Source organism: Acidovorax sp. GW821-FHT11A03 (assembly GCF_058809075.1).
Genome location: NZ_JBXASG010000003.1, coordinates 56,325 through 167,408 on the forward strand (window position 1 = coordinate 56,325; position 111,084 = coordinate 167,408).

The 111,084-nt window shown below is 67.2% G+C and carries 107 protein-coding genes (2 of these 107 running past the window's edge); 42 read left to right on the forward strand and 65 right to left on the reverse strand.

The window, feature by feature from the left end:
* Together AC1RVY_RS07365 and AC1RVY_RS07370 are read left to right on the forward strand one after the other, a co-directional pair.
* Positions 1-90: the final stretch of a TRAP transporter large permease gene (locus AC1RVY_RS07365; protein WP_218293874.1), read on the forward strand. Its footprint begins 1,209 nt before the window's first position; 90 of the gene's 1,299 nt are visible here — the last part of the coding sequence; its start codon lies beyond the left edge, outside the window; it ends in the stop codon at positions 88-90.
* Positions 91-143: 53 nt separating this feature from the next.
* Complete coding sequence (locus tag AC1RVY_RS07370; RefSeq protein ID WP_492806012.1) at positions 144-1,163, forward strand: TRAP transporter substrate-binding protein; 1,020 nt, start codon at positions 144-146, stop codon at positions 1,161-1,163.
* Positions 1,164-1,303: 140 nt separating this feature from the next.
* Here AC1RVY_RS07370 and AC1RVY_RS07375 read toward each other — a convergent pair whose 3' ends face one another.
* The gene (locus AC1RVY_RS07375) at positions 1,304-1,597 is read right to left on the reverse strand and encodes a DUF4148 domain-containing protein (protein ID WP_218293876.1); all 294 of its coding nucleotides are present in this window, start codon (positions 1,595-1,597) and stop codon (positions 1,304-1,306) included.
* Between the two features lie 92 nt (positions 1,598-1,689).
* Positions 1,690-1,977, reverse strand: a complete 288-nt coding sequence (locus AC1RVY_RS07380) for a DUF4148 domain-containing protein (protein WP_218293877.1) — start codon at positions 1,975-1,977, stop codon at positions 1,690-1,692.
* A gap of 513 nt (positions 1,978-2,490) precedes the next feature.
* Here AC1RVY_RS07380 and AC1RVY_RS07385 point away from each other — a divergent pair.
* Positions 2,491-2,931 carry a CBS domain-containing protein gene (locus AC1RVY_RS07385; protein ID WP_218293878.1) on the forward strand — a complete coding sequence of 147 codons (441 nt, stop codon included), beginning with the start codon at positions 2,491-2,493 and terminating at the stop codon, positions 2,929-2,931.
* A 103-nt stretch (positions 2,932-3,034) separates the two neighbouring features.
* On the opposite strand, the gene AC1RVY_RS07390 is transcribed toward AC1RVY_RS07385, so the two are convergent.
* The 4 genes from AC1RVY_RS07390 to AC1RVY_RS07405 all read right to left on the reverse strand — a co-directional run bounded on the left by AC1RVY_RS07390 (position 3,035) and on the right by AC1RVY_RS07405 (position 7,418).
* On the reverse strand, positions 3,035-3,847 hold the full coding sequence (locus AC1RVY_RS07390; RefSeq protein WP_369641895.1) for an ABC transporter ATP-binding protein: 813 nt from the start codon (positions 3,845-3,847) through the stop codon (positions 3,035-3,037).
* 104 nt (positions 3,848-3,951) lie between these two features.
* Positions 3,952-4,920 (reverse strand): nitrate ABC transporter permease, encoded by a 969-nt coding sequence (ntrB, locus tag AC1RVY_RS07395; RefSeq protein ID WP_492806015.1) that lies wholly within the window; start codon positions 4,918-4,920, stop codon positions 3,952-3,954.
* A gap of 36 nt (positions 4,921-4,956) precedes the next feature.
* Complete coding sequence (locus AC1RVY_RS07400) at positions 4,957-6,201, reverse strand: CmpA/NrtA family ABC transporter substrate-binding protein (RefSeq protein WP_218340636.1); 1,245 nt, start codon at positions 6,199-6,201, stop codon at positions 4,957-4,959.
* 590 nt (positions 6,202-6,791) lie between these two features.
* Entirely contained in the window at positions 6,792-7,418 is a 627-nt protein-coding gene (locus AC1RVY_RS07405) for an ANTAR domain-containing response regulator (RefSeq protein ID WP_218293883.1), read from the reverse strand.
* Positions 7,419-7,625: 207 nt separating this feature from the next.
* Between AC1RVY_RS07405 and AC1RVY_RS07410 the strand changes: the two genes are divergently transcribed.
* The gene (locus AC1RVY_RS07410; RefSeq protein WP_218293884.1) at positions 7,626-8,792 is read left to right on the forward strand and encodes a branched-chain amino acid ABC transporter substrate-binding protein; all 1,167 of its coding nucleotides are present in this window, start codon (positions 7,626-7,628) and stop codon (positions 8,790-8,792) included.
* Positions 8,793-8,892: 100 nt separating this feature from the next.
* Entirely contained in the window at positions 8,893-9,939 is a 1,047-nt protein-coding gene (tsaD, locus tag AC1RVY_RS07415; RefSeq protein WP_369641897.1) for a tRNA (adenosine(37)-N6)-threonylcarbamoyltransferase complex transferase subunit TsaD, read from the forward strand.
* Positions 9,940-9,972: 33 nt separating this feature from the next.
* Here tsaD and AC1RVY_RS07420 read toward each other — a convergent pair whose 3' ends face one another.
* The 7 genes from AC1RVY_RS07420 to AC1RVY_RS07450 form a co-directional block, all read right to left on the reverse strand.
* The gene (locus AC1RVY_RS07420; RefSeq protein ID WP_492806018.1) at positions 9,973-11,685 is read right to left on the reverse strand and encodes an IPTL-CTERM sorting domain-containing protein; all 1,713 of its coding nucleotides are present in this window, start codon (positions 11,683-11,685) and stop codon (positions 9,973-9,975) included.
* Positions 11,686-12,236: 551 nt separating this feature from the next.
* Positions 12,237-13,688, reverse strand: a complete 1,452-nt coding sequence (locus AC1RVY_RS07425; RefSeq protein ID WP_492806019.1) for an aldehyde dehydrogenase — start codon at positions 13,686-13,688, stop codon at positions 12,237-12,239.
* Between the two features lie 57 nt (positions 13,689-13,745).
* On the reverse strand, positions 13,746-14,456 hold the full coding sequence (locus AC1RVY_RS07430; protein ID WP_492806021.1) for an ABC transporter ATP-binding protein: 711 nt from the start codon (positions 14,454-14,456) through the stop codon (positions 13,746-13,748).
* The gene (locus AC1RVY_RS07435) at positions 14,453-15,217 is read right to left on the reverse strand and encodes an ABC transporter ATP-binding protein (protein ID WP_492806023.1); all 765 of its coding nucleotides are present in this window, start codon (positions 15,215-15,217) and stop codon (positions 14,453-14,455) included. Before AC1RVY_RS07435 ends, AC1RVY_RS07430 begins: the two co-directional genes overlap by 4 nt.
* A complete protein-coding gene (locus tag AC1RVY_RS07440) occupies positions 15,210-16,139 on the reverse strand; it encodes a branched-chain amino acid ABC transporter permease (RefSeq protein ID WP_492806025.1) in 930 nt (309 codons plus the stop codon). Before AC1RVY_RS07440 ends, AC1RVY_RS07435 begins: the two co-directional genes overlap by 8 nt.
* Positions 16,136-17,014, reverse strand: a complete 879-nt coding sequence (locus AC1RVY_RS07445) for a branched-chain amino acid ABC transporter permease (RefSeq protein ID WP_057270748.1) — start codon at positions 17,012-17,014, stop codon at positions 16,136-16,138. Before AC1RVY_RS07445 ends, AC1RVY_RS07440 begins: the two co-directional genes overlap by 4 nt.
* Positions 17,015-17,018: 4 nt before the next feature.
* Entirely contained in the window at positions 17,019-18,236 is a 1,218-nt protein-coding gene (locus AC1RVY_RS07450) for an amino acid ABC transporter substrate-binding protein (RefSeq protein ID WP_492806027.1), read from the reverse strand.
* Between the two features lie 221 nt (positions 18,237-18,457).
* Here AC1RVY_RS07450 and AC1RVY_RS07455 point away from each other — a divergent pair, with 221 nt between their 5' ends.
* Positions 18,458-19,429 carry an AraC-like ligand-binding domain-containing protein gene (locus tag AC1RVY_RS07455; protein ID WP_492806028.1) on the forward strand — a complete coding sequence of 324 codons (972 nt, stop codon included), beginning with the start codon at positions 18,458-18,460 and terminating at the stop codon, positions 19,427-19,429.
* Between the two features lie 164 nt (positions 19,430-19,593).
* Here AC1RVY_RS07455 and AC1RVY_RS07460 read toward each other — a convergent pair whose 3' ends face one another.
* On the reverse strand, positions 19,594-19,980 hold the full coding sequence (locus AC1RVY_RS07460; RefSeq protein WP_218386102.1) for an Hsp20/alpha crystallin family protein: 387 nt from the start codon (positions 19,978-19,980) through the stop codon (positions 19,594-19,596).
* Positions 19,981-20,075: 95 nt separating this feature from the next.
* On the opposite strand from AC1RVY_RS07460, the gene AC1RVY_RS07465 reads away from it, so the two are divergent.
* The 9 genes from AC1RVY_RS07465 to AC1RVY_RS07505 all read left to right on the forward strand — a co-directional run bounded on the left by AC1RVY_RS07465 (position 20,076) and on the right by AC1RVY_RS07505 (position 31,042).
* Positions 20,076-21,422, forward strand: coding sequence for a branched-chain amino acid ABC transporter substrate-binding protein (locus AC1RVY_RS07465; RefSeq protein WP_492806030.1), 1,347 nt, complete (start codon positions 20,076-20,078; stop codon positions 21,420-21,422).
* A gap of 131 nt (positions 21,423-21,553) precedes the next feature.
* Positions 21,554-22,555: an LLM class flavin-dependent oxidoreductase gene (locus AC1RVY_RS07470; RefSeq protein ID WP_492806032.1), complete on the forward strand. Its 1,002-nt coding sequence runs from the start codon at positions 21,554-21,556 to the stop codon at positions 22,553-22,555.
* 38 nt (positions 22,556-22,593) lie between these two features.
* Positions 22,594-23,952, forward strand: a complete 1,359-nt coding sequence (locus AC1RVY_RS07475) for an LLM class flavin-dependent oxidoreductase (RefSeq protein WP_492806034.1) — start codon at positions 22,594-22,596, stop codon at positions 23,950-23,952.
* Positions 23,952-25,157, forward strand: a complete 1,206-nt coding sequence (locus tag AC1RVY_RS07480; RefSeq protein ID WP_492806036.1) for a M20 aminoacylase family protein — start codon at positions 23,952-23,954, stop codon at positions 25,155-25,157. The genes AC1RVY_RS07475 and AC1RVY_RS07480 overlap by 1 nt, the downstream gene beginning before the upstream one ends.
* 26 nt (positions 25,158-25,183) lie before the next feature.
* The gene (locus tag AC1RVY_RS07485) at positions 25,184-25,768 is read left to right on the forward strand and encodes a GNAT family N-acetyltransferase (protein ID WP_492806037.1); all 585 of its coding nucleotides are present in this window, start codon (positions 25,184-25,186) and stop codon (positions 25,766-25,768) included.
* Between the two features lie 76 nt (positions 25,769-25,844).
* Entirely contained in the window at positions 25,845-27,725 is a 1,881-nt protein-coding gene (locus AC1RVY_RS07490; protein ID WP_492806039.1) for an amino acid ABC transporter permease/ATP-binding protein, read from the forward strand.
* Between the two features lie 164 nt (positions 27,726-27,889).
* Positions 27,890-28,825: an ABC transporter substrate-binding protein gene (locus AC1RVY_RS07495; protein WP_492806041.1), complete on the forward strand. Its 936-nt coding sequence runs from the start codon at positions 27,890-27,892 to the stop codon at positions 28,823-28,825.
* 24 nt (positions 28,826-28,849) lie between these two features.
* Positions 28,850-29,800 carry an ABC transporter substrate-binding protein gene (locus AC1RVY_RS07500; RefSeq protein WP_492806042.1) on the forward strand — a complete coding sequence of 317 codons (951 nt, stop codon included), beginning with the start codon at positions 28,850-28,852 and terminating at the stop codon, positions 29,798-29,800.
* Positions 29,801-29,953: 153 nt separating this feature from the next.
* Positions 29,954-31,042, forward strand: a complete 1,089-nt coding sequence (locus tag AC1RVY_RS07505) for an LLM class flavin-dependent oxidoreductase (protein ID WP_218340654.1) — start codon at positions 29,954-29,956, stop codon at positions 31,040-31,042.
* Here the strand turns inward: AC1RVY_RS07505 and AC1RVY_RS07510 are convergent.
* From AC1RVY_RS07510 to AC1RVY_RS07540, 7 genes are all read right to left on the reverse strand, one after another.
* Positions 30,982-31,218, reverse strand: coding sequence for a lytic murein transglycosylase (locus AC1RVY_RS07510; protein WP_492806540.1), 237 nt, complete (start codon positions 31,216-31,218; stop codon positions 30,982-30,984). The two genes, AC1RVY_RS07505 and AC1RVY_RS07510, sit on opposite strands and share 61 nt — an antisense overlap.
* Before the next feature lie 113 nt (positions 31,219-31,331).
* The gene (locus AC1RVY_RS07515) at positions 31,332-32,093 is read right to left on the reverse strand and encodes an ABC transporter permease (RefSeq protein ID WP_218294445.1); all 762 of its coding nucleotides are present in this window, start codon (positions 32,091-32,093) and stop codon (positions 31,332-31,334) included.
* A gap of 5 nt (positions 32,094-32,098) precedes the next feature.
* Positions 32,099-33,097: an ABC transporter ATP-binding protein gene (locus tag AC1RVY_RS07520; protein ID WP_218293905.1), complete on the reverse strand. Its 999-nt coding sequence runs from the start codon at positions 33,095-33,097 to the stop codon at positions 32,099-32,101.
* A 299-nt stretch (positions 33,098-33,396) separates the two neighbouring features.
* A complete protein-coding gene (gene mltB, locus AC1RVY_RS07525) occupies positions 33,397-34,473 on the reverse strand; it encodes a lytic murein transglycosylase B (RefSeq protein ID WP_492806045.1) in 1,077 nt (358 codons plus the stop codon).
* 233 nt (positions 34,474-34,706) lie between these two features.
* On the reverse strand, positions 34,707-36,734 hold the full coding sequence (locus AC1RVY_RS07530) for a transglutaminase TgpA family protein (protein ID WP_492806047.1): 2,028 nt from the start codon (positions 36,732-36,734) through the stop codon (positions 34,707-34,709).
* Positions 36,735-36,846: 112 nt separating this feature from the next.
* Positions 36,847-37,893, reverse strand: coding sequence for a DUF58 domain-containing protein (locus AC1RVY_RS07535; RefSeq protein ID WP_492806049.1), 1,047 nt, complete (start codon positions 37,891-37,893; stop codon positions 36,847-36,849).
* Between the two features lies 1 nt (position 37,894).
* Entirely contained in the window at positions 37,895-38,815 is a 921-nt protein-coding gene (locus AC1RVY_RS07540; protein WP_218294447.1) for an AAA family ATPase, read from the reverse strand.
* A 108-nt stretch (positions 38,816-38,923) separates the two neighbouring features.
* Between AC1RVY_RS07540 and AC1RVY_RS07545 the strand changes: the two genes are divergently transcribed.
* From AC1RVY_RS07545 to AC1RVY_RS07580, 8 genes are all read left to right on the forward strand, one after another.
* On the forward strand, positions 38,924-39,829 hold the full coding sequence (locus AC1RVY_RS07545) for a histone deacetylase family protein (protein ID WP_255591329.1): 906 nt from the start codon (positions 38,924-38,926) through the stop codon (positions 39,827-39,829).
* Positions 39,830-39,969: 140 nt separating this feature from the next.
* Positions 39,970-40,761 carry an enoyl-CoA hydratase gene (locus AC1RVY_RS07550; RefSeq protein WP_218340659.1) on the forward strand — a complete coding sequence of 264 codons (792 nt, stop codon included), beginning with the start codon at positions 39,970-39,972 and terminating at the stop codon, positions 40,759-40,761.
* 11 nt (positions 40,762-40,772) lie between these two features.
* Positions 40,773-42,101, forward strand: a complete 1,329-nt coding sequence (locus AC1RVY_RS07555) for a mechanosensitive ion channel family protein (RefSeq protein WP_218293909.1) — start codon at positions 40,773-40,775, stop codon at positions 42,099-42,101.
* A 220-nt stretch (positions 42,102-42,321) separates the two neighbouring features.
* Positions 42,322-43,071 (forward strand): electron transfer flavoprotein subunit beta/FixA family protein, encoded by a 750-nt coding sequence (locus AC1RVY_RS07560; RefSeq protein ID WP_218293910.1) that lies wholly within the window; start codon positions 42,322-42,324, stop codon positions 43,069-43,071.
* On the forward strand, positions 43,072-44,004 hold the full coding sequence (locus tag AC1RVY_RS07565; RefSeq protein WP_218293911.1) for an electron transfer flavoprotein subunit alpha/FixB family protein: 933 nt from the start codon (positions 43,072-43,074) through the stop codon (positions 44,002-44,004).
* A gap of 70 nt (positions 44,005-44,074) precedes the next feature.
* The gene (locus AC1RVY_RS07570; protein ID WP_218293912.1) at positions 44,075-45,865 is read left to right on the forward strand and encodes an acyl-CoA dehydrogenase; all 1,791 of its coding nucleotides are present in this window, start codon (positions 44,075-44,077) and stop codon (positions 45,863-45,865) included.
* 137 nt (positions 45,866-46,002) lie between these two features.
* Positions 46,003-46,956 (forward strand): NAD(P)H-dependent flavin oxidoreductase, encoded by a 954-nt coding sequence (locus tag AC1RVY_RS07575; RefSeq protein WP_218293913.1) that lies wholly within the window; start codon positions 46,003-46,005, stop codon positions 46,954-46,956.
* Positions 46,957-47,166: 210 nt separating this feature from the next.
* Positions 47,167-48,303, forward strand: a complete 1,137-nt coding sequence (locus AC1RVY_RS07580; protein WP_218293914.1) for an ABC transporter substrate-binding protein — start codon at positions 47,167-47,169, stop codon at positions 48,301-48,303.
* 94 nt (positions 48,304-48,397) lie between these two features.
* Here AC1RVY_RS07580 and AC1RVY_RS07585 read toward each other — a convergent pair whose 3' ends face one another.
* The 3 genes from AC1RVY_RS07585 to AC1RVY_RS07595 are packed head-to-tail and all read right to left on the reverse strand — an operon-like array spanning position 48,398 to position 51,381.
* Positions 48,398-49,399: a cytochrome d ubiquinol oxidase subunit II gene (locus AC1RVY_RS07585; protein WP_370628452.1), complete on the reverse strand. Its 1,002-nt coding sequence runs from the start codon at positions 49,397-49,399 to the stop codon at positions 48,398-48,400.
* 16 nt (positions 49,400-49,415) lie between these two features.
* A complete protein-coding gene (locus AC1RVY_RS07590) occupies positions 49,416-50,783 on the reverse strand; it encodes a cytochrome ubiquinol oxidase subunit I (protein WP_492806053.1) in 1,368 nt (455 codons plus the stop codon).
* Between the two features lie 4 nt (positions 50,784-50,787).
* Complete coding sequence (locus AC1RVY_RS07595; protein ID WP_369641917.1) at positions 50,788-51,381, reverse strand: GbsR/MarR family transcriptional regulator; 594 nt, start codon at positions 51,379-51,381, stop codon at positions 50,788-50,790.
* A 188-nt stretch (positions 51,382-51,569) separates the two neighbouring features.
* On the opposite strand from AC1RVY_RS07595, the gene AC1RVY_RS07600 reads away from it, so the two are divergent.
* Positions 51,570-52,688: an acyltransferase family protein gene (locus tag AC1RVY_RS07600; protein WP_369641918.1), complete on the forward strand. Its 1,119-nt coding sequence runs from the start codon at positions 51,570-51,572 to the stop codon at positions 52,686-52,688.
* Positions 52,689-52,753: 65 nt separating this feature from the next.
* On the opposite strand, the gene AC1RVY_RS07605 is transcribed toward AC1RVY_RS07600, so the two are convergent.
* The 4 genes from AC1RVY_RS07605 to mdlC all read right to left on the reverse strand — a co-directional run bounded on the left by AC1RVY_RS07605 (position 52,754) and on the right by mdlC (position 56,482).
* Entirely contained in the window at positions 52,754-53,134 is a 381-nt protein-coding gene (locus tag AC1RVY_RS07605; protein WP_218293919.1) for a hypothetical protein, read from the reverse strand.
* Between the two features lie 73 nt (positions 53,135-53,207).
* On the reverse strand, positions 53,208-53,621 hold the full coding sequence (gene rnk, locus AC1RVY_RS07610; RefSeq protein ID WP_218293920.1) for a nucleoside diphosphate kinase regulator: 414 nt from the start codon (positions 53,619-53,621) through the stop codon (positions 53,208-53,210).
* Positions 53,622-53,762: 141 nt separating this feature from the next.
* Positions 53,763-54,764: a Bug family tripartite tricarboxylate transporter substrate binding protein gene (locus AC1RVY_RS07615; protein ID WP_492254888.1), complete on the reverse strand. Its 1,002-nt coding sequence runs from the start codon at positions 54,762-54,764 to the stop codon at positions 53,763-53,765.
* Positions 54,765-54,859: 95 nt separating this feature from the next.
* Positions 54,860-56,482: a benzoylformate decarboxylase gene (mdlC, locus tag AC1RVY_RS07620; RefSeq protein ID WP_492254889.1), complete on the reverse strand. Its 1,623-nt coding sequence runs from the start codon at positions 56,480-56,482 to the stop codon at positions 54,860-54,862.
* A gap of 92 nt (positions 56,483-56,574) precedes the next feature.
* On the opposite strand from mdlC, the gene AC1RVY_RS07625 reads away from it, so the two are divergent.
* On the forward strand, positions 56,575-57,474 hold the full coding sequence (locus AC1RVY_RS07625) for a LysR family transcriptional regulator (protein WP_218340667.1): 900 nt from the start codon (positions 56,575-56,577) through the stop codon (positions 57,472-57,474).
* Positions 57,475-57,532: 58 nt separating this feature from the next.
* Positions 57,533-58,714, forward strand: a complete 1,182-nt coding sequence (locus tag AC1RVY_RS07630; RefSeq protein WP_492806056.1) for a PA0069 family radical SAM protein — start codon at positions 57,533-57,535, stop codon at positions 58,712-58,714.
* Here the strand turns inward: AC1RVY_RS07630 and AC1RVY_RS07635 are convergent.
* From AC1RVY_RS07635 to AC1RVY_RS07645, 3 genes are all read right to left on the reverse strand, one after another.
* Complete coding sequence (locus AC1RVY_RS07635) at positions 58,674-60,554, reverse strand: phosphoethanolamine transferase (protein WP_492806058.1); 1,881 nt, start codon at positions 60,552-60,554, stop codon at positions 58,674-58,676. The genes AC1RVY_RS07630 and AC1RVY_RS07635 overlap by 41 nt on opposite strands.
* Positions 60,555-60,588: 34 nt before the next feature.
* A complete protein-coding gene (gene fghA, locus AC1RVY_RS07640; protein WP_492806059.1) occupies positions 60,589-61,455 on the reverse strand; it encodes an S-formylglutathione hydrolase in 867 nt (288 codons plus the stop codon).
* A gap of 90 nt (positions 61,456-61,545) precedes the next feature.
* The gene (locus tag AC1RVY_RS07645) at positions 61,546-62,661 is read right to left on the reverse strand and encodes an S-(hydroxymethyl)glutathione dehydrogenase/class III alcohol dehydrogenase (protein WP_492806542.1); all 1,116 of its coding nucleotides are present in this window, start codon (positions 62,659-62,661) and stop codon (positions 61,546-61,548) included.
* Between the two features lie 222 nt (positions 62,662-62,883).
* Between AC1RVY_RS07645 and AC1RVY_RS07650 the strand changes: the two genes are divergently transcribed.
* Entirely contained in the window at positions 62,884-63,894 is a 1,011-nt protein-coding gene (locus tag AC1RVY_RS07650) for a GlxA family transcriptional regulator (protein ID WP_218293928.1), read from the forward strand.
* 57 nt (positions 63,895-63,951) lie between these two features.
* Here AC1RVY_RS07650 and AC1RVY_RS07655 read toward each other — a convergent pair whose 3' ends face one another.
* The 9 genes from AC1RVY_RS07655 to AC1RVY_RS07695 all read right to left on the reverse strand — a co-directional run bounded on the left by AC1RVY_RS07655 (position 63,952) and on the right by AC1RVY_RS07695 (position 71,094).
* The gene (locus AC1RVY_RS07655; protein ID WP_218293929.1) at positions 63,952-64,353 is read right to left on the reverse strand and encodes a carboxymuconolactone decarboxylase family protein; all 402 of its coding nucleotides are present in this window, start codon (positions 64,351-64,353) and stop codon (positions 63,952-63,954) included.
* On the reverse strand, positions 64,295-64,756 hold the full coding sequence (locus AC1RVY_RS07660) for a MerR family transcriptional regulator (protein ID WP_218340674.1): 462 nt from the start codon (positions 64,754-64,756) through the stop codon (positions 64,295-64,297). Before AC1RVY_RS07660 ends, AC1RVY_RS07655 begins: the two co-directional genes overlap by 59 nt.
* Before the next feature lie 251 nt (positions 64,757-65,007).
* Positions 65,008-66,318, reverse strand: coding sequence for a citrate synthase (locus tag AC1RVY_RS07665; protein ID WP_218293931.1), 1,311 nt, complete (start codon positions 66,316-66,318; stop codon positions 65,008-65,010).
* A 63-nt stretch (positions 66,319-66,381) separates the two neighbouring features.
* Complete coding sequence (locus tag AC1RVY_RS07670; protein ID WP_369641924.1) at positions 66,382-66,711, reverse strand: FAD assembly factor SdhE; 330 nt, start codon at positions 66,709-66,711, stop codon at positions 66,382-66,384.
* A 30-nt stretch (positions 66,712-66,741) separates the two neighbouring features.
* Positions 66,742-67,446, reverse strand: coding sequence for a succinate dehydrogenase iron-sulfur subunit (locus AC1RVY_RS07675; protein ID WP_218293933.1), 705 nt, complete (start codon positions 67,444-67,446; stop codon positions 66,742-66,744).
* A gap of 25 nt (positions 67,447-67,471) precedes the next feature.
* A complete protein-coding gene (gene sdhA / locus AC1RVY_RS07680; RefSeq protein ID WP_218293934.1) occupies positions 67,472-69,280 on the reverse strand; it encodes a succinate dehydrogenase flavoprotein subunit in 1,809 nt (602 codons plus the stop codon).
* Positions 69,281-69,305: 25 nt separating this feature from the next.
* Positions 69,306-69,671 carry a succinate dehydrogenase, hydrophobic membrane anchor protein gene (gene sdhD / locus AC1RVY_RS07685; RefSeq protein WP_124515511.1) on the reverse strand — a complete coding sequence of 122 codons (366 nt, stop codon included), beginning with the start codon at positions 69,669-69,671 and terminating at the stop codon, positions 69,306-69,308.
* Positions 69,672-69,736: 65 nt separating this feature from the next.
* Entirely contained in the window at positions 69,737-70,171 is a 435-nt protein-coding gene (sdhC, locus tag AC1RVY_RS07690) for a succinate dehydrogenase, cytochrome b556 subunit (protein ID WP_218293935.1), read from the reverse strand.
* A 134-nt stretch (positions 70,172-70,305) separates the two neighbouring features.
* Positions 70,306-71,094 (reverse strand): GntR family transcriptional regulator, encoded by a 789-nt coding sequence (locus AC1RVY_RS07695; RefSeq protein WP_218293936.1) that lies wholly within the window; start codon positions 71,092-71,094, stop codon positions 70,306-70,308.
* A gap of 214 nt (positions 71,095-71,308) precedes the next feature.
* Here AC1RVY_RS07695 and AC1RVY_RS07700 point away from each other — a divergent pair, with 214 nt between their 5' ends.
* From AC1RVY_RS07700 to AC1RVY_RS07720, 5 genes are all read left to right on the forward strand, one after another.
* Positions 71,309-72,295: a malate dehydrogenase gene (locus AC1RVY_RS07700; protein WP_218293937.1), complete on the forward strand. Its 987-nt coding sequence runs from the start codon at positions 71,309-71,311 to the stop codon at positions 72,293-72,295.
* 13 nt (positions 72,296-72,308) lie between these two features.
* Entirely contained in the window at positions 72,309-73,376 is a 1,068-nt protein-coding gene (locus AC1RVY_RS07705) for an HpcH/HpaI aldolase/citrate lyase family protein (RefSeq protein WP_369641925.1), read from the forward strand.
* 32 nt (positions 73,377-73,408) lie between these two features.
* Complete coding sequence (locus tag AC1RVY_RS07710; RefSeq protein ID WP_218293938.1) at positions 73,409-74,023, forward strand: hypothetical protein; 615 nt, start codon at positions 73,409-73,411, stop codon at positions 74,021-74,023.
* A 127-nt stretch (positions 74,024-74,150) separates the two neighbouring features.
* Complete coding sequence (acnB, locus tag AC1RVY_RS07715) at positions 74,151-76,736, forward strand: bifunctional aconitate hydratase 2/2-methylisocitrate dehydratase (protein ID WP_492254895.1); 2,586 nt, start codon at positions 74,151-74,153, stop codon at positions 76,734-76,736.
* A gap of 192 nt (positions 76,737-76,928) precedes the next feature.
* Entirely contained in the window at positions 76,929-79,520 is a 2,592-nt protein-coding gene (locus tag AC1RVY_RS07720; protein ID WP_492806062.1) for an ankyrin repeat domain-containing protein, read from the forward strand.
* A gap of 122 nt (positions 79,521-79,642) precedes the next feature.
* On the opposite strand, the gene AC1RVY_RS07725 is transcribed toward AC1RVY_RS07720, so the two are convergent.
* On the reverse strand, positions 79,643-80,533 hold the full coding sequence (locus AC1RVY_RS07725) for a LysR family transcriptional regulator (protein WP_218293941.1): 891 nt from the start codon (positions 80,531-80,533) through the stop codon (positions 79,643-79,645).
* Between the two features lie 194 nt (positions 80,534-80,727).
* Here AC1RVY_RS07725 and AC1RVY_RS07730 point away from each other — a divergent pair, with 194 nt between their 5' ends.
* Positions 80,728-81,522 carry a sulfite exporter TauE/SafE family protein gene (locus tag AC1RVY_RS07730; RefSeq protein WP_218340678.1) on the forward strand — a complete coding sequence of 265 codons (795 nt, stop codon included), beginning with the start codon at positions 80,728-80,730 and terminating at the stop codon, positions 81,520-81,522.
* A 39-nt stretch (positions 81,523-81,561) separates the two neighbouring features.
* Here AC1RVY_RS07730 and AC1RVY_RS07735 read toward each other — a convergent pair whose 3' ends face one another.
* From AC1RVY_RS07735 to cyoA, 7 genes are read right to left on the reverse strand one after another with little or no spacing between them, the layout of a single operon-like run.
* On the reverse strand, positions 81,562-82,113 hold the full coding sequence (locus AC1RVY_RS07735; protein WP_492254897.1) for a response regulator transcription factor: 552 nt from the start codon (positions 82,111-82,113) through the stop codon (positions 81,562-81,564).
* An 8-nt stretch (positions 82,114-82,121) separates the two neighbouring features.
* Positions 82,122-83,447: an ATP-binding protein gene (locus tag AC1RVY_RS07740; protein WP_369641928.1), complete on the reverse strand. Its 1,326-nt coding sequence runs from the start codon at positions 83,445-83,447 to the stop codon at positions 82,122-82,124.
* Positions 83,428-84,243: an SURF1 family protein gene (locus AC1RVY_RS07745; protein ID WP_492806064.1), complete on the reverse strand. Its 816-nt coding sequence runs from the start codon at positions 84,241-84,243 to the stop codon at positions 83,428-83,430. Before AC1RVY_RS07745 ends, AC1RVY_RS07740 begins: the two co-directional genes overlap by 20 nt.
* A gap of 4 nt (positions 84,244-84,247) precedes the next feature.
* Entirely contained in the window at positions 84,248-84,667 is a 420-nt protein-coding gene (gene cyoD, locus AC1RVY_RS07750; protein ID WP_218293946.1) for a cytochrome o ubiquinol oxidase subunit IV, read from the reverse strand.
* Between the two features lie 2 nt (positions 84,668-84,669).
* Positions 84,670-85,314, reverse strand: coding sequence for a cytochrome o ubiquinol oxidase subunit III (gene cyoC, locus AC1RVY_RS07755; RefSeq protein WP_218293947.1), 645 nt, complete (start codon positions 85,312-85,314; stop codon positions 84,670-84,672).
* Positions 85,307-87,313, reverse strand: a complete 2,007-nt coding sequence (gene cyoB, locus AC1RVY_RS07760) for a cytochrome o ubiquinol oxidase subunit I (RefSeq protein WP_218293948.1) — start codon at positions 87,311-87,313, stop codon at positions 85,307-85,309. The genes cyoC and cyoB overlap by 8 nt, the downstream gene beginning before the upstream one ends.
* Before the next feature lie 58 nt (positions 87,314-87,371).
* Entirely contained in the window at positions 87,372-88,433 is a 1,062-nt protein-coding gene (cyoA, locus tag AC1RVY_RS07765) for a ubiquinol oxidase subunit II (protein ID WP_492806067.1), read from the reverse strand.
* 312 nt (positions 88,434-88,745) lie between these two features.
* Between cyoA and AC1RVY_RS07770 the strand changes: the two genes are divergently transcribed.
* Positions 88,746-90,086 (forward strand): MFS transporter, encoded by a 1,341-nt coding sequence (locus AC1RVY_RS07770; protein ID WP_218340683.1) that lies wholly within the window; start codon positions 88,746-88,748, stop codon positions 90,084-90,086.
* 117 nt (positions 90,087-90,203) lie between these two features.
* Here AC1RVY_RS07770 and tolA read toward each other — a convergent pair whose 3' ends face one another.
* From tolA to AC1RVY_RS07825, 11 genes are all read right to left on the reverse strand, one after another.
* Positions 90,204-91,169, reverse strand: coding sequence for a cell envelope integrity protein TolA (gene tolA, locus AC1RVY_RS07775; protein ID WP_492806069.1), 966 nt, complete (start codon positions 91,167-91,169; stop codon positions 90,204-90,206).
* Between the two features lie 31 nt (positions 91,170-91,200).
* Positions 91,201-91,629 carry an ExbD/TolR family protein gene (locus AC1RVY_RS07780; RefSeq protein WP_056170151.1) on the reverse strand — a complete coding sequence of 143 codons (429 nt, stop codon included), beginning with the start codon at positions 91,627-91,629 and terminating at the stop codon, positions 91,201-91,203.
* A gap of 18 nt (positions 91,630-91,647) precedes the next feature.
* Complete coding sequence (tolQ, locus tag AC1RVY_RS07785) at positions 91,648-92,361, reverse strand: protein TolQ (protein WP_218293952.1); 714 nt, start codon at positions 92,359-92,361, stop codon at positions 91,648-91,650.
* Entirely contained in the window at positions 92,358-92,777 is a 420-nt protein-coding gene (gene ybgC / locus AC1RVY_RS07790; protein WP_218340685.1) for a tol-pal system-associated acyl-CoA thioesterase, read from the reverse strand. The genes tolQ and ybgC overlap by 4 nt, the downstream gene beginning before the upstream one ends.
* Positions 92,778-92,781: 4 nt before the next feature.
* Positions 92,782-93,966, reverse strand: a complete 1,185-nt coding sequence (locus AC1RVY_RS07795) for a pyridoxal phosphate-dependent aminotransferase (protein WP_492806071.1) — start codon at positions 93,964-93,966, stop codon at positions 92,782-92,784.
* Positions 93,967-94,068: 102 nt separating this feature from the next.
* Positions 94,069-94,647, reverse strand: a complete 579-nt coding sequence (gene nusB / locus AC1RVY_RS07800) for a transcription antitermination factor NusB (RefSeq protein WP_218293955.1) — start codon at positions 94,645-94,647, stop codon at positions 94,069-94,071.
* On the reverse strand, positions 94,644-95,108 hold the full coding sequence (ribH, locus tag AC1RVY_RS07805; RefSeq protein ID WP_218340687.1) for a 6,7-dimethyl-8-ribityllumazine synthase: 465 nt from the start codon (positions 95,106-95,108) through the stop codon (positions 94,644-94,646). Before ribH ends, nusB begins: the two co-directional genes overlap by 4 nt.
* Before the next feature lie 5 nt (positions 95,109-95,113).
* Positions 95,114-96,235, reverse strand: coding sequence for a bifunctional 3,4-dihydroxy-2-butanone-4-phosphate synthase/GTP cyclohydrolase II (gene ribBA, locus AC1RVY_RS07810; RefSeq protein WP_218293957.1), 1,122 nt, complete (start codon positions 96,233-96,235; stop codon positions 95,114-95,116).
* A gap of 313 nt (positions 96,236-96,548) precedes the next feature.
* On the reverse strand, positions 96,549-96,848 hold the full coding sequence (locus AC1RVY_RS07815) for a 2Fe-2S iron-sulfur cluster-binding protein (protein WP_492806072.1): 300 nt from the start codon (positions 96,846-96,848) through the stop codon (positions 96,549-96,551).
* Positions 96,845-97,516, reverse strand: coding sequence for a DUF938 domain-containing protein (locus AC1RVY_RS07820; protein WP_492806073.1), 672 nt, complete (start codon positions 97,514-97,516; stop codon positions 96,845-96,847). The genes AC1RVY_RS07815 and AC1RVY_RS07820 overlap by 4 nt, the downstream gene beginning before the upstream one ends.
* A gap of 546 nt (positions 97,517-98,062) precedes the next feature.
* Positions 98,063-98,344 carry a DUF427 domain-containing protein gene (locus AC1RVY_RS07825; protein WP_218293960.1) on the reverse strand — a complete coding sequence of 94 codons (282 nt, stop codon included), beginning with the start codon at positions 98,342-98,344 and terminating at the stop codon, positions 98,063-98,065.
* 120 nt (positions 98,345-98,464) lie between these two features.
* On the opposite strand from AC1RVY_RS07825, the gene AC1RVY_RS07830 reads away from it, so the two are divergent.
* The 3 genes from AC1RVY_RS07830 (at position 98,465) to gshA (ending at position 102,174) form a co-directional block, all read left to right on the forward strand.
* Entirely contained in the window at positions 98,465-99,373 is a 909-nt protein-coding gene (locus AC1RVY_RS07830; protein ID WP_492806075.1) for an aminotransferase class IV, read from the forward strand.
* A gap of 291 nt (positions 99,374-99,664) precedes the next feature.
* Complete coding sequence (locus AC1RVY_RS07835) at positions 99,665-100,573, forward strand: SDR family NAD(P)-dependent oxidoreductase (protein WP_218293962.1); 909 nt, start codon at positions 99,665-99,667, stop codon at positions 100,571-100,573.
* A gap of 71 nt (positions 100,574-100,644) precedes the next feature.
* Positions 100,645-102,174, forward strand: coding sequence for a glutamate--cysteine ligase (gshA, locus tag AC1RVY_RS07840; RefSeq protein ID WP_218293963.1), 1,530 nt, complete (start codon positions 100,645-100,647; stop codon positions 102,172-102,174).
* Between the two features lie 189 nt (positions 102,175-102,363).
* Here gshA and AC1RVY_RS07845 read toward each other — a convergent pair whose 3' ends face one another.
* Both AC1RVY_RS07845 and AC1RVY_RS07850 read right to left on the reverse strand, forming a co-directional pair.
* Positions 102,364-102,594: an oxidoreductase-like domain-containing protein gene (locus tag AC1RVY_RS07845; protein WP_370628433.1), complete on the reverse strand. Its 231-nt coding sequence runs from the start codon at positions 102,592-102,594 to the stop codon at positions 102,364-102,366.
* A complete protein-coding gene (locus tag AC1RVY_RS07850) occupies positions 102,591-102,842 on the reverse strand; it encodes a hypothetical protein (protein ID WP_218293964.1) in 252 nt (83 codons plus the stop codon). Before AC1RVY_RS07850 ends, AC1RVY_RS07845 begins: the two co-directional genes overlap by 4 nt.
* A gap of 104 nt (positions 102,843-102,946) precedes the next feature.
* Between AC1RVY_RS07850 and ylqF the strand changes: the two genes are divergently transcribed.
* Positions 102,947-103,915 carry a ribosome biogenesis GTPase YlqF gene (ylqF, locus tag AC1RVY_RS07855; protein WP_492245601.1) on the forward strand — a complete coding sequence of 323 codons (969 nt, stop codon included), beginning with the start codon at positions 102,947-102,949 and terminating at the stop codon, positions 103,913-103,915.
* Positions 103,916-104,037: 122 nt separating this feature from the next.
* Complete coding sequence (locus AC1RVY_RS07860; protein ID WP_492806078.1) at positions 104,038-106,335, forward strand: putative bifunctional diguanylate cyclase/phosphodiesterase; 2,298 nt, start codon at positions 104,038-104,040, stop codon at positions 106,333-106,335.
* A 103-nt stretch (positions 106,336-106,438) separates the two neighbouring features.
* Here AC1RVY_RS07860 and AC1RVY_RS07865 read toward each other — a convergent pair whose 3' ends face one another.
* Positions 106,439-106,582: a hypothetical protein gene (locus tag AC1RVY_RS07865; RefSeq protein ID WP_218293966.1), complete on the reverse strand. Its 144-nt coding sequence runs from the start codon at positions 106,580-106,582 to the stop codon at positions 106,439-106,441.
* Between the two features lie 86 nt (positions 106,583-106,668).
* Positions 106,669-107,118 (reverse strand): RidA family protein, encoded by a 450-nt coding sequence (locus AC1RVY_RS07870; RefSeq protein WP_492254911.1) that lies wholly within the window; start codon positions 107,116-107,118, stop codon positions 106,669-106,671.
* A gap of 217 nt (positions 107,119-107,335) precedes the next feature.
* Between AC1RVY_RS07870 and soxR the strand changes: the two genes are divergently transcribed.
* The 3 genes from soxR (at position 107,336) to AC1RVY_RS07885 (ending at position 109,249) form a co-directional block, all read left to right on the forward strand.
* On the forward strand, positions 107,336-107,797 hold the full coding sequence (gene soxR / locus AC1RVY_RS07875; protein WP_369643871.1) for a redox-sensitive transcriptional activator SoxR: 462 nt from the start codon (positions 107,336-107,338) through the stop codon (positions 107,795-107,797).
* A gap of 223 nt (positions 107,798-108,020) precedes the next feature.
* Positions 108,021-108,383, forward strand: coding sequence for a VOC family protein (locus AC1RVY_RS07880; protein WP_492806079.1), 363 nt, complete (start codon positions 108,021-108,023; stop codon positions 108,381-108,383).
* A 305-nt stretch (positions 108,384-108,688) separates the two neighbouring features.
* The gene (locus AC1RVY_RS07885; protein WP_492806081.1) at positions 108,689-109,249 is read left to right on the forward strand and encodes a GNAT family N-acetyltransferase; all 561 of its coding nucleotides are present in this window, start codon (positions 108,689-108,691) and stop codon (positions 109,247-109,249) included.
* Between the two features lie 48 nt (positions 109,250-109,297).
* Here the strand turns inward: AC1RVY_RS07885 and AC1RVY_RS07890 are convergent, their stop codons facing one another.
* Both AC1RVY_RS07890 and AC1RVY_RS07895 read right to left on the reverse strand, forming a co-directional pair.
* Positions 109,298-109,543, reverse strand: coding sequence for a hypothetical protein (locus AC1RVY_RS07890; protein WP_492806082.1), 246 nt, complete (start codon positions 109,541-109,543; stop codon positions 109,298-109,300).
* Positions 109,544-109,580: 37 nt separating this feature from the next.
* Positions 109,581-111,084: the end of a WD40 repeat domain-containing protein gene (locus AC1RVY_RS07895; RefSeq protein WP_492806083.1), read on the reverse strand. The gene runs 1,631 nt beyond the window's last position; the window shows 1,504 of its 3,135 coding nt (coding positions 1,632-3,135); its start codon lies beyond the right edge, outside the window — the gene reads right to left on this strand; its stop codon occupies positions 109,581-109,583.

Below are 111,084 nucleotides of genomic sequence, written 5' to 3' on the forward strand. Positions count from 1 at the left end.
AACCCGTTCCTCTTCACCTACGTGCTGATCCTGGCCTTGCTGGTCGCCTTTCCACAGATCGTCACCGCCCCCGTGGTGTGGCTGCGCTGACCGCCCGTTTCCTCCCCTCTTTTTTCCTTTCCCACCCGCTAATGGAGACAACCATGAAAACTTTCCGCCGCACCCTTCTGGCCGCCTTGTCGGTGGCCGCCCTTGCCTGCTCGTTCCAGGCCGCCGCGCAGGACTTCAAGCCGCGCATCATCCGGTTTGGCTACGGCCTCAACGAAGTGTCCAACCAGGGGCGTGCCACCAAGCTGTTCGCCGAAGAGGTCGAAAAGGCCTCGGGCGGCAAGATGAAGGTGCGCGCCATCGGCGCCGCCGCCCTGGGCTCGGACGTGCAGATGCAGCAGGCGCTGGTCGGCGGTGCGCAGGAGATGATGGTGGGCTCCACCGCCACGCTGGTGGGCATCACCAAGGAAATGGCGATCTGGGACACCCCCTTTCTGTTCAACAACGCGAAGGAGGCCGACGTGGTGCTGGACGGCCCCGTGGGCCAGAAGGTGATGGACAAGCTGCAGGAAAAGGGCCTCGTGGGCCTCGTGTACTGGGAGAACGGCTTTCGCAACCTGACCAACAGCAAGCGCCCGGTCACCAAGCTGGAGGACATGAATGGCATCAAGCTGCGCGTGATGCAGAACAACGTGTTCCTCGACAGCTTCAAGACCCTGGGAGCCAATGCTGTTCCACTGCCGTTCTCGGAACTGTTCACCGCCCTCGAGACCAACACGGTGGACGGCCAGGAGAACCCCTACAACACCATCCTGTCGAGCAAGTTCTACGAGGTGCAGAAGTACCTCACGGTGACCAACCACGTCTACAGCCCCTGGATCGTGCTGGTCAGCAAGAAGTACTGGGACGGCCTCAACAAGGCCGAGCAGAAGGTGCTGCTCGATGCCGCGAGGAAGAGCCGCGACTTCGAGCGCCAGGATACGCGCGCCGAGGCCGACAAGGCGCTGGCCGACCTCAAGGCCAAGGGCATGCAGGTCAACGAACTGTCGCCCGCAGAAGCCAACCGCATGCGCGAGAAACTGGGGGCGGTCAACACCAGCATTGCCGCCAACGTGGGCGAGGCGCTGTGGAAGGACGTGCAGGGCGCCGTGGCGCAGGCGCGTGGGAGCAAATAAGCCTGGGTGAGACGCGGCTGCCGCAACGCCATTGCGGCTCCCAAAGACAAAAGGCCGAGCCCCCGAAAGGGGCCTCGGCCTTTTTGCATTTGCATTTGCAACTGCCTGCCCGCACCGCCTTGCGGCGCGGGCCGGGCGGATTACAGGGAGCCGATTTCGCCGGACGAGATCTTGCCAGTGCGCAGGGCGTCTGCAGCTTGGGCATTCACCGCGTTGCGGTCAGCGGTGGAGGTGTAGACCAAGGCACGCGAACCGACGGGGATGGCACCGCTGGTTTGGGGCACTGCCGAGGCTTCGGCTTGCACTTCGGCACGGGTGCGGTTCGTTTCGAACTTCGTGGCGAACTGCGAAGCATCGACTTCGTCGGCCTGTGCACCGAAAGAAGCGAAAGCGGCCACGGCGGCGATGGAGAGGAAGCGTGCGGTCTTGTTCATGGTGAAACTCCGGTGAAATTCAAAAAAATGAGGGCGATGTACTTGGAAATACGCAGCAGGAGGGGGCCTGGATTCAGCGAATCAAACGCTGATCAACCACGCTCGCCCGAAGGGATCTGGCCGGTGCGCACGGCATCGGCGGCCTGGGCACGCACGGCGGCGCGGTCGGCGGTGGATTGATACGTCACCACACGCGAACCTGCGGGCTCGATGGAGCGGGTCTGGGCCACTGTGGCGGCTTCGGCGGCCACTTCGGCGCGGGTGCGGTTCGTCTCGAACTTCGTGGCGAACTGCGAGGCATCGGCCTCGTCGGCCTGGGCACCGAAAGAAGCGAAAGCAGCCACGGCGGCGATGGAGAGGAAGCGGGCGGTCTTGTTCATGATGAAATCCTTCAGGAAGAAAAAAGCGTCTCAGAAAAACCGGGACAAAAACCATTTCTGAACCGGGTTCGGTGAGTCGCCTTGCGGGTTCGGCTCATCGATGGGATGAACTGTACGCCGCGGTGGTACAAAGAAAAACTACTCGGTCGCAAACTAACTGTTCCAGTTTTGGAAACAATCCAGACGCCTGTCTTTCTGCCTGCGGCCCGAGGGCCGGTAGCCAGTCGCAAGCGATCGTGGTGGCAGGAGAGGTGGGCGGTGAATCCTTTCGAAAGCGCGTTGGACATGGGCTGTATCGTGCCGGGCGGCGCGGCATGCGTCGTCTCAGCGCGGTTTCGGTTCTTTTCGGTTTGTTTCGGGTTCTCCCGAATGCAACAAGTTCGAAACATGTGCATCGAGTCCGTGGGGAACGCGCCAAAGGTGTGGTGAATGGCACTTGCGCGGGTTGCATCGGCAAGGCTTATGGGCTGAAATCACTCTGTACCTGTTTCAGCCATCACGAGGGAGGTTCCAATGACCGTAGTCGCCAAGATTCTTCAATCCAAACCCGATGCCACCGTGCATACCATCGGGCCCGCCACTTCGGTGTTCGATGCGCTCAAGCTCATGGCGGACAAGGGCATCGGTGCGTTGATCGTGACCGAAGGCGCCGACATCGTGGGCATCTTCACCGAGCGGGACTACGCGCGAAAAATCGCGCTCATGGGGCGCACGTCCTCGGTCACCCAGGTGCGGGACGTGATGACGACCGCCGTGCTGTTCGTGCGGCCCGACCACACCAGCGAGCAGTGCATGCAGCTGATGACCGGCAACCGGCTGCGCCACCTGCCCGTGGTGGACGACAGCAGCAAGCTCGTGGGCATGATTTCCATCGGTGACCTGGTCAAGGACATCATTTCCGAGCAGAAATTCATCATCGAGCAGCTGGAGCAGTACATCACCGGGGCGCGCTGAGACAGAGACAGAGGCCGAAGCGGCAAGGGCCCTGGCCTTGTGGCCAGAGCCCTTGCATTCCCGTGGGGGGGGCCGCCCGATTGCGGCATCCGGGGGCCCGCCGTCAGGCCGCCTTCTCCACATGCGCCTGCCGCGTGTACAGAAAGTCGATCACCGCCTTGCGGCACTGCACGTAGCGCGGGTCCTCGGCCAGCTCCACGCGGCGGCGGGGGCGGGGCAGGTCGACGGCCAGCACCTCGCCAATGGTGGCGGCGGGGCCGTTGGTCATCATCACGATCTTGTCGGACAGCAGCACGGCCTCGTCCACGTCGTGGGTGACCATGACCACGGTGCTTTGCGTGCGCGCCACGATCTCCAGCAGCTCGTCCTGCAGCTTGGCGCGGGTCAGGGCATCGAGCGCGCCGAAGGGCTCGTCCATCAACAGCACCTGGGGTTCCATGCTCAGCGCACGGGCGATGCCCACGCGCTGCTTCATGCCGCCCGAGATCTCGCCGGGGCGCTTTTGCCCGGCGTGCGTGAGGCCCACCAGCGCCAGCGCCGCATCGGTGCGGGCCCTGAGCTGGGCCTTCGTTTCCTTGCCGCCAAACACGCGTTCCACGGCGAGGTAGATGTTGTCAAAGCAGGTGAGCCAGGGCAGCAGCGAGTGGTTCTGGAACACCACGGCGCGCTCCGGCCCCGGGCCCCTGATCTCCTTGTTGGCGCACAGCAGCGCGCCGTTGGTGGGCGTGGTCAGCCCCGCGATCAGGTTCAGCAGGGTGGACTTGCCGCAGCCCGAGTGGCCGATCAGCGCGACGAACTCGCCCTTGGCGATCGTGAGGTTGATGTCGCGCAGCGCCGGGAACAGGCCCTTGGCGGTCTTGAAGGTCTGCTCCACGCCATGGACTTCGATGAACTTGGTGGTGAGAGAGGTGTGCATGAGGAACTCCGGGTTGTTTCGAGGACCGCCGCGGCACCGGCTTGGCCGGGCCACTGGGGGGCACCTGAGGGGATGACGCGCCGCAGGCGCGGCTCAGGGGTGGGTCAGGTTTTGACCTCTTCGAAGGTGAACGCAGTGGCCAGCTTGATGAGCGCGAACTCCAGCACCAGCCCGACGATGCCGATCACGAAGATCGCGATGATGATGTTCTTGACGTTGAGGTTGTTCCACTCGTCCCACACCCAGAACCCGATGCCCACGCCGCCAGTCAGCATCTCGGCCGCCACGATCACGAGCCACGCGGTGCCCACGGCCAGGCGCACGCCGGTCAGCATGTAGGGCAGCACGGCGGGGAAGAGGATCTTGGTGGCGATCTTCCACTCCGAGAGGTTGAGCACGCGGGCCACGTTCATGTAGTCCTGCGGCACACGCTGCACGCCCACGGCGGTGTTGATGATCATGGGCCAGATGGAGCAGATGAAGATCGTCCAGATGGCGGCCGGGTTGGCACCCTTGAACACCAGGAGGCCGATCGGCAGCCAGGCCAATGGAGACACCGGGCGCAGCAGGCTGATGAGCGGGTTGAACATGCGCGACAGGAAGTTGAAGCGCCCGATCACGAAGCCCGCCGGAATGCCCACCAGCGCCGCCATGCCAAAGCCCACGGCCACGCGTTCGAGCGACATCAGCACGTTCCAGCCCACGCCCTGGTCGTTGGGACCGTTGCGGTAGAACGGGTTGCTGAAGATTTCCAGCGCCTGCTTCCAGGTTTCCACCGGGCCGGGAATGCTGTTGCCCGTGGTGGCTGACACCACGGCCCACAGACCCACCAGCAAGCCCAGGCCACACAGCGGCGGCAGCACCGCCATCCAGAAGCCGCGCGACAGCGCCGCCCAGTCGCGACCGGTGGGGGCTGCAGATGCCGTGGGCGCAGGGCTTGCCGCCATTGCCGTTTTTGACTGCTTTTGGCTTCTGGCGCTTGCGGGCGAAGCGCTGCTAGCTACATTATTCATAGCGTTCTGTGCAACCACGGGGGCTGCATCCAGCGGGGAGTGAAAGACGGCACTGACCATGGTGTTCTCCTGTGCAGGGTGGACGGGGCAGGGCGCTTACGCCTTGATCTTGAAGCTGTCGGCGTACTTGGCGGGGTCCTTGCCGTCCCACACCACGCCGTCCATGAACTTGCTCGTACGCATTTCGCTCTTGGGCAGCGGCGTCTTGGAAGCGGCGGCCGCCTGCTTGTAGACGTCGATGCGGTTCACGGCCTTGGCCACGTTCAGGTAGTCGGGGTGGTCCTTGACCAGGCCCCAGCGCTTGTGCTGCGTGAGGAACCACATGCCGTCCGTGAGGTAGGGGAAGTTCACCGTGCCCTCGTTGAAGAACTTCATGTGGTTGGGGTCGTCCCAGGTCTTGCCCATGCCGTCCTGGTAGCGGCCCAGGATGCGCTGGTTGATGGCATCGACGCCCGTGTTCACGTAGGCCTTGCCGGCAATGGTCTCGGCCATCTTGTTCTTGTTGGCCAGGCCTTCGTCGATCCACTTGCTGGCCTCCAGGATGGCGGCCGTCACGGCACGGGCCGTGTTGGGGTACTTCTGCACGAATTCGGACGTGGTGCCCAGCACCTTCTCGGGGTGGTCCTTCCAGATGTCCTGCGTGGTCGTGGCCGTCACGCCGATGCCGTCCATGATGGCGCGGTGGTTCCAGGGCTCGCCCACGCAGAAGCCGTCCATGTTGCCCACGCGCATGTTGGCCACCATCTGTGGCGGGGGCACGGTGATGACCTTGGCATCCTTCATCGGGTTGATGCCGTTGGCCGCCAGCCAGTAGTACAGCCACATGGCGTGTGTGCCGGTGGGGAAGGTCTGTGCGAAGGTGTACTCGCGCTTCTCGCTGGCCATCAGCTTGGCCAGGCCCGCGCCATTGACGGCGCCCTTGTCGGCGAGCTTCTTGGACAGCGTGATGGCCTGCCCGTTGTGGTTCAGGTTCATCAGCACGGCCATGTCCTTCTTGGGCCCGGCCAGGCCCAGGTGCACGCCGTAGACCAGGCCGTACAGCACGTGGGCGAAGTCGAGTTCGCCGTTGACCAGCTTGTCGCGCACACCGGCCCAGGAGGCTTCCTTGGTGGGGATGATGGTCACGCCGTACTTCTTGTCGATGCCGAGCACCGAGGCCATCACCACGCTGGCGCAGTCGGTCAGCGGGATGAAGCCGATCTTGACTTCCTTCTTCTCCGGCGCGTCCGAGCCCTGGGCGTGCACCAGCGCACGCAGCGCGGGGCTGACGCCGACGGCGCCCACGGTGGCGGCCTGCAGCACGGTGCGGCGGTTGAGGCTGGTTTTGAGCAGATCGGTCATGGGGCACTTCCTCATAGCGTTGAAAACAAAAAAGGCGTCCTCCCGAGCAGCCTGCATACATGCAGCACCGGTCGGTGAGGGACGCCTCTGTCCATGGCGATACCCGATGAAGGGCTCGCCCAGCACCGGCCCGCCTTTGGGCCCGTGCTGTGTGGGGGTGAGACCGCCATTGGTCTCGCAGGGGTTAATGCAAGTGGCGTGCCAGGCCTTGCCGCACGGGCTCCGCATCAGTTCGGCGCATGGTTTGCTATTGAATTAATAGCTGCTTGCGCAAATGAATCAAGCGCTGGGGGCCTTTTTGACCTGCAAACGCGCGGAGGTGGTGCGCGCGGTGAATGCCGCACTGCCTTTGTGCGGCGCACCATCCGGGAGAAGCCGGTGGACCTGGGCGTGGCCCAGGCCGGGGATGCCGGGGAAGGACCGCTGCGCAGCGAGGGGATCGTCCCCTTTCCCGAGTCGGGCGGCGATTCGAGAGGAGGGGCCAGGGGCCGCGGTTCCAAGACTGCCTGCGCAGTCTGGACGTCCCCGAGAGCGGGCGGCCTCTGGTGGCTGCACCGATGCGCGCAGCGCCTCAGGAGGATGTCGCCTGTTTACCCGAGCAGGTCCATCACGTCGAGCATGCGCTGGGCCACATCCACGAGCTTGAGGCCCTTGTCCATGGCGGTCTTGCGCAGTTTCTCGTACGCGGCCTGCTCGGTCAGGCCCTGGCGCTGCATGAGCAGGCCCTTGGCGCGGTCGATGGTCTTGCGGTCCTTGAGCTCGGTCTTGGCATCGGCGAGCTCGGCGCGCAGCGCCTGCTCGTGCTGGAAGCGCGCCATCGCCACGTCCAGGATGGGGCGGATGCGCTGGGGCGCGAGGCCGGCCACGATGTAGGCCGACACGCCCGCGGCCACCGCGTCCTTGACGTGCGAGGTGTCCTCGTCGTTGGTGAACATCACGATGGGGCGGCGTTCGTCGCGCGTGGCCACCACCACGTGTTCCAGCGCGTCGCGGGCCTCGCTCTCGGCGTCCACGATGATCAGGTCGGGCTGCAGCTGGGCGATCCGCTCGCTCAGGAACACATCCGCGGGCAGCGTGGCGATCAGGTTGAAATTGTTCTCCAGCAGCCCGATGCGCAGCGCCCGCGAACGCTCCGCCTGCAGCACGGCGTGTTCGTCGTCGGGGTCGGCAATGGCCAGGTCCGGGGCCACCACCACGATGCGCAGAGACTCGTTCATACCCCGGAGCATAAGCAATTTTTACGCCACAAATTGGTGCGCCGAAGTAGTGCGCCCCGGGCAGGTGCCGGGTTCCGGCAAGGGCCTTGCCTTGCAGGGTCTGAAACTTGCTAATAGTTTGCCGATTGGCAGGGCATACCCGATAGCGCCTTTCCTCCGTCGTCGCATATACATCTGGTCACATTGACATATTGATGAGGATTCCGCATGAACAAGCATATTGACCGGCGCCGTTTCGCCGCCGGGCTGGCCTTGACCACCGCCGCGTCCATGGCGCTGCTGCTCCTGTCCGGGTGCGGCAAGGTGCCCGACACCATCAAGATCGGCGTGGCGCAGCCCTTGAGCGGCCCCCTGGGCGCCCTCGGGCAGGACTTGCTCAATGGCGTGAACCTGGCCGTGGCCGAACTGAACAAGGGCGGCTACACCGTGGACGGCAAGCGGGTGACGCTGGAGGTGGTGGCGGTGGACGACAAGGCCGACGCGGCCACCGGCAAGACGGTGGCCCAGCAGCTGGTGGATGCCGGCGTGGTGGCCGTCATCGGGCACCTGAATTCGGGCGTGAGCATCGAGACCGCGCCCATCTACGCGGCCAAGGACATCGCGCAGATCGCCATCTCCACCAACCCCAAGTTCACGCAGCTGGGTTTTTCCACCACCTTCCGCATGGTGGGCAATGACACGCTGCAGGCGCGCGCCATCGGCTCGTTTGCCGCCACCCAGCTGGGCGCCGCGCGCTATGCCGCGCTGGACGATGGCACGCCCTACGGCAAGGGCCTGGCCGACGGGGCCGCCGCGCAGCTCAAGGCCGAGAAGAAGGAAGTCGTGGTGCGCAAGTCCTTCGACGACAAGACCACGGCATTCGACGAACTGGCCGGCGAACTCAAGGCCGCGAAGGTGGAGGTGATCGTCTCCACCCTCAATGACTTCCAGGCGCTGGCGCTGCTGGAAGCACTGCGCAAGGTGGGGCACACCAAGGTGAGCCTGCTGGGCGGCGACACCATCAAGACCACCGACATGACCAAGGGGGCCGGCATCGTCGAGGGCGTCTATGCCACCTCGCCCGTGCTGGAAGCCAAGGAGTTTTCCACGGGCAAGCCCTTCCTGGAAAAGTACATCGATGCCTACAAGAAGCCGCCCGCGTACGGCGGGCACTACAGCTACGACAGCATGTACGTGCTGTCGGCGGCCATCCAGAAGGCCAAGTCCGCGGACCCCAAGGACATCACCAAGGCCATGCACGGCATCAACGGCTACGCGCCCGTGATCGGCACGATGACCTGGGATGACAAGGGCGAGCAGCGCTACGGCGCGGTGGGCGTGTACGAACTGCGCAGCGGCAGCTGGGAGCTGCGCATGCGCTCGGACCGCTGGTAGGCGCGGCCTGCGACCCTGGGGATGCACGACCCCTGCCGGCCACCGCCGGCAGGGGTTTTTGCATCAGGCCCCTCGCGAGCCCGGGTTTTACACTCGGGGCATGAGTCTGTTGATCCTCGGAATTGAATCCTCGTGCGACGAGACCGGCGTGGCGCTGGTGCGCTCCACGGGCGATGCCGTTCCCACCCTGCTGTCCCACGCCCTGCACAGCCAGATCGAGATGCACCAGGCCTATGGTGGCGTGGTGCCCGAGCTGGCCAGCCGCGACCACATCCGCCGCGTGCTGCCGCTGGCCACGCAAGTGTTGACCGAGTCCGGCCAGACGCTGGCGGACGTGGACGTGGTCGCTTACACGCGCGGCCCGGGCCTGGCGGGTGCCCTGCTGGTGGGGGCCGGCGTGGCCTGCGCGCTGGGCGCGGCGCTGGACAAGCCGGTGCTGGGCGTGCACCACCTGGAGGGGCACCTGCTCTCGCCCTTCCTGAGCGCGGACCCGCCCGAGTTCCCCTTCGTGGCCCTGCTGGTCTCCGGCGGCCACACCCAGCTCATGCGGGTGGACGGCGTGGGCCGCTACGAGATCCTGGGCGAGACCATCGACGACGCGGCGGGTGAGGCCTTCGACAAGTCGGCCAAGCTCATGGGCCTGGGCTACCCGGGAGGGCCGGCGCTGTCACGCCTGGCCGAGCAGGGCGATCCGGCGGCCTTCAAGCTGCCGCGCCCGCTGCTGCACAGCGGCAATCTCGACTTCTCCTTTGCCGGGCTCAAGACCGCCGTGCTGACCCAGGCCAAGAAACTGGGCGACGGGCTGGAAGCGCGCAAGGCCGACCTGGCGGCCAGCACCGAGGCCGCCATCGTCGAGGTGCTGGTGAAAAAGACGCTGGCGGCGCTCAAGCAGACCGGCCTCAAGCGCGTGGTGGTGGCCGGTGGTGTGGGCGCGAACCGGCATCTGCGGGCGCAGCTCAATGCCGCCTGCGCGGCGGCCAGGGTACGGGTGCACTACCCCGAATTGCACCTGTGCACCGACAACGGGGCCATGATCGCCATGGCGGCGGCAATGCGGCTGCAGGCGGGGCAGCAGGAGGCGAACACCGACTATGCGTTTGATGTGAAGCCGCGGTGGCCGCTGGATTCCATCGTGCCAGTCGGCTGAAATGGGCTGGTCATTCCAGCCCCTTCGACAAAACTATCCTGCAGAACCGCGCTGTTGCCTGCGCAGTCCCATCCAACCCAGGATGGCAGCCAGTGCAGCCAGTGCCCACGGGTTGTTGACCGGGATGCTGGTGGGGTCAGAGCCCAGTGCCGGAGCCAGCGGATCGCGGATACGCCCTGCGGCAATGTCTGAATCACCTATGCCGTTGTCAGTGATGCTGTACGTCACTGTGCGGCGGTCCGGGCTGAGCGCTGCCTCGGTCCATAAGAACCAGGTGGAGGTCTGTGCTCCTGCCGTAGCCGGTCCGAACTTCCAGAACTGCACGCCTTCAGGCAACGGAGTCGGGTACGTGATGGAGATGGTGACGCTGCCGGTGCAGCCGGTGGCGAGGAACTCGAACGCGCCATGAGGCAAGGTGCGGTTGGCGGGGGCCGTAGAAGGCACCGTGAATGCAGAGCTGGAATCCAGCGTACAGCTTGCGCCTCCGCCAGCGAGGGTGACTGAGCCGGCGCCTGACATGCCAGGTACCGCGCCGGTCACCGTCGAAAGTGTTGGTGTGACCACATTGCTGATGCCTGCGGCGGAAGGCCCCTTGTTGTTGGTAGCCACGACGCGGAAGCTGTACGCCGATCCGTTGGTGAGGCCAGAGACCGTGCAGCCGAGCGCACCCGAGGTCGTACACGTTTTGCTGCCGTCTTGCACCGCTGTGACCGTGTAGCCGGAGATGGCGCTGCCGCCATCGTGGGATGGTACTTGCCAGTTCACGGTCGCTTGCCCGTTGCCAGCCGTGACGCTGACGTTCTGGGGCGCGCCAGGCACATTGGCCTCGACCTGGATGGAGTAGGACTGCGAACCCGAACAGCCGCTGGCGTCCGCGACTGTCACTGTGAAGTTGAAGGTTCCAGTGGCCGTTGGCGTGCCGGAGATGGTGCCACTACCACCCAGCGTCAACCCGGGGGGCAAAGCACCAGCAGTCACCGCATAGCTTGGCGCTCCCAGTGCACCCGTCTGTGAAAGGGGGGTGCTATAGGCCTGACCCCAGACAGCCGGGGCCAGCGCGCCCCCCGGTGTCATCGTGAATGCCGGGCACACATAGGGTGTGTACACCGTGTTGTCGATACCGATGTAGTCGGAATTCGTTCCGAGAGCACCGGCCGAGGTGACGAAATAGCGAAACGCCATGCGTCCAGAGGTGGGGGCTGGAAGTCCCGAGATAGTGATGGTGTATTGCGTCCACGTCTGGGGATAGCCGCCGGCCACCAGCGTTGGATTGACGCTGAGCAGCAGCGCCGTGAAGTCCCCCACGGCGGTGGCGCCTGATCCCACATTTGTGCTTGCGCCATTGGTGCTCAGCCGGACTTCCAGCCGATCGGGATAGTCGGTCCCCGTGGGTTTTCTTGTGAAGAAGGTCAGCACATCCCCATTGCGCAGCGTCCGGTTTGGCATCGCGAGCCAGTTGCTGATGGTGCCGGTGCTGCCGGTGTTGTTGTAGTTGGCGCCAATGTATGCATTGGCTGCGCCGCTATACGCGTTGAAGGGGCCGGGGGTTGGCGTCGCTGTGGTTGCTGTCCCCTGGAACCAGCTGGTTGAGCCGGCCGGGGTGCTGTTGTTCTGCATGAACCATCCATTGCCCGTGAGCAACGTGATGTTGTCAAAATCTTCTGTGAATGCCTGGGCCCAGGCCTGGCTGGAAAAACCAACCACAAAGAGAATCATTGTGGCAATACGAAAACAAATCCTGCTCATGTCTGGCTGTCCGCTGTAGTGATTGACAACGCTGATGCGTGTCCGCTCCCGTGGGAGGCACATTTGCGGCGGTTCGTTTGTCGCGCCATTCATGCTGGACAGCACATTGCGCGAATCTAGTGTGCTGTCACCGCTCAAGCCACATGTTCACGAAATCGGATTTTCACACTCGGTACCGCACTGCAAGTCCTCGATACCGCTGCGGTGGTCACTGAGGGGGGCGCCTGCTTTTTTGAGAATGAAGCCATCGACTTCGTTGCATGCAGCTATTTCCGGGCCGGCGCACTAGCCGATGAATGCTGAAACAATCGCTAACAACCTTATGGGGTGGGCTACCAGCTGTCAAGAAAAAAAGCGCAGGCATCGGCGATGCCCGCGGGGTTGTGCGACGGGCGCTGATTTCTGTGCACCTTTCCCAGAAACCTTTGAATACGCCTCTCAAGCTCGGACGCAGGAGGGTGAATGGCGGCTTGACCGACATTGACCAGGCGCACGGCATTCAGGTGGACGCTGATACCCGTCCACCGTATATGGGGGCCGTTTCAACGCCCTCAAAATGGATAGTGCCTCGGGGTTGTCTGCACCGTGATCCAGCGCAGCTCCGTGAACTCCCGCACCCCCGCCATCCCCCCAAACCGCCCGTACCCCGAACTCTTCACCCCACCGAACGGCATCTGCCCCTCGTCATGCACCGTCGGCCCGTTGATGTGACAGATCCCCGACTCGATGCGCGCCGCGACGTTCCACGCCTTGGCCACATCGCGGCTGAACACGGCGGATGACAGGCCGAACTCGTTGTCGTTGGCGCAGGCAATGGCTTCTTCCACGCCATTCACGCGCACCACGGGCTTGACGGGGCCGAACGACTCCTCGCGGTAGATGTCCATCTCGGCCGTCACGTGGTCGAGCACGGTGGCCTGCATCAGCGTGCTGTCGCTCTTGCCGCCGCACACCAGCGTGGCGCCCTTGGCCAGCGCGTCGTCGATGAGCGCGTTGCAGCGGTGCACCGTGGCCATGTCCACCACCGAGCCGAGCACCCCCGGGCCCTTGCGTGGGTCGCCCAGGGGCAGGGCCTTGGCGCGCTCGCCGAGCTTGGCCACGAACGCGTCGGCCACGGCGTTGTCCACGATGATGCGTTCGGTGGACATGCAGATCTGGCCCGAGTTGGCGAACGATCCGAACACGGTGCCTGCCACGGCGGCATCCACATCCGCATCGTCCAGCACCAGCAGCGGGGCCTTGCCGCCCAGCTCCAGCACCACGGGCTTGAGGTACTTGGCACACGTCTGCGCGATGATGCGGCCCACCTTGGTGGAGCCCGTGAAGTTCACGCGGCGCACGGCCGGGTGGGCCACGATGGCCTCGACCACGGCACCGGCATCGGCGGGTGCGTTGGTCACGAAGTTCACCACGCCCGGGGGCAGGCCGGCTTCCTGCAGCGCCTCAATGATCAGGCCGTGCGTGGCGGGGCTCAGCTCCGATCCCTTGAGGATCACCGTGTTGCCACACGCCAGCGGCGTGGCAATGGCGCGCACCCCCAGGATGATGGGCGCGTTCCACGGCGCGATGCCCAGCACCACGCCTGCGGCCTGGCGCACGCCCATGGCCAGGCTGCCGGGCACGTCCGACGGAATCACCTCACCGGCGATCTGCGTGGTCAGGGCCGCAGCCTCCTGCAGCAGTCCCGCCGCCAGGTGCACGTTGAAGCCGGCCCACAGGCCCGATGCGCCGGTCTCTGCGGCCATGGCGGCAGCAAAGGCGTCGCCCTTGGCTTCGAGTGCGTGCGCCGCCTTGAGCAGCAGCGCGCGGCGCGCATTGGGGCCCAGGGCCGACCAGGCCGGGAAGGCCTTGGCGGCTGCGTCTGCTGCGGCCTTGGCATCGGCCACGGTGGCGGCGGGCGCGGTGGTGGCCACGGAGCCGTCGAGCGGGTTGCGGCGCTCGAAAGTCGCGCCGCCGGCGGCCTGCACGCGCTCGCCGTTGATCAGCATGGAAATGGCAGTCATTGAATGTCTCCTGGATGAATAGGAAGGAAAAGTCGATGGGGATGGGGTGCGGGACGTTCAGGCAACGCCCAGGTAGGCCTGGCGCACGGCGTCGGACTGCAGCAGCGTGGCGGCATCGCCCGAGGCCACGATGCGCCCGCGCTCCAGCACATAGCCGCGCTGGACCACCTGCAGCGCCTTGCGCACGTTCTGCTCCACCATGAGCACGGTGACGCCCTGCGCCGCGATGCGCTGCACGATGGCCAGCAGTTCGTCCACCATGCGCGGTGCCAGCCCCAGCGAGGGCTCGTCCAGCATCAAGAGGCGCGGGCCGCTCATCATGGCGCGGGCCACGGCCACCATCTGCTGCTCGCCACCGCTCATGGTGCCGGCCAATTGATGGGCGCGTTCCTTGAGGCGCGGGAAGTCCTCGAAGGCCTGGGCCAGGCGCTCGGCGCGCACCCGCGAGGGCACCAGCCAGCCGCCGAGTTCCAGGTTCTCGGTCACCGTCATCTGAGGGAACAGCTGGCGGCCCTCGGCCACCAGGGCCAGGCCGCGCTGCACGCAGGCCGTCGCATTGAGGGCCGGCACAGCCTGGCCGTCGAGCTGCACCGTGCCCTGGCGCGGCAGCAGGCCGGCCAGGGCCTTGAGCAGCGTGGTCTTGCCGGCGCCGTTGGGGCCGACGATCACCGTGATGCCGGGCTGGGCTTCGAGCGACAAGTCCTGCAGCACCTGAAATCCGTTGTAGCCCGTGGTCAGGCCCTGTACTGTGAGGTGTGCGCCGCTCATGCCGTGGCTCCTTCGGGCGTTGCCTGTGTGCCCATCTCATCGCCCAGGTAGGCCTCGATCACCTCCGGGTTGCGCACCACCTCGGCGGGCGTGCCATCGGCGATCTTGCGGCCCTGGTGCAGCACCAGCACGCGCTCCACGTACTTGAGCAGCGTGGTCACCGCATGCTCGATCCACACCACAGTGAGGCCCCAGTCGTCGCGCAGGCGGCGGATGCGCTGGGCCATGGCGTCCACCTCGGCCTCGGTCAGGCCAGCGGCCACCTCGTCGAGCAGCAGCAGGCGAGGGCGCGTCCCCAGGGCCATGCCGATCTCCAGCAGGCGCTGCTGCGAAGGCGTCACGTCGGCTGCGGGTCGGTCTGCCAGGGCCGACAGGCCCAGCATGGCCAGGATCTCGTCCTCATTGCGCAGGCCCACGGGCCCCTGGCGGTGGCGGCCCGCGAACTGCATGCCGAAGCGCACGTTGTCGCGCACGCTCATGTCGGGGAACACGCGCGGCGTCTGGAAGGTGCGCGCGATGCCGTGGGCCGCATAGTGGTGCGGCCCCTTGCCGGTCAGGTCGTCGCCCCCGCAGTGCAACGTGCCCGAGGTCGGTGGCTGCACGCCCGAGATCGCGTTGAAGAACGTGGTCTTGCCCGCGCCGTTGGGGCCGATGATGCCGATCAGCTCGCCTGCGTGCAGGCTGGCGCTCACGCCGTCCACGGCGGTGAGGCCACCAAAGCGCACGGTCACGGCGTCGATGGTCAACAGGGCTTCAGCCATGGTGTGCCTCCACCGCAGGCTTGCGCCGCTGCCACAGCGTGGCCAGGCCATTGGGCAGGTACATCACGCACAGGATGAGCAGCAGGCCCAGCACCATCATGTAGCCGTAGGGTAGCTGCAGGCGCAGCGTCTCGGCCAGCAGGCTGAAGACGATGGCCGCGAGCACCGGGCCGCCGATGCTGGCCGCGCCGCCGATCAGCGCGATCAGCACCGTCTGGAAGCCGATGAAGGGGCTGAACACTGCCGCCGGTTCGATGTAGGTCCAGCGCACCGCCATGGCCGCGCCCACGGCACCCGCAAACGCGGCGGTGATGCCGAAGCCCGCGATCTTGGCCAGGCGCGTGTCCACGCCCAGCGTCTGCGCGCGCTGCTCGTCGGCGCCGATGCCCGAGAGCGCCAGGCCGAAGCGGCTGCGCTTTACCGCAATCGATGTGGCAATGGCGGCCGCCGCGATCAGCAGCACCGTGAGGTACACCGTCTCGTTGCTGGGCACCACCGTGAGCACGCGACCGACGGTGCCCGACACCTGCTTTTCGACAAAGGTCACCGCATGGCGGATCAGTTCCGTCATGCCGAAGGTCAGCACGGCGAAGTAGGTGCCGCGCAGGTGCAGCACGGCAGCACCCATCACGACGGCCACCACGGCGGCGATCAGCGCGCCGGCCACGATCACCAGCGGCCAGGGCAGGCTGCCGAGCAGCGTGGCGCTGGCATACGCCCCGATGCCGAAGAAGGCAGAGGTGGCGAGCGAGAGATAGCGCGTGGCACCGCAGAACAGCGACCAGCTCGTGGCCAGCGCGATGTACATCAGGCAGCTGAGCAGCACCGAGGCCATGAACTCGGAGACCAGCCAGGGCAGGGTGCCGACTACGGCCGTGCCCACGGCGAGCGCGAGCCAGGGCTTGTTGGAATGGAGCTTCATTTTTTACTGAATAGACCGTTGGGGCGCCAGATCAACACGCCGATGAAGACTGCGTAGCTCAGCAGCATCTTGAGAGAGGGGCTGCTGAAGTGCATGCCCAGGGCCTCGACCACACCCAACAGCAGGCCCCCAGCCAGGCTGCCCGCCAGGCTGCCGAAGCCGCCCAGCGTGATCACGATCAGCGCGGTCACTGTGTAGGGCTCGCCCATGGAGGGCGAGATCTCGTAGGTCATCGACAGCAGCGCCCCCGCCACACCCGACAGGCCCAGGCCAATGCCGAACATCATCGGGTGCAGGCGCCGGGTGTTGATGCCCACCAGCTGCGCGCCCGTGGGCGACTGCATCAGCGCCCGCACGGCCTTGCCCAGCAAGGTGAGCTTGAGGAGCGCGATCAGCGCGGCCGACAGCGCCAGTGCCACGCCGAACAGCACCAGCTTGTTCTCGGTGAAGCGCATGCCCGCCACCTGCACCGGGTCGGCCAGGTACTCGTAGCCGCGCAGGTCGCCGCCCCAGATCAAGAGGGCGGTGTTCTGCACCAGGAACATCAGGCCGAAGCCCACCATCAGGCTGCGTGCCTCGAACACGTCCACGTTGGGTGCGCGCGCCGCCAGGCGCTTGAAGCACAGCGCATGCACCGCCACCCCCAGCACGAACAGCGCGATGAAGGCGATGGGCATCAGCAGCAACGGCGACCACCCCCAGGCAGTGTGCGCCCACCAGGTGAGGAAGGCGCCGAGCATCAGGAACTCGCCATGCGAGATGTTCATGATGCGCATCAGCCCGTACTGCAGGTTCAGGCCCATGGCCACCAGCGCGTAGATGCCGCCGGTAATGAGGCCGCTGGCGACCAGTTCGGCCCAGGAGGTCAAAGACACTGTGTTATTTCCAGGCTGGTTTTGCGGTGTTCAGCTGCGCCGTGGCGCGGTCCTTGGGCCAGACCACTTCGAAATCGCTGCCCTGCCACTGGCTCACGGTGCCGGGGATGGACGCGTTCTCGCTGTCTGCAAAGCGGATGCCGCCCAGGATGGTCTTGAACTCGTTCTTGGCGATGTGCTCGCGCAGCGCCTTGCGGTCCAGGCCCACCTTCTCCACGGCCTGCTGCAGGATCTGCAGGCCCGCCCAGGCATGGCCGCTGGCCCAGCGGTCGGGCTCCTTGCTGAACTTCTTCACGTGGGCGTCGAAGTAGGCCTTGGCCTCGGGGCTGGTCTTCACGCTCCACGATCCCATGCCGATCACGCCTTCGGTGTTGGCCTGCATCACGTTCTTGTACAGCTGGAAGGCGGTGCCCACCGAGGCGTAGAAGAACTTGGGGTTCAGCCCCACCTCGCGCGCCTGGCGGCTGGCCAGGATGGTGTCGGGCGGGTAGGTGATGCCGATGAAGGCATCGGGGTTCAGGTCCTTGATGCCGCGCAGCACGGGCGCCAGGTCCTTCACGCCCAGCGGGTAGCTCTTGCGCTCCACCACCTGGATGCTGGTCTTCTTGAGCGCGCTGTTCAGCGCCGCGAAGTTTTCCAGGCCGAACAGGTCGTCCATGTAGACGATGGCCACAGACTTCACGCCGTTGGCCACCAGCATGTCCACCAGCGCGCCCATCATCTTGTCGGGCTGCTGCAGCAGCGAGAAGAAGTAGGGCAGGTTCATGTCGATCAGCTTGCGCGACAGGGCGGTGGGCGCCAGCAGCGGGTAGCCAAAGCGGTTGGCCAGCGGCGCGATGGCGAAGTTGGCGCCCGAGCCCCAGGGCGGCAGGATCAGGTCCACCTTGTCGCTGCCCATGAGTTTTTCAAACGTGCGCACGCAGGTCTCGGTCTCGCTGCGGTCGTCGTAGCCGATGAGCTCGATGGGGCGCTTGGCGCCCTTGATGCTCAGGCCGCCGGCGGCGTTCACCTGTTCAGCCCACAGCAGGTAGTTGGGCTCCTGGCTGACCTGGGCGCCCGCGGCCCAAGGACCCGTGCGGGCAATCGCGTAGCCGATGCGCACGGGGCCGCTGCCATTGCCTTGGGCCAGCAGCTGCGGCGCCACGGCCAGCGCGCCCACGGTGGCGGCGGCCCCCTTGATCCATTGGCGCTTGGAGGGTTGGGACGGTGAATGCGTTGTCATTGTGTGTCTCCTCGGATGGGAGGCCCGCGCAGCGCAGGCCGTACCCGGATCGTAGGAAGACGCCGCCCGGTACGCTGGGCTGAGCGTGCACGAAAGCCTTGTCCCAGCGTGCACGGCGCAGGGGGTTTACCCGGATTTCCGTGCCCGCCGCAGGAATAGCGGCGCGGCCGATAATCCCGCTCAGACAGGCGGCACCGTCTGCATGACGACTGGAGACACCCATGGCCCACCCTCTGACCGAGGTATCGACCGACACCGTGCCACCGCGCGACCGCCTGCACCTGTGGGGCGATGCGGTGTGGCGCCTCATTGGCGGGCTGGAGTCCGATGCCTTCGGCGACGAGGCCTTCGCGGGCCACATCACGTCGGGCCAGGCGGGCTACGTCAACCTGTGCCAGCTCGACGTGAGCCGCCACCGCGTGGTGCGCACCCCCAGCCTCATCCGCAGCAGCGACCGGGCCTACATCAAGGTGGTGGCCCAGCTCGAAGGGCGCGCGTGCTTCGAGCAGAACGGCCGCCAGGTGTGGCTGTCGCCCGGCGAATGGAGCGTGTACGACACCACGCGCGCCTACGCGGTGAGCAACCCGGAGGCCGTGCGCCAGATGGTGCTGATGATCCCCAAGGAACAACTGCCCGAGCGCAAGCTCAAGCTCGACGACCTGATGGTGCAGCGGTTTTCAGGCACCACGGGTGTGTCGCGCCTGGCGTGGGACACCATGCGCGCGGCGTTCATCGAACTGCCCAGCATGTCCGATGCCGCTGCCGACGGCGTGGCCGACGTGATCACGCACCTGGTGCAGCTGTCGCTGCTGGAGCGCAACGGCCAGCACAGCGCCGTGTCGCAGCGCGAAGCCCTGCGCGACCGCATCGGCCAGTTCATCGACCGGCACCTGGGCGACCCCGAACTCACCATCGACCGCATGGCCCAGGCGCTCAACTGCAGCAAGCGCCACCTCTACAACGCGGTGGCCGACGACGAGGAAACGCTGGCCGCCATGATCCAGCGGCGGCGGCTGGAAGCCTGCCTGCGCGACCTGCGCAGCAGTGCGCAGGCACAGCGGTCGGTGACGGACATCGCGCTGTCCTGGGGCTTTGCGAGCAGTGCGCATTTCAGCCGCGTGTTCCGCGCACAGGTGGGATGCAGCCCCAGCGAGTACCGCGTGCGTGCACGGGTTCCGGCACTGCCACACTGAGTGCGCTTTCGGGGCACTGCGCAGGTCTGTCGGCAGGTCGTTTCATAAGAAAAAACGCCTCTACCGCTTGCGGTAAGGGCGCTTTAAGCTATTGAATCAATAGCATTCGTGCGGGGGCTGGTGGCCCGCCCTGAGCGGGCGGGCCACCGTGCAAGCGCAGCCGTTTACTGAATGCTCAGCTGCGTGGCCCGGCTCACGGGCTCCAGGCGGGCCAGCGTGAGGGTCAGCACGCCGTTTTCCAGCCTGGCGCTGCTGTTGGCCACGTCGATTTCAGTGGCCAGCTCCCAGGCGCGCTGCACCTGGCGGGGCGCGCCTTCCACGCTGTGCAGGCGGACCTGGTTGCCTTCGATCTGAATGGACAGCTGCTCGCGCGCCAGGCCGGGCACATCGAGCTGCAAGGTGGTGGTCTTCTCGTCCTGGGTCACGCTCACGCCAGCGGAGCCGGCAGGGGCGGCATTGGCAAAGCTGCCCAGCAAAAAGCGCTGCAGCGCCAGGTCTGCGGAGCGGGGTGCGTTGAAGGCGGAACGGCGGGCGACGGGGGCGAAGATCATGGAAGGTACTCCTATACACTGCGCGGCTCTCGACGTGGTCGCCGCATGGACAGGAGTTGTGTACGGCCGCATCGCTTTTCAAGGGAAAAAGTGGCATGAATAAATTGCGATCTGGGGGCTTGAAAACAGGCGCCAAGGCATTACGTCCTACGGTTTTTGCGGCGCTTCTCGGCATGGCGGGTGCCTTGTTTTCAATGGCACCAGCGGCTGCGCAAAGTGCGAATCCTGCAGCAGCCAGCGCGCCGGCCAAGCCGGTCAAGGTGGCCCTCATCGAAAGCCTCTCGGGCGCGTTTGCCAACACCGGCGAGGCCGTCTACCGCAACGTGTACTGGGCCATGGAGCGTGTGAACGCACGCGGCGGCGTGCAGTTGCCCGCCAGCAGCGGCGGCCCCCGCCCGCTGGCGCTGGAGCGCTACGACAGCAAGGGCCAGAACGAAGAGGCCTTGTCGGCATTGCGCGCGGCCATCGACGACGGCGCACAGGTCATCCTGCAGGGCAATTCGTCGGCCACCGCCGCGGTGCTGATCGAGGCCATCAACAAGCACAACGAGCGCGAGCCGAACAAGCGCGTGATCTTTTTGAACTACTCCGCGGTGGACCCCATCCTCACCAACGAGAAATGCAGCTTCTGGCACTTTCGCTTCGACGCGCATGCGGACATGCGCATGGCCGCGCTCATGGAAGTGATGCGCGAAGACAAGGGCCTCAAGAGCGTCTACCTCATCGGCCAGGACTACAGCTTCGGCCAGGCCGTGCTGCGCGAGGCGAAAAGGCAGTTGGTCGCACAGCGCCCTGATGTGGCCGTGGTGGGCGACGAGCTGCACCCCATCGGCCGCGTGAAGGACTTCGCGCCGTATGCGGTGAAGATCAAGACCAGCGGCGCGCAGGCCGTGGTCACCGGCAACTGGGGCAACGACCTCACGCTGCTGGTGAAGGCCGCGCGCGAGGTGGGCTACGAAGGCAGCTTCTACACCTTCTACGGCAACGCACTGGGTGCGCCCGCCGCCATCGGCGACGCGGGCATCGGCAAGGTGGTGGCCGTGGCCGACTGGCTGCCCAACGTGCCGGGCGCGCAGAGCGAGGCGTTCTACCAGTCGTTCCGCACGCGCTTTCCCAAGCCGCAGGATGACTACGTGCACATGCGCATGCAGCTCATGGTCGAGGCGCTGGCCCAGTCCATCGAGCGCGCGGGCAGCACCGACGCCGTGGCCGTGGCGCGCCAGATGGAGAACGCGAATGTGCAGCTGTCGGGCCAGGGCGGCAGCATGCGCGCGGCGGACCACCAGTTTCAACAAGCGCTGGTGGTGGGCGTGATGGACAAGAAGGGCGCACCGGGCGTGAAGTTTGACGTGGAAGGCTCGGGCTACGGCTTTCGCGTGGTGCGGCAGATCTCCGCCGCCAAGGCACAGCAGCCGCACAGCTGCACAATGCAGCGGCCCTGATCCACGGCGTGGGTGGTATGCGGCGCAGCGCGCGCCGCATATCGATATGAAAAGTTAGCGCAACCGGTGCAGGCCGTCGGGCCACAGAATTTGTCGCATTGATCACCCATGCGCGAATCGCTGCCTCCACCGTGTCCTACGCCCTTTCCCTCCTCGACAAAAGTCCCATCCCCGAAGGGGCCACGGCGGCCGAGGCGCTGCAGCGCACCGTAGCGCTGGCTCAGCGCGCCGAGCAGCTGGGCTACCGCCGCTTTTGGGTGGCCGAGCACCATGGCAACCCGGGCCTGGCCGGCTCGGCGCCCGAAGTGCTGGTGGCCCACCTGCTGGCGCGCACCTCGCGCATTCGCATCGGCTCTGGCGGTGTGATGCTGCAGCACTACAGCCCCTTCAAGGTGGCCGAGGCGTTCAAGGTGCTCGCATCCCTGGCGCCCGGCCGCGTGGACCTGGGTGTGGGCAAGGCGCCCGGCGGCCTGCCGTTGTCCACCCGGGCGCTGCAGGCGCTGCACGATAAAACCCAGCCTGCGGACTTTGGCGCGCGCTTTGCGGAGCTGGACGCCTTTCTGCACGGCACGTTGGACCCTGAGCACGCGCTGGCGGGCGCCGTGGCCTACCCCGCACCGCCCAGCCTGCCCGAGCGCCACCTGCTCGGCGGCAGCCCCGACAGCGCGGCGTTGGCGGCGCGCCATGGCTGGCACTTCACGTACGCGGGCCACTTCAACGGCGACCCGGTGAACATCGGGCGCACGGTGCGCGTGTACCGCGAAGCTGCGGGCCGCGCCCCCTCGCTGGCGCTCTATGCGCTCGTGGCTCCTACCCAGGCACAGGCCGACAGCCTGGTGGGCGCATTGCGCGTCTTCAAGCTGCATTTGTCCACCGGCCAAAGCGTGAACCTGCCCAGCGCCCAAGCCGCCGCGGAGTTTGCGCGCCAGGCCGGCGTGGCGGACTACCGGCTTGAAGAAACCCGGCCCCACGTGATCGCCGGTTCGCCCGAGCATGTGCGCGAGCAGCTCGATGCGCTCAGCGAGCGCTACGGCATCGAAGAGTTCGTGGTCGACACGCCCGTCACAGGCTTTGCCGAGCGCCTGGTCTCGGTCGAACTGCTGGCCGGTGCCTACGCCACCGCCGAGGCCTGACCCGCCGGCCGCCCCTCCTTTCCCCAGGAACAGACACCATGAGCAACACCCCATCCCCCATCCGTTTCGGCGTCATGCTGCATGGCGCAGGCGGCCATATGAATTCGTGGAAGCACCCCGCAGGCCCCGCGGACGCGAGCGTCAACCTCGACTTCTACATCGAGACCACGCGGAAGGCCGAGGCCAACGGCATCGCCTTCGCATTTGTGGCCGACGGGCTGTTCATCAATGCGAAGTCCATCCCGCACTTTCTGAACCGTTTCGAGCCCATCTCCATCCTGTCGGCGTTGGCCGTGGCGACGTCGAAGATCGGGCTGGCGGGCACCATCTCCACCTCGTACAGCGAGCCTTTCACGGTGGCGCGGCAGTTCGCGTCGCTGGACCTCATCAGCAAGGGGCGTGCCGGCTGGAACGTGGTGACCACACCGCTGGAGGGCACGGCCAGCAACTACAGCCGCAACCACCCCGACCATGCACTGCGCTACGAGATCGCCGACGAATACCTGCAGGTGACGCAAGGCCTGTGGGACAGCTGGGACGAAGACGCCGTGGTGCGCAACCGCGCCACCGGCCAGTTCTTTGACCCGGCCAAGCTGCACACGCTGAACCACAAGGGCCGCTTCTTCCAGGTGGCGGGGCCGCTCAACATCGGCCGGTCGCCGCAGGGGCAGCCGGTGATCTTCCAGGCGGGCTCATCCGACGCGGGTATCGGCCTGGCCGGCAAGTACGCCGATGCGGTGTTCACCCACTCGCCGTCGGTGGAGGAGACGCGCAGCTTCCTGCGCAAGGTCAAGGCCAGTGCCGTGGTGCATGGCCGCCAGGCCGACGATGTGAAGATATTCCCCGGCATCGGGCCCGTCGTGGGCGCCACGCAGGAAGAAGCGGACGCCAAGTACCAGGCCATTCGCGAATTGCTCACGGTCGATGAAGCGCTGGCCTACCTGGGCCGCTACTTCGACCACCACGACTTCAGCCAGTACCCGCTGGACGCGCCCTTCCCGGAGCTGGGCGAGATCGGCCGCAACAGTTTTCGCTCCACCACCGACCGCATCAAGGCCGATGCCAAGGTGCGCGGCCTGACCCTGCGCCAGGTGGCGCTGGAGGCCGCCACGCCGCGCTCGCAGTTCGTGGGCACCGGCGAGCGCGTGGCCGACGAGATCATCCGCTGGGTGGACGAGGGCGCGGCCGATGGCTTCATCCTGGGCTTCCCCGTGCTGTCGCAGGGGCTCGACGATTTCATCACCCATGTGATCCCGGTGCTGGAGGCGCGGGGCCGCTACCAGCGCACGCTGCCGGGCCACACCCTGCGCGACCACCTGGGCTTGCAGCGCAAGGCCAGCCGGTATGCACAGGCCGATGTGGATGCCGCCACGGCGCCAGAGAAGAAGGTCGCGTGATGGGCGCAGCATTGCCAGCAGCGGCTTCGGCGCATGACGTGCAGCGGGTGAAAAGTGTGGAGGATGGCATTGCCGCCTTCGTCCACGAGTTCCAGGCATTGCGCCGGGACCTGCACCAGCACCCGGAGCTGTCGTTCCAGGAGCACCGCACCTCGGCCATTGTGGCCGAGCGCCTCGCGTCCTGGGGCTACGAAGTAACCACCGGCATCGCGGGCACCGGCCTGGTGGGCACGCTGCGCAAAGGGCAGGGCACCAAGACCCTGGGCATCCGAGCCGACATGGACGCACTGCCCATCACCGAGGCCACGGGCCTGCCGTATGCCAGCCAGAACGCTGGTGTGATGCACGCGTGCGGACACGATGGGCACACCACGGTGCTGCTGGCGGCCGCGCGCTTCCTGGCCGAGTCGGGCCGCTTCGACGGCACGCTCAACCTGATCTTTCAGCCCGCCGAAGAGAACGGTGGCGGTGCCCACCGCATGATCGGCGAGGGACTGTTCGAGCGCTTTCCATGCGACGCGGTGTTCGGCCTGCACAACTGGCCCTGTGTGGGCGAGGGGCACTTCGGCTGCGTGACCGGGCCTGCCATGGCCTCGGTGGACCAGATCACCATCACCGTGCGCGGCAAGGGCGGCCACGGCGCTGCGCCGCACGAGACGGTGGACCCGGTGGTGGCCAGCGCGCACATCATCACCGCGCTGCAGACGGTGGTCTCGCGCAACGTCGATCCGCTGGACATGGGCGTGGTCACCGTGGGCTCCATCCATGGCGGCAACGCGCCCAACGTGGTGCCCGAGAGCGTGGAGCTCAAGCTCACCGCCCGCGCCTTCAAGCCCGAGGTGCGCGAGGTGCTCAAGGAGCGCATTCCGGCCATCGCCCGCGCGCAGGCCGAGAGCTTCGGCGCCACGGCCGATGTGTTGTACCGGCCCGGCTACCCGGCCGTGCTCAACCACGAGGCAGAGACGGAGCTGGCGCGCAGCGTGGCGCTGGACACCTTTGGTGCAGCGCGTGTGGACGCAGGCTTTCGCCCCCGCACGGCCAGCGAGGACTTCGCCTTCATGCTGCTCAAACGCCCGGGCAGCTACGTGTTCGTGGGCAATGGCGATGGCGCATCGCTGCACAGCCCGTACTACGACTTCAACGACGCCATCCTGGCGCCCTCGGCCACGTACTGGGTGCGGCTGGCCGAGCGGTTTCTGGCCTGAGACCACTTTCCCGAGAGAGCCTTCCCATGAGTGACAGCTTCATCTACACCTCGCCTGCCGATCCCCTGGCCCGCCCGCTCATCGACGAGCTGTCGCACGAGTACGAGTCGCGCTACGGCGAGTTCTACGACCGCGAGGGCGGGCAGCGCGAAATGGAGAAATACCCGCCCGAGCTGTTCACGCCGGAGCACGGCGGCAGCTTTGTGCTGCTGCTGCGCGGTGGGCAGGCCATTGGCGGCGGCGCTTTCAAGCGCCACAGCGACGCGCACACGGCGGAGCTCAAGCGCGTGTGGACGCATTCGGCCCACCGCCGCCAGGGCCTTGCCGCCAAGGTGCTGCTGGAGCTCGAAGCGCAGGCGCTGCGCCAGGGCTATGCGCGGCTGTACCTCACCACCGGCTTTCGCCAGCCCGAGGCCGTGGGGCTGTATTTGGGCCATGGGTACACGGCCCTGTTCGACACATCGCTGCCGCACGAGACGTACCGCCATCTGCCGTTCGAGAAGACTCTGCGCGCCGTGGAGGGCCTGGAGTCCACCGCCACGTTGATGGCGCCCGCTACACCGCAAGCCCTGAGCGCGGGGCGCGCCGCGGTCGTTGCGCAAGCGGCCTGAAAGCCGCTACGGACACCGGCCCCGCCTGCCCCCCGCTCTTTTCCACGAACCCGACAGCCCGCGAGACCTCATCACCATGTCCACCTCCACCACCCTGGACGCCGCTGCCGGTCTGCCGCTGGGCTCCGGCCATGCCGCTCCCCCTGGTACCCACAGCCATGCGCCCAGCGCGCCTGCTCTCACACCCTCGTCCTCCCCGGTCCCTGCTCCGGTGAAGGGCGACTATTCACACTACAAAGTCGTGCCCGCGCGCTACCGGGCACGGGCCGCCGGCACGGTGTTTGCCGCCGCGGTCATCGCGTTGGTGCTGTATTCGGTGTTCACCAACCCGCGCTGGGGCTGGAGCATCTTTGGCGAGTATTTCTTCTCGGAGCCTGTGCTGGTGGGCCTGGGCCGCACGCTGCTGCTCACCGCGCTGGGGGCGTTGTTCGGATTCACGCTGGGCACGGCGCTGGCACTGGCCCGGGTGTCGCGCTCGCCGCTGCTGGCGGGGCTGTCGTGGACGTTCATCTGGATCTTCCGGTCCATCCCGGTCATCGTGCTGCTGCTCATCATCAACAACCTGGGCTACCTGTACGAGACCGTGAGCCTGGGCGTGCCTTTCACCGGCTGGACGTTCTTCTCGTACCCCACCACGCAGCTCATCAGCCCGTTCGTGGCGGCGTTGATCGGCCTCACGCTGAACCAGGCAGCCTTCGCGTCGGAGATCGTGCGCGGCGGCATCCTGTCGGTGGACCAGGGGCAGCTGGAAGCGGCCGCCGCACTGGGCCTGCCGCGCCGCCGCCAGGCGTTTCGCATCGTGCTGCCGCAGGCCATGCGGTCCATCTTGCCGGCAGGCTTCAACGACATCATCGGGCTGGCCAAGGGCACGTCCAACGTGTACATCCTGGCCCTGCCCGAGCTGTTCTACACCATCCAGATCATCTACCGCCGCAACCTGGAGGTGATCCCGCTGCTGATGGTGGCGACCGTGTGGTACCTCGTGATCCTCACGGTGCTGTCGCTGCTGCAGTACTACATCGAGCGGCATTTTTCCAAGGGCGCGCTGCGCAGCCTGCCGCCGTCGGTCTTCAGCGGCATTGCGCAGCGTCTGTGGCCTGCGCGGCGTGTGGTTACCCAAGCTGATACGACAGTGGCCGCACCGGCAGCAGCGCCAGCGATCGCCACCGTGCCGCGCTGGACGGGCGAGCGCAACCGCGGTGGTGAAGTCACCATTCACGGCGTGTCCAAGAGCTACGGCGCCCTGCGAGTGCTCAAGGACGTGACGCTGACGGTGCCGCCCAGCAGCGTCACGGTGATCCTGGGTCAGTCGGGCTCGGGCAAGTCGACCTTGCTGCGCACCATCAACCACCTGGAGCGGGTGGACGATGGTTTCATTGCCATCGATGGCGAGCTGATCGGCTACCGCCAGGACGCGGACACCCTGTACGAGCTGGGCGAGAAGGACATCCTCCAACGCCGGGTGGACGTGGGCATGGTGTTCCAGAACTTCAACCTGTTCCCGCACCTCACCGTGCTGGAGAACATCGTCGAGGCACCGGTCACCGTGCGCCGGCTGCCCCGTGCAGAAGCCGAAGCGCTGGCGCTGGAGCTGCTGGCGCGCGTGGGCCTGTCCGACAAGGCGCACAGCTATCCACGGCAGCTCTCCGGCGGGCAGCAGCAGCGCGTGGCCATAGCACGGGCACTGGCGCTCAAGCCCAAGGTGCTGCTGTTCGACGAGCCCACGTCTGCGCTGGACCCGGAGCTGGTGGGCGAGGTGCTCGACGTGATCAAGGAGCTGGCGCGCACTGGCACCACGCTCATCATCGTGACACACGAGATCGGCTTTGCCCGCGAGGTGGCCGACACGGTCGTCTTCATGGAGCAGGGCCGCGTGCTGGAGACCGGCACACCTGCCAAGGTGTTCAGCCAGCCCGACCACCCCCGCACGGCGGAGTTCCTGGCCAAGGTGCTCTGAGCCGCCACCCGCCTCACATTCCCCCACCCGCAGCGGCCTTTCTGGGTCAGCCGGCCTTTAGCCCAGGCCGGGCTGCGGCATGGGCGCCGCTGTGATCTGCCGATTTTTTGTTTTTCCCTTTGCCTGTTTTCCTGACCCATCCATTTCATCCCCGGAGCCGATCCATGACCCTTGTGAACCGAACCCTCGCAGCCCTGGCACTGGCCGCTGCGTCCATCGCCGCACTGGCGCCCATCCACGCGACTGCGCAGGCCATCGACCTGAGTCCCGAGCAGCCCACGCGCCCCCGCTCGCAGAAGGTGGACGAGGCGATCAAGCTCGTCGCCAAGGATTTCAAGTTCGCCAAGGACGGCGTCCTCACCGTGGGCACCACCACGGGCCGGCTGCCGTTTGGCGCCTATGCCACCGACAACAAGACGCCCGTGGGCAACGCGCCGGACATCGCGCAGCTGGTGGCCGACAGCCTGGGGCGCAAGCTGGAGCTGGTGTCCGTGGCCTGGGCCGACTGGCCGCTGGGCCTGCAATCCGGCAAGTTCGACGTGGTGATCTCCAACGTCACCGTGACCGAGGAGCGCAAGGAGAAGTTCGACTTCTCGACCTACCGCAACGACCAGCTGGGCGTGTATGTCAAGGCCGACAGCAAGATCACGTCCATCAAAGAGCCCAAGGATGTGGCGGGCCTGAAGGTCGTGGTCGGCGCGAGCACCAACCAGGAGCAGATCCTGCTGCGCTGGAACCAGCAGAACATCGCCGCAGGCCTTAAGCCGGTGGACATCCAGTACTACGACGACGATGTGGTGCTGTACCTGGCGCTGGCCTCGGGCCGCGCCGACGCGTACCTGGCCCCCAACGGCATCGCCGCGCACAACGCGCGCGATGGCAAGACGAAACTGGTAGGCACCTTCTCGGGCGGCTGGCCGCAGGCGGCCGAGATTGCCGTGACCTCGCGCAAGGGTTCGGGCATTGCCGACGCGATCACCACGGCACTGAATGCGCAGATCATGAACGGCAACTACGCCAAGGCGCTCGAGCGCTGGAACCTGCAGTCCGAGGCCATCCAGGTCTCGCGCACCAACCCTCCTGGCTTGCCCAAGAAGTAAGCCTGCAGCCTTCAAGGACCATCCATGATTCTGACTCTCCATTCCCTGTCGCGCCGCAGCCTGGTAGCCCTGGCCTCGGCGTGCGCGCTGGCCTGCGCGTGGACCGTGGCCGGTGCGGCCACCGCGTTTGACTTCAGCCCCGAGCAAAAGGGCCGCATCCGCGCCGAGAAAGACGCAGCGGCCGTCCACTCCATTCCGAAGAATTTCAAGTTCGTGAAGGAGGGCGTCTTTACCGTGGCGATCGCGCCGTTTGCGCCGCCCATCGCCACCTATGCCAGCGACGCCAAGACCGTGGTGGGGTTCGATCCGGACTATGCACAGCTGATTGCCGACGCACTGGGGCTCAAGCTCGAACTGCTGCCGATTGCCTGGGCCGACTGGCCGCTCGGGCTCACCTCGGGCAAGTACGACGCGGTGATCTCCAACGTGGGCGTGACGGAGCAGCGCAAGGAGAAGTACGACTTCTCCACCTACCGCCTGGGCCTGCACGGCTTCTATGTGCGCGTCGACAGCAAGATCACGTCCATCAAGGAGCCCAAGGACATTGCGGGGCTGAAGGTCATCACCGGATCGGGCACCAACCAGGAGCGCATCCTGCTGGAGTGGAACAAGCAAAACGTCGCCGCAGGCCTCAAGCCCGTGGAGCCCGTGTACTTCGACGACGACGCCGCGCGGCTGCTGGGCGTGGTGTCGGGCCGGGCCGACGCCAACTTCAACCCCAACGCGCCGCAGGCCTACCACGCGGCCCAGGACGGCAAGATCAAGCTCGTGGGCACGGTGAACGCGGGCTGGCCGCTCAAGTCCGACGTGGCCATCACCACGCGCAAGGGCTCGGGCCTGGCCGATGCGCTGACGCTGGCCACCAATGGGCTCATCAAGAACGGCAAGTACACGCAGGCGCTGCAGCGCTGGAGTCTGCTGGAGGAAGCGTTGCCCAAATCGGAAACCAATCCCCCGGGCTTGCCCAAGTTCTGAAGCCCTCTGAGCCGCTGCGCGACTTCCCCCTCAGGGGGACGCACCCGGTGGACTGGCGGAGCCAGATCCACGGGTGCGCTGGCGTGGGGGCGCGCCGGTTGCGGGCGTCTGTCGGTCTGATCGGCGTCTGTTGATCCTTTTTCTTTTTCATCCATGGCTATTTCTCATCTCGCATTTCTGACGCCGGGCAACTATGCCGAGGACAGCCCCCTGCAGGGTTTGGAGGACACCTTGCGCCTGTTCGAGCTGGGGGAAGCGCTGGGCTACCAGGGCGCGTGGGTGCGCCAGCGGCATCTGGAGCGGGCGGTGTCGTCCGCGGCCACGCTGCTGGCCGCCGCCACGCAGCGCACGGGGCGCATCGCGCTGGGCACGGCGGTGATCCAGATGGGGTATGAGAACCCTTTCCGGCTGGCCGAGGACCTGGCGACGGTGGACGTGCTGTCGCGCGGGCGCCTGCAGGTGGGGCTGAGTGCGGGGGCGCCACCCTACGGGCCGCTGCTGGGCGGGCGTTTGTTCGACGGCGATGCGCAGGCCATCGATTTTTCGCACGCGCGGGTGGAGCGGCTGCGCAGCAACCTGCGCGGTGATTATTTCGGCGACGACGACTTTTTCGTGGAGTCGCCCGCAGGACGCCAGCGCCCGCGGGTGCAGCCGCATGCGGCGGGGCTCGTGGAGAGACTGTGGTACGGCGGCGGGTCGCTGAAGTCTGCGCAGTGGGCGGGTGCCCAGGGCTACCACCTGCTGATCGGCAATCTCAACCGTGGTGAGCAGACAGACGATTTCTTCGCGGCGCAGCGCAGTCAGCTCGAACTGTTTCATGCCCACTGGTCGGCTCCCCACGCCCCGCGTGTGGCGCTGGGCCGGGTCGTCGTGCCGCTGGACAGCGCAGATGCTGCGAGCCGGGCGCGCTACCGAGCCTGGGCGGCGCTGCGCGAGGTTCGCACGATGGCACCCCAGGGCGAGCGCCGTACGCTGTTTGCGCGCGATCTGGTGGGGACGTCCGATGAGATCCTGGAAAGCCTGCGCCAGGACCCGATCGTGCCGCGCGTGCAGGAGCTGCGGCTGGAGCTGCCATATGACTTCAACGTGCACGAGTACGCGCAGATCCTGAGCGACACCGCGCAGTACATTGCGCCGGAGCTGGGCTGGGTTCCAGCGGCGGCCGGCCCGACTGTCGACGGCTACTGCGTGGACCGCGCAGCCGCGACGTCGCTGCCCAGCTCGATCACCGACATGGCGTAGCAGATCGACCGGTTGTAGCGGGTGATGGCGTAGCGGTTTTCGGTGCCCGGCACGTAGCTCGGCGTATCACCGCCGTTGTGTAGTTCGACGAGGCCAGGGGCCCCAGATGCTGCGCGGCGGTGCCATCCAGCACGCCGCCCCTTCGCTTGTATGCTGGCGGCGCTGAAGGTGGGCAGGAGTCTTGCGGTAAGAGGTCATCCAGTTGCAGCAGGCTCAGACCGAACGGGTTGTTTCAAGTTCAAAATGCTGACTCTATGAAGCACCGCCCAGCCCACGTCTTGCGGTGCGTTCAGCGCCGGATGCGCCGTCCCGTCTTGAACACCCACCACACCACGACAAGGCACAGGGCCATGAACACGAACGTCATGCCCGCGCTCACGCCGATGTGGACATCGGCCTGGCCGTAGAACGCCCAGCGCAACCCGCTGATGAGATAGACCACCGGGTTGAACAGCGAAACGGTCTGCCAGAACGGCGGCAGCATGCTGATGCTGTAGAACGCACCGCCGAGAAACGTCAGCGGTGTGATGACCAGTAGCGGGATCACCTGCAGCTTTTGAAAGCTGTCAGCCCAGAGGCCGATGATGAATCCGAACAGGCAGAACGTGACGGCGGTGAGCACCAGAAAGCCCACCATCCACACCGGATGCGCCACTTCGTAGGGCACAAACACCCTGGCGGTGGTGAGGATGAGCACCGATACCAGCAGCGACTTGGTGGCTGCGGCGCCGACATAGCCTAGCAGCACCTCGACCCAGTTGACCGGCGCGCTGAGCAGCTCGTAGATGGTGCCGGACCACTTGGGCATGTAGATGCCAAAAGCCGAGTTGGAAATGCTTTCGGACAGCAGCGACAGCATGAGCAGGCCGGGGATGATGTAGGCCCCATAGCTCACGCCGCCGATGTCGCCCATGCGCGAGCCAATGGCCGAGCCAAAGACGATGAAGTACAGCGCTGTGGACAGCACCGGTGCGATCAGGCTTTGCATCCAGGTGCGAAAGGCCCGGTTCATCTCGAAGCGATAGATGGCACGCACGCCATGCAGGTTCAGGCCGGTCATGCTCGGGATGCTTTCTGTTGCGACGGGGCGTGGTCCTGGTCCTTGTCCTGGTGCACCAGGCCCACAAAAATGTCTTCGAGCGAACTCTCGCTGGAATGCAGGTCCTTGAAGTCAATCCCGTGTTCGGCCAGCGCGCGCAAAAGTGCGGCAATGCCTGTGTCTTCTTGCTGGGTGTCAAAGGTGTAGGTGAGCATGGTGCCTCCCTGGCTAAGCACCAGTGGCCAGCGGGCCAGCGACGCGGGTATCTGCTGCATCGGTTGCTGCAGCGTGAGTGCAAGCTGCTTCTTGCCCAGCTTGCGCATCAGCACATCTTTGTCCTCCACCACGATCAGCTCGCCCTTGCGGATCACGCCGATGCGGTCGGCCATGTCCTCGGCTTCCTCCAGGTAGTGCGTGGTCAGGATGATGGTGGTGCCCGCATCGCGCAGCGCCCGCACCAGGCGCCACATGTCGTGGCGCAGCTCCACGTCCACGCCCGCGCTGGGCTCGTCGAGGAACAGGATCTTGGGCTCGTGCGACAGCGCCTTGGCGATCAGCACGCGGCGTTTCATGCCGCCCGAGAGCGCGAGGATCTTGCTGTCCTTCTTGTCCCACAGCGACAGGTCCTTCAGGATCTTTTCGATGAAAGCAGGGTCGGGAGCCTTGCCGAACAGCCCTCTGCTGAAGTTGACCGTGGCCCACACGGTTTCAAACGAATCGGTGTGCAGCTCCTGGGGCACGAGGCCAATGGCCGCGCGGGCGGCGCGGTAGTCCCGCACGGTGTCATGGCCATCGGCGCTGATGGAGCCCGCCGTGGCATTGCTCATGCCGCAGATCACGCTGATGAGCGTGGTCTTTCCCGCGCCGTTGGGCCCGAGCAGGGCAAAGATCTCGCCGCGCCGGATGTCCAGGTCGATGTTCTTGAGTGCCTGGAAACCGCCAGCGTAGGTTTTGCTCACGCCGCGCACACGGACGATCGCGTCCGCAGCGGGCATGGAAGAAGGTGATGCAGGCATGGGATGGTGGTCAGGAATAGTGCATGCCGCCGCGGCGGTTGCCGGGCAAGCGGGGGAGCGACGCATTGTGGCTTGAGTTGCGCAACCGCGCTGGCAGGCGCTGGCAAACCCCGCTTTGGCCCTGCGGCCAGGACAGGTCTTTCCCCTTCGCCACCGGATGCGTGCGGTGCGGGTAGCACAGCTGGCTCCGATCCGCAGCCCCACCAGGCAGTTTGGCTCGCGAAGGGTATTGCGGGCCATCCGGTGCTCGGCCCCTCGGTCGACCCTGTGCGCCTGCTCCGGCCGCCTCAGCGCCAGGATCAGCGCGCTCGCGCCGCCGCCACCTCGCGGCCCAGCTCGATCACGGCCATCGCGTAGTAGCTGGACCAGTTGTAGCGCGTGATGGCGTAGAAATTCTCGGTGCCTGCCACATAGCTGGCGGGCTCGCCGCCGTTTTGCAGTTCCACCAGTGCCAGCGGGCCGGTGTGCTGCGCGCCCTGGGCATCCAGCACCGCGCCTTTGGCTGTCATGCTGGCCACGCTGAAGGTGGGCAGGATGTCGGGTGCCAGCAGGTCGTCGAGCTGCAGGCGCGCGCCGTCGAACTGCACGCCAAAGTGCGTGGGCATGCCTGGCGTCCAGCCATGGCCGCGGAAGTAGTTGGCCACCGAGCCGATGGCGTCCGCCGGGCTCTTGAACAGGTCCACGCGGCCGTCGCCATCGAAGTCAATCGCATAGCGCACCCAGCTCGACGGCATGAACTGCCCCAGGCCCATGGCACCGGCGTAGCTGCCACGGGGCTCGAACGGGTCGGTGTCGCTGCGGTTGGTGAGGCTCAGGAACTGCTCCAGCTCACCGCGGAAAAATGCGGTGCGCTCCTTGGCACGCGGGTGGGTTGACGGGAAATCAAACGCCAGCGTGGCCAGCGCGTCCATCACCCGGAACGTGCCCATCTGCTGGCCGTAGATGGTCTCCACGCCGATGATGCCCACGATGATCTCGGCGGGCACGCCGTACTCGCGCTCAGCCCGCTCCAGCGTGGCCTCGTTCTCCTGCCAGAACCGCTGGCCGGCGCGTATTCGGATGGGATCGATGAAGCGGCTGCGGTACACGCGCCAGTTCTTGGCGGTGCCTTTGGCTGGCGGCAGCATGAGGCGGGGGACCTGTGGCAGGAAGTGCGCCTGCCCGATGGCCTGGCGCACCCATTCGCGGTCCAGGTCGCGGCGCGCGGCCAGGTCGTCGGCAAACTGCAGGGCCTCGGGGCGCGATGCATAGGGCACCGCGGGCTTTTGCTTCGTGGCGGTGGGTTTAGAGGGTTTTTGGGGGCTGGCGCTTGCTGCTATTGCGCAAGATGCTATTAAAAATAGAGCAATTTTGGCCCATCGGGCTGTCTTCTTCATGTCGGTTGTTCGTTACTTTGTTGTGTCCCTGCGCCGCGCAACCGGCGCGGCCCGGGCCGGCGTCACCGCGCAAGGGCAGCCCCGCCGCGCTGGCGGCGCCCCCCTTCGTGGCGGAGCCGAGAGAAGGGGCTGGGGGCCGCGGCTCCAGGCCTGCCAGCACAGGCTGGGACGGCCCCGAAGGGCTGCCGTCTCTGGCGGCTGCACGGAGCGGCGAAGCCGCTCAGGGGGATGATTCATTTCCTTGGCCAGGGCAGGGTGCGGAATTCGCGCCGGAGCGTGCCCAGTTCGGTGTCGGGGTGGGGGGCGTAGCGCAGTCGCTCCAGCCGCAGCAGCCAGTCTGCCACTGCGTCGGCTGGCGCCCCGAATTGTGCCCGCACCCGTTCGGCCATCGCGCGCGGTGGCAGGGTTTCCGGCAGCGGCAGGCCCGCGCGCGCCAGGCGCTGGCGCGTGCGGGCCAGCAGCCGCAGCCAGGGGTCGTGCTGGCTGCGTTCCCACAGGCTCCAGCCCATGCCGCCCAGCGCGGCCGCGATGACCAGGGTGCCCAGCACGGTGGTGAGGTCCTGCCAGCTGGGGGATTCAAAACCCAGCGCCTTGAGCAGGTCCATCTGGCGGCTCTGCGTGTAGTTGAGCACCCACTGGTTCCAGCTGTTGTTGACGGCTTCCCACACGGCGCGCAGGTTCTGCACCATGCCCGGGCTGAGCGCGCCCATCGCTGCCGCGAACGCGCCTTGGGGCGCCTGCAGGCGCTGGAACGCCCCCACGCGGCCTGGCGAGACGGCGCCCGTGGGGTCCACGCGCACCCAGCCGCGGCCTTCCATCCACACCTCGGCCCAGGCGTGGGCATCGGCATTGCGCACGGTCCAGTAGCCGTCCACGGGATTGCGTTCACCCCCCTGGTAGCCCGTGACGATGCGTGCGGGCACATCCAGGGCGCGCATCAGCACCACGAAGGCCGAGGCAATGTGTTCGCAAAAACCTTCCTTGCGGTCAAACCAGAATTCGTCGGCGGTGTGTTCACCATAGACGCCGGGATCGAGGGTGTAGGTGTAGCCGCCCGTGCGCAGGCGCTGCAGGGCCGCATTGACCAGCGCGCTTGTTCCGCCGCTGGCCAGCGCGGGGTCTGCGCGCATTTGCGCGGCCAAAGCCAGGGTGCGGGGGTTGAAGCCGGGGGGGAGCTCCGTGTACACGCGCAGCTGCCGCACGGACTGCTGGGGGCCATGGCGGTACTCGGGGTAGCTCACGGCCTGGTAGCGCATCACCTCGGTGATGGGGCGTGAGGTCATCCACTGCAGGTCCTGGGTCATGTAGGCCCGCATGTTGTTGGGCAGCTCGGGCGCCTCGGGGGTGGCTTCCAGCACCATCAGCCAGGGTTGCCGCTGGGGCTCGAGCGTCACTTCGTAGCGCACGGCCGGTCCGCTGACCTGCAGGTTGGCTGGCAGGGCCGCGCGTGCGGCCCAGGCGCTGTCTTCCCGAAACGGCTCGGCCTGCCATTGCCGGCCATCGAACGCCGTCATGACGGGCCCGCGGAAGTACAGCGCCGATTGGGGCGGGACATCGGTGGGCGCCCCCGCGAAGCGCAGGCGGATGGCCACGCGTTCGTCGAGCGCGATCTCGGCCATCTCGCCGATCTTCATGGTGCCCGACAGGCCGCTGCGCCCCGTGAGGTTCTCCCCGGGCATGCCCCACAGCGGCGCCATGCGCGGAAACAGCATGAACAGCGCCACCATGATGGGGGCCCCCAGCAGCGCCATGGTGCCCGCCATGCGAAAGGTCTGCGCCAGGGGCGGGCGCCCCACCGGCATGTGGGCATTGACCAGCGCCATGAGCAGGCCCAGCAGCGCCACCAGCATGGCGGCGGCGGTGAGCAGCGACTGCGAGAAGAAGAAGTTGCTGAGCATCGTGAAGAAGCCCAGGAAGAACACCACCATCGCGTCGCGGCGCGCGCGCAGCTCCAGCATCTTGAGCGCCAGCAGCATGACGACCAGGGTGACGCCCGCATCGCGCCCGAGGATGGTGCGGTGCGTGAACAGCGTGCCCGCCACCGCCACCACCAGCAGGGCGCCCACGGTCCAGCGCCCGGGCAGGGGCCGGCCTTTCCAGGCGAGCCAGCCGCGCCACAGCAGCAGCCCGCCGGCCAGCAGGCTGGCCCACACCGGCAGGTTGGACACCTGCGGTGCGATGACCCAGACGATCACGAACAGCAGAAAGAGCGTGTCGCGGGCGTCGCGCGGCAGGGAAACAAGGGTTCGGCGCAGGTTCATGGCAAGGGTCCAGGCCCGGCTTGGAGTGGTGGGCATGCTATAAAAAATATAGCTGCCTGCGCCTTGCCTGTATGCAGCAGGGACCCACTGGATACGGATTTTGAAGCGGGGTTCAGCACAGCGCCAGTGCCTCCAGGCAATTTCGTCGGTGCGCCGCACCCGTGTCCGGGGCGATCTCGACACCCGGCAGGCGCAGGCCATAGTCCAGCCCCAGCCGGTCGGCCTGCAGCACCCAGGCGGCCAGGCGTGAGATGCGGGCTTCGTGGTCGGGCAGCGAGGCGCGGGCCAGGTCCAGCCACAGTTCGTGCCGCTGGGCCTGCTGGGCGTCGCGGCTGACCAGGTCGTCCGTGCCGGTGCCCAGCGATTTGGCGGCCTTCTTCCAGACCACGAGCTTGAGCGGGTCGCCCCGGCGGTAGGCGCGCACGCCGTCGAATTCGCCAATGCCCTGCGTGGGCGTGTTGCCGGCGCCGCCCGCGCGCGGTTCGCCGGTCGGCAGCGGCGGTGCCGGGGTCTCGGGCGCGGGGTAGACCAGCACCTGGGCCGCGGGCCGCCAGTAGGTCCAGACGCGGAAGGTGCCGAGCGGAAAGCGCGTCTCGGCCGTCAGCGTGGGCACGCGGTGCAGGCCCCGGCGCGGGGGCTTGAAAGCGACCTGCACGCTCGACTGGCCCTGCGCGGGCACGTCGGTCCAGGCCCAGTGGTGTGCCTCCTTGCCCGTGCCGTGCACCGACAGGGCGATGCCGTAGCGCGGCGTCTTGCGCTCGCTGGACAGCTGGATGTCAAACGTCGTGCTGGTGCCCATGAAGTGTGGCTCGGGCGCCTTCAGGTGCAGCGTGAGCCCGCGCAGGTTGGCGTGGCAGATGTGCATGCCCACCACGGTGCTGCCCGCCAGCAGAAAGGTCAGCAGGTAGCCCAGGTTGAGCTGGTAGTTGATGGACGCGATGAGCAGCACGATGAGCGTCAATGCCAGCATCCAGCCCGAGCCGGTGGGCAGGATGTAGACATTGCGCTGCGTGAGCGCGAGCGTGTCGCTCAGCGGCAGGCGCGCCTGCCACCAGCGCTGGAAGCGGCGGCGCAGTGGCGCAAGCGGGCTCACCCGGGCCAGGATGGCGCGCCAGCCCCCGGTCGGGCGGAGCGTGGCGGGGGGATGGGCGGCTGTCATTTCACGGCAGCGGCACGGCCTCGACCATGGCGCGCACCTGTTCCACCGCGCCGCGTCCGGCATCGCCCACGGGCACCAGGCGGTGGGCGATGGTCTGGGGCAGCACGGCCTGCACATCGTCGGGCGCCACGTAGTCGCGCCCGCTGATGAGGGCCTGCGCCTTGGCCGCACGCACCAGCGCAATGCCCGCGCGGGGCGACAGGCCCTGCAGGAACCACCGGCCCGAGCGCGTGGCGGCAATGAGGTCCTGCACATAGTTGAGCAGCGGGTCGGCCGCATGGATGGCCTGCACCTGGCGCTGCAGCTCGGCCAGTTCCTCGTCGGACAGCAGGGGCAGCATGGTGTCCACCATGTCGCGCCGGTCCGCGCCCGCCAGCAGCACGCGCTCGGCCGCGCGGTCGGGGTAGCCGATGGAGATGCGCATCAGAAAGCGGTCGAGCTGCGATTCGGGCAGCGCGAAGGTGCCCAGCTGGTCGTGCGGGTTCTGGGTGGCGATCACGAAGAAGGGGTGGGGCAGGGCGCGCGTCTCGCCCTCTACCGACACCTGCTTTTCCTCCATGGCTTCGAGCAGCGCGCTTTGCGTCTTGGGGCTGGCGCGGTTGATTTCGTCGGCCAGCAGCACCTGGGCGAACACCGGGCCGGGGTGGAACACGAAGGCTTCCTTGCCGCGCTCGTAGACCGAGACGCCCGTCAGATCGCTGGGCATCAGGTCGGCCGTGAACTGCACGCGCGAGAACTGCAGGCCGAAAGTGCGCGACAGCGCATGGGCCAGGGTGGTCTTGCCCACCCCCGGAACATCCTCGATGAGCAGGTGCCCGCCGGCCAGCAGGCAGGCCACGCAGTCCTGTACCTGGGCCTGCTTGCCCACGATCACCGTGTTAAGCTGATCCAGAAGCGATTTGATCTTGTGCTGTGCATTCATTGTCATGGCGCGACGTTATCCGAAAACTATCCAAAAAAATACGAGACACGGGGATTGACTGTGAGCAAGACGGGCTATTTCACCCATCGGGATTGTTGGAAGCACGAGATGGGCCCGGGCCACCCAGAATGCCCCGAAAGGCTCGATGCCATCGAAGACCGCTTGCTGGTCACCGGGGTGGGCGATGCGCTGGAGCGCTACGAGGCCCCCGAGGCCTCGCTGGCCGACATCGAGCTGGCGCATGGCCGCATGCACATCGCGGCGCTGCGGGGCCTGTCCGACCGGCTCAACGAAGAGCTGATGGCGGGCGGCCCGAGCTACGCGCAGATCGACACCGACACCTCCATCAACGCCCACACCTGGAAGGCGTCGCTGCGCGCCGCGGGTGCCGCGCTGGCCGCCACCGATGCGGTGATGGCCGGCGAGGTCGAGAACGCGTTTTGCTCCGTGCGTCCGCCCGGGCACCATGCGTGCCGCGACAAGGCCATGGGTTTTTGCTTCTTCAACAACGTGGCGGTGGCCGCCAAATATGCGCTGCAGCGCTACAACCTGCAGCGCGTGGCGGTGGTGGACTTCGATGTGCACCACGGCAATGGCACCGAGGACATCCTGGCGGGCGACCCGCGCGCGCTGATGGTCAGCATCTTCCAGCACCCGTTCTACCCGTACAGCGGCGACCAGGACCCGGCCCCCAACATGGTCAACGTGCCCGTGCCGGCGTACACCCGTGGCATGGACATCCGCGAGATCATCGAGATGATGTGGATGCCGCGCCTGGAGGCCTTCAAGCCCGAGATGATCTTCGTCTCCGCCGGCTTCGACGGCCACCGCGAGGACGACATGGGCCAGCTGGGCCTGACCGAGCAGGACTACGCCTGGATCACCCAGCGGGTCAAGGACGTGGCGCGGCGCTATTCCCAGGGCCGCATCGTGTCGTGCCTGGAGGGCGGCTATGTGATGGGGCCGCTGGCGCGCAGTGTGGAGGCGCATTTGCGCGTCCTGGCTGATCTTTGACTCCCCCTGAGCCGCCTGCGGCGTCTTCCCCCTGAGGGGGACGCCACCCGTGGCCTGGCGAAGCCAGTTCCACGGTGGCACTGGCCTCATGCGCGCCTGTTTCAAACGCCCCTCGCATTGCTGTGCACAGGAGAAACAACATGACGATTCCGAATTCTGACGAGCTGCTGCTGATCACCCGTGATACGCGCGGTGTGATCACCCTCACTTTGAACGACCCTGCACGCTTCAATGCGTTGGGCTCTGAAATGCTGACAGCCCTGCAACAGGCGCTGGACGAAGCGCACCGCGACGAATCTGTGCGCGTGGTGGTGCTGGCCGCAGCGGGCAAGGCCTTCTGTGCCGGGCACAACCTCAAGGACATGGCGGCGAACCCGGAGCTGGCGTACTACCAGAAGCTGTTTGCGCAATGCAGCCGCATGATGCTCACCATCCACAAGCTGCCCGTGCCCGTGGTCGCCAGGGTGCAGGGCATGGCGACGGCGGCGGGCTGCCAGCTGGTGGCGCAGTGCGACCTGGCCGTGTCGGCCGACAGCGCGAGTTTTGCCACCAGCGGCATCCACTACGGCCTGTTCTGCGCGACGCCCAGCGTGCCGCTGGTGCGCAATGTGCCAGCCAAGCGGGCGATGGAAATGTTGCTCACCGGCGATTTCATCGATGCCCCCACCGCGCTGGCACAGGGCCTGGTGAACCGCGTGGTGCCCGCCGATGCGCTGGACGCCGAGGTGGAGATGCTGGTGCAGTCCATCCTGCAAAAGCCCCGCGTGGCCGTGGCCATGGGCAAGGCGCTGGTGTACCAGCAGCGCGAGCTGGGCATGGATGCCGCCTACCAGCTGGCGGGCCAGGCCATGGCCACCAACATGATGGACGAGGCCGCGCAGGAGGGCGCGCGCGCCTTTGCGGAAAAACGCCAGCCCCGCTGGAAGCGCTGAGGATCGCCACGATGGACAAGCCGATGCTCGACGATGTGGGCCTGTGGGTGCAGTCCTTCCTCAGCCCGACGGTGCTGGTGGAGCTGGCGGCCTTGGCGGGGTGCGTCGCCCTGGCCTGGGGCCTGGTCTCGCTGCTGCAGCGGGGCCTGCACCGGGGCGATCCACGCTCCATTCTGTTTGGCACCCGCATCGTGGATGGCGCGCTGTTTCCGCTGGTGCTGCTGAGCCTGGCCTATGTGGCGCGCACGCTGCTGCACCACTGGGTGGCGCTGGCCGCCTTCAAGCTGGCGATCCCGGTGCTGGTGGCGCTGGTGGTGATCCGCATTGGCGTGAAGGTGCTGCAGGTGGCATACCCGGACGCTGCCTGGGTGCGGCCCATCGAACGCTCCATCTCCTGGCTGGCCTGGCTGGGCATGGTGCTCTGGGTCACGGGACTGCTGCCGCTGGTGCTGGAGGAGCTGGACCAGATCCATTGGAAGGTAGGGGGCGCGACGCTGTCGGTGCGCACCATCATCGAAGGCGCGCTGACCGCCGGTGCGGTGCTGCTCATCGCGCTGTGGATCTCCGCCGCCATCGAGTCGCGCCTTCTGCGCTCGGCCACGGGGGCGGAACTGTCGCTGCGCAAGGCGGTGAGCAATGCCGTGCGGGCGCTGTTGATCTTCGTCGGGCTCATCATGGCGCTGTCGGCCGTGGGCATCGACCTGACGGCGCTGTCGGTGCTGGGTGGTGCCGTGGGCGTGGGCATCGGCTTTGGCCTGCAGAAGCTGGCGTCCAACTACGTGAGCGGGTTCGTCATCCTGGCCGAGCGCAGCATGCGCATCGGCGACAACGTGCGCGTCGACAATTTCGAAGGCCGCATCACCAACATCAATGCGCGCTACACCGTGGTGCGTTCGTCCACGGGGCGCGAGTCCATCGTGCCCAATGAAATGCTGATCACCCAGCGGGTGGAAAACCTGTCATTGGCCGACCCCCGCGTGTGGCTGTCGACCGTGGTGAGCGTGGCCTACGAAAGCGATGTGGACCTGGTGACCCGGCTTCTCGCGGACGCCGCGCTGGCCAGCAGCCGGGTGCTGCGCGATCCCGCCCCCAGCGTGGCCCTCTCGGCGTTTGGGGCCGACGGGCTGGAGTTCACGGTCGGCTTCTGGATCGCCGACCCCGAGAACGGCTCACTGGGCCTGCGCTCGGAGATCAACCGCGCCATCCTGAGCGCCTTGCGCGCCCACCAGATCGAGATTCCCTACCCCCAGCGGGTCATGCACGTGCAGGTCGAAGGGGGGCTGGCGGCGGCTCTGTCACCCGGCGCGCCAGCGGCGCCTGGGGCTGCCACCGCGCGGTGACCGGGCCCCGGGGGCCGCGAACGGGGGTGCCGCATGCGACAGCAGACTCTAGACAGGCGCCCGGTGCACTCGCCTATAATCGATAAAAAGCACGATCGTTCTTTTTTTGGAATCGTGAGGTCTGTGTTCCGGCCCCGTAGCGCTTTCGTTGCAGTGCGGCATAGAATGTTCTAGTTTACGTAAACGTCAATTCAACCAACTCTATCTAGGAGCCGCAGCAATGAAGGTCTTGGTCCCTGTCAAGCGCGTGGTGGACTACAACGTGAAGGTCCGCGTGAAGTCGGACAACACGGGTGTGGACATCGCCAACGTGAAGATGAGCATGAACCCCTTTGACGAAATCGCCGTCGAAGAGGCCGTGCGCCTGAAAGAAAAAGGCCTGGTGACCGAAGTCATCGCTGTCTCGTGTGGCGTGGCCCAGTGCCAGGAAACCCTGCGCACCGCCATGGCCATCGGCGCCGACCGCGCCATCCTGGTGGAAACCGACGTCGAGTTGCAGCCTCTCGCCGTGGCCAAGATCCTGAAGGCCCTGGTGGACAAGGAGCAGCCCGGCCTTGTGATCCTGGGCAAGCAAGCCATCGACGACGACGCCAACCAGACCGGCCAGATGCTGGCGGCCCTGGCCGACCTGCCCCAGGCGACCTTCGCCAGCAAGGTCGAACTGTCGGCCGACAAGGTCAGCGTGACGCGTGAAGTGGACGGCGGCCTGGAAACCCTGGCCTTGACCCTTCCAGCGGTCATCACGACCGACCTGCGCCTGAACGAGCCCCGCTACGTCACCTTGCCCAACATCATGAAGGCCAAGAAGAAGCAGCTCGATACCGTCAAGCCCGAAGACCTCGGCGTGGACGTGGCTCCGCGCCTGAAGACCCTGAAGGTCACCGAGCCCGCCAAGCGTGGCGCGGGCGTGAAGGTGGCCGACGTGGCCGCCCTGGTCGAGAAACTCAAGAACGAAGCGAAGGTGATCTAAATGTCGGTACTCGTTATTGCTGAACACGACAACGCGTCCATCAAGGGCGCCACCCTGAACACCGTGACCGCCGCCGTGGCCTGCGGTGGCGACGTGCACGTGCTGGTCGCCGGCCACAATGCAGGCGCTGCCGCTGCCGCCGCGGGCCAGATCGCTGGCGTCGCCAAGGTCATCCATGCTGACGCGCCCGGCCTGGAACACGGCCTGGCAGAAAACGTCGCCGCGCAAGTCCTGGCCATCGCCTCGAACTACAGCCACATCCTGTTCCCCGCCACCGCCAGCGGCAAGAACGTGGCGCCCCGCGTGGCCGCCAAGCTCGACGTGGCCCAGATCAGCGACATCACCAAGGTGGTCGCCGCCGACACCTTCGAGCGCCCCATCTACGCGGGCAACGCCATCGCCACCGTGCAAAGCGCCGACAGCGTGAAGATCATCACCGTGCGCACCACCGGCTTTGACGCCGCAGCCGCCACCGGTGGCTCGGCCGCCGTCGAAACCGCTGCTGCTACCGCTGATGCAGGCAAGAGCAGCTTCGTGGGCAGCGAGATCGCCAAGAGCGACCGCCCCGAACTGACCGCCGCCAAGATCATCGTCTCCGGTGGCCGGGCGCTGGGCAGCAAGGAAAAGTTCGACGAAGTGATGACCCCGCTGGCCGACAAGCTGGGCGCGGCCCTGGGCGCCAGCCGCGCCGCGGTGGACGCGGGCTACGCCCCGAACGACTGGCAAGTGGGCCAGACCGGCAAGATCGTGGCGCCGCAGCTGTACATCGCCGCCGGCATCTCGGGAGCGATCCAGCATTTGGCGGGCATGAAGGACTCCAAGGTGATCGTGGCGATCAACAAGGACCCCGAGGCACCGATCTTCAGCGTGGCCGACTATGGCCTGGAAGCCGACCTGTTCACGGCGGTGCCAGAGCTGGTCAAGGCCCTGTAAGAACGCCCCTGTGCATACAAAGGCATCGCTTGCGATGCCTTTTTTTTGACGAAATTTCCCGGAGACATCCATGAGTTACACCGCACCCCTCAAGGACATGCTGTTCGCCATCGAGCACCTGGCCAACATTGAACAGATCGCCCAGATCCCCGGCTTTGAAGACGCAGGGCTGGACACGGCCGCCGCCGTGCTGGAAGAGTGCGCCAAGTTCAATGAAGGGGTGCTGTCTCCGCTCAATTTCGAAGGCGACAAAAACCCATCGAGCTGGAAGGACGGTGTCGTCACCACCACCCCCGGCTTCAAGGAAGCCTTCCGCCAGTACGGCGAAGGCGGCTGGCAGGGGTTGCAGCATCCGGCCGACTTTGGTGGCCAGGGCCTGCCCAAGACCATCGGCGCGGCCTGCATCGAGATGACCAACAGCGCCAACATGAGCTTCGCGCTGTGCCCGCTGCTCACCGACGGCGCCATCGAGGCGCTGCTCACCGCGGGCAGTGACGAGCTCAAGGCCACCTACCTTGAAAAGCTGGTCACCGGCGAATGGACTGGCACCATGAACCTGACCGAACCCCAGGCGGGCTCGGACCTGGCCCTGGTGCGCACGCGTGCCGAACCCCAGCCCGACGGCACCTACAAGATCTTCGGCACCAAGATCTTCATCACCTATGGTGAACACGACATGGCCGAGAACATCGTGCACCTGGTGCTGGCACGGGTGGCGGGCGCGCCCGATGGCGTGAAGGGCATCAGCCTGTTCGTGGTGCCCAAATTCATGGTCAACCAGGACGGCAGCCTGGGCGCGCGCAACGACGCCCATTGCGTGAGCATCGAGCACAAGCTGGGCATCAAGGCATCGCCCACGGCGGTGCTGCAGTTCGGCGACCACGGCGGCGCCGTGGGCTACCTGGTGGGGCAGGAAAACCGGGGCCTCGAATACATGTTCATCATGATGAACGCAGCCCGCTACGCCGTGGGCATGCAGGGCATCGCGATCTCCGAGCGCGCCTACCAGAAGGCCGTTCAGTACGCCAAGGACCGCGTGCAAAGCCGCCCCGTGGACGGCAGCATCAACGCCAGCGCCGCCATCATTCACCACCCTGACGTCAAGCGCATGCTCATGACCATGCGCGCCACCGTGGAGGGCTGCCGCGCCATGGCCACCGTGGCCGCTGCCGCGTTCGACGCAGCCCACCACCACCCCGATGCCGAGACGCGCAAGCAGAACCAGGCCTTCTACGAATTCATGGTTCCGCTGGTCAAGGGCTACAGCACCGAGACCAGCCTGGAGGTGACCAGCCTGGGCGTGCAAGTGCATGGCGGCATGGGTTTCATCGAAGAAACCGGCGCCGCGCAGTACTACCGCGACGCCAAGATCCTGACCATCTACGAAGGCACCACCGCCATCCAGGCGAATGACCTCGTGGGCCGCAAGACGGCACGCGATGGGGGCCAGGTGGCCAAGGGCATCGCCGCGCAGATCGAGACCACCGAAGGCGAGCTGCTGGCCAGCGGCACCCCGGCCGCACTGGCCGTGGCCAGGCGCCTGACGGCCGCGCGCAAGGCGCTGCTCGACGTGATCGACTTCGTGGCCGGTGGCACCAAGGCCCAGCCCAACGCCGTGTTCGCGGGCAGCGTGCCCTACCTGATGCTGGCAGGCAACGTGGTGGCGGGCTGGCAGCTGGCGCGCAGCCTGCTGGTGGCGCAGGACCTGTTGCACAAGGGACAGGACGCAGCCTTCATGCGCGCAAAAATCACCACGGCCCAGTTCTATGCCGAGCACATCCTGGTGAAGGCACCGGGGCTGCGCGACAGCATCGTGGACGGCGCCGCCAGCGTGACCGAACTGGCGCTGGACGCCTTTTGAAGGTTGAGCGTGTTGTGAGGAGACTGACTGCCCGCAGAGCGGGCAGCTCATTGATATAAAAATGATAGCTGCTAGCGCTTGATGAATAAGCGCTAGAGCCCTATTTCATCCAAAAACCTGTTCAGGAAGTTGTCGCCATGTCCAAACTGCCTCCCGTGTTGCAAAACCTGTCGCTCCCCGTCATCGGCTCGCCGCTGTTCATCATCAGCAACCCCAAGCTCGTGATCGAGCAGTGCAAGGCGGGTGTGGTGGGCTCCATGCCCGCGCTCAATGCCCGCCCCGCCGAACTGCTCGATGAATGGCTGGCCGAGATCACCGAGACCCTGGCGGCCTACAACAAGGCCCATCCCGACAAGCCCGCCGCGCCCTTCGCCATCAACCAGATCGTGCACAAGAGCAATGACCGGCTGGAGCACGACATGCAGGTGTGCGCCAAGTACAAGGTGCCGATCATCATCACCAGCCTGGGCGCGCGCGAGGACGTGAACCAGGCCGTGCACGCCTGGGGCGGCGTGGTGCTGCACGACATCATCAACAACAAGTTTGCGCACAAGGCGATTGAAAAGGGCGCCGACGGCCTGATCGCCGTGGCCGCCGGTGCGGGTGGCCATGCGGGCGTGAAGAGCCCGTTTGCGCTGATCCAGGAGATCCGCCAGTGGTTCGACGGCCCCATCGCGCTCAGCGGCTCCATCGCCAGCGGCGACGCGGTGCTGGCGGCGCAGGCCATGGGCGCGGACTTCGGCTACATCGGCTCGGCCTTCATCGCCACGCACGAGGCCCGCGCCAGCGATGACTACAAGATGGCCATCGTGGAAGGCAGCTCGGACGACATCGTCTACAGCAACCTGTTCACCGGCGTGCACGGCAACTACCTGGCGCCGTCGATCCGCGCGGCGGGCATGGACCCCGACAACCTGCCCGAATCGGACCCGAGCAAGATGAACTTCGGCGGCGACGCGAAGAAGGCCTGGAAGGACATCTGGGGCTGCGGCCAGGGGATTGGCGCGATCAATGCGGTGACCAGCACCGCCGAGCTGGTGGCCCGGCTGCGCGCGGAGTATGAGGCTGCCCGGGCGCGCCTGAAGCTCTGATCCCCGGCGAGGCCTGCCTTGTGCGCCCGCAGCGTGCCATGCGCTGCGGGCGCAGCCGTTTGTGCAGCCCCGTGGGGCGGGTGTGGGCTGGTCGCGACAGGGCAAACCCTCAATGGACGGCAGCGCATGCCGTGGACAATGATGATGATTAATAACCAGATGGGTGCCGCGTCGTGTGGCGCCGTCCGTCATCGTCGCGGGGAAGGTGCCATGCTTCGTTCATGTTTGCTGGGGCTGATGCTGGCCCTCTGTGCCAGCCAGGGGGCGCACGCCCGCAATGAGGGCGTGACCGGCGACGAGATCCGCCTGGGCGCGTCCGCCGTGCTCTCCGGGCCGCTCGGCGCTCAGACCGCGCAGTATGGGGAAGGGTCGCGGCTGATGTTCGACGCCGTGAACGCGCAGGGTGGCGTGCACGGCCGCATGATCCGCTACACCACGCTGGACGACGGCTTCGACACCCAGAAAGCCGTGGAGAACACGCGCCAGCTGCTGGAGAACGACAAGGTCTTCATGATCTACAACAGCACGGGCACGGCGCAGACGGCGGCCATCCTGCCCCTGGTCAAGGAACACCGCACGCTGCTGTTCGGGCCGGTCACGGGGGCCTCGGCGTTTCGGGAAACCTTGAATCCCTATGTCTTTCACGTGCGGGCCGGCTACGCCAGCGAGGCCGGCAAGATCGTCTCGCAGCTGCGCCACCAGGGCATCAGCCGCGTGGCGGTGTTCTACCAGGACGACGGCCTGGGCAAGACGCTGCTGGCCGAGCTCAAGAAAGCCTCCGAGGAGGAAAAGCTCGCCTTCGTCGCCGAGATCAAGGTCGACCCCAAGCAGCCCGACTTCGCGGCCGCCGCGCAGGCCACCGACAAGGCACAGCCCCAGGCCGTCATCGTGGCGACGGCGGGCACCACGTTCACCAGCTACATCAAGGCGGTGCAGTCCACGGCGGCGCGGCCCGCGTACTACGGGTTTTCCGTGGCCAGCATGGACGTGATCCACCGCGAGCTCAAGGACAAGGCGCGCGGCATCATCCTGGCGCAGATCATGCCCTCGCTGCGCAGCACCACGGTGCCCGTGGTGGCCGAGTACCTGGCCCTTCTGCGCGCCAAGTCACCAAGCGCCCAGCCGTCGGCCTCGCAGTTCGAGGGCTTCGTGCACGCCCGGCTGCTGGTGGAGGGCCTGCGCCGCACCGGGCGCAACCTGAGCACGGAGTCCTTCATCAAGACCATGGAGGATGCGGGCGATATCTCGTTCGGGCGCTTCAACGTCAAGTATTCGCCCAGGAGCCACAACGGCTCCACCTATGTGGAGCTGGCCATCGTGGATGCCGAGGGCAGCTTGCGGTATTGATCCCATATCTGGGGCGCAGCGCGCCCGCCTCCAGGGGGAAGCCGCCCGTGCTGCGGGCGGGCCACGGCGCCCTGGCAGCGGGCCTGGGCGCGTGTCACAGCCCGTAGGTCAGCTCCCGCGCCTTGCCCCAGAACACCCGGTACATGAAGACCGTGTAGACGATGATGGCCGGCAGCGTGATGGCCACCCCGATGCCGATCACCGCGAGGGACTCCGGTGCGCTGGCGGCTTGCCACACCGTGAGGCGGTCGATCACGATGTACGGATAGATGCTGTAGGCCAGCCCGAAGAAGGCCAGCACGAAGATCAGCACCGTGGCCGCGAACACGATCCAGCCATAGCCCGCCTCGACCACGCGGGGCGTGGCCAGCACGTGGCGGATGGCGAAGAAGGCGGCCACGCAGGCCAGCGGTATCGGCAGCAGGGCGAACAGTTCGGGCAGCACGAACCACTTGGCGAACACCGTGTGGCTGACCAGCGGCGTGGCCAGCGAGATGCCCATGAGCGCAAACCCCATGGGCCACAGGGCCCCCTGGCCCCAGCGGGCAGCCTTGCGCTGCAATGCGCCGTCGGTTTTCATGAGAAGCCAGCCGGCGCCGAGCATGGCGTAGGCCGCGGGCAGGGTGATGGCGATGCCCGTGGAAAACAGCAGGCCCCAGGTGTCGTTCTGGAAGCCGGTGACATAGGCGCCCAGCATCCAGCCCTGGGCCAGGGTGGTGACCAGCGAGCCCGCGGCAAACAGGCGGTTCCAGGCCGTCTTGTGCGAATCGCGGGCCTTCACGCGGAAGTCGAACGCCACCCCCCGCAGGATCAGGCCCACCAGCATCACGGCCACGGGCAGGTACAGGGCGGACAGCACCACGCCGTGGGCCATCGGAAAGCAGATCAGCAGCACGCCCACCCCCAGCACCAGCCAGGTTTCATTGGCGTCCCAGAACGGGCCGATGCTCGACACCATGACGTCCTTTTCCGCATCGCTCGCGAAGGGCAGCAGGATGCCCACCCCGAGGTCATAGCCGTCCAGGATCACGTAGGCGAGCAGCGCCAGGCCCATGATGGCCATGAACGCCAGGGGCAGGGTGTGGGCCAGGGTCATTTCCATGGTGTCCTCCTTACAGCGGATGGGGTGGCGCGGCGGGCGGCGCCACGGCGGGAACCGGCATGGCCGAGTGCTCCGCCATGTACTTGATCACCCCGATGTAGGCCGCGAGCAGCAGCACGTACACGGTGAGGTAGGCGGCCAGGGTGGAGGCCACCATCGCCGGAGGATGCGCCGCCACGGCGTCGGCGGTCTTGAACAGGCCATAGACCAGGTAGGGCTGGCGGCCGATCTCGGTCACGTACCAGCCGGCCAGGGTGGCCATCCAGCCGGAGAACGTCATGCCCACCAGCGCGTACAGCATGGGCCGGGGCAGGGTGGCCAGGTCGTGCCTGCGGCGGCGGTACAGCACGACAGCACCCGCCCAGGCGACCGCGAGCATCAGCATGCCCACGCCGACCATCACGCGGAACGCCCAGAACACCGGCGCCACGGGGGGATGGGCGCCAGCAAACTCGTTCAGGCCCTTGAGCTCGGCATCGATGTCGTGCGCCAGGATCAGGCTCGCCGCCTTGGGGATCTGGAGGGCGTAGTCGGTGCGGCCTTCCTTTTCGTTGGGCAGCCCGAATAGCGTGAGGGGCGCGCCCCGCTCGGTGTGCCAGATGCCTTCGATCGCCGCGATCTTCGCGGGCTGGTGCTCCAGCGTGTTCAGGCCGTGCATGTCGCCCATGAGGATCTGCAGCGGGATCGCCATGGCGACGGCGGCGACGGCGGTGCGCAGGGCCTTGCGGGTGCCTTCGGTGGCCGTGCCCTTGACGAGCTGCCAGGCGCTCACCCCGGCGATGAGAAAGCCCGCGGTCAGGGCTGACGCCAGCAGCTTGTGGCCCAGCCGGTAGGGGAAGGAGGGGTTGAAGACGATCGCCAGCCAGTCCACCGCGTGGAACTTGCCGTCGATGATTTCGTAGCCCACGGGGGTCTGCATCCAGGAATTCAGGCTCAGGATCCAGAACGCCGACAGCGTGGTGCCAAACGCCACCATGAGTGTCGCGACGAGGTGCATGCGCTCGGACACGCGGCCCCGGCCGAACAGCATGATGCCCAGGAAGGTGGCCTCCAGGAAAAAGGCCGTGAGCACCTCGTAGCCCAGCAGGGGCCCGGCGATGTTGCCCACGTGCTCCATGTAGCCCGGCCAGTTGGTGCCGAACTGAAAGCTCATCGTGATGCCCGAGACCACGCCCATGGCAAAGGTCAGCGCGAACACCTTGGTCCAGAAATAGTAGGCCTGCTCCCAGCCCGGCGCGGCCGGTGTGCCGCGCGTGGCCGAGTGGCGCAAGCGGAAGAACACCAGGAACCAGCACAGCGCGATGGTGATGGTGGGAAACAGGATGTGAAAGCTGATGTTGGCGGCGAACTGGATCCGCGACAGCATGAAGGTGTCCATGGTTTCAGGCTCCCTGGTGGTTGCTCTTGCCCTTGGCGGGGCCGCCCTTGCCGGTCAGCCGGTCCTTGAATTCGAGCACGCGGGTGACGGCGGTGCCCATGCCCATGAGCTGCATCGCCGTCTCGGGCGCGAGGCGCTGCACGTCGTCGAACCAGGTCATGAGCCGGTCGATCAGTTCGTGCATGTCGCGCATGCGCTCCTGGGCATGGCGCTCTTCGTCCGATCCGGGCTCCTCGAGCAGCGCCATGCGCAGCATCGACAGCGTGGGCTCGATCTCGCGGCGGCGGCGCTCCTCGGCCAGCACGCGAAAAATCTCCCACACGTCCTTGGGCGCCTCGAAGTACTCGCGCCGGTCGCCGGGCTGGTGGCTCAGCTTGACCAGGCGCCAGGCCTGCAGCTCCTTGAGGCCCATGCTCACGTTGGAGCGCGAGAACTCCAGCGTCTCGGCGATCTCGTCCGCGTTGAGCGGGCGCGGCGACAGGAAGATGAGCGCATACATCTGGCCCACGGTGCGGTTGATCCCCCACCGGCTGCCCATCTCGCCAAAGTGGGCGACGAACTGGCGGTTCAGGGGTGGCAGATGATTGATGTAGGTCATGGACACCGATTGTGCCTCATTTCCTGAATTTTCAGTAAATACTGAAAATTCAGGAAATTGTGGACTGCAGGGCTGGGTTATCCGGCAAGACACCTGGGCGACCAGCATCGAATCCGAAGGACGGCGACAATAGAGGGTTTTGGGCTGTGTTCCTGTAGGCGCACGGCTTGCCCACTACCTGCCGCAGCATGTCCTCTTCCCTTTCCCGCACGCCCGTCATCGACATGGCCAAAGGCCTGGCATGCATCGCTATCGTCTGGCACCACCTGGCCTTCTACGGGCCCATGTCGGACATCGCGCAGCCCCTGGCCCCGGGGCTCATCGCCTGGCTGTACGACTACGGCCGCATGGCGGTGCAGGTGTTCCTGGTGATCGGCGGCTACCTGGCCGCCGCCAGCCTGGCGCCGCAGGGCGTGCCGCGCTTCGACCACGCAGGCCACGCGATCGCCAGGCGTTTCGTGCGGCTGGTGGTGCCCTATGCCGTGGCGCTGCTGCTGACGGTGGTGGTGGCCGCGCTGGTGCGGCCGTGGATGGAGCACGCTTCCGTGCCGGACGAGCCCACCCTGGCGCAGCTGCTGGCCAACGCGCTGCTGCTGCAGGACATCGTCGGCGAGAGCGCGCTTTCCGCAGGCGTCTGGTACGTGGCCATCGACTTTCAGCTGTTCGCGGTGAGCGTGCTGGCATGGGCCGGAGCGCGCGCGTTGCCTGGCGCCTGGGCTCGGCGGCATGCGGCGCGGCTGGCGCAGGGCGCGATCGTGGCGGGCGTGGCCCTGTCGCTGTGGGTGTTCAACCGCATGCCCGAGCTGGACATGTGGGCCGTGTATTTCTTCGGCGCGTACGGGCTGGGCATGCTGGCCTACTGGGCCGTGCGGGCGCGCCAGGCGTGGGGCTGGCTCGCCGCGATGGTGCTGCTCGGGGGCGTTGCGCTGGCCATTGACCACCGTGGCCGCATCCTGGTGGCCCTGGCGACGGCGCTGTGCCTGGTGGCCGCCCTGCGCTCGGAAGGCGTGCGGTCATGGCGCGGGGTGGGGCCGCTGGTGCAGCTCGGGCAGATGTCGTACTCGGTGTTCCTGGTGCACTTCGCGGTGTGCCTGCTCGTGAACGCGGTGGTCAGCCACCTGTGGCCTGCATCGCCGGTGCCCAACGCGCTGGGCATGCTGCTGGCGTTCGTGCTGTCGCTGGCGGCGGGGCGGCAGCTGTATCTGCGCGTGGAGCGCCACGTGCCCTCCTGGACCACGGCCTTGCGCTGGCAGATGGGGCTGGTGGGGGCGGGCATGCTGGTGGCGGTATCCAGCAACTGGGCATGAGGCAGGAACAGGTTCTGAGGGCCGCAGCAAACCCCTGAGGTGCCGCGCGGCGGCACCTGGCGCAATCAGCCTCGCAGCTTGCGTTCCCGGCGCTTGCGCTGGCGGTCGAGGAACCAGGCCATGAAGGGCAGGATCAGCATCGATCCAGGAATCACCCAGATGAAAAGGTAGGGGCTGACGGAAGACGCCGACCGCATCACATCGCGCAGGTGCGTGCGTTCGTCGGCGGTCCAGTTGCCCTGGCGGCGCTGCTGCACCAGCCACACCACCGAGCCCTTCATCGTGGCCATCTCGCGCTTGAGGCGGCTCTTCTCGCGGCTGTTGCCGGCCAGGAACGAGCAGAACCATTCCGGCGCGCGCTCCATCCGCCTTTGAAAGGCGACGGTCGAGTCCGGGTCGAACGTTTCGATGAGCGGGTTGTCGGGGGGTGGAGGCGGGCTGGTCATGGCGGATGCCATTGTCACTGCATGTGGCGGTGGCACCAAGCGTGGTGCCGCCAGGCGACGTTTCGTCGCGCGGTCAGCGGTGGAGTTCGCCCGCGCTTTCGGGCTGGTACAGGAGGTCCTTCACCCGCACCGTCATCGACTTGCCGCCCGGGCCGGGCCAGGCGAGTTCGTCGCCCACGGACAGGCCCAGCAGGGCGCTGCCCACGGGCGCGAAAATCGAGATCCGGTCCGCGCTGCCGTCCATGTCGCGGGGGTAGACGAGCGTCAGGCAGAACTCCTTTCCCGTCTCCAGGATCGAGAACTGCACGGTGGAGTTCATCGTGACCACGTGCGGCGGGATTTCTTCCGGGGCCACCACGTCGGCGCGGTCCAGCTCCGCCTGCAGTTCGGCCTTGCCCGGAAAGACGCTGGCCGGAATGGCTGCCAGAAGGGCCTCGATGCGGTCAACGTCCAGGGACGACAGGATGATCTGGGGCTTGCGCGCCATGGCGGTACCTCGGTGGTGTGTTGCAAAGCGCGGGACTGTAGACCATCGCCAATCTCGCACTGCCGCGCACGGTCATTCGGGGCGGCCCCACGGCGGCCCGCCCGTTTCCCCCGGTGGGGACGGCGCTGGGGGCCCGGAGGGTCAATCCCCCTGGATGTTGCGCGCCTTGATCAGCGCTCCAAACCGTGTGCTGTCGATGGATGCACGGGCGTTGAAGTCGGCCGGGGACATCGGTGCGGGAACGCCTCCGAGTGCCGCGATGCGCTCCCTCACGGCCGGTGTGGCCAGCACCTTGTTGATCTCGCGGTTCAGGCGGCTGACCACCTCGGGCGGCGTGCCAGCCGGGGCGTAGAAGCCGAACCAGGTATCGGCATCGAAGCCCTTGAGGCCCACCTCTTCGAGCGTGGGCACGTCCGGGAACAGCGGCGAGCGCCTGGAGCTGCCCACCGCCAGCAGCTTGAGCTTTCCCGCCTTCACGTGCTGCAGGCCGATGCCGGGGTCGAACATGAAGTCCACCTGCCCGCCCAGCAGGTCCTGCATGGCGGGGGCCGCGCCGCGATAGGGCACATGCACCGCGAACACGTTGGCCTGGGCCTTGAGCATCTCGGCCGCCAGGTGCGGCGAGCTGCCGTTGCCCGGCGTGCCGAAGGTCAGCTTGCCGGGGTTGGCCTTGAGGTACTTCAGGAACTCCTGGATGTTGTTGACCGGCAGCGTGGGCCGGACCTCCAGGAACACCAGCACCCGCGCCGCGGCGGCCACCGGGACCAGGTCCTTGGCGGGGTCGAACGGCATCTTGGGGTACAGGTGCGGGTTGACCGACACCATGCCGCCCGAGCTCATGAGCAGGGTGTAGCCGTCCGCCGGCGACTTGGCCACGGCTTCACCGCCGATGTTGCCGCCGGCGCCGCCCCGGTTCTCCACCACCACGGGCTGCCCGAGCGCGGCCTGCAGCGGCACCGTGACCGCGCGGGCGATCTGGTCCGCCGCGCCGCCCGCCGGGAAATTGACCACCACCTTGATGGGTTTGCCGGGCCAGGTGTCGGCGCGTGCCGCGGCGGGCAGCAGCAGCAGGCTGGACGCGGCGCCGGCCAGGGCTAGCGCGCCCAGCAGGCGGCGCGTGGTGCGAGGGGGAAATGAATGCATGCTTGTCTCCAGGTGTGGCCCGGGCGTGCCGGGTCTTGTGTGCTTCTTTTGCGGGGTGAAACCAAGGGATGGCGGGGCTCGCCGTGGCGGTCGTGTCAGGCCACGTCCACCTCCACCAGGATGGCGCGCGGATGGGCCAGCGCCGTGCGCAGCACGTCCGGCAGCTCGCTGGCGTCGCTCACGCGCACGGCATCGCAGCCCTGGCCCCGGGCCAGCGCCAGGAAGTCCAGGTCCGGCAGGTCGGTGCCCTCCAGCTTGTCACCCTCGTGGAAGCCGAAGGTGGGCGCGAACTCCTGCAGCGCCGCGTACCGGCGGTTCTTGAGGATGATGAACGTGATGGGTAGCTCGAGCTGCGCGGCGCTCCACAGCGCCTGGATGGAGTACATCGCCGAACCATCGCCGATGAGGCCGATGACCTTGCGGTCGGGCCTGGCCAGCGCCACGCCCACGGCGGCGGGCAGGCCGTAGCCCAGGCCGCCGCTGCACATGGTGTAGAAGGTCTCGCTCTGCAGGATGGGCAGGTAGGCGTGCATGGCCGCGCGGGAGCTGGGGGCTTCCTCCACCACGATGGAGGCCGCTTCGCGCACCTCGGCCAGCGTTTGCATCACATAGGGCACGCTCATCAGGGCGGAGGGCTCCGCGCGCGGCCGTGCGGCGCGCGCGGGGGGAAGGTCGCGCCCGGCGGGCGCGGGGCGTGCGAGCAGATCCTGCACGCCCAGGCGCACGCTGCCCACGGCCGAGGTGCCCTCGGGCGTCCAGGCGGCCGTGCCGGGGTCGTCGATCAGCTGCACCAGATGCGCGCCGGGGGGCACGTGCGGCCCGAAGCCTTCGACGTGGTAGGTGAACGCGGCGGCGCCGAGCGCAAAGACCAGGTCATGGCCGCCGAGCAGCGACACGATCTTCTCGCGCATGGCCGGCAGCACGCCCGCGAACAGGCGGTGGTCCTGCGGAAAGCCGCAGCGGCCGGACATGGGGGCGATCCATACGGCGGCGCTGTGCCGCTCGGCCAGGGCCAGCACGTCGTCCCAGGCGCGGTCGCGGTCCACGGCGGCGCCCACCACGAACACGGGGCGCCGCGAGGCGTCCAGTGCGTCGCCGATGGCCTGCAGCACGCGGGGCTCGGGGCGCGACCCGGTGCTCACGGTGCGGGCCTGCAGCGGCTCGCAGGGCTTGTCCCAGTCGTCCGCGGGGATGGACACCAGCACCGGCCCGCGCGGCTGCTGCATGGCGATGTAGTAGGCGCGCGCGATGGCCAGCGGCACGTCCTCGGCGCGGGCGGGCTCGATGCTCCATTTCACATAGGGCTTGGGCAGCTCGGTGGCTTGGCCCGAAAACAGGAACGGGTCGAACGGCAGGATGGACCGCGCCTGCTGGCCGGCCGTGATGACCATGGGCGTGCGGTTCTTGTGCGCCGTGAAGATGTTGCCCATCGCATGGCCCACGCCGGCCGCCGAATGCAGGTTCACGAAGGCGGCGTTGTGGCTCGCCTGCGCATAGCCATCGGCCATGCCCACCACCACGGATTCCTGCAGGCCCAGGATGTAGCGGAAGTCGCTGGGGAAGTCGAGGAACAGCGGCAGCTCCGTGGAGCCGGGGTTGCCGAAGATGGTGTTGATCTCGAAGCCGCGCAGCAGGTCGAGCACCACCTCGCGCACCGTGGGGCGGCTGGAGGGGGCGGGCGCGGCAGGGGCCGTGTTCTTGGGGAGAGCCTGGAGCATGGGGCGTGGCGGTGCTGAAGAGGAAGGCCTTGATCTTCGGCGGGCATGCGTCATCCATCAATACAATGAAACGACTAAGCGGTATTCATCCAATGCATATCAAGGACATCGACCTCAATCTGCTGCGGCTGTTCGACGCGGTCTACCGCACGCGCAACGTGAGCCGGGCCGCCGAACTGCTGGACCTCACCCAGCCCGCCGCCAGCCAGGCGCTGACGCGGCTGCGCCTGCTGATCAAGGACCCGTTGTTCGTGCGCGCGGGCGGCGGCGTGGAGCCCACGCCCAAGGCCGACCGGCTGGCCGATGCGGTGCGCGGCGCGCTCGGACTGCTGGAGGAGGCGCTCAACGAGTCCGCGCTGTTCGACCCGGCGAATTCGCGCAAGGTGTTCCGCATCCACATGAGCGACATCGGCGAAGGCCGCTTTCTGCCGGACCTGATGGTGGCGCTGCGGCGCGAGGCACCCGGCGTGCGGCTGGAGACGCTGCCCGTGCCGCGCAGCGAGATCGCGCAGCGGCTGGACAGCGGGCGCATCGACTTCGCCTTTGGTTTCCTGCCGACGGTGAAGGACACGCAGCGCGTGGAGCTCATCCAGGACCGCTACGTGGTGCTCCTGCGCGCCGGCCACCCCTTTGCCGCGCGAAGGCGCGCCGGGGCCGGCCTGCTCAAGGACCTGCGGCAGCTGGAGTTCGTGGCCGTGCGCACGCATTCGGACACGCTGCGGATCCTGGAGATGCTGCAGCTCGAAGACCGCCTGCGCCTGACCACCGAGCACTTCATGGTGCTGCCCGCCATCGTGCGGGCCACGGACCTCGCGGTGGTGATGCCGCGCAACATCGCGCGCACCTTCGCGGCCGATGGGGGCTACACCCTCATCGAGCCGCCCTTGCCGCTGCGGGATTTCACGGTGTCGCTGCACTGGAGCCGCCGGTTCGAGAGCGATCCGGGCAACCAGTGGCTGCGGGGGGTGATCGAAAGGCTCTTCCGCGAGTAGGGTGTGGCGGGGGGAGGGCAGTGCGCCCCGCTTCAAATAACTGTATATTCATACAGTTATGAAACCAAACCCTGCCGCCGACCCCGACCTGCCCGACGCACCGGCGGAAGTGCGCGTCCCCCTGCAGGCCATCCGGGGCCGGGGGGCCGCCACGGCCATGCCGCACCGGTTCAGCCGCGATGTGCGCGAGGTGGTGGATGATGGCTGGAACCACGGCCCGCAGGGCGCGGGAGGGGCGGATGGGGATGATGATGGCGGCGGCGGCGGGCCCGCCCCCGCCACCACGGTGCACCTGGAGACGGCCCGCAGCGCCATCTGCGCCAACGACTCCCCCGACATTTTTTTCGAGCTGTCCGTCAATCCCTACCGGGGGTGCGAGCACGGCTGCGTGTACTGCTACGCCCGGCCCACGCACAGCTATCTCAATTTTTCGCCCGGGCTCGACTTCGAGACCCAGATCGTGGCCAAGCAAAACATCGCCGAGGTGCTGCGCCGCGAACTGGCGCAGCCGCGTTATGTGCCGCGCCTGCTCAACATCGGTTCGGCCACCGACTGCTACCAGCCCGTGGAGCGCGAACTCAGGCTCACGCGCGGCCTCATTGAGGTGATGCGCGATGCACGGCACCCGTTCTCGCTCATCACCAAGTCGAGCGGGGTGGAGCGCGATCTCGATCTGCTCGCGCCGCTGGCAGCGCAGCAACTGACCGCGGTGTACGTGACGATCACCACGCTCGACCCGCTGCTGGCGCGCCGCATGGAGCCGCGCGCCGCCGCCCCCCACCGGCGCCTTCGCACGCTGCGCACGCTGGCCGAGGCCGGCATCCCGGTGGGCGTGAGCGTGGCCCCGCAGATCCCCTTCATCACCGAAGACATGGAGCAGGTGCTGGAGGCCGCGCGCGATGCGGGGGCCAGGAGCGCGTTCTATACCGTGCTGCGCCTGCCGTGGGAGCTGGATGCGGTGTTCCGCGAATGGCTGCAGGTGCACTACCCGCAGCGCGCGGCGCGCGTGATTGCGCGGGTGCAGGATTTGCACAATCTCGATGCGGCCCAGCGCAGCGCGGGCAAGAACTACGACAGCAGCTTCGCCACCCGCATGAAGGGCAGCGGCCTGTGGGCGGACATGCTGCGCCAGCGGTTCGCGGGGGCGTGCCGGCGGCTGGGGCTCAACCGGGAGCGGCTGGAGCTGGACCTGTCGCAGTTCAGGCCGGGGCTTGCGCGCGGGCAGGGCAGCCTGTTCTGAGCCAGGCCGGGCTGCGAGGGAAGTGGAAGTGGCCGGAGCTGGCCGGAACGCACAAGTCCGGCTTGCTCGCCGTCACAGCCTGCGGCTGCCGCCGGGGGGGCGCGGCCATCGCCTGTGCCTGGTGGCGACAGGCGGTGAACATGTCCAGGTCCGGGTTGTAGGCCCCCGTCGTCACGTCCAGGAGGCCGAGTACGGAGTGAAAGTAGTTGTCGTGCGTGATGCGCCGTTCGGCCAGGTCCTGCTGCAGGCAGCCCGTGGCCGCACCCGTGCGCGATTGCATGGCGGGCGAGAGCCAGGTGATCCAGGGCACGTGCTTTTGCACGTCGGGCGCGATGGCGTAGGGCAGGCCGTGCAGGTAGAGGTTGTTCTCGCCCAGTGATTCACCATGGTCTGCTACATAAACCATAGCTGTCTGCGCTTGTTCGGAGCGCGTGGAAAGCCATTTGAGCACTGAGTCGAGGAAAAAGTCGGTTTCCACGATGCTGTTGTCGTAGGCGTTCACCACCTGCTGGCGTTCGCATTCCTGCAGCGCCGTGGAGGTGCATTCGGGCAGGAATTTCTTGTGCTCGGGTGACGAGCGCTTGGAGTAGGCGGGCCCATGGCTGCCGATCTGGTGCAGGACCACCACGGTCCCGCGCTGGCGCTGCTCGGCGGGCAGCGCGGCAATGCGGGCGTCCAGGTCCTTGAGCATGATGCGGTCCAGGCATTCGCCCCGGGTGGGGCACAGCGCGGGGTCCTGCAGTGCCGACGTGTTGGTGTCGCCCAGGCGGTCGCACACCCCCTTGCAGCCCGACTGGTTGTCCACCCAGAGCACGGCCAGCCCGGCGTGGTGCAGCACATCGACGAGGCTCTCGAAATTGGCCACGCGCGCCTCGTAGCCGGTGCGCCCCAGGTGCGAGAACATGCAGGGCACCGACGCGGCGGTGCTGGTGCCGCAGGACCACGCGTTGCGGGCGCTCACGAGGTCGGTGCGGGCCGAAAGAAGCGGCGTGGTGCCACGGCCATAGCCGTTGAGCCCGAAGTTGCCGCTGCGGCCGGTTTCGCCCAGCACCAGCACCAGCAGGGGCGGTTGTTTCTGCCCCGCATAGCTTGCGCCCAGCCTGGCATCGCGCCCCAGCGGCAGCAGTTTGCTGGTGTCGATGCGCAAGGGCCTGGTGGCGATGTTGCCCAGCGCGTACACGCTGTTGAGCGGGTTGATGAGATAGCGCAGCTTGGTGTGGTTGCGCATGGTGGATGCGAAGTCCTGGAACACCATCAGCAGGCACACCACGATGACCGCGATGGCTCCGAGCAAGAGCGCGCCGTTGTGGGCCGCGTGCCGCAGGCCGCCCAGGCGCAGCACCGGAGTGCGGTAGAGCCACGCCAGCGGCGGTACCGCCAGCGCCAGCACGGTGCCCGCCATGCGCCAGCCGAGCAGGTCGCCCGCCTCGTGGGCATCGGTCTGCAGCACGTTCACGAGCATGCTGGCATCGATGGCGATGCCGTAGGCGAGCATGAAGTAGGCCCCGAAGGCTGCCATCACCACCAGCACCGCTGCCGCGGGCTTGAGCGTGCCCCGCCAGGCCAGGAGGCTCAGCAGGGCCGCGTTGCCGGCGGCCACGATGACCACGAACGCCGCGGCAAAGGCCCAGCCGCGCGCGCTGCCGTGGCCGGGCAGCTCGGCCACCTCGCGCCACAGCGGCACGTTGCAGGCCGTGGCCAGCCAGGCGCTGATGAGCACCACCACCCACGCGGGGTGCAGGTGGCGCGGTGCGGGTGCGGAGGAAGCTGGGGCTGGAGACCGGGGCCCGGCGCCCGTGGCTGCATGGGAAAGCAGCAGGCGCTGCAGGATCAAAGGCATGGGCGCACTGTGGCGCCCGAGACTTAAGGCCGCATTAACATCCGGGGGCCTGCAGGGTCCTGGCGTGGTGCCTCAGGTGGTCGGCCATGAAGCTCTGGATGAAGTAGTAGCCGTGGTCGTAGCCTTCGTGGCGCCGCAGGGTGAGCGGCTGGCCGATGGCCTGGCACGCCTCCTCGAACAGATGCGGGTGCAACTGCGTGGGCAAGAACTTGTCGGCCAGGCCCTGGTCGATCAATATGCCGGCCGGGTAGGGCGCCACCGGCTGGTGCTGCATCAGCACCGTGGCGTCGTGCTCGATCCAGCCCGTGCGGTCTGGCCCCAGGTAGCCCGTGAAGGCCTTCTCGCCCCAGGGGCACTGCGTGGGCGCGCAGATCGGCGCAAAGGCCGAAAGGCTCTTGAACCGCCCCGGGTGGCGCAGCGCCAGCGTGAGCGCGCCATGGCCGCCCATGGAGTGGCCGCAGATGCCCAGGCGCTCGCCATCGATGGGCAGTTGCGCCGCCACCTGCGGCAGCAGTTCCTTCATCAGGTAGCTTTCCATGCGCCAGTGGCGCGCCCAGGGCGCGGCCGTGGCGTCCAGGTAGAAGCCCGCGCCCACGCCGAAGTCCCAGCTCTCGGCCTCGCCCGGCACGTTGGCACCGCGCGGGCTGGTGTCGGGCGCGACCAGCGCCAGGCCCAGCTCGGCCGCCAGGCGCTGGGCACCGGCCTTGACCATGAAGGTTTCTTCCGTGCAGGTCAGCCCCGCCAGGTACAGCATGGCGGGCACAGGGCGCTGCCGCGCCTGCGGCGGCAGGAAGACCGAGAACTTCATCGGCAGGCCGATCTCGGCAGAGGCGTGCTGGTAGAAGCGCTGCTCGCCGCCAAAGCAGGCGTGGCTGCCGAGCAGGTCCAGGGAGGTGGTCATGTGGATTGCTTCAAAATTGATAGCTTGCAGCGCATGAAGGATAAGCGCTAGGGGCTGTTTTTACCTTGATTGATCGCCTGCGGGGCAGGCTCAGGCGGCATACTTGACCACGGAGCGGATGGACTTGCCCTCGTGCATCAGGTCGAAGGCTTCGTTGATGTCCTTGAGGCCCATGGTGTGCGTCACGAAGGGCGCCAGCTGGATCTTGCCGGCCATCGCGTCTTCCACCATGCCGGGCAGCTCGCTGCGGCCCTTGACGCCGCCAAAGGCCGTGCCCAGCCACTTGCGGCCGGTGACGAGCTGGAAGGGGCGGGTGGAGATCTCCTGCCCCGCGCCCGCCACGCCGATGATGACGCTCTGGCCCCAGCCGCGGTGCGCGCATTCGAGCGCCGCGCGCATCACGTTCACGTTGCCGATGCACTCGAACGAATGGTCCACGCCCCAGGTGGTCATCTCGACGATGACCTGCTGGATCGGCTTGTCGAAGTCCTTGGGGTTGATGCAGTCGGTGGCGCCGAAGGTGCGGGCCAGGTCGAACTTGGAGGGGTTGGTGTCGATGGCGATGATGCGCCCGGCCTTGGCCAGCTTGGCGCCCTGGATCACCGCCAGTCCAATGCCGCCCAGGCCGAACACCGCCACCGTGTCGCCTTCCTGCACCTTGGCCGTGTTCTTCACCGCGCCCAGGCCGGTCGTCACGCCGCAGCCCAGCAGGCAGACCTGCTCGGGGTTGGCGTCGGGGTGGATCTTGGCGAGCGAGACCTCGGCCACCACCGTGTACTCGCTGAAGGTGCTGCAGCCCATGTAGTGATAGATGGGCTGGCCGTTGTAGCTGAAACGCGTGGTGCCGTCGGGCATCACGCCCTTGCCCTGCGTGGCGCGCACGGCCACGCACAGGTTGGTCTTGCCGCTCTTGCAGAACAGGCATTCGCCGCATTCCGCCGTGTACAGCGGGATCACGTGGTCGCCGGGCTTCACGCTGGTCACGCCTTCGCCCACTTCCACCACGATGCCAGCGCCTTCGTGGCCCAGCACCACGGGGAACAGGCCCTCGGGGTCGTCACCGCTCAGGGTGAAGGCGTCGGTGTGGCACACGCCGGTGTCGGTGATCCTGATGAGCACTTCGCCCTTCTGGGGCGGGGCCACGTCGATTTCGACGATCTGCAGGGGTTCTCCGGCCTTGAAGGCCACGGCGGCTTTGGATTTGATGGTCATGGTGGGTCAACGGGTTGGTCGGGGAAGGGCGGCGGCGAGGCTCTTTGGCCGGCAGCGCGCAGGGGGACCGCATGACTGTAGGCCATGTGCAGGGCCTGGTGGAGCCCGTGGCCGCAGATCCTGGGGTTATGGCCGGATCCGACGGCATGGGCGGCAGCCGGACATTGCCTCCCGTATAGTCAGGCGCCTTTCATTTCCGCTCTGCCGACCGACCCCATGGACCACCACCACGCCAACAGCCCGCACCGCGTCGATCTCGTGGTCTACCCCGGCTTCAAGGCGCTGGAGGCCGTGGGTCCCATGTCCGTGTTCGACTATGCCAACGTGCACCTGCGCCAGCATGGCCGGCCCGACGGCTACGCGGTGCGCGTGGTGGCCGCGCAGGCGGGCGCGGTGCCATCGGACACCTTGATGGCGCTGAACGCCACCCACACCCTGGCCGAACTGGAGCAGGGCGGCGCGGGTTGCACCGTGATCCTCGTGGGGTCGCGCAATATCGAGCAGGTGCTGGCGGCCTCTCCCGAACTCGTGGCCTGGGCGGCAAGCGTGGCCCCGCGCGTGGACCGCATGATCGCCCTGTGCTCGGGCAGCTTCTTCCTGGCCGCCGCCGGCCTGCTCGACGGCCGGCGCGCCGCGACGCACTGGAGCGTGGCGGCCCTGCTGCGCCAGCGCTATCCGGCCATCGAGGTGGACCCGGACGCCATCTACGTGCGCGATGGCCCCCTGTGGACCTCGGCCGGCGTCACCGCGGGCATCGACCTGGCCCTGGCGCTGGTGGAAGAGGATTTTGGCCACGCCCTGGCGCTGGAGGTGGCGCGCGACCTCGTCATGTACCTCAAGCGCCCCGGCGGGCAGTCGCAGTTCAGCGTGCAGCTGGCCAGCCAGGGCACGGGCCACCGCGACATCCAGGCGGTGCAGAACTGGGTGCTGGAGCATCTTGCGGAGCCCATGCCGCTGGCGGCCCTGGCGGCACGCGCGGCGATGAGCGAGCGGCATTTCCGGCGCGTGTTCACGCAGGAGACGGGGCAGACCCCCTCGGCCTTCGTGGAGTCCGCGCGGCTGGAAGGAGCGCGGCGCCTGCTCGAGTCGCAGGCCGGGCTGCCGCTCAAGACCGTGGCCGCGCGCATGGGCATGGGTTCGGAGCAGGCCTTGCGGCATCTGTTCGTGCGCCACCTGGGGATCACGCCGCTGGCGTACCGGGAGCGGTTCAGCAGGGCGGGCGGCTAGTGGCCGCCGGGCGGGCAGCCCCGCCGTAGCGCGCCCCGCATCCGGCGTGGCCCACGCTCATGCAGCAGCCTGTGCCGTGCTGCGCGGCGGTGCCGCGAAAACCTCGCGCGCGGCGGCCAGCCCGTTGAGCGCCGCGGGAAAGCCGGCATACACCGCCATCTGCATGATGACCTCGACGATTTCCTCGCGCGTGACGCCCACGTTCAGCGCCGCCTGCAGGTGCACCTTGAGCTGCGGCGCGGCGTTGCCCATGGCGGTGAGCGCCGCGACGACGGCGATCTCGCGGCTTCTGAGGTCCAGGCCGGGGCGTGAATAGATGTCGCCGAAGGGAAACTCGATCAGGTAGCGGGCAAAGTCCGGTGCGATGCCGGCGAGGCTGTCGATGACCTGTTCGCCAGCCTCACCGTCGATTTCGCGGAGTTTGGCCAGCCCTTGTTCGTAGCGTGTGCGGTGGTGCATGGAGGGTGCTTTCATCAGGGGTGGATGCGGTGTCCAGGGAAACCTCGACCGCCCGGTAGTGCGCGATCTTGGCCTGCAGCACCTGGGCCGACTGCTGCATCGCCGCGATGGCGGCCTGCACGTCGTTCAGGTGCGCTTGCAGCATCGCGCGCCGTTGCGGCACCGTGGCATCCCCTTCGCCGCGAAGCCTGGCGAAGGCCTGCATCTGCCCGATGGGCATGCGGGTCTCGCGCAGGCGCAGCAGGAACCCTATCCACTCCATGTCCGCTGCCGCATAGCGGCGCTGGCCGCCCGCCGCGCGGGCCACTGGTGCGATCAGCCCCGCGCGCTCGTAGTAGCGCAGGGTGTGCGCCGTCAAACCCGTGCGCCGTGCGACATCGTTGATGGTGAGGTGGGATTCCATGAAAGCGATCCTAAAAGTTCGAGTGCACTCCAAGTCAAGGGACATCTTGCGCCGAGGTGCGCAGGAGGGGCCCCCGCGCGCCATGCGGCGGGGCGCAGGGCCTGGGGCCTGGGCCGCGAGGGGCGGCCCCGGCGTTTGCGCACAGGCAAAGAAAAAGCCCGCCAATGGCGAGCTTGGGGAGGCTGTCGCGGACTGGCGCCCCAGGGGGCGCCGCGCCACCAGCCAGCCGTGGACGGCTGGCGCGCGGCCGATCAGCGCTTGGACAGGGGCGGTACGTCGCGGCGCTCGGAGCCGGTGAACAGCTGGCGGGGGCGGCCGATCTTGTACTCGGGGTCGCCGATCATTTCGTTGAGCTGGGCGATCCAGCCCACGGTGCGGGCCAGCGCGAAGATGCCGGTGAACAGGTTCACGGGGATGCCGATCGCGCGCTGCACGATGCCGGAGTAGAAGTCCACGTTCGGGTAGAGCTTGCGCTGCACGAAGTAGTCGTCTTCCAGGGCGATCTTTTCCAGTTCCTTGGCCAGCTTGAACAGCGGGTCTTTTTCCAGGCCCAGCTCGGCCAGCACTTCATTGCAAGTCTCTTGCATGAGCTTGGCGCGCGGGTCGTAGTTCTTGTACACGCGGTGGCCAAAACCCATGAGCTTGACGCCGGAGTTCTTGTCCTTGACCTGCTTGATGAACTCGCCGATCTTTTCCACGCCGCCCTGGGCCTGGATGTCGTACAGCATGTTCAGCGCGGCTTCGTTGGCGCCGCCGTGGGCGGGGCCCCAGAGGCATGCCACGCCGGCGGCGATGGCCGCGAACGGGTTGGTGCCCGACGAGCCGCACAGGCGCACGGTCGAGGTCGAGGCGTTCTGCTCGTGGTCTGCGTGCAGGATGAAGATGCGGTCCAGCGCGCGTTCCAGCACGGGGTTGACCTTGTACTCTTCGCAGGGCGTGCCGAACATCATGCGCAGGAAGTTGCCTGCGTAGGAGAGGTTGTTCTGCGGGTACATGTAGGGCTGGCCCATGCCGTACTTGTAGGCCATGGCCACCAGCGTGGGCATCTTGGCGATCAGGCGGATGGCGGCGATCTCACGGTGCTGCGGATTGTTGATGTCCGTGCTGTCGTGGTAGAAGGCCGACAGGGCGCCCACCAGGCCGGTTAGCACCGCCATGGGGTGCGCGTCGCGGCGGAAGCCACGCAGGAAGAACTGCATCTGCTCGTTGACCATGGTGTGGTTGGTCACGCGGCTGGTGAAGTCGGTCTTCTGCGCTTCGTTGGGCAGGTCACCGTACAGCAGCAGGTGGCAGGTTTCCAGGAAGTCGCAGTTCTGGGCCAGCTGCTCAATGGGGTAGCCGCGGTACAGCAGTTCGCCCTTGTCGCCATCGATGTACGTGATGGCCGACTGGGTCGCTGCCGTCGACAGGAAGCCCGGGTCATAGGTGAACATGCCCGTCTGCGCATACAGCTTGCGGATGTCGATGACATCCGGGCCGATGCTGCCCTGGTAGACCGGCAGGTCCACGCTGGGGCTGCCGTTGCTGAAGGACAGGGTGGCTTTGTTGTCAGCTAGCTTCATTGTTACTTTCCTTGGGTAGGTTGCCGATAATGATCCGGTCTTGGGGCATGCACCTTGGCCGCGTCAGGCGTGGAAAGCCGTCATCGCGCCACCGCTTTGTCTCAGCATGCCAAGCACTTCGCGCGCTTCTTCTGTGTCTTGTTCGCCCTGCGGCTCGCGCCGCCGCAGCAGCAGGTCCAGCAGGTCGTTGTCCGCCAGGTCCATGAGCGCGCGCAGGCCCTGCGCATGGCGCTGGGTGAGCGTGGGCTCGTAGCGGGCAAAGAACTGTTCGATGAACAAGTCGTTTTCAAGCAGGCCGCGCCGGCAGCGCCAGTGCAGCTTGCTCAATTCGCGCTCGTCCAGCAGCGGCGAGCCCGCTGCTGGCGCGATGGATGGAGTGGACAGGATTTCCATGGACTGGCGTCTGGGAGGGGCGTTGCCAGGTCAGATGGCGCGGCGCACCATCAGTTCCTTGATCTTGCCGATGGCCTTCGTGGGGTTCAGGCCCTTGGGGCACACGTCAACGCAATTCATGATGGTGTGGCAGCGGAACAGGCGGTACGGGTCTTCCAGGTTGTCCAGGCGCTCGCCGGTCGCGTCGTCGCGGCTGTCGGCGATGAAGCGGTAGGCCTGCAGCAGGCCGGCGGGTCCCACGAACTTGTCGGGGTTCCACCAGAAGCTGGGGCAGCTCGTGGAGCAGCTGGCGCACAGGATGCACTCGTACAGGCCGTTGAGCTCTTCGCGCTCTTCAGGCGACTGCAGGCGCTCGCGGTCGGGGGCCAGTTCTTCGTTGATCAGGTAGGGCTTGATCGAGTTGTACTGCTTGAAGAACTGCGTCATGTCCACGATCAGGTCGCGGATCACGGGCAGGCCCGCCAAAGGCTTCAGGACGATGGTGCCCTTGAGCGTGTTCATGTTGGTCAGGCAGGCCAGGCCGTTCTTGCCGTTGATGTTCATGGCATCCGAGCCGCAGACGCCTTCGCGGCACGAGCGGCGGAACGACAGGGAGGGATCCTGTTCCTTGAGCTTGACCAGTGCGTCCAGCAGCATGCGTTCGTGGCCGTCGAGTTCGATCTCGATGGTCTGCATGTAGGGCTTGGCGTCCTTGTCCGGGTCGTAGCGGTAGATTTGGAATGTGCGCTTTTGCATGTTTCTTCTCTCGTGGGGCTACTGTTTAGAACGTACGGACCTTGGGGGGCACGCTGTCCACCGTCAGGGGCTTGAGGTTGACCGGCTTGTAGTCGAGGCGGCTGCCTTCGCTGTACCACAGGGTGTGTTTCATCCACTCCTTGTCGTTGCGGCCCAGCGGGAACTCTGCGTGGTCGGCAGGGTGCTCGTAGTCGTACACGGTGTGGGCGCCACGGCATTCCTTGCGGGCCGCTGCCGAGACCATCGTGGCCTGCGCCACTTCGATCAGGTTGTCCACTTCCAGCGCTTCGATGCGCGCGGTGTTGAACACCTTGGACTTGTCCTTCAGGGTCACGCTGCCGACGCGGCTGCGGATCTCGGCGATCTTCTTGACGCCTTCGTCCATGCTGACCTGGGTGCGGAACACGCCGGCATGCTGCTGCATGGTGGCGCGGATGTCGCCCGCCAGGTTCTGCGCGTAGATGCCTTCGTTCGATTGGTCGAGCTGGTTCAGGCGCTCCAGCGTGCGGTCAGCCGCATCCTTGGGCAGGGGCTTGTGTTCCTTGTTCTTGTTGTTGAACTCGACGATGTGGCGGCCGGCGGCCTTGCCGAACACCAGCAGGTCCAGCAACGAGTTGGTGCCCAGGCGGTTGGCGCCGTGCACCGACACGCAGGCGCATTCGCCCACGGCGTACAGGCCATTGACCACTTCGTTGTGGATGCCATTGGCCTGGCGCACCACCTGGCCGTTGATGTTGGTGGGCACGCCACCCATCTGGTAGTGGATGGTGGGCACCACGGGGATCGGCTCCTTGGTGATGTCCACGTTGGCGAAGTTGACGCCGATCTCGTACACCGATGGCAGGCGCTTGTGGATGGTGTCCGCGCCCAGGTGATCGAGCTTGAGCAGCACATAGTCCTTGTTGGGACCGCAGCCACGGCCTTCCTTGATTTCCTGGTCCATCGAGCGGGACACGAAGTCGCGCGGGGCCAGGTCCTTCAGGGTGGGCGCGTAGCGCTCCATGAAGCGTTCGCCATTGCTGTTGAGCAGGATGGCGCCTTCGCCGCGGCAGCCTTCGGTCAGCAGCACGCCGGCGCCGGCCACGCCGGTGGGGTGGAACTGCCAGAACTCCATGTCCTGCAGCGCGATGCCGGCGCGTGCCGCCATGCCCAGGCCGTCACCGGTGTTGATGAAGGCATTGGTCGAGGCTGCGAAGATACGGCCCGCACCGCCGGTGGCCAGCAGCACGGTCTTGGCTTCCAGGATGTACAGGTCGCCGGTTTCCATTTCCAGGGCGGTGACGCCCACCACGTCGCCGTCGGCGTCGCGGATCAGGTCCAGGGCCATCCATTCGACGAAGAAATTGGTCTTGGCCTTCACGTTCTGCTGGTACAGCGTGTGCAGCATGGCGTGGCCGGTGCGGTCGGCGGCGGCGCAGGCGCGCTGCACGGGCTTTTCACCGTAGTTGGCCGTGTGGCCGCCGAAGGGGCGCTGGTAGATCGTGCCGTCGGGGTTGCGGTCGAATGGCATGCCGAAGTGTTCCAGCTCGTACACCACCTTGGGGGCTTCGCGGCACATGAACTCGATGGCGTCCTGGTCGCCCAGCCAGTCGGAGCCCTTGATGGTGTCGTAGAAGTGGTAGTGCCAGTTGTCCTCGGACATGTTGCCCAGCGAGGCGCTCACGCCGCCCTGTGCCGCCACGGTGTGCGAACGGGTGGGGAACACCTTGGACAGCGAGGCCACGTTCAGGCCTGCGCGGGAGAGTTCAAGCGCGGCACGCATGCCGGAGCCGCCTGCGCCGACGATGACGACGTCGAACTTGCGCTTGGTGATGTTAGCGTTGGTGTAGCTCATTATTTTTTGCCTTCAGTCGGGGGATTCAGAGACGCCACAGAACCTGGATACCCCAGCCAGCACAGCCGACCAGCCAGACGATGCTGAACACCTGCAGCGCCAGGCGCAGGCCCACGGGCTTGATGTAGTCCATCAGGACTTCACGCAGGCCGATCCACGCGTGCCAGGCCAGCGCAATGATCACGGAGAAGGTCAGCACCTTCATCCACTGGGCCGAGAAGATGCCGGCCCACTTGTCGTAGCCGATGGGGCCCTTGGAGAAGATGACCTGGGCCAGCAGGGCCAGGGTGAACAGGGCCATCAGGACCGCCGTGACGCGCTGGCTGAGCCAGTCGCGCAGGCCATAGTGGGCGCCGACGACGACGCGCTTGGAACCGTAATTGACGGACATGGAGATTTCCTATCGTTTTCGGCGGGCACTGCCTGGCAGCAGCCACCGTTTCATGGGTTGATCGATCAGTACAGGCCGAAGAGCTTGGCGCCCAGCACCAGGGCCAGGGCGATGCTGATCGCGAGCACGGTCAGGGCCGAGGTCTTGCCGAATTCCTTGTTCACCGCGCTGTGGCTCACATCCATCCACAGGTGGCGCAGGCCGGCGGTGAAGTGGTGCAGGTACGACCAGATCAGCGCCAGCGCCACCAGCTTGATGAACCAGCCGGGCACGAAGCCGATGCCGATGCTGAACGCCGAAGTGAATTTGGCGAACGAGATTTCGGACGACACCGAGGTGTCGAACATCCAGATGATGAAAGGCAGCAGCAGGAACATGATCAGCCCGCTGCCGCGGTGCAGGATCGAAACCCACGCTGCAGGCGTCATGCGGTAGGTGGTCAGGTCCTTGAAGGCATTGATGTTGCGGAATTCAGGCCGTTTCTTGGCGAGTTCTGTCATGTTGTGTGCTTTCGTGGATGTAACTGCTTTGTAATTTGAAGATGCAAAGAACGCAAAATTCTATTGCAACGCAACAAGCATGGGTTTGTCGCAGGTGGAATGTTCGACGTTTCCGCTCAGGTGCCAGGGTGGTGTCAGCTCAGTTCGTTACGGTAGTGGTGGGTGTCGGTGAGGTAGAGGCCCCGCCGTAACTCCATGGGAACGTCGTTGTAGGTGTAGGCGATGCGCTCCACGCTCAGCAGCGGCGTGGCCTGCGGGATCTGCAGCATGGCCGCCTGGTCGGCGTCGGGCAGCACGGCGCGTATTTTCTCCTCGGCGCGCACCATGCGCACGCCAAAGTCGAGCTCGAACATCGCGTAGGTGGGCCCCTGGTAGCTGGCGAGCTGGTCAGTCGTCAGCCCTTTGAAAGCCTGGCCCGGCAGCCAGATGTCCTCCAGGATGGTGGGGACGCCCGCAAACGACAGGATCCGGCGGGCCTGGATCACCGGGTCGGCGCTGCGCAGGGCCAGCGCCCGCGCCACGTCCGCGCTGGCGCGCACGCGCCGGCAGTCCACCACCTGGCGCTGGGCGCGGCCTTCCACGCGGGCATCGCCCGTGTCGGGCATGAGCTTGAGGAAGCGGTATTGCACATGCTGCTCGGCATGGGTGGCCACGAAAGTGCCCTTGCCCTGGCGGCGCATCACGAGGTTTTCGGCCGCCAGCTCGTCGATGGCCTTGCGCACCGTGCCCTGGCTGACCCGAAAGCGCGCGGCCAGGTCCATCTCGCTCGGAATGGACTCGCCGGGCTTCCATTCACCCTGCTGAAGGCTTTGCAGGATGAGACCCTTGATCTGCTGGTACAGGGGGCTGAACGCGGGCGTGGCAGAGCCTGCGCCCGCCGAAGGCTGTGCAGGGGTGTCGGCGTTGAGCGGAAGCGAGGACATGGCGATCAGAAAAATGGCGCGCTGTGCACGGGGGGTGTGCGAGCTTGTTCCAGTCTTCAATCATATCTTATATAAGACATAAGACAAATTGACCGGGGTGCCCAATCGGCGGTACACTCCAAGGCTGTTTTGCGGGGCACGGGCTGCTGGTAACAGGCGCTGGTGCTTGCGTTGCACACACACCTGTTTTCCTCACTTCCCTGGAGTTTTCACCATGAGCAAGAAGCCTGTTCGCGTAGCCGTCACCGGTGCCGCTGGTCAAATCGGTTACGCACTGCTGTTCCGTATCGCCTCCGGCGAAATGCTGGGCAAGGACCAGCCGGTCATCCTGCAATTGCTCGAAGTCCCTGTCGAAGGTCCCCAGAAGGCGCTCAAGGGCGTGATGATGGAACTGGACGACTGCGCATTCCCGCTGCTGGTGGAAATGACCGCCCACAGCGACCCCATGACCGCCTTCAAGGACGCCGACTACGCCCTGCTGGTGGGTTCGCGCCCTCGCGGCCCCGGCATGGAGCGTGCCGAGCTGCTGGCCGTCAACGGCGCCATCTTCACGGCCCAGGGCAAGGCCCTGAACGCCGTGGCCTCGCGCAACGTGAAGGTGCTGGTCGTCGGCAACCCCGCCAACACCAACGCCTACATCGCCATGAAGTCGGCACCTGACCTGCCGCGCAAGAACTTCACCGCCATGCTGCGCCTGGACCACAACCGCGCCGCCAGCCAGATCGCCGCCAAGACGGGCAAGGCAGTGGCCGACATCGAGAAGCTGACCGTCTGGGGCAACCACTCGCCCACGATGTACGCCGACTACCGTTTCGCCACCATCAACGGCGAAAGCGTCGCCAAGATGATCAACGACCAGGAATGGAACGCCAACACCTTCCTGCCCACCGTGGGCAAGCGCGGCGCCGCCATCATCGAAGCGCGCGGCCTGTCGTCGGCTGCCTCGGCCGCCAACGCCGCCATCGACCACATGCGCGACTGGGCCCTGGGCACCAACGGCAAGTGGGTCACCATGGGCATCCCCTCGGACGGCCAGTACGGCATCCCCAAGGACACCATGTTCGGCTTCCCCGTCACCTGCGAAAACGGCGAGTACAAGATCGTTGAAGGCCTGGAGATCGACGCCTTCTCGCAAGAACGCATCGACAAGACCCTGGCCGAACTGCAAGGCGAGCAGGACGGCGTGAAGCACCTGCTGTAAACCAGGGCCCACCATGCAGCCGACGCCACAGGCATCGGGCCTTCGGGCCGCCCCCGTCCCTGCGCAGGGGCAGGGCGCTGCGCTGCCCCATCCGCGCGATGTGCTGCTGGGCGCCCAGGCGCAGACCGGCTTCCTGCCGGTCTGCGACCACTACAGCGGCGTGGAAGCGCGCATGCGCAAGAGCCTGCAACTGCAGGCCGACCTGGCCCGAGAGTTCGGCACCTGCGTCTTCGACGTGACCCTCGATTGCGAGGACGGCGCTCCGATCGGCCTGGAGGCCGAGCATGCCCGCCTGGTCGCCAGCCTCGCCCTGGGCGCTGCGGACGGGGCGCGCGTGGCGGCCCGGGTTCATGCGGTGGACCACCCGGCATTCGCCAACGATGTCGCCACGATTGCGGGCACGGCGGGCCACAGGCTCTGCCACATCATGGTGCCCAAGGTGGAGTCCGTGGACGATGTCCTGCGGGTGGAACGGGCGCTGGAGCAGGCATCCGCCGCCCAGGTGCCCATCCATGTCCTGATCGAGTCGCCCGCTGCGGTCCATCGCGCCTTCGAGATTGCCGCCCACCCGCGCGTGCAGAGCCTGAGCTTCGGGCTCATGGACTTTGTGTCCGCCCATGGAGGGGCGATCCCTGCGGCAGGCATGACCTCCTCGGGGCAGTTCTCGCACCCGCTTGTCGTGCGCGCCAAGCTGGAGATTGCCGCGGCCTGCCACGCGCACGGCAAGGTGCCGTCGCACTGCGTGGTGACCGAATTCACCGATACCACGGCCATGCAGGGCGCAGCCAGCCGGGCGGCGCGCGAGCTGGGCTACACCCGGATGTGGAGCATCCACCCGGCGCAGATACGTCCCATCCTGCAGGCATTTGCGCCGCAGCAGGATGACATCGAAATTGCTGCAAAAATAATAGCTACTGCCGCAGATTCCGACTGGGCTCCAATCAGTTTTGACGATACCTTGCATGACCGTGCCAGCTACCGTTTCTACTGGCAAGTCCTTGAGCGCGCCCACCGCACCGGGCGTGCGCTTCCTCCCGCCGTGCGCCATTGGTTTGACGCCCCGGCCTCCGTTCCGTCGTGAACATTCCTGACTGCTTCCCCGCAGGACCTTCCATGAAATCCTTCATCGCCTCCGCCCTCATGCTGCTGGCCCCAGCCTTCGTGATGGCGCAAACGCCGGCCAAGCCCGAGGCCAAGCCCGGGACCAAGGCCGCCGCGAAGCCGGCCGCCAAGTCCGAAGCGAAAACCGCCAAGACGGCGGACAAGGCCCCCGCCAAGAAGGCCACCGTGGCCAAGAGCGAGGCGACCAGCAGCCGCACGCAGCTCAAGAGCGCCACCAACCAGGTGGCCACCGGCATCATCGCCGCAGAGGCGGCCCTTTCCCCCGAGGAGCTGGCCATCGCCGACCGCGTGCACGTGGGCCGCATTCCCTGCGAGCTGGGCGCATTCGTCACGGTGACGGCCGACCCAGCCACGCCAGGGCACTTCCATGTGGAAGGCAAGGGCTTCAAGTACTTCATGTCGCCCGTGGCCACGACCACCGGCACGGTGCGCCTGGAAGACCAGAAGGGCGGCGCGGTCTGGCTGCAGATCGCCAACAAGTCCATGCTGATGAACCAGAAGCTCGGCCAGCGCCTGGCCGATGAGTGCATGAGCCCGCAGCAGCTGGTGGTGGCCGAGGCCATCAAGAAGAACCCGCCCGTGAGCGTGCTGGAACCCCTGAAATAAGCGCGGGCCTGGCAGGCCTTTTTGCAAAGAACGAACGACGAACACGATTGCGCGTGCAGGCGTGGCGGCCATGGGGGCCGCCTGCACCGCGCGCCGCCCCACTTTAGAACGCAACCGGAGAAAAATGATGTTGAAAGCCTACCGTGACCATGTGGCCGAGCGCGCCGCGCTGGGCATCCCGCCCTTGCCGCTGACCGCCAAGCAGACCGGCGAGCTGATCGAGCTGCTCAAGAACCCGCCCGCTGGCGAAGAAGCCACGCTGGTGGACCTGATCACGCACCGCGTGCCTGCCGGTGTGGACGACGCCGCCAAGGTCAAGGCCAGCTACCTGGCCGCAGTGGCCCACGGTACCGAGGTGTGCACGCTGATCGGCCGCGAGCGCGCCACGCAGCTCCTGGGCACCATGCTGGGCGGCTACAACCTCACCCCCCTGATCGACCTGCTGGACGACGCGGCCGTGGCCTCCGTCGCCGCCGAAGCGCTCAAGAAGACGCTCTTGATGTTCGACCAGTTCCATGACGTGAAGGAAAAGGCCGACAAGGGCAACACCTTCGCCAAGTCCGTGCTGCAAAGCTGGGCCGACGCCGAGTGGTTCACCAGCCGCCCCGAAGTGCCCCAGAGCATCAAGCTCACCGTGCTCAAGGTCACCGGCGAAACCAACACCGACGACCTGTCGCCCGCGCCCGACGCCTGGAGTCGCCCCGACATTCCGCTGCATGCCCTGGCCATGCTCAAGAACAAGCGCGACGGCATCACGCCCGAAGAAGACGGCAAGCGCGGCCCCATCAAGTTCATCGAAGACCTGCGTGCCCGTGGCAACCTGGTGGCCTACGTCGGCGACGTGGTCGGCACCGGCTCCAGCCGCAAGTCGGCCACCAACAGCGTGCTGTGGTTCACGGGCGAAGACATCCCGTTCGTGCCCAACAAGCGCTTCGGCGGCGTGTGCCTGGGCAGCAAGATCGCTCCCATCTTCTACAACACCATGGAAGATGCCGGCGCACTGCCCATCGAGCTCGATGTGAGCCAGATGAACATGGGTGACGAGATCGAGCTGCTGCCCTACGCCGGCAAGGCATTGAAGGACGGCCAGGTCATCGCCGAGTTCACCGTCAAGAGCGAAGTGCTGTTCGACGAAGTGCGCGCCGGTGGCCGCATTCCCCTGATCATCGGCCGCGGCCTCACCGCCAAGGCCCGCGAGGCCCTGGGCCTGGCTCCTTCCACGCTGTTCCGCCTGCCCCAGGTGCCCGCCGCCACCGGCAAGGGCTTCACGCTGGCGCAGAAGATGGTCGGCCGCGCCTGCGGCCTGCCCGAAGGCCTGGGCGTGGTGCCCGGCACGTACTGCGAACCGCGCATGACCTCGGTCGGCTCGCAGGACACCACCGGCCCCATGACCCGCGACGAACTCAAGGACCTGGCCTGCCTGGGCTTCAGCTCCGACCTGGTGATGCAGTCCTTCTGCCACACGGCCGCTTACCCCAAGCCCGTGGACGTGAAGATGCACCACGAGCTGCCCGACTTCATCAGCACGCGCGGCGGCATCTCGCTCAAGCCCGGCGACGGCATCATCCACAGCTGGCTCAACCGCATGCTGCTGCCCGACACCGTGGGCACCGGCGGCGACTCGCACACCCGCTTTCCCATCGGCATCAGCTTCCCCGCCGGCTCCGGCCTGGTGGCGTTCGCTGCCGCCACGGGCGTCATGCCCCTCGATATGCCTGAATCGGTGCTGGTGCGCTTCAAGGGCAAGATGCAGCCCGGCGTCACGCTGCGCGACCTGGTGCACGCGATCCCCCTGTACGCCATCAAGGCCGGCCACCTCACCGTCGCCAAGCAGGGCAAGAAGAACATCTTCTCGGGCCGCATCCTGGAAATCGAAGGTCTGCCGGACATGAAGGTCGAGCAGGCGTTCGAGCTGTCCGACGCATCGGCCGAGCGCTCGGCCGCCGGCTGCACGGTGCGCCTGAACAAGGAACCCGTGATCGAGTACATCAACTCGAACATCGTGCTGCTCAAGAACATGATCGCCCAGGGCTATGCCGACGCACGCACCATCGGCCGCCGCATCAAGGCCATGGAAGCCTGGCTGGCCAATCCCCAGCTGCTCGAACCCGATGACAACGCCGACTACGCCGCCGTGATCGAGATCGACCTGGCCGAGATCACCGAACCCATCGTCTGCTGCCCCAACGACCCCGACGACGCCAAGACGCTGTCGGACGTGGCCGGCGCCGCGATCGACGAAGTGTTCATCGGCTCGTGCATGACCAACATCGGCCACTTCCGCGCGGCCTCCAAGCTGCTTGAAGGCAAGAAGGACATCCCCGTCAAGCTGTGGATGGCACCGCCCACGAAGATGGACGCGCACCAGCTCACCGAAGAAGGCCACTACGGCGTGTTCGGCGCGGCCGGCGCCCGCATGGAAATGCCTGGCTGCTCGCTGTGCATGGGCAACCAGGCCCAGGTGAAGGAAGGCGCCACCGTGATGTCCACCAGCACCCGCAACTTCCCCAACCGCCTGGGCAAGAACACCAACGTCTACCTGGGCTCGGCCGAACTCTCGGCCATCTGCTCCAAGCTGGGCCGCATTCCTTCCAAGGAAGAGTACCTGGCCGACATCGGTGTCATCAACCAGAACGGCGACAAGATCTACCAATACCTGAACTTCGACAAGATCGCCGAGTTCAAGGAAGTGGCAGACGGCGTGGCCGCCTGATTGTTTCCCTCCGGGGAGTGATCCACTGCAAAAAGCGGCCTGCGGGCCGCTTTTTTCATGGCGTTGCGGGTGCGCCGCGCCACGCGCCTGCCACGCCGTGGCCATGGTCCAGACATTTTTTTGTCATGCAAATGTCACGATGGAGTCGCATGCTTGCCGCATAACAACAACAAAAGAAATGGAGGTACATCCATGGCAAGAGGGACAACCGGCAAGGCCGGCACGTTCGGCGCGCGCCTGGCGGTGCTGCTGCTCAGCGCCGCCTTCGCCCTGGGCTTTGGCCTGGGTGGTTACTTCGTCGGGCTCAAGCCGCTGGCCCTGACCCTGCGGGCAGCGTGGGCGGTGCGCGGCTGGCAGCCCGTGCAGGCCCAGGTGCTCGCGGCCGACCTTGCGCGCCACAGCGACGGCGACGGCACCACCTGGCAGGTGCGGGCCCGCTACCGCTATGAATTCGCGGGGCGGCCATACGAAGGCTCCCGCGTCGGGCTCGACCCCACGGAGACGGCTGACAACATCGGCGACTGGCACCAGCGCTGGCACGCGCAGCTGCAAGGCGCCCAGGCCCGCGGCGCGCGCATCACCATCATGGTCGACCCGCGCGAACCCTCACGTTCCCTCATCGACCCCTCCATCCGCTGGGCCCTGCTGATGTTCCGCCTGCCCTTTGCCCTGGTGTTCACTGCGGTGGGGCTGGGCGCGGCCTGGGTCTTCCTGGCCACCCTGCCAGGACTGGGCACGTCCAGGGAGCTGCAGGGGCAAGGCGGTGGCCACCCGGGGCCGCAGGCCGGGGTTTCTGCCATCCCCTTGCCCAAGGGCTCTGCCGGCAGCCCGCTGGGCGCCGTCTGGTTCTTCACCTTCTTCTGGTGTGGCATTTCCTTTCCCATGGCCGGCATGTTGTGGACCGACCCGCAGTCGCCCTGGTTCGCCAAGGCCTTCATCGGCCTGTTCGTGCTGGTCGGAATGGCCCTGCTGGCCCTTGCGGTGCGACAGACCCACATGGTCTGGCGCTATGCGGGCGCGGCCCTTGTCCTGCTGCCGCCAGCACCGCGTGCAGGGCATCCGCTCGAAGTGACCCTGCTGCTCCCCGGGCGCGCCGCCGCCTACCAGCAGGGGCACAGCCTGCAACTGCGCCTGGCCCAGTACCGGGTGGACGAGTCGAGCTCCGGTTCGCCCGAGCGGTGCGTGGAGTCGTTCACCGAAGCCGCGCGCATGCAGCACACGTCCGATGGCGGGTTGCGGCTGGTGGCACGCTTCGAGGTACCACCCGATGCGCCCCCGCACGGCAGCCAGCGCTCGGGAGAGCGCGTGGACTGGCGCGTGGAACTGCTGCACAACCCGGACGGCGCCGTCGAGCTGACTTACGACCTTCCCGTGCACGCCGCACCCCGCACCTTCGGTGGGGGCGAACTGCCGGATCGTTTTGACCGGCGTGCCGCCTGGCAGCAGGAGGTTCCCATCGTGCCCCTGGGCGAGCAGGAAGAGGAAGAAGAAGGCTCCCCGCCTCTGCCCGCTTCGGTCACGCTGCGGGAAACCCCGCAGGCCTGGCGCTACGAATTCGCCCAGGGTGGCTGGCGCTGGGCCGGGGGTCTGGTGCTGGCCGCGCTGTTGCTGGAGTCGGCCATCCACGGTCGGCTGGGCCCGCAGGGGCTGATGCTGCCCCGTGGGTTCTTTGCCGCCGGCGCGTGGATGGCCTTGGCCGCCTTTGCCCTGCATGCGGCCACCCGCCACTGGACCCTGACCGTGCAGGACGGCGGCATCACCGCGCGCCGCCACTCCTGGCTCTGGTCGCGCGCCGACACGGTGTCGGGCGCTGCCAGCCGCACCCTGGTGCACAAGCTGCTGCACTCCACGGGCAGCGGCGGCAGCGAGCACCGCTACCACGCGGTGTACGCGCGCGGTGCGGGCGGTGCGCTGGTGCGCCTGACCCCGGGCCTGGCAGGCGAGGCGGCGGCCACGGCCCTGGGGCAATCGCTGGGCCAGGCGTGGGCGCACCGGCGGGGCCGTTTCGCCGCCGGCATGCAGCGGCCCGCGCGGGCGCAGCATTCCCGCCCGGCCTGGGGGGCACTGCTGGTGCTGGCCCTGCTGGGCTGGTGGATCGTGGGGCCCCAGGCTGGCCGCACCGTGGGCCGCGTTGTGGGGGCCGAGGCTTCCGCTTCGGCTGCAACCGCGCCGGCCGTGCCGTATTCCCTCGCGGAGGGTCGCTTGCTCGATGCACAGAATGCCGGCGACGCCCCTGCGCTGCGGGACGCGCTGTCCGCCGGGGCGAATCCCGACCTGCTCGCGCCCAATGGTTCCTCGGTGCTCATGCTGGCGGCCCACCGTGGCCAGCTCGAGCACATCGAGGCGCTGCTGGGCGCGGGTGCCCAGCCCGACCTGCGCCAGACGCGCAAGGACAGCGAGCGGGGCGACACAGCCCTGCTGCGTGCCTTCTACGGCGGCCATCTGGCGGCGGCACGGCGCCTGGTGCAGGCAGGTGCCAGCCTCTCGGCCCGCAACCGCTGGGACTGGGGGCCCGTGCACATGGCCGCGCAGGGCGGCTGCATCCCATGCCTCGAATGGCTGGATGCGCAAGGCCAGCCGCTCGACGAACCCGCGCCCGCCAGCCGGGGCGAGACCCCCGCGATGCTGGCCGCAGGCCGGGGCCGCGTGGAGGCGCTGCAATGGTTCGCCGACCGTGGCATCGACCTTGCGCGCACGGACGCCCACGGCAAGACCGCGCTGGACTGGGCACGCTTCAAGCAACAGGCCGAGGCCGAGCGGTGGCTGATGGGGCGTGTGCGCTAGGCGCGGCTGGCCGCTCACCGTGAAGCGGTTCCGGCCAGGGCGCCGCACTGCGGGCGGTGCGAGGCGCACGGCAGGGCACAGCAGCGGCGCGAGAAGGGTTTCGTCGGCCGCTCCAGGGCTTTTCAGCCCAGCGCCGGCAGCAAATGCTGCACCAGCTGCTGCGCATGCTGCGGCAATTCGTCGAGCTCGCGCAGGCACAGCACCAGTTGCCGGTCCGCCCAGGCATCGGTCAGGCGCACGGCCTTCACGTGCTGCGCCCGGCTGTGGCGTGCGGCTGCCGCGCGGGGAATGATGCCCACGCCCACGCCCAGCCCCACGAGCTGGCACACCGCCTCGAACTGGCGCAGCCGCACGCGGTAGCGCAGCCGCCGCCCCTGGCGCTGTGCCTGGCGCACCACCAGGGCCTGCAGCGCGCTGCCCTCGGCCAGGCCAACGAAGTCCAGGTGCGCGACGTCGGCCAGCGCCACGCTGCGTTGCGCGGCCAGTGCGTGCCCCTGGGGCACCACCAGCACCAGCGGGTCGGGCCGCAGCACCCGCGTGGACAGGCCTTCGAGGTCCACCGCGTCGGACACCAGGCCCATGTCGCACAGCCCGGCGCGCACCGCATCGGCCACCTCCTGGCTGGAGCGCTCCTCCACGTCCACCGAAATGCGCGGGTGCCGCGCCAGAAAGCCTGCCATGGCCCGCGGCAGGTACTCGCTCAGCGCCGAGCTGTTGCACAGCACGCGCACATGGCCCGCCAGGCCCGCGCCATATTCGCCCAGGTCGCCGCGCAGCAGCTCCATCTGCTGCAGCACCAGCCGCGCGTGGTGCAGCAGCGTGTGGCCCGCGGGCGTGGGCTGCACGCCGCGTTGTTCGCGCAGCAGCAGGGGCACGCCCAGCGCGTCTTCCATGCCGCGTATGCGCTCGCTGGCCGAGGCCAGCGCCATGTGGCTGCGTTCTGCGCCCCCCGTGATGGTGCCTGCTTCGTGCACGTGCACGAAGAGACGCAGGTCGGTGAGGTCAAAGCGCATGGGGCAAACGTACCACATGGCAGGCTTCGGCCGCGCCTGAGGCGGGCTACGCGGCTTCCGCATTTCCAGGGGCGGGGCCATCCGAAACAATGGCCTTTGGCACTGCGTTGCTGGACATGCGGCGGGTGGGTTTCGGACCAGGGGATACCGATGGAACTTGTGATGAATCAGCCGCCTTCCGGGGCGGGGCGCTCATGAACGGGGTTGCCGAGCTGTGGGGCCACGGCATTGCGCCGGGCTGGCTGGCGGGGGCGGCCGCCATTTTCTGGCTGGCCGGCACGGTCAAGGGCGTGGTGGGGCTGGGCTTGCCCACGGTGGCGATGGCCCTCTTGGCCATGCTGGTTCCGCCGGCCCAGGCGGCGGCGTTGCTGGTGGTGCCTTCGCTGGTCACCAATGTCTGGCAGATGCGCCCCTGGCCCGCCGTGTGGCCGCTGGTGCGGCGCCTGGGCGGCATGCAATGCGGAATCTGCCTGGGCACCTGGCTGTGCGCCTGGTGGCTGGGGGCGCCCGCGGGCCCTGGGTCGCGCTTGGCGCTGGGGCTGGCCCTCGCGCTGTACGGCGCCTGGGGCTTGACGGGGACGCGGCGCGTGCTGCCCCTGCCGGCCCAGGGCTGGCAGGGCCCCCTGGTGGGGTTCGCGACCGGTGCCATCGCCGCCGCCACGGGTGTTTTCGTGGTGCCCGCCGTGCCCTATCTGCAGGCGCTGGGCCTGCAGCGCGATGCGCTGGTGCAGGCCATGGGGCTGAGTTTCACGGTCTCCACACTCGCGCTGGCCGCCGGCCTGGCATTCAACGCGAGCTATCCCATGGCGACCGTGGGGCTGTCGGTCGTGATGCTGCTGCCTGCGCTGGCGGGCATGGCGTGTGGGCAGCGGCTGCGGGCCCGGATGTCACCCGTGTGGTTTCGGCGCAGCCTCATGCTGGGCCTGCTGGCCCTGGGCGTGGCCATGGTGGTGGACGTGCTGGCATGGCATGGTTTTGCGTCGCGCTAGGGCGCTGCGCGGGGCGCTGTTTCCTCGCCCGCCCGCCCGTTACCGGACCTGCTTTTTCTCCAGCTTGCGGGTGAGGGTGCGGCGGTGCATGCCCAGGCGCCTTGCCGCTTCCGAGAGATTGAAGCCGGTTTCGGCCAGCACTTCGTTGATGCGCTCCCATTCCAGGGTCTTGATGGAGCTGGACCGGTTCGTCAGCTCCACGTCGGTGTTGCCCGCCTTGAGCCCGAAGGCGGCCTCGATGTCGTCGGTATTGGACGGCTTGGCGAGGTAGTGGCATGCGCCCAGCTTCACGGCCTCCACCGCCGTGGCGATGCTGGCAAAGCCTGTGAGCACCACGATGAGCATGGCCTCGCTGGCCGCATGCAGCTTCTGCACGCAGACCAGGCCCGAGGCTTCGCCCTTGAGCTTGAGGTCCACCACCGCATAGCCGGGCGTGTGCTGTGCGAGCAGGGCTTCGACCTCGGGAAGGCCCGTGGCCTGCAGCACGCGGTAGCCGCGCCGCTCGAACGAGCGCGCCAGTGTGCGGGCAAAGGCCTCGTCGTCTTCCACGATCAGCAACAGGCGTTCTTCTTTTTCTGTGTCGGTATCCATGATGCGCGTCAGGCTCCAGGCAAGGCGATCGCTGCCAGCGGCAGCTCTATGGTGACTTCGGCACCCCCTTCGGGGCGGTTGTGCGCCGTGACGCTGCCGCCCAGCGTGCGTGCCACGTTGAGCACGAGGTACAGGCCCAGCCCGCCCCCGGGGCGCTCCTTGGTGGACTGGTAGGGGGTTCCCAGCCTTGCCAGCATGCCCGGCGCAAAACCGGGCCCTGCGTCGGTGACGGTGATGCGCAGCGCATCGGCGCTGCGCGTGATGGCCAGGCGCACCCATGCCGGCGAGGCGTCGCGCGCATTGTCGAGCACATTGAAAACCATCTGCTGGAGCGTGGTGTCCGACACCATGAGCGTGTCGGCGCCGAAGTCGTTGTCGTACACGAACCGCGGCATCGACCGCGTGCTGCGCCATTCCTCTGCCAGGGCATCGACGAAGGTGCGCACGGTGGTCTGCACCGACGCTTCCCCGCGGGTCTCCCCGGCCGAGAGCAGGATGCCGCTCACGATGCTCTTGCAGCGCTGCACCTGGGCCTGCATCTCGCCGATGTCTTCCTGCAGCGGTTCATGGGCCGCCAGGCGCTCATCGCGTCGCCAGTCGCCCAGGATCACGGCCAGGGTGGACAGCGGGGTGCCCAGCTCGTGCGCGGCGCCCGAGGCCAGCAGCCCCATGCGCACGATGTGTTCCTCTTCCACGCGGCGCCGGCGCGCGGCCGCCAGGCGCGCATCGCGCTCGCGCAGGTTCAGGCTGATGCGCGTGATGAAGACGACCACCAGGGTGGCATTGAGCGCGAAGCAGACCAGCAGCCCGATCACGTACAGGCTGGACAGGCCCTGGTGCAGGTCCTGCGGCAGCTCCAGGGGCAGGTGGTAGACGGCCAGCAAGCCGAAGCACAGCAGCGTGGTGATCACGATGGACCAGATGTAGGCGCCGCGCAGCAGCACGGCCCCCAGCGTGATCTGCAGCAGGTACAAAAACACGAACGGGTTGCTGGTGCCGCCGCTCAGGTAGAGCTGTACCGTGAGCACGGCGACGTCGATCAGCAGCGCCAGGAAAAGCTCCACGTTGCGCACCACCACGGGGCCCATGCGCAGGCGCAGCAGGCTGGCCACGTTGAAGAGCGCAAGGCATCCCACCACCAGCAGCATTTCGCGCTGCGGCAGCACCAGGCCCAGGCTGTAGTGCGCCATCTCGATGGTGAACACCTGTCCGACCACGGCGATCCAGCGCAGCTGGATCAGCTGCTGGAGGTTCTTGATGCCCGCCGCGGCATCGGCCGAGCGGGCATTGCGCTGCGGCAGGGCGGTGGCGGCGTCAGGGCGAAGGGGGTTCATCGGTGGTCGTGGGGCGGCGGGAAGGGCCATGCCGGCGGCGTTCATAGCGTGCCACATACCAGCCGGCGCCCGCAACCATGAGCGCGAGCCCGTACCAGGTCGCCGCGTACACAAGATGGCTGTTGGAAAAACGGATCACCGTCATGCCCGGGCGGGGCCAGGTCTGCACGGAAGGCGCGCCGCCAGCGGCGGGCAGGCCCGCATCCACGAAGAAGGGCGCGGCGCGGGGCAGCCCCAGTGCCTGGCTGATGGCGGCCACGTCGCGCGAGTGCCAGCGTTGCCGCGCTGGATCATTGGTCCGCAGAAAACCGCCGCCAGGCTCCGAGATCCTCAGCAGTCCTTCCACGGTGGCCACGGGCCGGGGTGGCTGCGCCGCTCCCGTGAGCCACTGGTTGCGCTGCGCCTGCGGTACAAAACCGCGGTTCACGAGCACCTGCGTGCCGTCGTCCAGCTGCAGCGGGGCCATGACCCAGAAGCCCGCGCCCAGCTCTGTCACCGCCTGGGTGAGGACCGTCTTGTCTGCCAGCCACCGGCCCTGCAGGATGACGGCAAGGTATTCGTGGTCTGCCGCGTTGACCCGGGGCCACTGGCTGGCCGGTGGCGCCGCCACGGGAGCCGCATGTACCCGGTGCTCCACGCGCTCGATGAGCGCGAGCTTCCACGCGCGGCGCTGGACCTGCCACGTGCCCAGGGCGGCAAATGCCGAGAACAGGGCGATGCCCACGAGCACGAGGGCCGCCTGGCGGAGCCGCCGCCGGGCGAAGGGCGCGTGCGCGGGGGAGGGCTCTGGCGTCAAGGTGTCAGGGCGTCGAATGCCCCGGCGCTTCGTGCGCCGGCGGCGTGGGAGTGGGGTGCGCGGGCATCATGTTGGCATTCATGTGGAACATGACCCACAGCGTGCCGCTGATGGCGATGGCCACGAATACCACGGTGAAGATGGTGGACAAGAGGGTCCATCCTCCCTCGACCTTGCCGTTCATGTGCAGGAAATACACCATGTGCACCAGGATCTGCACCACGGCGAAGGCGCCCAGCACCAGCACGGCGGTGTTGCGGTCGGCGATCACCTTGGCCATGACCAGCCAGAAGGGGATGGCCGTGAGAACGACCGACAGCACGAAGCCGATCGTGTAGTCGCGCAGGCTGCTGTGCGGCCCCACCTCATGGGGGTGATCGCCGTGGCCGTGGGCATCGTGTGCGTGTGTGTGTTGCGCGCTCATGGTTACAGCACCCCCATCAGGTACACAAAGGTGAAGACGCCGATCCAGACCACGTCCAGAAAGTGCCAGAACATCGACAGGCACATCAGGCGGCGCTTGTTTTCATGGATCAGGCCATGCTTGCCGATCTGCACCATCAGCACCACCAGCCATACGAGGCCGAAGGTCACGTGCAGGCCGTGGGTGCCCACCAGCGTGAAGAAGGCCGACAGGAAGGCGCTGCGCTGGGGCGTGGCGCCCTGGTGGATCAGGTGGGCGAACTCATAGAGTTCGAGGCCCAGGAAGCACAGGCCGAAGAAACCCGTCACGGCCAGCCACAGCAGCGTGCCCTTGGCGTCGCCCAGCTGCTTGCGCAGCATGGCGAAGCCGAAGGTGATGGACGACAGCAGCAGGAAGGCCGTGTTGATGGCCACCAGCGTCAGGTCGAACAGCTGCGCGCCGGTGGGGCCGGCCGCGTAGCTGCGGCCGAGCACGCCGTAGGTGGCGAACAGGGCGGCGAAGATGAGGCAGTCGCTCATCAGGTAGAGCCAGAAGCCCAGGGCCGTGCCGTTCTCGGGATGGGGCTCGTGCGCCAGGTGGTAGTCGCGCGGCGCGAGCGCCGCGCTGGCGGCGCCTGCCGCGCCGGGGGTGTATCGGATATCAGACATGGCTGGCACGCAGTTGTTGGGTGCGGTGGTTTTCCGTCTTGGCCACGGTGGAGGCCGGGATGTGGAAGTCGCGCTGGTAGTTGAACGTGTGGATGATGGCCGCCAGGACCACGGCCGCGAACGACACGCCCGCGAGCAGCCACATGTGCCAGATCAATGCGAAGCCCAGCACCAGGGACAGGGCCGAGATCACGGCGCCCGATCCGGTATTGGCAGGCATGTGGATGGGCTGGAAACCGGCGAGGGGACGCTGGTAGCCATGCTTCTTCATGTCCCACCACGCGTCGATCTCGTGCACCACGGGCGTGAATGCGAAGTTGTAGTCGGGCGGGGGCGAGGACGTGGCCCATTCCAGCGTGCGCGCGTCCCAGGGGTCGCCCGTGTGGTCGCGCAGCTCTTCGCGCTTCAGGTAGCTCACCACGATCTGGATCAGGAAGCAGGCAATGCCGGCCGCGATCATGGCCGCGCCGACGGCTGCGATCACGAACCAGATCTGCAGGGACGGGTCTTCGAAATGGTTGGCACGGCGCGTGACACCCATCAGGCCCAGCACGTACAGCGGGCCGAACGCCACCCAGAAGCCCACCACCCACAGCCAGAAGGAGCGCACGCCCCAGGTGCGGTCCAGCTTGTAGCCGAAGGCCTTGGGGTACCAGTAGTTGATGCCCGCGAACAGGCCGAACAGCACGCCCCCGATGATCACGTTGTGGAAGTGGGCGATCAGGAACAGGCTGTTGTGCAGCACGAAGTCGGCCGGTGGCACGGCCAGCAGCACGCCGGTCATGCCGCCGATGGCGAACGTCACCATGAAGGCCACGGTCCACATCATGGGCAGCTCGAAGCGGATGCGGCCCTTGTACATGGTGAACAGCCAGTTGAAGATCTTCGCGCCCGTGGGGATCGAGATGATCATCGTCGTGATGCCGAAGAACGTGTTCACGCTCGCTCCCGAGCCCATGGTGAAGAAGTGGTGCAGCCACACCAGGTACGACAGGATGGTGATCACCACCGTGGCATACACCATGGAGGTGTAGCCGAACAGGCGCTTCCTGCAGAACGTGGCCACCACTTCGGAGAAGATGCCGAAGCACGGCAGGATCAGGATGTACACCTCGGGGTGGCCCCAGATCCAGATCAGGTTCACGTACAGCATGGCGTTGCCGCCCAGGTCGTTCGTGAAGAAGTTGGTGCCGGCATAGCGGTCCAGCGACATCAGCACGAGCGCGGCCGTGAGCACCGGGAACGAGGCTACGATCAGCGCGTTGGTGCACAGGGCCGTCCAGGTGAAGACGGGCATCCTCATCAGGTTCATCCCCGGCGCGCGCATCTTGATGATGGTGACGATCAGGTTGATGCCCGAGAGCGTGGTGCCCACCCCCGCGATCTGCAGCGCCCAGATGTAGTAGTCCAGCCCCACGCCGGGGTCCTGCGCGCCGAGGTTGGACAGGGCCAGCCAGCCGGAGGTGGAGAACTCGCCCAGGAACAGCGACACCATCACCAGCACGGCGCCGGCCGTGGTCATCCAGAAGCTGAAGTTGTTGAGGAACGGGAACGACACGTCGCGTGCGCCGATCTGCAGCGGCACGAGGTAGTTCATGAGGCCCGTGACCAGCGGCATGGCCACGAAGAAGATCATGATCACGCCGTGGGCGGTGAAGATCTGGTCGTAGTGGTGCGGCGGCAGGTAGCCCATGTTGTCGCCAAAGGCCATGGCCTGCTGCAGGCGCATCATCACGGCGTCGGCAAAGCCGCGCAGCAGCATCACCACGCCCAGGATCATGTACATGATCCCGATCTTCTTGTGGTCGATGCTGCAGATCCAGTCGCGCCACAGGGTGCCCCACAGGCGGAACCTGGTGATGGCGGCCATCACGGCCAGCCCACCCAGCACGGTGGCGACAAAGGTCCAGAGCACGATGGGCTCGTGCGCCATCGGTATGGAATCCCAGGTGATGCGGCCCAGGGCCCAGTGGGGTGCGGTAACAGGTGAGGAGGACATGGCGGTCAGTCTTCTTGGGCGTGGGCGCCGGCGGCCGGCAGGGCGGGGCTGGAGCAAGTCATTGGGCGGCGGTGCTGCGGGTGGAAATGGCGTGGCGCGACTCGAGGGCGGCCACCACCTGGGCGGCGTTCTGCGAGGTGCACACGTCCTGGGGCAGGTTCAGGCCCATGGCGCGCACGTAGGCATCGCCACCGTTCTCGTCGATGGCCATCATGTGGTGCATGCACATCTTGCCGTCCTCGACGCAGCGGTTGAGCACCTTGTCGTACAGGCCTTCTTCCACGCTGTCAAAGCGCTGCACGGGGTCGCGTTCGCTGGGCTTGGCCAGGGCCATGTAGGCCTGGCGGGTCAGGGGCTTGCCCTCGGACCGGGCCCTGGCGACCCACTGCTCGAAGTCGCCCTGGACCAGGCCGTGGAACTTGAAGGTCATGCCCGAAAAGCCCGAGCCGCTGTAGTGCGACGCCATGCCGTGGAACACGCCGGGCTGGTTGATCACGGCGTTCAGCTCGGTCTGCATGCCGGGCATCGCGTAGATCATCCCGGCGAGGTCGGGCACGTAGAACGCGTTCATGGTGGACGTGGCCGTGAGCTTCAGGAGAATGGGCCGGTCCACCGGCGCCGCCAGTTCATTGACCGTGGCGATGCCCAGCTCGGGATACAGGAACAGCCACTTCCAGTCCATGGCCACCACCTGCACTTCCATGGGGGTGGATTGCGTGTCCAGGGGCTTGGTGGCCGAGATGCGGTCCAGCGGACGGTACGGGTCGAGCTTGTGCGTGCCGATCCAGGTCAGCGCGCCCAGGGCGATGATGATCATGAGCGGCACCGTCCAGATCACCAGCTCCAGGGTGGTGGAATGGTGCCAGTCGGGGTCGTAGTCTTCCTCGGTGTTGGCGGTGTTGTTCTGGCGGTACTTCCAGGCAAACCACAGGGTGAGGGCGATCACCGGCACGATGATGATGAGCATCAGCAAGGTGGCCTGGATGACCATGTGGCCCTGCTGGGCCGCGATGTCGCCCGCCGGGTTGAGGACCACCGCCTTGCTGCAGCCGGCCAAGCCGCCCAGGGCAGCAGCGGCGGCGAGCCAGGCAGGCCCGCGAAAGTGAGGAAGTTTGAACATGTGAAAGGCGTTACCAAGGCGTTGATTCGAGGGTAAACGCGGATGTCGGGATACCGCAGAATGTAATATTGCTAGCTTTTTTGTCCATTGGACATTTTGTCCAGGGTCAAAGGTTGTTGCCCCCATCCGGGGCATGGGGGCAGAGCCGGCGTTGTCCTGCACGGCGCCCTGGCCCAGGCGTACTTGTCCCGGGGCAGGCTTGCGGGTAAAACCTAGGTACCCGGTGCCTTTGCGGGCAGCGCGATCCCTGAAAATCAGGCGGACGAGCCCAGCCGTCCTGGTTTTTTCCGACAACGACAAGGAGTCCTGTTCATGAGCAGCCCCGCCTCTGCCACCTACCCCGCGGCCGGCTTCGAAGAAAGCCCAGCCTCTCTCTCCCGGGCGGACACGCATGAAGATGTCACTCCCAGCGAAATCGCCGTGGGCGTGATCATCGGGCGGTCGTCCGAGTATTTCGACTTCTTCGTTTTCGGGATCGCCTGCGTGCTGGTGTTCCCGTCGTTCCTGTTTCCCTTCATGTCGCGCCTGGATGGCACGCTCGCCGCCTTTGCGCTGCTGGCCGTGGCGTTCGTGGTGCGGCCCGTGGGCACGGCCATTTCCATGGCCATCCAGCGGCGCTGGGGCCGGGGCACGAAGCTGACCATCGCGCTGTTCCTGCTGGGGGTGTGCACGGTGGCCATGGCCTTCCTGCCGGGTTACAAGGACGTGGGCATGACCGCCATCGTGGCGCTGCTGATCCTGCGCATCGGCCAGGGGCTGGCGCTCGGCGGCTCGTGGGACGGCCTGCCGTCGCTGCTGGCGATGTCCGCCCCCCGGCACCGCCGGGGCTGGTACGCCATGATCGGGCAGCTGGGCGCGCCGCTGGGGTTTGTCTTGGCCGCGGGCCTGTTTGCCTATCTGTACAGCAGCCTCACCGTCGAGGAATTCCTGGCCTGGGGCTGGCGCTATCCGTTCTTCGTGGCGTTCGCGGTGAACGTGGTGGCCTTGTTCGCCCGCCTGCGCCTGGTGGTGGGCCAGTCGTACGCCGAACTGCTGCAGGAGCGCGAACTGCAGCCCGTGCCCGTGAGCCGCGTGGTGCGCGACGAAGGCAGCAATGTGCTTTTGGGTGCTTTCGCCGCGCTGGCGAGTTTTGCGCTGTTCCATCTGGTCACGGTGTTCCCGCTGTCGTGGATCACGCTGTACTCGGAACAACCCGTCACGCAGATTCTGGGGGTGCAGATCGTGGGCGCCTTCCTGGCGGCGGGGGCCATCATGGTGTCGGGCTGGCTGTCGGACCACCTGGGCCGCCGCAAGCTGCTGGGCGGCATGGCGGTGATGATTGGCGTGTTCAGCTTCATGGCGCCGGTGTTGCTCAACTCCGGCGAGGTGGGCAGCACCATGTTCCTGCTGCTGGGCTTCGTGCTGCTGGGCCTGTCGTACGGCCAGGCTTCTGGCACGGTGACTGCCAATTTCTCGCCCCAGTACCGCTACACGGGCGCCGCCTTGTCGGCCGACCTGGCCTGGATCATTGGCGCCGCCTTCGCGCCCCTCGTGGCCCTGTACCTGTCCTCCCGATTCGGGCTGCTGGCGGTGACGGTGTATTTGCTGTCCGGCGTGGCCTGCACATTGGGTGCCCTCAATCTGAACCGCCGCATGGAGCGGCGCGACCGGTAGCAATGGCGGGTATTTTGCTATCGAATAGATAGCTTCTGGCGCTTGCCCATCAAGCGCTGGAGGTCAAAAAGCCAAAGAAAAAGCGCCCGGAAGTACCGGGCGCTTTGTTTTTGGGGCTCAGTCCTGCGGCCTGAAACCGATGGTCAGGGAAGGCGGCACGCGTCCATCCACGTCGCGCGGCAGGGTCTCGGTCTTGTCCAGCGCGCGCAGCACGGCTTCGTCCCAGGCCTTGTTGCCGCTGGACTGCACGAGGCGCTTGCCGACGATGGTGCCATCGGGCGACAGGCGCACCTCCACCTCCGCGCGCGGGTTGCCCGAGATCGCATCGGGGTACACGATGTTGGGCTTGACCTTGGCCGCCACCTTGCCGCCGTAGCTGCCCGAGGGGCCGGCGCTGCGCTGCGCGGTGCCGGTGGCATTTTCGCTGCCGGTGGCGCCCGCCAGGCCCTGCATGCGCCGCAGGTTGTCCTCGCGCTGCTTGGCCAGCTGCTTTTCCTCGGCCTCTGTCCTGCGCTTGGTGACTTCTTCCGCCTTGCGCTTGTCTTCGGCCAGCTTCTTTTGCTTGTCCTGCTCGGCCTTCTTCTGCTCGGCCAGCTGCTTTTCACGCTGCTCTTTTTCCTTTTCCTTTTGCAGGCGTTCCTTCTTCTCCTGCTCCAGGCGGTCGCGGCGCTCGTCTTCCTTGCGTTCACGTTCGCGCTTTTCACGCTCCTGCTGCTGTTCGCGGGCCTTTTTTTCCTGTTCCAGGCGCTTCTTTTCACGCTCGATGGCGATGTCGGCCTCGCGCGTGTCCGGCGGTTCCACCGCGCGGGGCGGTGGCGGTGGTGGCGGCGGCGTGGGGGTGCGGACTTCGGGGGGAGCGGGCGGCGGTGGTGGGGGCTCCACGGCACGGGGCGCGGCCTGCTGGGGCACGGCGGCCCAGAGCTCGGCCTCCACCGCGGGCTGGTCGGCGCTGCTCTTCCAGTTCACGCCCCAGGTCAGCGCGCCGATCAGCACCGCGTGCACCAGCACCGCCAGCGTGATGGCGCGCAGGCGTGCCGGCGGGCGGGGCGGGGCAAACTGGTCGCGGTCGGTGTGGGCGTGCATGGGCGGTGAGAGTGCGGAGCGCGGTTTCGGTTCAGCCGCCCTGCTTGACGGACAGGCCCACCCGTTGCACGCCCGCCTTCTGCAGGGCGTCCATCGCCTTCACCACGTTTTCGTACTGCACACCCTTGTCGGCGCTGATGACCACCGCGCTCGCGCTGTCCGCGCCCTGGGCCTTCTGCCAGCGGCTGGCGGCATCGCCGATCTCGCGCTGGCTCAGGCTGCGCGTGGCCTCGGGGGTCTTGAACTGGAGCGAGCCGTCCTTGTTGACGATGACCTGGGCCACCACCTTGGGCATGTTCTTGCCCTTGCCCACGCTGGGCACGTCGACCACGCCGGGCGTGAGCATGGGGGCCGTCACCATGAAGATGATGAGCAGCACCAGCATCACGTCGATGAACGGGACCATGTTGATCTCGTTGATGGTGCGGCGGCCTCGGCCGCGGGATGCCATGGCGGGCATGGTGTGGCGCTCCTGCGGTTAGTGGCCGGAGGCCGATGGGGCGGGGGCCGCCGGGTGCGCGCCCAGGTTGCGCTGCAGGATGTTGGAGAACTCCTCGATGAAGGTCTCCTGGTGCGTGGCCACGCGGTCGATGTCGCGCGCGAAGCGGTTGTAGGCGATCACGGCCGGGATGGCGGCGAACAGGCCGATGGCGGTGGCCACCAGGGCTTCGGCGATGCCCGGCGCCACGGTGGCCAGCGTGACCTGCTCCATGCCGGCGAAGCCGGTGAACGCATGCATGATGCCCCACACCGTGCCGAACAGGCCCACGTACGGCGAGACCGAGCCCACCGAGGCCAGGAACGACAGGCTGGATTCGACCACGTCCATCTCGCGCTGGAAGCTCGCGCGCATGGCGCGGCGTGCGCCGTCGAGCAGGGTGCCGGGGTCCACGATGCGGCGCTCGCGCAGCTTCTGGTACTCGCGCATGCCGCTGGCGAAGATGCGTTCCATGGGGCCGGCCTGCTTGGCGTTCTGCGCGGCACTGGCGTACAGGTCGTTGAGGCTGGTGCCCGACCAGAACTCGCGTTCGAAGTCGTCGTTGAGCGTCTTCACGCGCTTCAAGGAAAACAGCTTGCGGAAGATGGCCGCCCAGCTGGCGACCGACACGCCCAGGAGCAGCAGCATCACGAGTTGCACCACCCAGCTGGCGTGCAGCACCAGGGAGATGATGGACATGTTTTGGGAGTTCATGGTGAGAGTTGTTCCAGGAGGGTGCTCGGTATTCTTGCAGGGCGCATCGTCGCGGCATCGACCCATCCGATGCGGATGGTGCCTTCGGTCAGCAACAGGGGAGGCTGTTCGGTCATCTGCTCTGGTTTCAGGAGCGCCTGCTGCACTATTGTCAACGATGCGCGGCCTGGGGCCTGCAGGGCGGCGGTAACAATCAGTTCATCGTCCAGCCGGGCGGGCCGGTGGTAGCGCAGCTGCGCATCGGTTACGACAAACATGCCGCCGGTTTGTTCCCGCAATCGCTGCTGGCCCACGCCCAGCGAGCGCAGCCATTCGGTCCGGGCGCGCTCGAAGAACTTGAGGTAGTTGGCATAGAACACGATGCCGCCGGCATCGGTGTCCTCCCAGTAGACGCGGATGGGGAACTCAAAGCCCATGGTGTCACCCGAGGAGCCTGCGCAGCCGTTCCACCGATTCCTGCAGCTGGGCCATGGAGTTCGCGGTGGAGAAGCGGATGAAGCGCTCGGGCTCTGCCGTGCCGAAGTCACGCCCCGGCGTCACCGCGATGTGGGCGCGGCGCATCAGCTCAAACGCGAAGTCCCAGCTGCCGTTCACGCCCAGGCGCTGTGCGGCCTGCGTGCAGTCGGCCCAGGCGTAGAAGGCGCCGTCTGGCATCACGGGCACGGAAAGGCCCAGCGATTGCAGCGCGGGGATGAAGAAGTCGCGCCGGGCCTTGAACTCGGCGCGGCGGCGTTCGTACTCGTCGATGCTCTCGGGCTCGAAGCACGCCAGCGCGGCATGCTGCGACACGGTGCTCGCGCAGATGAACAGGTTCTGCGCGAGGCGCTCGACCACGGGCACCATGGCCTCGGGGACCACCATCCAGCCCAGGCGCCAGCCCGTCATGTTGAAGTACTTGCTGAAGCTGTTGATGCTGATGATGTTGTCGTCGATGGCCAGGGCCGTGTGGCCAAACTCTTCCTCGTACGACAGGCCCAGGTAGATCTCGTCGATCAGGGTGATGCCATCGTGCGCGCGCACCACGTCGTGGATGCGGCGCAGCTCGCCGGGGGCGATGGAGGTGCCCGTGGGATTCGATGGCGATGCGAGCAGGACACCCCGGGTTTTTTCGCCCCAGGCGGCGCGCACCTTGTCGGCGCTGAGCTGGTAGCGCTCGGCGGCCGTGGTGGGCACGAGCACGGCCTTGCCCTCGGCCGCGCTCACGAAGTGGCGGTTGCACGGGTAGCTGGGATCGGGCATCAGGATCTCGTCGCCCGATTCGATGAGCGCCAGGCACGCCAGCTGCAGCGCGGCCGAGGCGCCGGCCGTCACCACGATGCGGCGCGCGGGCACGTTCACGCCAAAGCGGCCCTGGTACCAGCCGCTGATGCGTTCGCGCAGCGCATCCAGGCCGAGGGCGTTGGTGTACTGGGTCGCGCCGCCGTGCACGGCGCGCATCGCGGCCTCCTGCACCAGCGGCGGCGCTGTGAAGTCCGGCTCGCCGATGTTCAGGAAGATCATCGGCTCGCGCGTGCCCGCCACTTCGCGCGCCAGGGCCTGCGCGGCCTTGGCCACCTCCATTACATAGAACGGTTCGATGCGCTCGGCGCGCGTGGAAAACTTCATGGAAAGGCGTCCTGCCCGTGCTGGCCGGGTGTCGTTTGAAATGGAAGGGGGAATGGGGGCGCGCCCGCCGCGGCTCCGTGGCGGCCCGGCGCGCCCGGGAGCTCAGGCGCCGTCAGCGGATGCCCCGGATGGGGGGGCGGTGGGGGCGGCCGCCGCGCCGCCAGCCTTGTCCGCCGCCACTTCCAGCGCGCGCAGCTGGGGGGCCAGGCCGTTGAGCACGGCATTCACATACTTGTGGCCGTCGGTTCCGCCAAATTCCTTGGCCAGTTCGATGCACTCGTTGAGCACCACGCGCCAGGGCACGTCCAGGCAGTGCTGGAACTCGTACACGCCGATCCACATCGTGGCGTGCTCGATGGGCGAGATTTCGGCCATCTTGCGGTCCAGCAGCGGGGTGATGAGCAGGTCCATGTCGGCGGCCGTGGCGATGCAGCCGTGCAGCAGGGCGTCGTAGTGCACCGAGTCCGCCTTGTGAAAACCGGCCAGGTCGCGCGTGAACGCGTCGATGGCGTGGGCGTCGTTGCCGCCCACCAGGTGCTGGTAGAGCGCCTGCAGCGCGAACTCGCGCGCGCGGCTGCGGTTGGATTTGGATGCGGCCTTGCGCGTGCCCGTGGACTTGAGCCCGGTGCGGCCCTGCTTGGGAGGGCGCGCCGAGGAGGGCGTGGGGGTGTTTTCGCTCATGACAGGTCGTCCAGCAGGTTGGCCATTTCCACCGCCACGCGGGCTGCATCGGTGCCCTTTTCGGTCTGGCGGGCCACCGCCTGATCGAGGTTCTCGGTGGTGATGATGGCGTTGGCAATCGGGATCTGGTAGTCCAGCGACAGGCGCGTGACGCCCGCGCCGGATTCGTTGGCCACCAGTTCGAAGTGATAGGTTTCACCGCGGATGATGCAGCCCAGGGCGATCAGCGCGTCGTACTCATCGCTTTCGGCCATGGCCTGCAGGGCCACGGGCACCTCGAGGGCGCCGGGCACGAGCACGTGCCGGATGTTCTTTTCCTGCACGCCCAGGTTCAGAAGCTCGGCACGGCAGGCCGCGGCCAGGGTATTGGTGATGCTTTCGTTGAAGCGGGCCTGCACGATGCCGATGTGCAGCTTCTTGCCGTCCAGCTTGTCCGCTGTTCCTTTTTCTGCGCCAAACATGTTTTTTACTCTTTCGGAATGAAGCCGGTGATTTCGAGGCCGTAGCCCATCATGCTGGGCATGCGGCGTGGCTGGCCCATGAGCGCCATCTTGTGCACGCCGCATTCACGCAGGATCTGCGCGCCCACGCCGTAGGTGCGCAGGTCCATGCGGCCGCGCTCGGGGGCCTGCGCCGCGCGGGCCGTGCCCTCGAACTGCGAGAGCAGCTGGCCGGCGGTCTCGCCGCAGTTGAGCAGCACCGCCACGCCCTTGCCCTGTTCGGACAGGTATTGCAGGCTGGTGTCCAGGCTCCACGAGTGCATGGAGCGGTTGACTTCCAGTGCGTCCAGCACCGACAGCGGTTCGTGCACGCGCACGGGCACCACGTCGTCGGCGCCCCACTGTCCCTTGACGAGGGCCAGGTGCACGGCCTGGCTGGGCTTGTCGCGGAAGGCGTGGGCGGTGAAGGCGCCAAAGGCCGTCTGCAGCACGCGCGTGCCCACCTTCTCGACCAGCGATTCGGTGCGGCTGCGGTGCTCGATCAGGTCGGCGATGGTGCCGATCTTCAGGCCGTGCTCGGCCGCGAAGAGCTGCAGGTCGGGCAGGCGGGCCATGGTGCCGTCGTCCTTCATGATCTCGCAGATCACGGCGGCGGGGCTGCAGCCGGCCATCACGGCCAGGTCGCAGCCGGCCTCGGTGTGGCCCGCGCGCATGAGCACGCCGCCTTCGACGGCCTGCAGCGGGAAGATGTGGCCGGGCTGCACCAGGTCGGCGGCCACGGCATTCGGGGCCACGGCGGCCTGCACGGTGCGGGCGCGGTCGGCGGCCGAGATGCCGGTGGTCACGCCCTCGGCCGCCTCGATCGACACGGTGAAGGCCGTGCCCATCTTGGTGCCGTTGCTGGCCACCATGGGCGGCAGGCGCAGGCGTTCGCAGCGTTCGCGCGAGAGCGTGAGGCAGATCAGGCCCCGGCCGAAGCGGGCCATGAAGTTGATGGCCTCGGCCGTCACATGGTCGGCGGCCAGGACGAGGTCGCCTTCGTTTTCGCGGTCTTCTTCATCCACGAGGATGACGATGCGGCCGGCGCGCATCTCGGCCACGATGTCCTCGACGGGCGAGATCGGCACGGGAGTGAGGGGGGAGTTCATGGAAGGCTGGGCTTTCTGAGGGGACCGCTGGCGGTGGTGCCGCAGCGCAGGTCCCCGTGGCCGGAGGCCGCCACGCTGTGCGCACCCCCAAGAAACCGCCCAAAGAACATGCGATGCGGCGTTGCCGCTCGTCAAAGGGGCATATTGCCCCAGAAGGATGGGATTTTAGTGCACCGGGCCGCGCCGTGCCCGGTGAGGCGCCCCGGGGCTGATGCAAATCAGTTCCTCGTGGGTTGGGCAGGCTCCCCAGACGGGGGCGCCCCTTGGCGGCGCCGCCCTGCCGTCGGGCGGTGCGGCGCGGCTGCGAGGGGCTTCAGACCATGCTGCCCTGCAGCACCACGTCCGATGTGGGATAGGCCACGCAGGGCAGCACGCAGCCTTCGTCTTTTTCTTCGGCCGTGAGGCCCGGCCATTCGATGGCGTAGCGCACGGTGCCCTCGGCCAGCTGGCCCATGCAGGTGCGGCAGGTGCCGTTGCGGCAGGAGCTGGGCCAGTCGATGCCGCCCTGTTCCAGCGACAGCAGCAGCGGCTGCTCGGGCCAGGCGTCGCATTGCTGGCCGCCGGGCTCTACCGTGGTGATGAAGAAGGGCGCGGTGTTGGGTGGGGTGCTCATGGGTGGTGTGTGGTGTCGGGGTAGGCGTCGGGGGCGGGGGCGGGGGCGGCGCGTGTCCACACCAGCAGGAGGTTGTTGGCGGGCATCGCATGGCGGGCCGCCAGCCGCAGCCCGGCCCCGGCCGCCACGGCGGCCACGTCGTCGATGCGGCGGATGCCCCAGGCGGCGTCCTGGGCGCGCAGGCTGGCGTCAAACGCCAGGTTGCCCGCGGCGGTGGGCACGCCGTCTTCCAGGTACGGGCCGTAGGTGACCAGCAGGCCGCCTGGCGCCAGGTGGCGGGCCGCCCCGCGCATCAGGCCCGCGCAGCACGCCCAGGGCGCGATGTGCAGCATGTTGGCGCAGTAGATCAGGTCGAACGGCTGGCTGAACGCCGGGCCATCGGCGGGCCAGGCGGGCTGGAGCACGTCGAGCGCCACGGGTGTGCGCACGTTGCGCGCGCCCGTGTGCGCGGCCCAGCCGGCAATGGCGCCGAAGTGCGTTCCCTGCAGGTCGGTGGGCTGCCAGCTCCAGCCGGGCAGGGCGGCGGCAAAGTGCGCCGCGTGCTGGCCCGTGCCGCTGGCGATCTCCAGTGCCGCGCCTTCCGGCGCCAGCAGGGACTGCAGCACCGCCAGGATGGGGCCCTGGTTGCGTTCGGCGGCGGGACTGTGCGGGAGCGGAGGGGGGGACATGGGATGATTTTGCTCATGCGCGCTGGACTGGCGGGCGCTGGTTGCTATTAAAAATGTAGCTCTGCAGGGGGCGCCGATGGGAACTGTATCGCAGCCGGCGCGTGGCGGGGCAGTGCCTGTTTTTTAAGCGGTGCAAGGATATTCCTTGTAAATCAGGCACTTACCCCCGCCATACAAGGCTTGTCCAGGGTTATCCACATGATTGTCCAGTGCGGGCAGGGATAACCGGGGCGGACTGGGGGGTGGCAAGGGGCTGGGCGCGGTGCGCGGAATCCCTGGGCGTGGTTGCCGCTTTTTTGGGCAATGCAAGGATATTTCTTATAAATCAATCACTTAAGGATGTCATACAAGACTTCTCCAAACTTATCCACATGATTGTCCAGTGCGGGCTGGGATAACCGGAGCCAGTGCGGGATCGATTGCCTAAAAAAGAGGCGTCGCAGGCCTTGGCCTTATGAATCAAGCACTTGGCGCTGCCATACAGGACTTGCCAAAACTTATCCACATGATTGTCCAGCGCTGGCAGGGATAACCCTGGCCTCCTGGTCAGGCGGCGACCTTCACGCCCTTCCAGAACGCCACGCGGCCCCGGATTTCTTCGGCCTCGGGCTTGGGATCGGCATAGAACCAGGCGGCGTCGGTGTTCATCTCGCCGTTGACCAGCAGCGACAGGTAGCTGGCCTGGCCCTTCCAGTGGCAGGTGGTCTTGTGGTTGCTGAAGGTGAAGAACTCGCGCTTGAGCGCGCTTTCGGGAAAGTAGTGGTTGCCTTCGACCACCACGGTGTCGTCGCTCTCGGCGACGACCACGCCGTTCCAGACTGCTTTCATGGTAATTCCTTTCAATTGAATGCCGCGCAGCGCTTGACGGACAAGCGGTGACCGCGATGAATGTGCGAGCAATGGCCCCACGGGCCTTGCGGGGCGGCCCGCGCTGGCCAGAATGCGGGCATGAGCACCTTACCCGATTATTCCCAGGGGGCCGCCTGCGTGCGCGGCCAGTACGTTCCCATTGGCGACGCGGCGATTCCGCTGACCGACTGGGGGTTTCTGCGCTCCGACGCCACCTACGACGTGGTCACCGTCTGGGACGGCGCATTCTTCCGGCTCGACGCGCACCTGGAGCGGTTCCTGGCCAGCTGTGCGCGCCTGCGGCTCGACCCGGGACGCTCGCCCGCCGAGATCGCGGCGGTGCTGGAGCAGTGCGTGCGCCTGTCGGGCCTGCGCGATGCGTATGTGGAGATGATCGTCACGCGCGGCCAGCCGCCCTGGGGTTCGCGCGACCCGCGCCAGGCCGTGAACCAGTTCTACGCGTTCGCCGTGCCTTACGTGTGGATCGCCAACGAGGCGCAGCGCGAGCGGGGCCTGAACCTCATCGTGAGCGACGTGCAGCGCATCCCCGCCAGCAGCGTGGACCCGCGCGTCAAGAACTACCACTGGAACGACCTCACCATGGGGCTCCTGGGAGCGCTGGACGCCGGGGGCGACACCGTCGTGCTCACCGACGGAGCAGGCCATGTGGTCGAAGGCCCTGGCTTCAACGTGTTCTGCGTGGATGCGCAGGGCACCATCGCCACGCCCGCCCAGGGCATGCTCGAAGGCATCACGCGCCGCACGGTCCTCGAGATGGCGGCGTCGCTGGGCCTGCCGCTGCAGGCGCGGGCCTTGCCGGCCGCCGAACTGCGCGGTGCGCACGAGGTGTTCCTGTCCACCTCGGGCGGGGGCGTGCTGCCTGTCACCCGGGTGGACGGGCGGCCGGTGGGCGATGGCGCCGTGGGGCCGGTGGTGCGCCAGCTGGTGCGGACCTACTGGGACTGGCACCGCGATCCACGCTACAGCCAGCCCGTGCGCTATGCATGAAGCGGCGACCCCCTGAGCGGCGCCGTTGCTTCCCCCTTTTTTTCCGCGCTGTGCACGGCAAGAGAGGCGCTGCCAGCGCACGCACGCCAAGGCCGCCGGGGCGCCCGCGGGCCCTGGTGCGGCGTCTGCCGGCCCGGGCCGTGCCTGCGGCATGCGTGGCGCGCGGGCGCCATGGGCCCCTGGCCCCGAGTCGCCTGCGCAACCATGCTCGCGTGCCGCGTGGCTTACAGTGCCACGCGCGGTGCGCGTGCGCCAGCCAACTTTTTCACAGACACAACAGGAGAACCTTGCATGGACATCGAATTCAAGGGCCGCGTGGCCATCGTGACGGGGGCGGGCGGCGGCCTGGGCCGCCAGCATGCACTGGCCCTGGCGGCGCGGGGCGCCAAGGTGCTGGTCAATGACCTGGGCGGCGCGGTGGACGGCAAGGGTGGTTCGGTGGGCGCGGCGCAGGCCGTGGTCGACGAGATCATCGCGGCCGGCGGCGAGGCGATCGCCAACGGCGCCTCGGTCACCGACTACGCGGCCGTGCAGGCCATGGTGCAGCAGGCCATCGACGCCTGGGGCCGTGTGGACATCCTGGTGAACAACGCCGGCATCCTGCGCGACAAGTCGTTTTCCAAGATGGAGATGGACGACTTCCGCCTGGTGGTGGACGTGCACCTGATGGGCGCCGCCCACTGCTGCAAGGCCGTGTGGCCGCACATGGTGGCCCAGCAGTACGGCCGCATCGTGATGACCACGTCGTCCACGGGCCTGTACGGCAACTTCGGCCAGGCCAACTACGGCGCGGCCAAGCTGGCGCAGGTGGGGCTGATGCAGACCCTGTCCATCGAGGGGGCCAAGTACCACATCCACGTGAACGCCCTGGCCCCCACCGCCGCCACGCGCATGACCGAGGGCCTGATGCCCCAGGAGGTGCTGGACGCCCTGAAGCCCGAGGCCGTGGTGCCCGCCATGCTGGTGCTGGCGCACGAGAGTGCGCCCACGCGCACCATCCTGTGCGCGGGCGCGGGCACGTTCGAGGCCGCGCACATCACGCTCACGCAGGGCATCCACTTGGGGCTGGGCGCCGACGTTCCCGAGCAGCTGGCGGCTCGCCTGGCCGAAGCGACAGGGCGCGCGGGCGAACAAGTACCACAAAGTGGCGCGGCGCAGGGAACCAATGAAGTGAGCAAGGCCATGGCGGCGAGGGTTTAAGCCAGGTCCATACGCGCAATCCTGCTCCGTGCTAAGTTCCGGGCCGACAGAAGACGGATCGGTATAAACATATGAGCAAATTGCACGAGAGACTGGCCGCCTACCCGGCGCAGGCCCTGGGAGGGATTCGCCGCGGCATTGAAAAGGAGGGGCTGCGGGTGCTGCCCCACGATGGCCTGGCCCTCACGCCGCACCCGCTGGCGCTGGGCTCGGCCCTCACGCACCCCCTGATCACCACCGACTACAGCGAGTCCCAGCTCGAACTCATCACCGGCGCCCACAAGGGCGTCCAGCAGTGCCTGGATGAGCTGACCGAGGTGCACCAGTTCGTGCACCACACCCTGAAGAACAGCGGCGGCGAGCTGCTGTGGGCGTCCAGCATGCCCTGTGGCCTGCCCACCGACGAGACCATTCCCATCGGGCGCTACGGCGGCTCCAACATCGGGCGCGCCAAGAGCGTGTACCGCATGGGCCTGGGCCACCGCTATGGCCGGCGCATGCAGACCATCTCGGGCATCCACTACAACTGGTCGCTGCCGGGCGTGGACAGCGAGCAGTATTTCTCGCTGATCCGCAACTTCCGCCGCCATGCCTTCGTGCTGCTGTACCTGTTCGGCGCCTCGCCCGCGCTGTGCCCGTGTTTCGTGGAAGGGCGCGAACACCGCCTGCAGCAGATGGAGGGCGGCAGCGCGCTGTACCTGCCGCACGCCACCTCGCTGCGCATGGGGCGCCTGGGTTACCAGAGCGACGCGCAGGCCACGCTGGCCGTGAGCTACAACGGCCTCACGGGCTACGCCAACTCGCTGCACGAAGCACTCACCAAGCCGTACCCGGCCTACGAAACCGTGGGCGTGCGCAACCCGGGTGGCGACTACAACCAGCTGGGCACCAGCCTGCTGCAGATCGAGAACGAGTTCTACGGCACCATCCGCCCCAAGCGCACCGTGCGCACCGGCGAGCGCCCGCTGCACGCGCTGCGTGAACGCGGTGTCGAATACGTCGAGGTGCGCCTGATGGACCTGGACCCGTTCGTGCCCGTGGGCATCACGGCGCCCACCATGCGGCTCCTGGACGTGTTCTTGCTGCACTGCCTGCTGTCCGACAGCCCGCCCGACACCCCCGAAGAGATCGCCGAACTCAAGCAGAACCAGCACCTCACGGCCGAGCGGGGCCGCGAGCCCGGCTTGCGGCTCTCGCGCAACGGCCAGAGCGTGCCCCTGATCGAATGGGGCGCCGAGGTGCTGGCCGCGTGCGAGCCCCTGGCCGCCGCGCTGGACGCCACCCACGGCACCCAGGATTACAGCGCCGCGCTGCGCGACGCCCGAGCGCTGATGTCCGCTCCCGGGCGCACGCCATCGGCCCGCGTGCTCGACAGCATCGTGCAGGAGCACCACCACAGCTTCGAAGCCTTTGCCCGCCAGCAGTCCATCGCCGCGCGCGACGCCTTGCTGGGCCTGCCCTGGACGGCCGAGCAGCAGGCGCGCTACCTGGCCATGGCCGACGAGTCGATCGCGGCGCAGAAGGCCATCGAGGCGGCGGACACGCTGCCGTTCGAGGCCTGGCGCGAGCAGTACATGTCGGTGAAGGAATTGACCCCCTGAGCGGCTGAGCCGCTTCCCCCAAGGGGGACGCCACCGGTGGCCTGGCAGAGCCAGTTCCACGGTGGCACTGGCCTTGGGCAGCGCCAGTTCTAGGCGACGTCTGCTAGAAGGCAGAGTTGTTCGGTACTCTGAATTTGATAGCTTCCAGCGTTTATTCATCAAGCGCTAGAGGCCAATTTGGCTTGAAATTCAGCCCTCCAGCCGCAGCAGCGCCTCTTGCCGCCAGTACTCGGCGGCGTCCAGAAACCCCTCCCACACGCAGCCATTGCAGCCGCGCCCGCAGCAGGTGGTGGGCTCGGGAGGCGGGTTGCGCAGGGTGATGCCCGCGTCCGTGGCGCGCTGCTGCAGCCACTGGAACATCCGCTGCGCGGAGGCACCGTCCACAGCGCGGGCCGGGATGGTGGCGGTGTTCGATGTCATCGTGGGCGGCGCCCGGCCCGGGCGCGCCGCATGCCGTACTGCGCCACGAACGCGATGCCCAGCACCAGCGCGAACCAGCCCACCAGGGCCGCCTGGCTCATGAGGTCGCGCACGCTGTTGGAGCGCGCCACATGGGGCGCCAGCAGGATGACCAGGCCGATCAGGGCGCAGGTCACGCCCTTGAACAGCACTTCCTTGTCGGCCTTGCTGGCGGTGGGCTTGGAGGGCGACGGAGTGGGCAGCGGCATGGTGGGCAGGGCGGCGCAAAAACGCGCCAGATCATGAAAAGATGAGACCGCGATTATCCTTGCCACCCTTGGATTGATTCAAATACAGAAGAAAGTACCCCCGCATGGCCATCCAGTGGTTCCCCGGTCACATGCACCTGACCCGCAAAGCCATCACCGAACGCATCAAGGACATTGACGTGGTGATCGAGGTGCTGGACGCGCGCCTGCCCGGCTCCAGCGCCAACCCGCTGCTGGCCGAGATCACGGGCCACAAGCCCACGCTCAAGGTGCTCAACAAGCAGGACGTGGCCGACCCGGCCCGCACGGCCTTGTGGGTGGACTGGTACAACGCCCAGAGCGACACGCGCGCCTTGCCGCTCGATGCGTCCGACCCGGCCCCCACGCGCAAGCTCATCGACGCCTGCCACCTGCTGTCGCCCAACCGGGGCGGCATGGCCAAGCCCATGCGCGTGCTCATCTGCGGCGTGCCCAACGTGGGCAAGTCCACGCTGATCAACACCCTCTCCAACAAGCGCCAGGCCAAGACCGGCGACGAGGCCGGCATCACCAAGCTGGAGCAGCGCATCACGCTGGCCGACGACTTCTACCTGTGGGACACGCCCGGCATGCTGTGGCCGCGCATCATCGTGCCCGAAAGCGGCTACAACCTGGCCGCCAGCGGCGCGGTAGGCCGCAATGCCTACGACGAGGAACTGGTGGCGCTGGAGCTGCTGCGCCGCCTGCAGCAGCACTACGCCCCGCTGCTGGAGGCACGCTACAAGCTGGGCCTGCCAGCCGGCGCCATGGCCACGATGCAGGACGACGAACTGCTCGAGGCCATCGGCCGCAAGCGCGGCGCCATGCTGGGCGGCGGCCGCGTGAACCTGCAAAAGACGGCCGAGATCGTGATGACCGATTTCCGCACCGCGATCCTGGGCCGCATCACGCTGGAAACCCCGCAGGAGTTCGAGGCCTGGCGGGCCGCCGGGCTGGCCGAGGACGCCAGGCGCCAGGCCCGCAAGGACGCGCGCGCCAAGGCCAAGGGCAAGGGTTCGGGCGTGCGCGAACCGGCGTCCGGCGACGCCGAGTAGGCCCCGCGCCCGGGGCCGCGGGCGCCGGCCAGGGCATCCCGGGCGGTGGGCGCGCACGGCAGGCTCGGTGGCCGCGGGGTATCGCGTTACCATGCCAGCCTGGCTGTTACCGCCTGAAACCAATGCCCGCTGCTGTCCCTTCCTCGCCTTCCGAACGAGACGATGCCACCACCGAGCAATTGGTGCGGGCTGGCTCCTGGACGGTCATGGTCACGGGCACCGTCATCGCCGCCCTGCTGCTGCTGGACCGGCCCCTGTCGTGGACCCACGTGCTGCTCAACCTGGGCGCGGGCGCGATGGGGGGCGTGGCGGTGCTGCTGGGGCGCCTGCGGCGCTGGCACCAGGCGGCAGTGGTGCTGATCTGGGGCGTCTGGGGCGTGGTCGCCATCGTGGCCGCGACCAACGGGGGCCTGCGGGGCCCCAACCTGCTCAACTTTCCCGTGCTGATCGTGTTCGCCGGCTGGATCCTCGGCGCGCGGCCCACCCTGGTGCTGACCGGTGCCACGGGCGTGCTGTTCCTGTTCTTCGTCTGGGCCGACCTGCAGGGCTGGCTGCCCGCGGCGCGCTACGGCAACCGGCTGGCCTATGTCGCCTACCTGAGCGGAATCCTGGCGGTCACGGCGGCGGCCACCCTGCTGTCGCGCCGCAGCTATCTGCGCCGCGTGCAGGAGGCACAGCGCACCGCCGTGAACCTGGCCACCATCGATGCCGAGCTGCGCAAGCTGCAGCGCGCGGTGGAGCAAAGCCCCGAGAGCATTGTCATCACCGACCTGCAGGGGCGCGTCGAATACGTCAACGCCGCCTTCCTCGCGCGCACCGGGTATGCGCGCGGCGAAGTGCTGGGCCAGCCCTCCGCGCTGGTGTCCAGCAACGGCATGGCGCCCGCCCAGCGCCAGGGGCTGCGCGACACGCTGGCGCGCGGCGAGAACTGGGCGGGCGAGCAGCTCAACCGCCGCAAGGACGGTGCCGAGATCGCCGAGGCCGTGGTGGTGGCGCCGATCCGCCAGCCCGACGGGCACATCAGCCACTACGTGGAGCTCAAGCAGGATGTCACCGAGCGCAAGCACGCGGCGCAGGAGATCCACCGCCTGGCGCACTTCGACAGCCTCACCAGCCTGCCCAACCGCTTCACGCTGGTGGAGCGGCTGTCCGCGCTGCAGGGGCGCCCGGGCCGGGCGCCCAGCACCCAGCATGCGCTGCTGCTGCTCGACCTGGACCGTTTCACCACCTTCAACGATGCGCGCGGCAGCGAGATGGGCGACCGCCTGCTGTGCGCGGTGGCGCTGCGCCTGTCCGAGATCCTGCCCCCCCAGGGCCTGCTCGTGCGCGTGGCGGGCGATGAATTTGCCGTGGTGCTGCATGGCCTGGGCGCGGACGCCTCGCTCGCGGGCCGGCATGCGCTGGCCTTCGCGGAAAAACTGCAGTCGGCGCTGCTGCGGCCGCTGCGCCTGCAGGACAACGATGCCGAGGAGGCGCAACTGGGCGCCAGCGTGGGCATCACGCTCTACCCGCAGAGCGCCAACGACGTCGCGCACGACGCCCTGCGCCGCGCGGGCACCGCGCTGCACCGCGCCAAGCAGGCGGGCGGCGGGCGCGCGGCCTTCTTCGAGCAGGGCATGGGCGAGGCGGCCGAGCAGCGCTTTCGCGTGGAGCGCGAGCTGCGCCAGGCCATCGGGGCGGACGAGCTGCGCCTGTACCTGCAGTCGCAGGTGGACGTGCAGGGCCAGCTCACCGGCGCCGAGGTGCTGGTGCGCTGGCAGCATCCGCGCGACGGCCTGGTGCCGCCAGGCGTCTTCATCCCCGTGGCCGAGGAATCGGACCTCATCGTGAGCCTGGGCAACTGGGTGCTCACGCACGCCTGCGCGCTGCTGGCGGGGCCGGTGTTCCAGGAGCGCCGCCTGCGGCTGTCGGTCAACCTGAGCGCGCGGCAGTTCCGGCAGGCGGGTTTCGTGCCGCAGCTGCGCGCGGTGCTGGCGGCCACGGGCGCCGACCCGCGGCTGCTGACGCTGGAGGTGACCGAGGGCCTGGTGATCGATGACTTCGATGACGCCGTGGCCAAGATGGGGCAGCTCGCGGCGCTGGGGGTGGACATGTCGCTGGACGACTTCGGCACGGGCTACTCGTCGCTGGCCTACCTCAAGCGCCTGCCCATCCAGGAGATCAAGATCGACCGCTCCTTCGTGCGCGACGCGCCCACCAATGCCGACGATGGCGTGCTGGTGGAGGGCATCCTGGCGGTGGCCCGCCACTTCGGCCTGCGCGTGGTGGCCGAGGGCGTGGAGACCCGCGACCAGGCCGAGTTCCTGAGCCAGCGCGCGCCCGACATCGTGTACCAGGGCTACCTGTTCGGCCGCCCCGAGCCCGATACCGACTGGCTGGCCCACACGGCGCGGGCCGACGCCACGAGCACGCGGAACTGATACGCAAGGTTCAAATGAAAATAGCTGCCAGCGCTTGATGGTAAAGCGCTGACAGCTATTGATATGGTAGCAATAGGGTGGTGGGCGCGTGCGCGCCACCGCGTTACTTGTTCTTTTCCTTGCCACGCGGAATGACGGAGGTCACCGGTGGCATGGGGCGGTCAGAACCGCCGCTTTCCTTGGGCAGCGAAGTGTCCTTCTTGGGTTTCTTCGCCATCTTGTTGCTGCGTTGTTCGCCTTTTGCCATGGGGCCTCCTGTAAGGGTCTCGGAATGGGACCGTGCCGGCATGGTACGTCACAAACGGGGTGCGTTCGCGGCCACCTTCGCGGTGCTCATGCAGGCACGGCGGCCGTGGCCTCGATTTCTATGAGCATGCCGTCAAGCGCCAGCCGGGGCACGGGGATCAGGGTGCAGGCCGGTGCCGCCCCGTCGGGCCACAGGCTGCGCACCGCCTGGCTGAACAGGGCCAGCCGCTGTTCGGTGTGGTCCACGACCAGCACGGTGAGCTTGGCCACATCGTGCACGCTGGCCCCTGCCCCGACCAGTGCCATGCGCAGGTTGGTGAACGCCTGCCGCAACTGCTCGCCAAAGTCGGCGGAAAGCTGTCCCGCCGCGTTTTCGCCGCCCTGGCCCGCCACGTAGACGGTGCGCGCCTGGGCAGGCGCCACCACCACGTGGGTGTAGCCGTTGGCGCGCGGGTCGTACAGGCCGGGCGGGTTGAGGAAGCGGAGCTTGGAAGCGGCCGTGGCGGGGCGCAGGGTCGTCGCGGAATCAGGGCGCATGGTGCAGGAGTCCAGAGGTGGGTGGTGAAGTGAAGCCAAAGGTGGAATGGCCAGGGAAACCAGGGCGGCCGCCGTGGGCTCGGCGGCTTCTCCGGTTTCACGGGCTAGTATCAAACCTCAAGTTAAATTGAGGTCAAATGCCGTGGAGAAAAACCCTGCAGGAGTTGTTGTGAAGCCAGGCAAGCGCGTCGTCCCCATCGTCCCCCTCGCCCCCGGTGTGCAGGGCGCCCCCGTTCCCGACGTGCCGGTGCACGAACAGTCCGAGCTGTCGGTGGGCGAGGTCGCCAGCCGCAGCGGCCTGGCCGTCTCCGCGCTGCATTTCTACGAGTCGCGCGGGCTCATCGCCAGCGTGCGCAATGCGGGCAACCAGCGGCGCTACCCGCGCTCCGTGCTGCGCCGCGTGGCGGTGATCAAGGTGGCGCAGCGCATGGGCGTGCCCCTGGCCGCCATCGCCGATGCCTTGCAGGCCCTGCCCGCCGGGCGCACCCCCACGGTGGCGGACTGGCGCCGCCTGTCGGCCCGCTGGCGCGACGACCTGGACGAGCGCATCCGCACGCTGACGGCATTGCGCGACCAGCTCGACGGCTGCATTGGCTGTGGCTGCCTGTCGCTCAAGGTCTGCCCGCTGCGCAATGCGCACGACACGCTGGCGCAGGAAGGGCCCGGGCCGCATTTTTGAGCGCAGGTGCGTGATTTGCTGCGCCTGCCGGCGCGTGGTGAGCGGGTGGCGTCGCTTGTGCCCGTGGTCAGCAACAAGCCGCGAAGGCAGTGGCTGCCGCAGGTTGGTGGAAAAGGGGCTGCCATGCAGTGATTGCTGCAGGCGGATGGGGTGCGAGGGCAGAATGGGGCCAGGAGCGGACGCTCGATACACTCCCGCGCACTCCACAAGGCATCTGATCTCCATGACCATCGCACTTAGCACCGTAATCATCTATGCGAAGGACATGCATCGCACCGCCCGGTTTTACAGTGAAAACTTTGGCTACGAGACAAGTGGCGAAATCAGTGAGGGATTTATCGAACTTCGCCCGATTGCGGGCGGCGCCGAGATACTGATCCATCAGGCCGCCAAAAGTCTTAGGCTTGGCTCCGCCGCCATCAAGATGTCATTTGCGGTGACTGATGTGCAAAAGTTCGTCGCGGCCGCCAAGGCAACGGGCGTTGTCTTCGGGGCCATCCATCAAGCAAACGGCTACGCATTCGCCAACACAAAAGATCCAGACGGGAACTCGGTCAGCGTTTCAAGCCGCAAGTTTCGCGACTGACCGAGTTGGGGCCCGAGGCCGCCGCTGGACGAAACCACCCCAAAGCTGGCGTTGATTCACTGCCCGCTGGCTTGCGGCCCAAACCGCGCTGTCCAGGTGTCCGGCGCCTGCCTGCTGGCAAGCTATAGTTTGCCGAGGTGATGCCTGCCGGGCTTGTCGGAAATTTGATATGTGTGCTTTTGAACAGCGCACTGACCGCAAGCCCCATCTGCAAGCCACTTCCAGGAGGAATCAGTGTCCAGAATATTCCGCAAGGTGCAGTCTATCCCGCAAGTTTTGCGGGATACATCACGTTAGACCGCACTATGAGCAACTTCCCGGAGCTCGAGACTCAGAATCTCCTTTTGCGGGAGATCGTTGACACTGATGCTGAAGATCTTTTGAGCATTCATGGCGACGCCCAGCACATGAAGTGGTTTGGATCGGATCCCTTGACAGACATCGACGGGGCGAGAAGTCTGGTCCAGACGTTTGCGAAATGGCGTGAGGAACCTGCGTCCGGCACCCGCTGGGGCATACAGCTAAGAAGCGTCCCCGGCCTGATTGGAACTTGCGGCCTGTTCCGCTGGAACCGAAACTGGCGAATGTGCGTGGTGGGCTATGAAATCTCTCCGCTGCACCAGGGACGCGGCTACATGAAAGAGGCATTGGCTTCGGTTCTCGCTTGGGGATTCGGAGAGATGGAGTTGAACCGTGTAGAAGCACAGGTGCATCCCGACAATCGAGCCTCCTTGGCCGTGCTCGGAAGGCTTGGCTTTGTGGAGGAAGGGCGCCTCAGAGAGGTTGGGTATTGGGCGGGGTCCCATCATGACCTGATGCTGCACTCGCTTCTGAAGCGGGATTGGAGGAGCGGCGGTGCGGCCTGACAGGCCGGTCAACTCCGACGTTGAGCACCCTGTCGTCCCAGGATGGGGTCAAGAATGGACGAGGGTCAGGACGGCGAGAAGCACCACCCCGGCCACAAAGAGGAGTCCGTCGAGCAGCAGGACGCTGCGGACAGCAAGACGAGGAACTCGGCTGGCGAACTCTCGCAATTGATCGGCGACGGCATGGCCGCGCGGAAGCACCGCCGCGGCGGCAAGGAGGCCCGCGACGACCAGAACGGCCAGCAGCAGCGTTGCAGCCAGGTACCCAAGCAGAAAGCCAAACGCATTCATCATGGTGTCCCCGGCGCCTCGCATGCTATTGCCACATCGGCTACCAGCATAACGGCGCCGCCTCGCCACGCCAGAATATCCACCGCCGTGTCTCCGCATACGGCGAGGTGCCGATGGAGTAGGGGTCCATGCCTGTCTCCAGGCGCTCCAGTTGCACCAGATAGCCGCCGTAGCTGGCGGCCCACAGCATGCTGCCGTCGGGCGACGCCTCCATGGCGCTGATGGTGCTGCCGATGTGGTGGCGCCACAGCGGGCGGCCGTCGTCCCCGAGGGCGTGCAGGTAGCCGTCGGCATCGCCCAGCACCACGATGCCGGGCAGGGTGGCCGAGGCGTACACGCGGCAGCGTTCGTCCAGCGGCGGGGCGTCTTCGTCGCCCGCAGCGCCTTGCGGCGGCCCTCCGAGGGGGACCGAGCGGGTGCCGCCCCCGTACAGGTGGCACGAGTTGGCGAACAGGCGCGTGCCATCGTGCGAGAAGGTGGCGTGGTGCGGGTAGGACGACAGCGTTTCGTATTCGGCCACCACGTTGCCCCGTGCATCGAGCAGGATGTGCTGGCTGTCCTGGTCGCCCACCGCGATGTGGCGCTCGTCCGGTGACAGGGCCATGTGCAGCATGTCGAGCGCCAGCACCGCGACCTCTGTGCCATCTACCCATTCTTCCTGCTGGTTCTTGGGCCAGGTGTAGGGGCCATCCTCGTCGAAGGTCTGGGGGTGCAGGCGCTGTACGCCGGGGCTCCCCTGACTGCCCTGGCTGGCCAGCAGGTAGATGCCCGTGGGGTTGCGCAGCAGCACGCGCTGGCCGTCGTTGAAGGGGATCAGCTCGTCGCAGCGCTGGCCCGGCGGGCCTGCCGACACCGGCACCTGGGGCGGCAGCCCTTCGTTGCCCTGGGGCAGTGCAAACCGGGCGATCACCGGGCCGTCGAATCCGTCGTGGGTGGTGATGTGCTGGCCATCGCTCCGGGCAAAGCAGCGCCGGTTGGGCGAGCGGCCCAGGCCGTGCAGCGCGGGCAAGGGGGTGCGCCTCACGCCCTGCAGTTCCACCCAATGGGCGGCATCGTCGCAGGGCGCGCCGATGCGCGCCAGCACGCGGCCATCGCCCAGCGCGAACACCGGGCCGATGAAGCTGCCTGCATCGGCGGCGTGGCGCACGAAGGCGTCGGGCGCGAACGCGAAGCGCCGGCGAAAGCGTCCGGCCAGATCCTCGTCGGCGTGGGTGTGGACCACGCGCGCCAGTTGCAGCACCGTGGCGGCAGCCGCCTTGCGCGGGTCGGAGGGCAGGTGGCTGTCTTCCTCGGTATCGCCTTCGCCTTCGCCGTCACGGTCGCCGTCTGCCGGGTTGCCGCCGTGGCCTTTCTGCGCCTCGGCCGCATCCAGGGCGCGCTGGTGGGCTCGGATGGCGGCTACATAGCCTTGTCCGTCGGCCTGCCACTGGCCGGACAGGGCCATCAGCTCGGCGGGGAAGACCGCCGCATCGGGCGCATCAGGCGCCAGCGGCGGCGCAGCCAGCAGGTGCACGGCCGCCGCGATGCGCTGGGCCTCGGCCTGG

Coding starts and splice junctions, on each gene's coding strand:
- AC1RVY_RS07495 (WP_492806041.1), top strand. CDS start 27,890: ATGACCCTTGTGAACCGAACCCTCGCAGCCCTGGCACTGGCCGCTGCG.
- AC1RVY_RS07455 (WP_492806028.1), top strand. CDS start 18,458: ATGGCCCACCCTCTGACCGAGGTATCGACCGACACCGTGCCACCGCGC.
- AC1RVY_RS07630 (WP_492806056.1), top strand. CDS start 57,533: ATGAAACCAAACCCTGCCGCCGACCCCGACCTGCCCGACGCACCGGCG.
- fghA (WP_492806059.1), bottom strand. CDS start 61,455: ATGACCACCTCCCTGGACCTGCTCGGCAGCCACGCCTGCTTTGGCGGC.
- AC1RVY_RS07770 (WP_218340683.1), top strand. CDS start 88,746: ATGAGCAGCCCCGCCTCTGCCACCTACCCCGCGGCCGGCTTCGAAGAA.
- tsaD (WP_369641897.1), top strand. CDS start 8,893: ATGAGTCTGTTGATCCTCGGAATTGAATCCTCGTGCGACGAGACCGGC.
- AC1RVY_RS07475 (WP_492806034.1), top strand. CDS start 22,594: ATGAGCAACACCCCATCCCCCATCCGTTTCGGCGTCATGCTGCATGGC.
- AC1RVY_RS07490 (WP_492806039.1), top strand. CDS start 25,845: ATGTCCACCTCCACCACCCTGGACGCCGCTGCCGGTCTGCCGCTGGGC.
- nusB (WP_218293955.1), bottom strand. CDS start 94,647: ATGAGCGAAAACACCCCCACGCCCTCCTCGGCGCGCCCTCCCAAGCAG.
- AC1RVY_RS07835 (WP_218293962.1), top strand. CDS start 99,665: ATGGACATCGAATTCAAGGGCCGCGTGGCCATCGTGACGGGGGCGGGC.
- AC1RVY_RS07705 (WP_369641925.1), top strand. CDS start 72,309: ATGCAGCCGACGCCACAGGCATCGGGCCTTCGGGCCGCCCCCGTCCCT.
- AC1RVY_RS07465 (WP_492806030.1), top strand. CDS start 20,076: ATGAATAAATTGCGATCTGGGGGCTTGAAAACAGGCGCCAAGGCATTA.
- AC1RVY_RS07485 (WP_492806037.1), top strand. CDS start 25,184: ATGAGTGACAGCTTCATCTACACCTCGCCTGCCGATCCCCTGGCCCGC.
- AC1RVY_RS07425 (WP_492806019.1), bottom strand. CDS start 13,688: ATGACTGCCATTTCCATGCTGATCAACGGCGAGCGCGTGCAGGCCGCC.
- AC1RVY_RS07595 (WP_369641917.1), bottom strand. CDS start 51,381: ATGACCTACATCAATCATCTGCCACCCCTGAACCGCCAGTTCGTCGCC.
- cyoA (WP_492806067.1), bottom strand. CDS start 88,433: ATGTTCAAACTTCCTCACTTTCGCGGGCCTGCCTGGCTCGCCGCCGCT.
- ntrB (WP_492806015.1), bottom strand. CDS start 4,920: ATGGTCAGTGCCGTCTTTCACTCCCCGCTGGATGCAGCCCCCGTGGTT.
- AC1RVY_RS07725 (WP_218293941.1), bottom strand. CDS start 80,533: ATGCGCTTTGACCTCACCGACCTGCGTCTCTTCGTGCACGTGCACGAA.
- AC1RVY_RS07815 (WP_492806072.1), bottom strand. CDS start 96,848: ATGAGCACCCCACCCAACACCGCGCCCTTCTTCATCACCACGGTAGAG.
- AC1RVY_RS07655 (WP_218293929.1), bottom strand. CDS start 64,353: ATGCACCACCGCACACGCTACGAACAAGGGCTGGCCAAACTCCGCGAA.
- AC1RVY_RS07570 (WP_218293912.1), top strand. CDS start 44,075: ATGAGTTACACCGCACCCCTCAAGGACATGCTGTTCGCCATCGAGCAC.
- AC1RVY_RS07650 (WP_218293928.1), top strand. CDS start 62,884: ATGGACCACCACCACGCCAACAGCCCGCACCGCGTCGATCTCGTGGTC.
- AC1RVY_RS07635 (WP_492806058.1), bottom strand. CDS start 60,554: ATGCCTTTGATCCTGCAGCGCCTGCTGCTTTCCCATGCAGCCACGGGC.
- AC1RVY_RS07710 (WP_218293938.1), top strand. CDS start 73,409: ATGAAATCCTTCATCGCCTCCGCCCTCATGCTGCTGGCCCCAGCCTTC.
- AC1RVY_RS07560 (WP_218293910.1), top strand. CDS start 42,322: ATGAAGGTCTTGGTCCCTGTCAAGCGCGTGGTGGACTACAACGTGAAG.
- AC1RVY_RS07700 (WP_218293937.1), top strand. CDS start 71,309: ATGAGCAAGAAGCCTGTTCGCGTAGCCGTCACCGGTGCCGCTGGTCAA.
- AC1RVY_RS07590 (WP_492806053.1), bottom strand. CDS start 50,783: ATGGACACCTTCATGCTGTCGCGGATCCAGTTCGCCGCCAACATCAGC.
- tolQ (WP_218293952.1), bottom strand. CDS start 92,361: ATGAACTCCCAAAACATGTCCATCATCTCCCTGGTGCTGCACGCCAGC.
- AC1RVY_RS07480 (WP_492806036.1), top strand. CDS start 23,952: ATGGGCGCAGCATTGCCAGCAGCGGCTTCGGCGCATGACGTGCAGCGG.
- ylqF (WP_492245601.1), top strand. CDS start 102,947: ATGGCCATCCAGTGGTTCCCCGGTCACATGCACCTGACCCGCAAAGCC.
- AC1RVY_RS07865 (WP_218293966.1), bottom strand. CDS start 106,582: ATGGCAAAAGGCGAACAACGCAGCAACAAGATGGCGAAGAAACCCAAG.
- AC1RVY_RS07575 (WP_218293913.1), top strand. CDS start 46,003: ATGTCCAAACTGCCTCCCGTGTTGCAAAACCTGTCGCTCCCCGTCATC.
- AC1RVY_RS07795 (WP_492806071.1), bottom strand. CDS start 93,966: ATGAAGTTTTCCACGCGCGCCGAGCGCATCGAACCGTTCTATGTAATG.
- AC1RVY_RS07670 (WP_369641924.1), bottom strand. CDS start 66,711: ATGGAAATCCTGTCCACTCCATCCATCGCGCCAGCAGCGGGCTCGCCG.
- gshA (WP_218293963.1), top strand. CDS start 100,645: ATGAGCAAATTGCACGAGAGACTGGCCGCCTACCCGGCGCAGGCCCTG.
- AC1RVY_RS07375 (WP_218293876.1), bottom strand. CDS start 1,597: ATGAACAAGACCGCACGCTTCCTCTCCATCGCCGCCGTGGCCGCTTTC.
- AC1RVY_RS07520 (WP_218293905.1), bottom strand. CDS start 33,097: ATGCCTGCATCACCTTCTTCCATGCCCGCTGCGGACGCGATCGTCCGT.
- AC1RVY_RS07695 (WP_218293936.1), bottom strand. CDS start 71,094: ATGTCCTCGCTTCCGCTCAACGCCGACACCCCTGCACAGCCTTCGGCG.
- mdlC (WP_492254889.1), bottom strand. CDS start 56,482: ATGCTCCAGGCTCTCCCCAAGAACACGGCCCCTGCCGCGCCCGCCCCC.
- sdhA (WP_218293934.1), bottom strand. CDS start 69,280: ATGAGCTACACCAACGCTAACATCACCAAGCGCAAGTTCGACGTCGTC.
- AC1RVY_RS07435 (WP_492806023.1), bottom strand. CDS start 15,217: ATGGCTGAAGCCCTGTTGACCATCGACGCCGTGACCGTGCGCTTTGGT.
- AC1RVY_RS07555 (WP_218293909.1), top strand. CDS start 40,773: ATGGACAAGCCGATGCTCGACGATGTGGGCCTGTGGGTGCAGTCCTTC.
- AC1RVY_RS07550 (WP_218340659.1), top strand. CDS start 39,970: ATGACGATTCCGAATTCTGACGAGCTGCTGCTGATCACCCGTGATACG.
- AC1RVY_RS07385 (WP_218293878.1), top strand. CDS start 2,491: ATGACCGTAGTCGCCAAGATTCTTCAATCCAAACCCGATGCCACCGTG.
- AC1RVY_RS07400 (WP_218340636.1), bottom strand. CDS start 6,201: ATGACCGATCTGCTCAAAACCAGCCTCAACCGCCGCACCGTGCTGCAG.
- AC1RVY_RS07825 (WP_218293960.1), bottom strand. CDS start 98,344: ATGAAAGCAGTCTGGAACGGCGTGGTCGTCGCCGAGAGCGACGACACC.
- AC1RVY_RS07660 (WP_218340674.1), bottom strand. CDS start 64,756: ATGGAATCCCACCTCACCATCAACGATGTCGCACGGCGCACGGGTTTG.
- AC1RVY_RS07605 (WP_218293919.1), bottom strand. CDS start 53,134: ATGACCAGCCCGCCTCCACCCCCCGACAACCCGCTCATCGAAACGTTC.
- AC1RVY_RS07885 (WP_492806081.1), top strand. CDS start 108,689: ATGAGCAACTTCCCGGAGCTCGAGACTCAGAATCTCCTTTTGCGGGAG.
- AC1RVY_RS07545 (WP_255591329.1), top strand. CDS start 38,924: ATGGGCCCGGGCCACCCAGAATGCCCCGAAAGGCTCGATGCCATCGAA.
- ribH (WP_218340687.1), bottom strand. CDS start 95,108: ATGTTTGGCGCAGAAAAAGGAACAGCGGACAAGCTGGACGGCAAGAAG.
- AC1RVY_RS07405 (WP_218293883.1), bottom strand. CDS start 7,418: ATGAACGAGTCTCTGCGCATCGTGGTGGTGGCCCCGGACCTGGCCATT.
- AC1RVY_RS07780 (WP_056170151.1), bottom strand. CDS start 91,629: ATGCCCGCCATGGCATCCCGCGGCCGAGGCCGCCGCACCATCAACGAG.
- AC1RVY_RS07420 (WP_492806018.1), bottom strand. CDS start 11,685: ATGAGCAGGATTTGTTTTCGTATTGCCACAATGATTCTCTTTGTGGTT.
- AC1RVY_RS07580 (WP_218293914.1), top strand. CDS start 47,167: ATGCTTCGTTCATGTTTGCTGGGGCTGATGCTGGCCCTCTGTGCCAGC.
- cyoC (WP_218293947.1), bottom strand. CDS start 85,314: ATGTCTGATATCCGATACACCCCCGGCGCGGCAGGCGCCGCCAGCGCG.
- AC1RVY_RS07600 (WP_369641918.1), top strand. CDS start 51,570: ATGTCCTCTTCCCTTTCCCGCACGCCCGTCATCGACATGGCCAAAGGC.
- AC1RVY_RS07735 (WP_492254897.1), bottom strand. CDS start 82,113: ATGGATACCGACACAGAAAAAGAAGAACGCCTGTTGCTGATCGTGGAA.
- AC1RVY_RS07890 (WP_492806082.1), bottom strand. CDS start 109,543: ATGATGAATGCGTTTGGCTTTCTGCTTGGGTACCTGGCTGCAACGCTG.
- mltB (WP_492806045.1), bottom strand. CDS start 34,473: ATGAAGAAGACAGCCCGATGGGCCAAAATTGCTCTATTTTTAATAGCA.
- AC1RVY_RS07390 (WP_369641895.1), bottom strand. CDS start 3,847: ATGCACACCTCTCTCACCACCAAGTTCATCGAAGTCCATGGCGTGGAG.
- AC1RVY_RS07505 (WP_218340654.1), top strand. CDS start 29,954: ATGGCTATTTCTCATCTCGCATTTCTGACGCCGGGCAACTATGCCGAG.
- ybgC (WP_218340685.1), bottom strand. CDS start 92,777: ATGGGCTTTGAGTTCCCCATCCGCGTCTACTGGGAGGACACCGATGCC.
- rnk (WP_218293920.1), bottom strand. CDS start 53,621: ATGGCGCGCAAGCCCCAGATCATCCTGTCGTCCCTGGACGTTGACCGC.
- AC1RVY_RS07540 (WP_218294447.1), bottom strand. CDS start 38,815: ATGAATGCACAGCACAAGATCAAATCGCTTCTGGATCAGCTTAACACG.
- AC1RVY_RS07730 (WP_218340678.1), top strand. CDS start 80,728: ATGAACGGGGTTGCCGAGCTGTGGGGCCACGGCATTGCGCCGGGCTGG.
- AC1RVY_RS07535 (WP_492806049.1), bottom strand. CDS start 37,893: ATGACAGCCGCCCATCCCCCCGCCACGCTCCGCCCGACCGGGGGCTGG.
- AC1RVY_RS07850 (WP_218293964.1), bottom strand. CDS start 102,842: ATGCCGCTGCCCACTCCGTCGCCCTCCAAGCCCACCGCCAGCAAGGCC.
- AC1RVY_RS07665 (WP_218293931.1), bottom strand. CDS start 66,318: ATGAAGCTAGCTGACAACAAAGCCACCCTGTCCTTCAGCAACGGCAGC.
- sdhD (WP_124515511.1), bottom strand. CDS start 69,671: ATGTCCGTCAATTACGGTTCCAAGCGCGTCGTCGTCGGCGCCCACTAT.
- AC1RVY_RS07410 (WP_218293884.1), top strand. CDS start 7,626: ATGAACAAGCATATTGACCGGCGCCGTTTCGCCGCCGGGCTGGCCTTG.
- cyoB (WP_218293948.1), bottom strand. CDS start 87,313: ATGTCCTCCTCACCTGTTACCGCACCCCACTGGGCCCTGGGCCGCATC.
- AC1RVY_RS07585 (WP_370628452.1), bottom strand. CDS start 49,399: ATGACCCTGGCCCACACCCTGCCCCTGGCGTTCATGGCCATCATGGGC.
- AC1RVY_RS07860 (WP_492806078.1), top strand. CDS start 104,038: ATGCCCGCTGCTGTCCCTTCCTCGCCTTCCGAACGAGACGATGCCACC.
- AC1RVY_RS07530 (WP_492806047.1), bottom strand. CDS start 36,734: ATGAACCTGCGCCGAACCCTTGTTTCCCTGCCGCGCGACGCCCGCGAC.
- cyoD (WP_218293946.1), bottom strand. CDS start 84,667: ATGAGCGCGCAACACACACACGCACACGATGCCCACGGCCACGGCGAT.
- AC1RVY_RS07615 (WP_492254888.1), bottom strand. CDS start 54,764: ATGCATTCATTTCCCCCTCGCACCACGCGCCGCCTGCTGGGCGCGCTA.
- AC1RVY_RS07720 (WP_492806062.1), top strand. CDS start 76,929: ATGGCAAGAGGGACAACCGGCAAGGCCGGCACGTTCGGCGCGCGCCTG.
- AC1RVY_RS07450 (WP_492806027.1), bottom strand. CDS start 18,236: ATGACAACGCATTCACCGTCCCAACCCTCCAAGCGCCAATGGATCAAG.
- AC1RVY_RS07565 (WP_218293911.1), top strand. CDS start 43,072: ATGTCGGTACTCGTTATTGCTGAACACGACAACGCGTCCATCAAGGGC.
- AC1RVY_RS07380 (WP_218293877.1), bottom strand. CDS start 1,977: ATGAACAAGACCGCCCGCTTCCTCTCCATCGCCGCCGTGGCTGCTTTC.
- AC1RVY_RS07430 (WP_492806021.1), bottom strand. CDS start 14,456: ATGAGCGGCGCACACCTCACAGTACAGGGCCTGACCACGGGCTACAAC.
- AC1RVY_RS07460 (WP_218386102.1), bottom strand. CDS start 19,980: ATGATCTTCGCCCCCGTCGCCCGCCGTTCCGCCTTCAACGCACCCCGC.
- AC1RVY_RS07500 (WP_492806042.1), top strand. CDS start 28,850: ATGATTCTGACTCTCCATTCCCTGTCGCGCCGCAGCCTGGTAGCCCTG.
- AC1RVY_RS07830 (WP_492806075.1), top strand. CDS start 98,465: ATGAGCACCTTACCCGATTATTCCCAGGGGGCCGCCTGCGTGCGCGGC.
- ribBA (WP_218293957.1), bottom strand. CDS start 96,235: ATGAACTCCCCCCTCACTCCCGTGCCGATCTCGCCCGTCGAGGACATC.
- AC1RVY_RS07440 (WP_492806025.1), bottom strand. CDS start 16,139: ATGAAGCTCCATTCCAACAAGCCCTGGCTCGCGCTCGCCGTGGGCACG.
- sdhC (WP_218293935.1), bottom strand. CDS start 70,171: ATGACAGAACTCGCCAAGAAACGGCCTGAATTCCGCAACATCAATGCC.
- tolA (WP_492806069.1), bottom strand. CDS start 91,169: ATGCACGCCCACACCGACCGCGACCAGTTTGCCCCGCCCCGCCCGCCG.
- AC1RVY_RS07675 (WP_218293933.1), bottom strand. CDS start 67,446: ATGCAAAAGCGCACATTCCAAATCTACCGCTACGACCCGGACAAGGAC.
- acnB (WP_492254895.1), top strand. CDS start 74,151: ATGTTGAAAGCCTACCGTGACCATGTGGCCGAGCGCGCCGCGCTGGGC.
- AC1RVY_RS07880 (WP_492806079.1), top strand. CDS start 108,021: ATGACCATCGCACTTAGCACCGTAATCATCTATGCGAAGGACATGCAT.
- AC1RVY_RS07820 (WP_492806073.1), bottom strand. CDS start 97,516: ATGTCCCCCCCTCCGCTCCCGCACAGTCCCGCCGCCGAACGCAACCAG.
- AC1RVY_RS07370 (WP_492806012.1), top strand. CDS start 144: ATGAAAACTTTCCGCCGCACCCTTCTGGCCGCCTTGTCGGTGGCCGCC.
- AC1RVY_RS07870 (WP_492254911.1), bottom strand. CDS start 107,118: ATGCGCCCTGATTCCGCGACGACCCTGCGCCCCGCCACGGCCGCTTCC.
- AC1RVY_RS07740 (WP_369641928.1), bottom strand. CDS start 83,447: ATGAACCCCCTTCGCCCTGACGCCGCCACCGCCCTGCCGCAGCGCAAT.
- AC1RVY_RS07625 (WP_218340667.1), top strand. CDS start 56,575: ATGCATATCAAGGACATCGACCTCAATCTGCTGCGGCTGTTCGACGCG.
- AC1RVY_RS07845 (WP_370628433.1), bottom strand. CDS start 102,594: ATGACATCGAACACCGCCACCATCCCGGCCCGCGCTGTGGACGGTGCC.